Here is a 115,343-nt window from a genome sequence, read left to right on the forward strand (position 1 = left end):
ATCAGGCTGCCTTCCTGAGTGAAAGAGAGGCGATTGCCGGTATCCAGATAGGTTTCGGACAGAGCGCCATTGGCCATGATGATGGCATGGTATTCGGTCTCGATATGATAGACCTCAAAGACATCCTGCTCATCGATCACGATGCTGCTGCCGTTGACGAGCATGCGTGCGGGGATGAGATGATCGGCGAGGAAGAGGCAATGCTCTGGTGTGATCAGCAGATCCTGAGAGGGGGAATTGTCTGCCAGGGCGTTGGCACGTACGCGGACGGGGCGTTCTTCTGCTGAGGTGGCGGTAACGGTTTTTTTGCCGATCCAGCAGAGGGGGACGGCCTCGATCCCTGTTGCCTGATAGGTGAGGACCTCATCGCCGACAGACAGTGCCTCGACAGCGACCGGACCGGAAGGCGTGGCAACAAGCGTGCCAGGCAGATAACACGGCGTCGTCGTAAGGGGCAGATAAGCCATCACACTGCCACTGACTTGGTGGATAAGTTTCGGCTTATTATAATCTAGAGCATACGGGTTACCGTCGAGTACGAGATTCAGATAGGTTGTTTTCGTACCGTATGTAATCTTGAATGTTATGGTTGTGGTTGGTCCTGTATAGATTCCGCTAACGGCAATCGAGCCAAAGCTGGCAGATATTGAATAGTTGATAAGAAAATCTGCAGTAACCTCACCATGAATTCTGACCGTGCGCACACTACCGCCTGCCGTTGCAGGGGTATAGCCATTGAGAGATATATCGATCGACTGGGTCGCGCTGGTGCAACCAGGCATGATGTAGACATCAGCTGAGTCTGTCATAGACGGAGAGGGCGGCGCGCCCAGTTTCAGCGTACCGCCACTGAGATTGTAAATTCCACCGTCGACGAAAGATGCCGTTTTTCCTGGAGTAAGGTCGGTCATGAGACAACATATCCATTATTGGATGGTTCTTGTTGTCTTCTCGATAACACGTTCCAACAAAAGATTTTACAATAAATATTTCGAATTTAATACTAAATATTTCTTTACCATCGGGTAAAACATCAGATTTTTATTATATAAAGTTATTGACCGTAAATAATTTGAAATAGTGGGTTATGAGTATAATGCAGGGCTGGTGCGGTCGCCGGGGCGGGGCGTCCGCTTTGCCGCGCAGGTTAGGTGGGTCGTGCCCTGCAAGGGTCGGCTGCGCAGGTGAGACGCCCCGATTCTCCTTCGTTTGCACGAGTGGCGGTTGTATGGCGGCGTCCATACGCGACAGGGAAGAGATCCTTCTTTTTGTGGACGTGCTCGGCTGCAATGCAGGACAGTGTAGCAGGACGGTGTAAAGGACACGCAGATGTCCATTGGGCAGGCTTTGAAAGGCTGACTGTTGTGTTGACGGCAGACCCTGACCGACCATCTTTCCTATGCGAAAATGCTTGACGAGACCGCGATAACCAACGAAAAGCGAGCCAATCCCTCTATGCCGGGTTAGCACAGTGGTAGTGCAGCGGTTTTGTAAACCGAAGGTCGGGGGTTCAAATCCCTCACCCGGCACCAGAATTTCCCTCACCAGAAAATATGACGCTGTTTCACCCAGATGATGACGGCACATCATAGGGCCTAACGGATAGGCGCTGTTTATGTGTCTGTGGGTGGTCCCGTGACTGGCAGCCGTGCGAAGGTCCGGGACGATTTACAGCATAATGACAGCACAAAGGGTGTGCTTTTCGGCGCGTGCTGAAACGCCCGCGCCGGTTTATTGGTCAGGCTTCCGGGAAGGTTTCCCGGACGAGGCTTTCGGGCAGGCTCTTCAGGCAGTATCGGCAATCAGTCATTCCTGACGGTACTGCCTGAATACTCAGGAGGCGGCAGGAAGTGTCATGTTTCCTTCCCATCTCCCGAGCGACGGGATTCAATGATACTGCGCGAGATTTCATGCCAGACCCGACTGGGCCGTGCCGCTGCGCCCCCGAATGCTGCAGTGGTCTCCGCTGAGGACATGCGTTGGGAAATATCCTCCAGAACAGCATCGGGCGCGTGTTTCATCAACGGTATGATGACCTCCATCAAGACGGCCATCTGTGCATCGACAACCCTGGCCGCAGCTTGCGACACTACGCCATCCAGTCGCGTGATCTCTCGCTGAGTGGTCTTGATAATTCCCTCTGGCGAGAAGTCATCGCCGGTAGATGGGTGCTCATTCCCACTACGATCCTTGCGCTCCCTGAATGCAATGATCTGCGGTTCATCTGAGCCGTCCATATCGACATCGCCCCCTTGTGATTTTTGGAAGCACAGAATGGACGATTACTGTCGGCAGGGCGAGCCCTCCGCGACATATAACAAAAAAGAAACCCTCGTTAGTTTCGGCGTTGGGATCTCTCTATCCTGTTGGCCGATGCATTGCCGAAACCCGATGGACGGTGGGTAGGTCTGTGGCTGGGGGATTGGGGGGTATTGGCATGAAAAAGGGCGATCCATGGATAGGACCGCCCTTTTTATGTGTTGCCGGGAGGATCGTCCTTGTTGCGTCCGGACGACCCTTTGGCGTGCGGTTTATGCGATGGCCCTGAGTTCGTCTGTCAGCGCGAACCCGGTTGAGGGTTCTGTGTGGTAAGGACCTGCGGCGACGATATCGATCATGACGAGAGATGGTGAGGTTGCGGCGGTTTCGGCGAACTGCACGAGCGCGCGTCCGTCGGTCCATCGGCAGGTATCGTTTTCGTATGACTGCCATCCTTCGATGGTCCTGTCTTCGAGATGAGCTGCGATGTGCTGGGTGCTTCTGCTTTCGAAAACCATAATGGTTCCGACGAGGACACCGAGATTGCGCCGGTCGTTGACGAAAGGCCCGATGGTGTCACTGGGACGGCTGGCCCGTGAGCAGAGCCATGCCCGATCGATGCCGGCGGGGAGTTCGAACACATAGCCCTGCAAAGTACGACGGATGGGTCGGATTTTTGCGCCCTGGCTTGTCAGCAGGTGCAGATCGGGGTCGTCGGTCAGGGGGGTGGAGGGGCCTTCGCTGACGTAGCCGAGCTGAGCGGCGCGTTCCTGAAGGCTGGTGAAGACTGGCTCGACAAGGGAACGTGCGACGCCCAGCGGTGCGGCTGCGTCGGTTTCCCAGCTTTTCACGGGGGTGAATACCCCGTTGATCAGGCTGCCTTCCTGAGTGAAAGAGAGGCGATTGCCGGTATCCAGATAGGTTTCGGACAGAGCGCCATTGGCCATGATGATGGCATGGTGTTCGGTCTCGATATGATAGACCTCAAAGACATCCTGCTCATCGATCACGATGCTGCTGCCGTTGACGAGCATGCGTGCGGGGATGAGATGATCGGCGAGGAAGAGGCAATGCTCTGGTGTGATCAGCAGATCCTGAGAGGGGGAATTGTCTGCCTGGGCGTTGGCACGTACGCGGACGGGGCGTTCTTCTGCTAAGGTGGCGGTAACGGTTTTTTTGCCGATCCAGCAGAGGGGGACGGCCTCGATCCCTGTTGCCTGATAGGTGAGGACCTCATCGCCGACAGACAGTGCCTCGACAGCGACCGGACCGGAAGGCGTGGCAACAAGCGTGCCAGGCAGATAACACGGCGTCGTCGTAAGGGTGCCGAGGACGAACTCATTCATCCCGCCGGTATAATCAGCCATGGTTATCTGCTCACCATAGGGTAGTCGGTATGGGTTGCCATCGAATACAAGATTGATGACTGTCTTTGCTCCGGTAAACTTATAAGTCGCGGTAAACGAGATTGTCGTCGTGGCGCCGTCGAAAAAGGCATTTACAGCGATATCGCCACCATATGGCCATAGGTTGAAAGTAACAATCATATCTTTTGTTACTGTACCATAGATTCGAAGCGTTCGAGTGCAGTTCGGGGAGGATAAGGCTGATGAGGACTTGAAATCTATATCTATTGAACTTGTATTTTTTGTGCACCCAGAACCGATATACGCTTCTGCATATTGTGTTACGGACTTGCCTTCTGCGGCCGACATGGTGAGAGAGCCGCCGTCCAGATTATAAACCTTACCATTGGAGTACGGAGTTTTGGTTCCGGATGTCAGATCGTACATTGAGAGAATCCATTCAGGAAATTTTTCTCAATTAATCATGAATAAAAAGATCACGCTATAGTAACAAATGTTAATAATTTAGCTTTTAGTTATGTAAAATGCACGATGATTTGTAAAAATTGGATATTTGAAATCAACATACCATTATTTTATCATAAAAACTATATATGTGCTTGATCTGTAGATGCGGTACTGGAGTAGAAAATCATTATCCAGCCATGAAGTCGGATCGATCGAGTGATGAGGGATCATGATATACAGGGGTCGGTTATCCTGCCGATTTATCTGCTATTATAAGAAATAACCCTATATAAAATGTTAACTATAAATTGTTTTATAAGAAAAAGTCATAATTTTGGATTTTGTACTGAGTTCGCGATGTATGGATAGAAGTTTTATTTTTGTAGATGTTGTCCGGTAGGTCAATGTACCACGGGCAGGGTGGCCAGAGCCGGCCGGGCATAGATGTAGCCTTGCTGTAACGAGATGCCGATCTCCGAGAGGATGCTGGCCTCTTCGGCTGTTTCAATTCCTTCGCATATTGGCGTTACGCCCAGATTGTCGAGCATGGCGATGGTGTGGCGCATCATGACCTGCTTGACCGGTGTTGTATCGATATTGCGCACCAGCTCCATATCGAGTTTGACGTAATCAGGCTGAAAACGCGACAGCAGGCTCAGACCTGCGTAGCCAGCACCGAAATCGTCTATGGCCGTCTTGAACCCCATACTGTCATAGGTACGCAGAATATGCAGAAGATGCTCGGTATCGAGTGCTTCGTTTTCGCAGAATTCGAACAGGATATTCCCGGTCGGAAAATTGACGCGCTCAGCCGCTTCGAGCGTGGTGCCGATACACGCACTCGGTTCATAAACGGCATTGGGCAGGAAATTGATCGAAAGCAGAGCTCCGCGCTCGGCGAGTCCGAGTTCGGCTGCCATCGTGATTGCGGTCACACGGCATTTCTGGTCGAAAGCATAGCGGTTTTCAGGCGTTACACGCGATAAAATCTGCTGCGCCCCTGTTCCATCCGCGCCGCGCACCAGGGCTTCATACGCGAAGATCCGGCGTGTGGAGAGATCGACGATCGGCTGGAACGCCATAGTGATGGGAAAATCGAAACCCGCATCGGCGCTGCAACCCGCGCAGGCCTTGCGCTTACTCCGCCCCCAGAAAGAAGCCATCATCGCGTCACCCCTTCGCGCATTGATCGTGCGCCTTGCCGAACGCCTCGCCGGCTCACGAGTTGGTGAAAAATTTGTAACAGGATGAAGAAACGTGATTCCGGGGGACGAAGCCTGTCCAAAAGGCCGGTTCAGCTCAGAACATAGAAGGCGCACGCTGAAACGGTGATGGTTACCGGCAGGGTTATCAGCCAGGCCAGAGCGATCTTGGCCAGCATGCGCATATTGATCCCCGATCCTGCGGCAACCATCGTGCCGGCTACGCCGGAGGTAATGATATGCGTGGTCGAGACAGGCAGTCCCGTATAGCCTGCCGAGGCGATCAGTCCGGCGCCGACCAGTTCGGAAGCTGCGCCCTGTGCCGGAGTAAGGTGCTGTTTGCCGATCCCTTCGCCGAGGGTTTTCACGATACGCCGGTAACCGACCATCGTCCCGATCCCGAGGCAAAGAGCGCTCAGGATACGCACCCAGTAGGGAGCATACTCCACTGTGGGTCTGAGTGCCTTGGCCAGACCGGTGCTCGTATGCTTTTCCTCGGCAGAAGATGCGGGATTGGCGCTGACATCGCGCAGGCCCGACAGGATTTCATACACATCCCCGCGTATCTGCGCTGGCGTGGCTGGCCTGGAGACGTCACTGAGCCGGTTTATCGAGGCAAGGGCATCAGGTTTGAAGCTGTAGCGGTCGTATTGCGCGATCAGGGGCTTTGCTTCCTGAGCCATCCGGGCCAGCGCAATGCGGTCTGTCGGATGATCCGGGTTCATTGCAAAGGTCGCAGGCATAAGGCCTATGATGGTGAGCATGATGAGACCGATGCTCTTCTGTCCGTCATTGCTGCCGTGAGAAAAGCTGACCGATGTGCAGGTCAGGATCAGCAGGACACGCACAACCGGGTTGGGGCTTTCCCCCGGTTTCGGTGGTGTGAACAGGGCGGGCAGCTTCACCGCAAAGCGGATCAGCAGATAGAGCAGCCCCGCCAGAAAGAAGCCCAGCAATGGCGAGATGGCAAGCGCACGCAGAACTTTCCAGATCTGCCCCCAGTCCACGCTATGGCCGAGATCGCGCGCATGAAGAAATGAATCGCCTATCGCAATGCCGATCAGGGCACCGATGGTGCAATGCGAGGAGGAATTGGGAATACCGAACCACCAGGTGCAGAGATTCCAAGCCAGCGCCGTGCCGAAAAGCGCAATCAGCATTGGCACCGCAGGATTGCCATTGGGGGGCGTAAGCACATCGGGCGGAAGCAGTTCCACCAGGGCATAGGCAACTGCGATGCCTCCCAGCAGAACGCCCAGCAGGTTCATCAGCCCCGACCAGATCACGGCGACACGCGGTTTGAGCGAGTTGGTATAGATGACGGTTGCGACGGCATTGGCGGTGTCATGAAAGCCATTGGCGAATTCAAACACACATACAAGCACGAAGCAGATCGCCAGCATGATGAGCGATCCGGTAGAAGAGGGGGCGAAATGGAGCATGGATCCGGCAGCCTTCGCATGAGGAAGTCCTCAATCTCGGCTACCGTTTACATTTCGGAAAGACTTTGACGCAGGGTTTCGCAGAAACTTCACGAAAGCCCGGATAGGGAGAAGGGGAGCGTTCTCCCGGATTCCACGCCGCAGCGTGGGGGCAGATGGTAGGGCTGTGCTCGTGCCCTACCAAGACAAAAGGCAGTCGGCCTTCTGAAACCCGTTTTTCAGACCGGGAGAGGGGGACTCTCCCGGGAGCTGGGCCAGATTATGTGCCCTGTGATGGGCTCAGCGGCCGAGCTTGCGCAGCTTCTCGCCGCTCATCAGGCGCTTTTCGATCACTTCGAGCGACATGCCCTTCGTTTCAGGCACGAAGGCGAAAGTCAGGACAATGAAGAAGGCGTTCAGACCGGCGAACAGCCAGAAGGTGCCAGCTGTGCCGAAGGTATTCATCAGGGTCAGGAAGCTTGCTCCCACGACCATATTGGTAATCCAGTTGGTAAGGGTCGAAAGCGAAATACCCAGATTGCGGCCTTGCATGGGCTGGATCTCGGAGCAGAGCACCCACATCAGTGGTCCCGCCGACATTGCAAAACCTGTGCAGAACAACATCAGCAGGAAGATTGCGATGAATTTCGAGGTTTCGCCCGACATATCTGTTCCGAGCAGGATGGCGAGTGCCCCCATGCCGATCGCCATAACCGAGAAACCGATATAGAGAATGGGCTTGCGGCCCCATTTATCGACAAGGCCAACCGCGATGAAGGTCGCGAGCATGTTCACCAGACCGATAATGGCCGTGCACCACATCTGCGACGTGGCATCGAACCCGGCGTTGGAGAGGATTTTCGGCGCGTAATACATGATGATGTTGATGCCGGCGAGCTGCTGCATGGCCTGAAGCATGATGCCCAGCGCAATCGAGCGTCGGAAATTCGAGTTGGTTTTCAGCAGCTCGAAGCCATGCTGCTTGACCTCAAGCTGTTCGCGGATAGCCTTGATTTCCTTTGCGGCTTCAAGCGGGTCTTCACGCAGGGAAAGCAGAACCTCGCGGGCCTCCTTGTGTCGTCCCTGCATGATCAGCCAGCGCGGGCTGTAAGGCAGGAAAAGCACGCCGATCAGGAACAGGCCGGCAGGAATGGCGGCAACGCCGAACATCCAGCGCCAGTCGCCGCTATAGGAGAAGTAGGTATTGGACAGGAAGGCGAGGAAAATGCCGACCGTCACCATGAGCTGATAGGTCGAGACCATGGCGCCGCGTGTGGCTTCGCTCGCGATTTCCGACAGATAGAGCGGTGCTGTGAAAGCCGAGATACCGACGGCCAGACCCATCACCACACGAAAGGTGATCATGGATGGAATGGACCAGCTGAGTGCGCAGCCGATCGAGCCGATCACGAAAATCGAGGCGCCTGCAATCAGCGAGCGCTTGCGCCCCAGAGTATGCGCCATCCAGCCCGCGGCAAGGGCGCCGACGGCCGCACCGGCCATCATGGAGCTGACCACCCATTCCTGGGCGAAGGTCGAGGCGTTGTACTGCTTGGCGAAGAAATCGAGTGCGCCTGCAACGACACCGATATCCAGACCGGACATCAGGCCGGCAAGAGCCGCCAGTACGCCGATGACGATGATCTTGAATTTTGTCGCATCGAAAACCGATGCCAATACGCCTTCTGTATTACCGGCATCTGTGTCTGTCGCCATTGTCGGGTCTTATCCTTTACCGGCGGCACGCAATGTGCCGACTTCTCGTCCGTTCCAGTTCTTCATCGTCTGATGCGACAATCCGGCCAGCACCGCGCGGTCGGCGTCGGACCAGCACGCCCCCTGCAGATCGAGCAGAAGCGAGGCCAGAGCCACTTCTGCTGCCCGGTTCGCGCCATCATCGGTCTTGATCGCTATTCCCAGCCCGAGTTCGGGCAGGGAGGCGACCATCACCCCTTCTGCACCCATTTTGCAGAAGATTCGGTTACCGAAATGCGCCATCAATGTCGTATCGAAACGTCCGCTCCCCGCCACCATGAAGGGGTTGGACGCGACTGCTGAACGCAGACGCGCGGCGGCAGACGCATAGCCGGATGAAAAATTTCTGCCCGTACCGAAACGGGCAAAACCCGTGGCCAGCGCTGAAAGCGGTATGGCATAGGTCGGCATCGAACAGCCATCCAAGCCACGATTGCTCTCATTATGTGGGACTGAGGTCGCCATGACAAGCGCGTCGGTGACCTGGCGCTGTGCCGCGTGGGCAGGGTCGATATAACCGTGCGGGTCGAGCGACTGGTCTATGGACAGGCAGATCAGACCGGCATGTTTGCCAGAACAGTTGTTATGCAGGGCGGAAGGGCGGGCACCTGACGCTGCCAGTTCCTGGGCGGCCCTGTCATAAGTCGGCCAATGCGCACCGCATTCCAGACAGACAACGTCCTGCCCGGCTTTGGCAAGCATCGAGGCGGCCGTTTCGGCATGGCGTGGCTCGCCATTGTGAGAAGCGCAGGCCAGAGCCAGTTCGGCATCGTTCAGGCCCATACGCTCTGCTGCACCCGTCTCGACGAGAGGAAGCGCCAGAAGCGCCTTGACGGTCGAGCGTGGAAAGACCGGCCTGTCTATGGCGCCATGCGCCTGCACGACGTGCCCTCGATCGTCCATGACGGCAATGCGGCCGAGATGAAGGGATTCGACGCGCCCGCCGCGCGTGACTTCTGCAAGGGCGATATCGTCCATGGCGTGATCCTCGATGAAAGAAACCGGAAGGGGTGAGCGCAGCCCGGACTAGCCGGACGCAACCTGTCGCGACAGCAGATAGCAGGAAGCCCCTAGCTGCGCACTCATATCGGGGTCGGTCTCGAGCCACGGGGCGATATGGGGGTGACGCACCCGCAGCAGCACCCTCTCGACATGGGCGTTCTCCTCGTCCTGCGAGGAAAGCAGGGCCATCACGGCGGGGCGGGTACAGAATGAGAGCGGATGACGCGCATCGAGCGTCAGTCCGTTCTGCATAAGGGTTTCACCCTCATGACGACCCACCAGGCAGTACAGCCATCCGTCCTCCCTGTCCCGATCGGTGAAGGCGCGTGTCGTTACGACAAGCAGGGGGGCTTCTTCAGGCGAGAGGCTGGTGCGTGGAATGGGGGGATCATAATCGAACAGATCCGGCTGCCGGTCCTCCTGCCCCTCGGGCTGGCGCACGGGGCGCGCCATACGCTCGGGACGTGAGCGAAGCGATCCGCCGGAAATCGGCAAAGAACTGGGGCGCTTGTTCGGGGGAGCCATGGGCCGGGTATCGGCTGTGCCTTGTCAGCCTTGCTGGCAGGACGCGCAAAGCCCTTCGACCTCGACGGTGGCCTGATGGGGTTTGAAGCCGATCCGGCTGGCGGCAGTGGCGATGGCGAGAGCGATCTCCTTGTCCTCGACTTCGCTGACTGCGCCGCATCCGCTGCAGATCATGAATTGCGCACGGTGACCGCAGCCATGACCGTGGTGACAGTCCAGACGATGGGCACAGCCGATGAAGGCGCTCATACGCTCGATACGGTGGATCAGGCCCTGAGACAGAAGGAAATCGAGCGCGCGATAAACGGTAGGCGGCGCGGCATTGCGCTGATAGCGCCTGAGATGATCGAGAATGTCATAAGCCCCGACGGGTTTGGGGCTTTCCAGGATCAGGCCGAGCACGAGCCGTCTTGTGTCGGTCAGCCGGCTGGCGCGTGTGGCACAGAAGGCAGCCGCGCGGTCGAGCAGCGTCAGCGTCTCGGCAGAGAACGGATCCTGTTCGGTCGTCGCCTCAAGGGTAACCATCGGGAATTTCCTTTTCCGGCTTGTCCTGACCAGAGATCCGCCTCTATATCGCGTATCTCAGTCGTTATAATATAACTAAAGGCGACTTTTTTGCGCCAGTTTCTGCTCTTCCTGCTTTGTGTGGTGACCTTGCCCGGATTGGCCCGGGCCGAGGGGATACGCGTATTCTGTGCCGAAGCGCTCTGGTGCGAGCTTGCATCCGGGCTCGGTGGTGCAGTCGTGGAGACCCGGAGTATCCTGACTTCCCCGCGTGTCGATCCGCATGATTTTCAGGTGACACCGGATATGGCGCGTGCGCTTGCAAACTCCAATATCGTGGTGCTGACCGGCGGACATTACGATGACTGGGTTGCGCCTCTCCTTGCCGCACAGCCCGATAAAGCGCGTCATGTCATCGATGCCGTTTCGCTTGTCGGACTGAAGGATGGAGACAATCCCCACCTCTTCGACGACCCTGCGGCCATTCGTGACGTCGTGGATGCTCTCGCAGCCGAGCTTGTGCACCGTCTGCCCGGTGAAGCCGGGGCCATCGCGGCCAGGCAGGCGCAGTATCGACAGGCAATCGATGGCATCGAGCATCGTCTGTCGGCTTTGCGCCCTGTGACGAACGGGATGAAGATTGCAGTGGCCGAGCCTGTGGGCGGCCCTGTTTTCAGGGCGCTCGGGCTCGATGTGATCGATCCTGATTTTGCCCTGGCCATGATGACGCATAGCGATCCGGCCCCTCAGGAAGTGGCCCGGCTGGAGGATGCTCTGCGACAGAAGGCAGTGAAAATTCTTGTCGTCAATCCAGCCATGACCGGTCCATCCCTGCAGCGCCTTATTGCGATTGCACGGCAATCCGGGGTTTCAATCGTCGAGTTTGACGAATTCCCCGTGCCCGGCGTCTCGTGGCGCGACTGGATGACAGCGCGGCTCGACCGGCTGACTGCGGCCCTTGGCGTTCATGGCTGAGGCTGTCCCTGCAATCGCTCTTCATGACGTGACGCTTGCCCATGGTGCGCGCCATCTGATCGAGCACGCCGATCTGACGCTTGCGCCAGGCAGTTTTACAGTGCTGGCCGGAGCGAACGGTCATGGCAAGACCACCTTGCTGCGCGCCCTGCTTGGCCTGCATAAGCCGCAGGTGGGATATATCGAGATATTCGGCAGCCCCCCGCAGAAGGCGCGAGGCAGGGTCGGATACATGCCGCAGGACAGACGCCTGCCCGCGCCGCAGATGACCGGTCGCTCATTGATTGCCGCATCGTGGCGCGGCACATGTTTTGGCCTTCCAGCATGGGGGAGCGGTCTTAGGCATGCATTGCATGAGGCGCTCTCTCTGACCGGGGCCGAAACCCTTGCCTGCCAGCCATTGAGCCAGCTTTCGGGCGGCGAGCGGCAGAGACTGTTTCTTGCCGAAGCCCTTCTCGATTCGCCTTCGCTTCTCGTTCTGGACGAGCCGCTGAGCGGTATGGATCTCGCGTGGCAGGACCGTATTCTCACGATGCTCAGGACGCGTTGCCGGACAACGGGTATGGCGGTTCTCATGTCCTGCCATGGTCTCGAAACTGTCAGGCCTTTCGCCGATCATGTGCTCCAGATCAGCCACACCATGCTGGAGCTGCACGATGCTGCATTATGAGTTCATGCAGAACGCCTTTCTCGCCTCAGGGGTCGTGGCTGTTCTGAGCGGTCTCGTCGGGTGGTTTCTCGTGCTGCGCGGGCAGAGCTTTGCCGGACATGCCCTTTCCCATATCGGGTTTGCCGGTGCGACAGGTGCTACGCTGATCGGCATGACGCCCTTCTGGGGCATGATGCTTTCCGCAGTGGCGGCCGGTCTCGTTCTGGGGTGGGAGCCGCAAGGCGATCTGCGTGGCAATGCGGCGACAGCAAGCCACAGGGATAGCGTGATCGGTCTCGTTCTGGCGGCCAGTCTCGGGTTCGGATTGCTGTTCCTGCAGATACAGCATGTGCCGGTAAGCAGCACGACGGGGCTCTTGTTCGGCAACGCTCTGGGCGTCGATCGTCACACCCTGCATCTGCTGGAGCTGCTGGGCGCCCTGTGTCTTGCAGGCCTCGGCTTTCTGGGCCGACCGCTCCTGTTTGCGAGTCTGGATCCCGATCTTGCGGCTGCAAAGGGCGTGAAGACAAGGCTGGTTGCCTGTGCCTTCATGTGTCTTGTGGCGCTTGCGACCGTTGTCTGTTCTGCCACCATCGGCATTCTGATGGTGTTCAGTCTGCTTGTCGGGCCGGCAGCCTGTGCCTTGCGCCTTGGGCTCTCGCCATGGCCGGGGCTTTTATGCTCTGCCGGTCTGGCCCTGATCCTGTCCTGGGGTGGGCTGGTCCTGTCATGGTTTACAGGTATGCCCGTCTCTTTCTGGATCAGCCTCGGTGCTGCCCTGAGCTATCTGGCTGCACGCGGTCTGATCGCCGTCAGACGCTGATTCCTGAGGTCAGGACTTCAGAGCCTTGCGCCTGCCCGAAAAGCGCGCGCGGCTGAGGAGTGAGCCGTTTATGCGGCTCTTGTCAGTTCAGATGCCAGTCCAGCATCATGATACCCACGACGAAGACGGCAAGCACGATATGCATGATGATCAGCTCGCGCAGGTTGATTGTCGGCACGTCTGGTTTGGGCTTTGGCGGTTTTGCCATCACTGGCTCCTTCTTGATTTTTGCCAGTCGATCTTAAACCAAATTGCGGCACTCAAGTTATGTCGTCATGAAAAATAATTCAGAGACAACTGAGAGCGGGGCACGGCCCCATGACGAGCACCCGATCGAGGTATCGCCCTATGCAAAATATATCCTGATTCTGGCTGCCGTCGTGGCCGCAATCTGCGGCGGTCTCTACGGCTACGATACCGGCATCATCTCCGGTGCGCTCCTGCTGATTTCCGATGATTTCCATCTGAACAGCACCATGCAGGAGATGGTGGCGTCTGCCATTCTCGCCGGTGCCATACTCGGGGCTCTGGCAGCCGGATCGTTCTCGGAGAAATACGGGCGTCGTGCCTGCGTAACGCTGGTGAGCGGTATTTTCGTGCTCGGCGCTCTGGCCTGCGCATTCTCGCCCGATGTGTGGCTTCTGATCGTCTCACGTGTGTTTCTGGGCTTTGCCGTGGGGGGCTCCACGCAGGTCGTACCGATGTATATTTCGGAACTTGCCCCGGCCGAAAAGCGCGGAACGCTGGTCACCATGTTCAATGTGGCCATCGGGCTCGGTATCCTTCTGGCCAATATCATTGGTTATACCGAGCGCGAAGCCTGGGGCTGGCGCCCGATGGTCGGCATGGCCGCCGTTCCTGCTGCCATCGTTTTCGTCTCCATGTTCTTCATGCCCAAAAGCCCGCGCTGGACGGCTGAAAACGAAGGCATGAAGCGTGCCATCATCGAACTCGGCCGTATTCGCACGTCCAGGAAGGTCATCCGCAAGGAAGTGCGCGAAATGCGTGAGAATGCCGAGGGGGTCGATCCGCGTAACCGTGGCTGGAAGGGCCTGTTCCGTGCCTGGGTTCGTCCGGCGCTCATTGCCGCTCTGGGTGTCGCATTCTTTACGCAATGCGGCGGCCTGGAGATGATGATCTATTATGCGCCGACCTTCCTGCGTGATGCAGGTTTCGGTGAGTCCTCGGCCCTGATGGCGTCACTGGGCGTGGCCATCACCTATTGCATCATGACGTTTATCGGCTGCCTGATCGTCGATCGTGTAGGTCGTCGTCGTCTCATGCTCATCATGGGGCCGGGCTCTGTCGTCAGTCTGATCGGGCTCGGTATCGTGTTTGCCATGCATCCGGCACCGCATAGCATCGGGTCCTATCTGGTCATCGTGTTCCTGTTGTTGTTCATGGCGTTCAACTCGGGCGGTATTCAGGTATGCGGCTGGCTGCTCGGGGCCGAGATGTTTCCGCTCTCGATGCGCGGTCAGGCTACGAGTCTTCATGCCGCCACATTGTGGGGATCCGACCTGCTGGTCACAGGCACAGCCCTGACGCTGGTGCAGCTCATCACGCTGGGCGGAACGATGTGGTTCTATGCCGCTGTCAATCTGGCATCGGTTCTGTTCATCTACTTCTTCGTGCCCGAAACCGCAGGGGCTACACTGGAAGATATCGAGCTGGCCCTGCATGAGAAGCGTTTCCGTCCGACGCGTGGCCATACACGCATCGTATCGGAGGACGCGCAGGAAGAGGCTGCTGCCTGACAGAGCGGCTTTTAGCCGAAACAGCCCGGCCTGCGAGTTTTATCCGGGCTATCCTCCCGCGAACAGGGGGATATCCCGGGCCCCGGCCCAGACATGAAGGTCCTCGCGCTTGAGGGCGGCAGCCATCATGTCGGGAAAATGGTCTGGTGTGCAGGCGAAGACCGCACATCCCATTGCGGCAAATGCTTTGGCATGATCGGTGTCGCAAGCGGGACGGCCGTCGTCTGAAAGTGCCAGCAGGACGATCAGGTTGACTCCGCTTTCAATCATCTCCGCAGCGCGAGCCAGCATCTGGCCTGCATCGCCGCCCTCATAGAGATCGCTGATCAGGATGAAGTGGGTTTTGGCAGGCTGCTCGATAAGCGATGCGCCATAGGCGAGAGCGGTATCGATATCTGTGCCGCCGCCGAGTTGTATGCCGAATAGCACGCTGACAGGATCTTCAAGCTGGTCAGAGAGATCGATAATCGACGTGTCGAAGCAGATCAGGCGCATATCCAGAACGGGTAAAGATGCCATGACGGCTGAAAAGATCGAGGCATAGACCACGGAATTCGCCATGGAGCCCGACTGATCGACACACATGATAACGCGATCCAGATCGGCACGTGTCTGTCGGCGTCTGGCGTGGCCGACCAGCTTATGGGGCACCACTGTCTGGTAATCGGGTTGCCAGTGTTGCAGATTGGCCTTGATGGTACGAGGCCAGTCGATATCGGCAGGGCGCGGTCTGGCTGTGCGTTGCAAGCGGTTGATCGCGCCACGGATGGCATTCTGAGTCTTGGTTGCAAGACGGGCCATAAGCGCGTCGACCACTTTTGAGACAACGAGCCGGGCTGTCTCGACCGTCCTCGCGGGCATGATATCTTTCAGTGCGATCAGATCGGCGACCAGATGAACATCGCCTTCCAGACTCTCGAGCAACTCGGGTTCGAGCAGCATGGCTTTCAGATTGTGCCGCTCGAGCGCATCGCGCTGGATGATCTGTACGACGGGGGCCGGAAAGAAACTGCGTATGTCGCCGAGCCAGCGCGCAATCTGCGGCGATGAGCTGCCGAGCCCTCCCTTGCGCCGTCCTTTGTCGACATTTCTGCCGTAAAGAGCGGTCAGGGCCCGGTCGAGACGCCGATCGTCCTGACAAAGTCCTTGTGTATCGTCTGTCCCAAGTGCCAGACACCAGCGACGATGTCTCTCGGCTTCTCCATCCTGGATAGCCTGTTGTGTCTTTTGCGTGGTGGCAGTCATGATGCCAGTCCCAGAATACGGCATAGCAACGGGAGCGCCTCATTGCTGAAAATGGCAGAAAGGGGACCTGTCGTGTCTCCGGCGTAAACCGCTTTTGTCGGTGTAGGCTGAAGAAGGGTGTCCAGAAGGCGTTTACGGGTTGTAAGGGCGAAATCGCTGAAGCTTCTGCGCATCATGGGCAGGATCTCGATGAACTGGGTCTCATCGAGAGTCATGATCCAGTCATCCAGCGCAGCCAGGAGCGCATGATCCTGAACCAGTATTTCAGCACCGCCCGAAAGGAAGCTCTCGATGAAGTCACCCGCATCCGCAGCTGGGACAGGCGGAAGCAACGAACGCGAGAAACCTGCCAGAACGAACGTTACAGGTTCGGCCTGTCTGTCATGGAGGAGCCGCAACGCCGTGCCTCGTATCGTGGGCGACACGGTATCATGCGCGATGGCCGAGCGCAGGGCATGATCCCACAGGCCGGTCAGATGGGCTTCGCCGAACAGGGTGACAGATTGGTCGAAACCAGCCATGACCTCTTTCGTGCTGCACGCGGCCTTTTTGTCTATTCCGCGGCATGAGAACGAAAATCCAGCACATATTTCCACACATAGCGTCCAGACGAGCGTTCTCAGTGCGGCTTCAGGCAGAGGTCTTGCGCCGCCATAGCGCAGCAGTGAAACAAGTGTTACGACGCTTTCCATCAACGATGCCATGGACTGGGTCGTGACGGCGACATCGTGTAGTCTGGTAATGACTTGGTCCGTCGCATCGGGCAGATCGGCAAGGAGACACTGCCGCACGAGCCCGGACAGCACGGCGATATCCGCACTGCGTCCGGCGTCGGCAATCGCCTTGTTGTTTGCAGCCTGCTCGATGGTAACCCCGTAGGGTAGGGCCTGGACCAGAGCGATTGCATAGGAGGGCGACCAGCTCATCCGCCAGATTTCGCGATAGGTACCGCGTCCGGCTGCGCCATCGACAAGCCTCCCCCATGGAAGGTCAAGCACCGTGAGACGATGGAGCAGGGTCGAGCGCAACAGCCCGGCCTCCGTCCTCAGATCAAGGGTGATATCGCGTGGCTCGGTTTCGGGCTTGAGGCGGCATTTTTTCTGCCAGCGCTCCAGATCGCGGGCGAGGGGGATCTGAGGCACCGCAGGATCGAGTGCCCCGATTTGCTCACCGATCAGAAGCCGAGACTGGATCAAGCTCAGAGGTGCCGTTTCGCCATGGCACAGAACGGCATGCGCGGCATCCTGCATTTCAGCCAGATCGGGCAGGGATTTGCCTCTTATCGCGGCAAGAGCCAGAGCAAGACGTGCGGCTTCAAGGGTCGAGGCCGACGAGGTAACAAGACCCTCGCTACGCAGGAGTCCCGATACTTTTGCAAGCCATCCGGCAGTAAAACTTTCAGCGGTGAGGGGCAATTGAACGGCGCGCTCCTTCAGGTGCCAGAGATGGCGATACCAGCCCGGTGCCGTTACACCGGCGCTATAGCCCGATCCGCTGGCAAGTCTTGCGTCGCTCCAGGGCACCCAGGCTGAGTCCGTCCTGACCTTTTTCAGATCGCGTATCAGGGCCCGGTCTGCGGAGTAGCCGGTCTTTCGTTTCAGAGCCGGGACATGCCAGGCACCTGTTACGACTGCAATCTGACCCTCCTCATCTTTCAGTGCCTGACGCAGTGCAATGCGCATGAAAGCCTCGCGCAGCAGATCGCGTCTGTATCGTTGCGGGGTCAAGAGCGATCCAGTCTCGGCTGAGTCACGCAGTGCAGTCATGGCCGTGTCGATGGCTGCGAAAACAGCCGGTCCAGGAGCGGCATGCTCGACCATGGCATGCCACCAGGCCTCGCCATCCGCATATCCCGCAAGCTGCGCCAGATCGTCGAGCGGATCGAGCTTCGTAATTGCCTGCAATTCTGCCTGATGATCGTCTGTGTATGTCTTCTGATCTTGGTCGTTGTCCGCAAAGTTGCCCGCAGCGGGAGTTTCACGGCCTGGGGGGACGGACGTATCCTCCCATGCCAGAAGACAGGCGGCAGGCCAGTCAATGAAACGTACGTTCCGGTTGTGACGTGCAGCCCATAAAAGCGCCTGCCATTCGGGAGAATAATCGGCGAACGGGGAGAATACCGCATTGGCGGGATTATCTGTCTGGTAGTGCAGCAGTGCGAGCGGGGGCGTCATACCTTCGAGCGCGGCATAGGGCACCAGCCTATCTGCCTCGGGCTGTCCCTCTATCAGAACAAGGGCCGGAGCGAGATCGTCCAGGGCCGCGATCAGACTTGCTGCCGAGCCTGGTCCGTGATGACGTATGCCAAAGAAATGCAGACGTGGATCCATGGGTTGTCAGATCACATCCCGAATGGCGCCATAAAGATCGCGCCAGTCCTCACGCTTGCGCACGACATTTTCAAGATACTCCTCAAGAGCCTGCAAATCTGCGGCAGGATCTTTTACGATGGCACCGACCAGATTCCCGGCAAGCGATTGCGCGTCGATGGCGCCGCTGCCGAAATGGGCAGCTTCGGCCCAGGCATTGATTCCGACGGAAATCGCTTCAGCGGTGGAGAGCGAGCCACTGATGGTCTTGAGCTTCAGCTTTCCATCCTGTGTCTGCCCTGCGCGTAACTCACGAAACATCGTCACGATACGGGCAATTTCCGCCTCTGCCGGAGCAATCGGCGGCAGAGCAAGAGAAAGCCCGATTTCACCAATACGACGGGTGACGATATCTGTTTCTTCCTCATACGTGGCAGGAGGCGGCAGAACGACGACATTGAACCGTCTTTTCAAAGCGGACGAAAGGTCGTTTACGCCTTTGTCCCGGTTATTGGCTGTCGCGATCACGTTGAAACCCGGTTTGGCATGGATGGCATCGTCGAGTTCGGGAATGGGCATCATTTTCTCTGAGAGAATGGTGATGAGCGTATCCTGAACGTCCGATCCCATACGGGTCAGTTCTTCCAGACGGACGAGTGTGCCGTCCTGCATGGCGCGCATCATAGGGGTGCGCACGAGAGCCTCGGGGTCGGGCCCCTTGGCGAGCAGCATGGCATAATTCCAGCCATAGCGTATCTGGCTTTCATCTGTGCCTGCCGTGCACTGGATAACCCGGCTTGAGGTGCCGGAGATTGCCGCCGTCAGATGCTCCGATACCCATGATTTAGCCGTGCCCGGCATACCCAGAAGAAGCAAAGCGCGATCGGTGGCGAGGGTTGCGACCGCAGTCTCGATCAGTCGCGGATTGCCTACGTATTTCGCGCTCACAGGCGTTCCATCTTTGGCTGAGCCGCCCATTAGATAGGTTACCACCGCCCGGGGCGAGAGCGCCCAGTTTGCCGGACGGGCATGGGTGTCGCCACGTTTGAGCGCATCGAGTTCATGGGCGTAGCGTTCTTCCGCGCCTTGACGCAGACGTGTTTCCGTCATGATGACGTCTTTTCCTGATAAAGTCTGATGAGGGTGTCGACCAGAAAGATAGCGCGTTCGCCTCCTCGCGGAGATCTGGCTTCAAGGTCATGACGCAGGGAGACGAGCCCCTCTGCAGGGGTCAGGGTGACACAGGCTACGAGACTACGCTCGCCGTGCGCGCCGTGATTTATGATCCCGTTCGACAGGATCTGTGCCTGAGCGCATGGCAGGGGGCCATCGCAGCGCTCTGCCAGACGTTCGATTGCATAGTGCCATGCGGTTGTGATCGGTAGATCGGCTTGATGAGCAGGGCTTGCGATGACTGCTTCGAGACAATGGCGGCGGTCTGCCGCAGAGCGTAGACCGAGTTCGTCAAGGCCGTATGCTACGAGAAATGGCCAGAGAGGTTCCGGGGCATGGGCCGCGAGTTTCGAAAGCATGGCCCAGTTATGGTCATTCGCAGCGGCTACACTCAAGCACTCCATCAGCCACTGGTCTTCGCTAGCCGCTGTCGCTAGATCGTCAGTGCTCATGCCCAGCATGGCGGCTATTGCCCTGCTTTCAATCAGACAATAATCCTGCCTCATCCACATGCCGATCAAGCTTTTCTCGTCCCGGTGTTTTTCGAGTGTCGCGGGTAGCTGCAGGGTGATTGTGGACTTGCGTCGCAGCAGGCCGGACCGGGTGACGATAAGCCGGGAGATGAAATCCTTAAGCTGGGACTGGGTCCGTATCGAACCGGGTAATCGGTCAAGAAAAACGGTCGCGCATCTGCGTATCTCGGCCGAGCGGTCTTTGCACAGCGCCTCAAGCAGGGGACGATCTCCAGCCGTACGATTGATCCAGAGCAGATTGACGAGCTGAAGCCTGGCTTCGGCTCTCTCTAGCGGCAGCTGTGCAGCAATGAGGTTGCGCGCCTGAATGGAGTCGCTTTCACGTAAAGCAGCAAGAAAGGCGAGACCGTCGGGGCGGGGGGCATGTGACCAGTTCGAGGCATTGATATCCTGAGCCACAGGGAAAGGCGTGCCGTCCCCATTCGTAGGTAGAAGAAAGGTAACGCGTTCATTCAGGGCGGCGTGATGACGCCGCCTGAATGCCCTGAGCTTTCCTTCATCGAAAGGGTGAAGCTGCAAGGCACAACGCGACAGGCACTGTGCGAGCGCCCGCCCGGCACTGTCCTTGCAGCTTCCCTGTTCTGTTCCGACAAGATGAAGAATCTGCCGTCTTGCTTCGTCGGAGACGATGGGGCGCGAGGCGACGAAAGGCAGAACGGTATCGAACATGTCCGGGCAGGCAGGCAGCCCGAAGGCGTGCGACTGGGTTAGCAGCGCCAAGACCGAGAGAGCGGCGGGGAGGGGAGGAATATTCTGCGATGCGCAAGAGGTAAACGCTACACCACAGAAATCAGGCAATGCCTCTGTATCGACCGGATGACGTGCCGTACCAAGCAGAAGAGATTGTGGGAGGCATGATCGGCGCATCAGAGCCTCCATATACCCAGCGAGGTACTGGCCAGCAAAGGAGTGAAAACCCTTCCGTTCCACAGACCGAACAGGCCCACTGGGCCGACACGGCACAGGCAGCGGGCAGAGTCGACGCAGTTTTGCACCACGGGAAGGACGATATCGTCCTCGACGAGAAAGAGACTGTCTCCTGAGCTGCGTAGAAAGACCGGTGACACTGCGAGAGGAAAATCACCGAGCCAGGGTTTTGCGGCAAGGGCGTGACGCCAGTCGTTCAGGGCGGTAGCAAGCGACCGGGGCCGGCATGACCACGGAGCAGATGCCTGTTCCGTGCCGTGGCTGGATGCAATCTGGACACGCAACGGCACAGGGGAGGGATAATAGACGCATTCTGCATCCATCGTGTCGTCGACGAGAAAAGGAAGCGACCCCGCTTGGCTTCCCGGAACGATATAATCGACCAGCAGAGCGAAAACGGTTGGCTCGTTTTCGAGCCCGAGCCATGTCTCGATACGCTTCATACGATCCGGTTGAACCGTTTCCTTGATGCCGAGAACACGCCAGGACCCGGAGCGCTTCAGTGCTGAAGATTCGCTGAGCAGCTCCTCGCGCGTCATGACCCAACCCGACGCTCTTCTGGCATCAGCGACGAGCGCGGCGGGTAGCGTGTCGGACCGGAGGCATGTCCGGCCCAGCAATAGCAAGGCAGCAAAGCATCTAGCCGCTTCGAAAGGGCGGTCGTGTGAGTCGACGGATAAAAGCATGTCGGGCAACGCCGACACACGATTGGCCAATCCCGGCGCTTTTGCATCGTAAAGGCGTTTTGCCAGGGTCACGCATGCGGTTCTGGCGCGCTGGTCGAACCCAGCCAGACCTTGATCGATCTGATCGCTGAGCCACTGTTCCATGCACTCCACCCCTTCGGTGAAGAGGGCTTCACGTTTGAGCCTGTTTCTCTCGCGCTGTGCATGTGTTTTGAGAAGGGAGGCCGCAGCGGGTCGTTCATTGCCGGCCTCTGCATCGGGCACAGAGAATCCGGCTTTTGCGCCCGACGCGTTTTCCTCTTGACCCTTTTGCTCTCTGTCTTGCGTACGGGCCGCCCCGCGACGGCGGGACAGCCACTCCTGCACCCAGAGTGGAATGGCGGGATCCACGGTAAAGGGAATCGTTCCAAGGGCACGAAAGCCCATCAGGGCCAGACAATGCTTGCATGGAAATTTCCGGCTTGGGCAGCTGCATTTATACCCGGCATCGCTTTCAGAAAGGCATACGCGATATGGTGTTGCTCCCGAACCCTGACATTCGCCCCAGACAAGGCCCCGGCCATCCTCGCCGAGATTGACCCAATGCGAAGGCGTCATGAGTTTTTGAGCAGCTGTCAGACTCGCCTGATCCGGCGCAAGTCGGGAGATCCGGTCAAGGGCGTCAGACAAAGGGGCTCCAGTCGATTGGGGTGGCCGGAAAGGACAAAGTGCCAGAAGTAAAACGCTCGGTCGAATTAACAGTCCGTCGTATATCGACAGGTGAATGACGGGAGTTATCTGCCATCGACGTAAACTGTATTCCAGTCCGACCGGGATCGTGGCAGCTATGGATCGGCAATACCAGTCAGATTCGCTTGAGCAGGAAGCTGTTTTCTGCATCCTAGCTGGAAAGGGCCGACTGCAGGGAAGAGCGTGACGTCAATCTGGCGTTGCGCGTCGGAAATCGCTAAAAGCGGCCTCGGAATGACTGTTGCCCATCCGACCGCAGCGCCTTTGTGCCAGGGGAAACCATGCGGAACAGGCGAGAAGTAGGATCAATATGAGCTGGCTGACCGAATACGTTCGACCGAAAATCCGTGGCCTTCTGCAGCGCGAAGTGCCGGAGAACCTGTGGACCAGCTGTGAGTCCTGCTCGCAGATGATCCTGATCAAGGATCTCGAAAAGGCACAGCGCGTCTGCCCGCATTGCGGCCATCATGGCAAGGCCAAGGCCAGTGAGCGTCTCGACTGGACATTCGATGACGGCAAATACACCAAGATCGAGCTTCCCAAGGTGCCGAGCGATCCGCTCGGTTTTCGCGACCAGAAGAAATATGCCGACCGTCTGAAAGATGCCAAGGCGAAGACCCATCTCGATGAGTCGCTCGCTGTAGCGCATGGCAAGATCGGCGGTCACGATGCGGTCGTCGCCGTCATGGCCTATGAGTTCATGGCCGGTACCATGGGCACTGCGCTGGGTGAGGCCTTTATCGCGGCATGCCGTCTGGCTGTACTGCAGAAAGCCGCACTGGTCATTTATACCGCATCGGGCGGTGCGCGCATGCAGGAAGGCGTTCTTTCGCTTATGCAGATGCCGCGCACGACCATTGGCGTCGAGATGCTCAAGGATGCGGGTCTGCCCTATATCGTCGTGCTGACCAACCCGACCACGGGTGGTGTGTCGGCTTCGTTCGCGATGCTGGGCGACGTGCAGATTGCCGAGCCCGAGGCTCTGATTGCCTTTACCGGCCCGCGTGTGATTCAGGATACGGTGCGCGAGAAGCTCCCGGAGGGCTTCCAGCGTTCCGAATATCTGCGTGACCACGGCATGGTCGATATGGTCGTGGCCCGTCCCGATCTGCATGCCATGCTTGGCCGACTGATCGGTATGATGATGAACAAGCCGGTCGAGTCCTCCGTCGAAGCGGCCTGACACCTCCGGTTTTCCTCCCGCCCTGCGTGACAGGGCGGGTTCTGACCTGCCTTCTCCCGAAGTGACCCATGACGACAAAAGCCGCTCCGGCCAAGCTCAGCGATGAATATGAGGGCCGGACCGGTGTCGTTCTGGCTCGCGTGCAGGCGCTCTACCCTAAACTGATCGATCTTTCCCTGTCCCGGCTCCATACCCTGCTGGACAAGCTGGGTAACCCTGAGCGCGCATTGCCGCCCGTCATTCATGTGGCAGGCACGAACGGCAAGGGCAGCACCTGCGCCAATCTGCGCGCTATTGCCGAGCAGGCCGGTATGGCCGTGCATGTCATGACCAGCCCGCATCTTGTGGATGTGACAGAGCGCTTTCGTCTGGCCGGGAAGCTGGTCAGTGAAGAAGAACTCGTCGACACGCTCGAGGAGATCGAGCGGGTCAATGACGGGGCGCCGATCACAGTGTTCGAGGTTCTGACGGCGGCCGGTCTGCTTCTGTTTTCGCGTCATCCTGCCGATCTGGTCATTCTGGAAGTCGGTCTCGGCGGTCGTCTGGATGCGACCAATGTCGTCGCGCGCCCGGTCGCCTGCGTGATCACCCCCGTCGACCTCGATCATCAGGCGTTTCTGGGAGAGACGCTCGCCCTGATCGCCTCTGAAAAAGCCGGGATCATCAAGCCGGGCGTGCCGGTGGTCTGCGCAATGCAGCATGATGAAGTGCGTAACGTCATTGCGGCCAAGGCGTCGTCCTGCGCTGCGCCGCTCTGGCTGGTCGGGCGCGATATCGACTATGCCTGGCATGAGGATGACAGCCCGGCTGACGGGATGTCTCCCGCTGCTGACGTAGGCGACGGGACGCTGGCGTATCGCGATCCCCTGGGTGAACTGACGCTCCCGGCACCGGGATTGAAAGGCGTGCATCAGGCGGCCAACGCTGTGCTTGCGGTCTCCGCGTTACGGGCAAGCGGTCTGTCTCTGCCAGAGACTGCCTGGGCAGGCATAGCCCATACCCGATGGCCTGCAAGACTGCAGCGTCTTGAGGGAAAGCTTGCAGCTCTTCTGCCCGAAGGGTGGGAGCTGTGGCTCGATGGCGGCCATAACCCGAATGCCGGCGAAGCGCTTGCTGCGACACTCGCGAGCTGGTCGGACCGCCCGCTTCATGTGATTGTCGGGATGAAACAGAGCAAGGATGCTGCGGGTTTTCTGACCCCCATCCAGCGTCATGCGACAACCCTCCATGCGGTGGCCGAAGAAGGGCAGCATCTGGCTTTGCCTGTCGATGATATCATCGCCGCATCGGGGGGCGTTGCTGTTGCCGGTCCGACCCTTGCTGCGATCCTGCCCCGTTTGCAGGGTCCCCCTGCCCGAGTGCTGATCTGTGGCAGTCTCTATCTGGCGGGTGTGGTTCTCAGGCAGGATGGAACGATACCCTGCTGAGGCAGGGTATCGTCTCGCAAAAGGTTTTCTCAGCCTTTGTGATACCCATCCGGATGAGCAATGCGCCAGTTCATCGCGGTTGAAACGATCGTATCGAGGTCTGCGAAAGCAGGTGTCCAGCCGGTCTCTTCTCTGATTCTTGTGGAATCTGCAACAAGAATGGCGGGATCGCCCTCACGGCGTGGGGCATAATCCCATGGGACATTCTTGCCAGAGACACGCTCGACGCTTCTGATGACTTCGAGAATGCTGAAGCCGGTGCCATTGCCGAGATTATAGGTAACCGAGCCCTGATCCATGCGGCTAATCGACCGGATATGAGCATCGGCGAGATCGGCAACGTGGATATAATCGCGAATGCAGGTTCCATCCGGCGTCGCATAGTCATTGCCGAACAGTTTGAGGCTCGGGCGCCGCCCCAGCATGGCATCGATCGTCAGAGGAATAAGATGTGTCTCGGGTCGATGATCTTCCCCAAGACGGCCTTTCTGATCTGCACCCGCGGCATTGAAATAACGAAGGCAGGCATAACGCATCCCGTGAATGTGGTCTGCCCAGAGCAGGGCACGCTCGATGAAGAATTTGCTTTCTCCATAAGGTGACCCCGGATCGATGGGAGCGGTATCGTCGATCGGCAAAGAGCGCTCTTCCCCTCCGAACAGGGCGGCGGTCGAGGAAAACACGAATTTCCGGACGCCGTGTTTCGCGCAGGCTTCAATCAGGTTGAGGGAAGTAAGGGTATTCTGACGCAGATAATGGTAAGGTTCGACCATTGAAGCGCCTACCAGGGACAGGGCTGCAAAATGCAGAACCGCATCCCAAGGTCCTTCCGCAACGAGACGTTCCGTTGCCTCCCGGTCGGCCAGATCGATTTCCTCGAAACGTGCACCTTCAGGGATGGCGCCCCGATGCCCTGTACTGAGATTATCCAGAATGACGACCTCATGTCCGGCATCGAGCAGGCTCAATGCAACATGACTGCCTACGAAACCGGCACCACCTACAACTAGAAGACGCATGACAATAGCCCCAATGATTTCAGGCAGCGAATAACAAATTAAAAAGAAAAGTCAAACACAGGATCATGCCGGCATAATTTATGGCAAGACAAGATAATAATTATATTTCCAAACTAAATCGATTTAATAATGATTATTTGCAGATAAAAATTATGCTACTTACATAAAAAATCGGTAAACATGAGAGAATCATTTGTATTCATATATTCCAGATTAAAAATTAGTATATTCTATACTATCGATATCCTCTGCAGATGAAGTTGACTGGCAAATATGAGCGAGGAGGCCCGCTCAAACAGCGTCCTGGTTTATTAAATCCTGCCGAACGGTGCACGTCTGACGTAACGGCCTTTGCCGCGCTCGGCGCGAAGGGTGCCGTCGTCCCATACCATCAGGCTCTGGCTGATCGTTCTTTTTGCAACGCCTGTCAGGGTCATGCCCTCATAGAGCGTGTAATCGACATTATGGTGGAGCGCCTTGTTGGAAATCGTGCGCGTGGCCGTAGGATCCCACAGGACGAGATCGGCATCGGCGCCCGGTGCGATACAGCCTTTTCTCGGGTAGATATTGAAAATGCGTGCCGTATTGGTCGAGGTGATGGCCACGAATTGTTCCGGGCTCAGCCGTCCACTCACCACGCCATGATGCCAGAGCACACTCATGCGCTCTTCAATCCCGGGGACGCCATTGGGTATTTTTGTAAAATCGCCCCGTCCGCGTTCTTTCTGTGTGCGACAAAAGCAGCAATGATCCGTGGCAGTGGTTTGCAACTGCCCTGACACCAGACCGCCCCAGAGTGCCTGTTGATGGGATTTCGGCCGAAATGGCGGGCTCATGACATGACGCGCGGATGAGAGCCAGTCCGTCGTATCGTAGACGCGCTCGTCGAACACCAGATGCTGGGGCAGGACTTCACCATATATTTTCAGCCCCTTGAGCCGTGCAGCAGCGATGGCTTCTGTGGCCTCACGGGTTGAAACATGGACGATATAAAGCGGTGTATCGTGCAGAGAGGCCAGTGCGATGGCGCGCTGGGCTGCCTCTCCCTCGACTTGCGCTGGCCGGGAACGTGGATGCGCCTCGGGGCCGGTTTCTCCTGAGGCCAGTAACTCTGCCTGCAGAAAGGAAACGGCATCGCCGTTTTCAGCATGGACGGTGCAAAGCGCGCCGAGTTCGCCGGCGCGCTGCATGGAATGCAGAAAGATAGCATCGTCGATCATCAGCGCATTTTTATAGGCCATGAAATGCTTGAAGGAATTGACGCCACCTTCGTGCACAAGCCGGCCCATATCTGTATGAACGCGGTCGTTCCAATGCGTGACCGCAACATGGAAACCATAATCCGAAGCCGATTTTTCAGCCTTGACGCACCAGTCCTGCCACGCCTCGAACAGGGGTTGCCCTTCTGCGGGTATGACGAAATCGATGATACTCGTTGTCCCGCCCGCCAGACCTGCTGCGGTGCCGGTAAAGAAATCGTCGCTGGCGGTCGTGCCCATGAAAGGCATTTCCATATGGGTATGCGGGTCTATCCCGCCCGGCATGACCAGAAGCCCGGAGGCATCGACGATCTCGCAGCCGGTCGGACAGTCCAGATCGGGGCCTATGGCAGCAATACGGCCTTCATCGTCACACAGGACATCACTGCGCGTACTGCGCTCGGCTGTAACGATCGTTCCACCCTTGATGAGCAGCATGACACTGTTCCCCTGTGAAAAAGCCCGGATAAAAGAACCAGCCATAATATCGTTGTAATATCGAAATCATAGAGCTAGCCTGACCAGATGGTCAATCTGTTGCTGGGAGCCTGGGCTTTCGGCATCGAACGAGCAGGATGGTTCTGCCGCAACGATCCTGACAAAGTTGTCGGGACAGGGCCGTTGGAACTGGGCGGTTGGAACATGGCAATCGTGCCGGGGCGATCGGGGAAAGGATGGCGATGACGCAGGCACACATGAACATGCTCTCTGGACCGTTATCGAATGAGGATCTCGCCCCCGTGGCAGAGCGACACTGGGGGTGGAGGGACTATCTGTTCCTCTGGATGTCCAATGTGCACAGCGTCGCCGGCTATATGACCATAGGCAGTTTTTTCATGATGGGCCTGCCTGTAGGGACCGTTCTGTCAGGACTGCTTGCTGCTGTTATCATCGTACATGTGCTGTGCAATCTCGTGGCTCTTCCCAGCCAGCGTGCCGGCGCACCGTTTCCCGTGATTATCCGTGGGGCTTTTGGCGTCTATGGCGCAGTCATTCCCGCTCTGGTGCGTGGGATTATCGCTGTGGGATGGTACGGCATACAGACCTGGCTGGCCTCGAATGCCATCGTGCTGCTCATCCTGCATATGGTCCCGGACGCGATGAACTATGCCGATTTCCATCATCATGGGGCGCTGGGCCTTTCCATGATCGGATGGGGGGCGTTTGTGTTCGTCTGGCTGTTTCAGATTGCAGTATTCTGGCGCGGCATGGAGGCAATACGGCATTTTATCGACTGGGCAGGGCCTGCGATCTATGTGGTCATTCTCGGCCTCGACATCGCCCTTCTGTTCAGAACGCATGGGAGCATTCATTTCGAGGTTCTGCCGCAGGGCAATGTTTCCTGGTCAGTCGCTCTTGCGGGTGCGATGAGCGTTACCTCACTGACCTTGGCCTATTTTTCTCCGATCATTCTTAATTTCGGTGATTTTGCGCGTTATGGCACAGGCATGGGCGCTGTACGTCGGGGTAATTTCTGGGGGCTGCCTGTCAATTTCATGGCCTTCGTCCTGCTTGTTCTGACCACTATCGTGCTGGCCCGTTCGGCACTCGGAAAACTGATTCTCGATCCGGCCGAAACCATCATGCTTTTCGATAGTCAGACGATCATGCTGGTTGGGACAGTCACGCTGGTCGCTGCAACCATCGGCATCAACATCTCAGCCAATTTCGTCTCGGCGGCTTTCGATTTCTCGAATATCGCGCCATCCGCCATTTCGTGGCGCAAGGGTGGATTGATTGCCTCGATCGGTGCCGTTCTGCTGACGCCCTGGAACCTCTATGCGCATCCGGAACTGATTCACCTGACCCTTGATATTCTTGGCCTGTTTATCGCCCCTGTAACCGGTATCCTTCTGATCGATTACTATCATGTGCAGAAAACACGGCTCGATCTCGATGCGCTTTATTCCATAGATCCCAAGGGGCCGTACTGGTACAGAAAAGGTATCAATCCTCGTGCCGTTTGTGCACTGTGCCTATCCGTCGCACTCGGCCTGATCGTGGTTTTTCTGCCTGCGTTGCGCTGGGCTCAGAATTACGCCTGGATCATCGGTTTCCTGTCAGGCGGATTTTTCCACTTTATGCTTTCGAGCCTGTCGGTGAGGGCTGGAAAAGCGGTCTCACAAGGATCATGAATGTATCGAGTGCGGTATCGTAATCGCGCATATCGAGCGGTGCATTTTCCAGGAGTGCCTCGAACTGCACCTGCATATCGGCATAGGCCTGCGTGCCCGACCAGAGCAGACAGAGAAAATGCGTGGGATCGATCGGTGTCATGAGCCCGCGTGACTGCCAGTCGAGAAAGAGTGCGGCATGTCGGGCCACATGGGCACGCAGCACGTCTCTCAGAAAACTGCCGAGATTATGCCCACCCGAAAGAAGCTCCTGAGCGAAGAGCCGTGAACCCTCCGGACGCGTACGGGAAAAGCCTATTTTCGCGCGAAGATATCCCTCCATACCCTCCAGCGGGGGGCGATCCGGATTAAGCCAGCGGTCGGCATCGCCCAGCCATACCTCAAGAAGGCGGTTGAGCGTGACATTGTAGAGTTCTTCCTTGGAACCGAAATAATAGAGGATATTGGCTTTGGGGATGTCGCACAGGGTGGCGATTTCTTCGAGCCGCGTACCTTTGAGGCCGCGCCTGCCGAAAACCGTTTCCGCAGCGTTGAGGATCTGGGGCAGGACGGCCTGTCGCGGGGCGCTCGGCTTTCTGGGTCTGGGACGATCTGTCGTGATATCTCCCCGTCTGCGCCCTCCGATGGCATCGATCCGGTCTGCAAGAGGTGCCGTCATGTCGTTCATTCCGCTCTCTCCTGCCTGATGTCTGCCGCATTCCGACCGGGCGGTATCCCGGAGCAACGCGGATATGGATCAGAAAACCCTGTCTGCACGCAAAATAGCTCCCAGAAGCACGTTGGCGCCCGCTTCGGCCTCTGCCTCGGTGATGCTTTCGGCTTCGTTATGGCTCAGCCCGTCACGACATGGCACGAAAATCATGGCCGTTGGCGTAACACGTGCGAGATAGGCTGCGTCATGACCGGGGCCCGACACGATTTCCATAGGGGTGAATCCGGCCTCGTTTGCGGCTTCGGCAACCATATCGATACAGCGCCGGTCGAAGGGGACGGCAGGGGCATCCCAGATACGGGTCATCTGCAGGGTTACCCCGGCTTCTTCGGCAATGGCAGCCAGTCTGGCTTTCATCATCTCTTCCATTCCCGCCAGAGCGGTATCGTCGGGATGGCGCAGATCGATGGTGAAAAAGGTCTCTCCGGGAACGACGTTATGACTGTTGGGCCGGTTTTCGATCAGCCCGACCGTGCCGAGACCCTCGGACGCAAAAGCCTTTGCCACATCGGATACTGCCACGATCATGGACGAGGCTGCGAGAAGTGTATCGGCACGCATGGTCATGGGGGTCGAGCCCGCATGGGCATCGCGTCCGGTGAGCGTTACCTCATACCAGCGCATGCCCTGCACGCCTGTCACTGCGCCAATCACCCGGTTTTCAGCCTCAAGAATCGGACCCTGTTCGATATGCAGCTCGAAATAGGCTGCGACCGGATGATCGCCGCAGGGTTGCGTGCCGCGATAGCCGATAGCATCCAGCGCATCGCCAAAGCGGTCACCCGCACGGTCGCGCTTGTCGAGCACCTCGCTCTCGCTGAAGGCGCCAGCAAAGGCGCCCGAACACATCATGGGAGGCGAAAAGCGTGAGCCCTCCTCGTTGGTCCAGTTGATCAGCTCGATCGGATGGTGTGTCACATGACCTGCCTCGCGCAGGGCGCGGAGTACGGCCAATCCACCTAGCACGCCAAGAATACCGTCGAATTTCCCGCCCGTAGGCTGGGTATCCAGATGACTGCCCATGGTGATGGGGGGCAGATCGGCATTCTGCCCTTCCAGACGGGCAAACATATTGCCCAGACGGTCTACCGTCATGGTGCATCCCAGTGACATGCAGGCAGAAGCGAACCAGTCACGAACCTGACGGTCCTCGTTCGTCAGGGTCAGGCGCCTGATGCCGCCTTTTTCCGTGCCGCCGAAACGGGCCGTTTCCATCAGATCGGCCCACAGGGCCTGTCCATCGATACGGATATTGCTCATGGGGCAGGCGGTCCTTTCAGGCGGAAACACGATGGGGATTGGAGGGATGGTCGAGCCATGTCATTTCACCCTCCGTCGGTTGAGGGGCCATGGTGATGCAGTCATCCACCGGGCAGACATGGGCGCAAAGATTGCAGCCCACGCATTCCGCCTCGATCACACTGTATTCGCGCCGGTCCGGCCCGATGCTTCTGGCAATGGCCTGATGCGACGTGTCCTCGCAGGCGATATGGCACAGCCCGCATCCCACGCAGCTCTCCTGGTCGATCTGCGCGATGGTGTGGAACTTCATGTTGAGCTGGTTCCACGGCACAAAGCGCGATACGGCCCGTCCACTCAGATCGGGCAGCGTCGCATAGTCCTTGCTGTCCATCCAGTTCGAAAGCCCGTCGATCATGTCCTCGACGATACGAAACCCGTAATGCATGGCAGCTGTGCAGACCTGTAGCGTGCTCGATCCCATGGCGAGGAACTCGGCCGAGTCCCGCCAGGTGCTGATGCCCCCCATGCCCGAAATGGGCATTCCCGCCATTTCGGGGTCGCGGGCAATCTCGCCGATCATGCGCAGGGCAATAGGCTTGACTGCTGGGCCGCAATAGCCGCCATGCGTACCCTTGCCACCGACGACCGGCATGGGGGCCATGGCGTCCAGGTCAACCCCGATGACCGACTGGATAGTGTTGATGAGCGATACCGCATCGGCTCCACCACGACGGGCAGCGCGCGCGGGCATGAGAATATTGGTGACATTGGGGGTGAGCTTGACGATGACCGGCATGCGCGTGTTCTGCTTGCACCAGCGCGTGACCATCTCGACATATTCAGGCACCTGCCCCACAGCGGAGCCCATATTGCGCTCGGACATGCCATGCGGGCAGCCGAAATTCAGCTCGATTCCGTCCGCTCCCGTCTCCTCAATGAGCGGCAGGATGGCTTTCCAGCGATGTTCCTCGCAAGGCACCATGAGGCTGACGACGAGTGCCCGATCCGGGAAATCGCGTTTCACGCTCTTGATCTCGGCAATATTGGTGGCAAGCGGCCGGTCGGAAATAAGCTCGATATTATTGAGCCCCATAAGGCGCTTGCCTTCGAACTGGAGCGCGCCGTAGCGCGAGCTGAGATTGACCACAGGCGGGTCTTCTCCCAGCGTTTTCCAGACCACGCCGCCCCAACCGGCTTCGTATGCACGGCGTACGTTATATTCCTTGTCGGTCGGTGGGGCAGAAGCCAGCCAGAACGGATTGGGGGAGGTGATGCCAGCAAAATTGCTAAGCAGATCGGCCATGATCAGGGGGCTCCTGTGCCGGAGAGAGAAAGACCGGAAAGGGTCAGGTCACCATGAATGGCCTGTGCTGCCTCACGCCCGTCGCGCACGGCGGCCACAGTGAGGTCTTCCCCCGCTGTGCAATCACCTCCGGCATAGACGCCAGCCAGCGAGGTACGCCCTTTTTCATCCACTACGAGGCGGCCGTTTTCGATCAGGATCTGATCCTGAGAGAGTGGATCGGGAACGAAAACCTGCCCGATAGCCTTGAGCACCATATCGGCGGCAATCGTAAACTCGGCAGGGGGCATGCCGGGCCCGCCCAGGGTCTCCGGGGGCGTGTCAGTGCGTCTGAACGTCACGCCGGTCAGGGCGCCATTGTCGAATTCCAGCCGGGTCGGCGCTGCCCAGAGCCGAAGCGTCACGCCATTGGTCTGCGCCCAGTCGCGCTCGATCTCTGTGGCCGACATGGTGAGCTCACCCCGGCGATACACCAGCGTCACCTCCTCGGCACCGAGGCGTTTTGCCTGTACGGCGGCATCGATGGCTGTGTTGCCACCACCGATCACGACCACACGACGCCCGATCTGCACCGAGGCGAGCGGGTGGGAGCGCAGATGCTCGATAAATGCCACGGCATCCCTGACGCCGGGCATGGTCTCACCCGGCAGGCCGAGCGCCCGTACACCTGACAGGCCAATGGCCAGAAAAACGGCGTCGTAATCCTGACGCAGCGCTGCAAGGCGGATTGTTTCGCCCAGAACGGTTTTGCCCTGATAGTGAATACCGCCGATGGCCATCAGGAAATCGATTTCCTTCCGGGCGAAATCATTGGCCAGCTTATAAGCCGCAACGCCGTATTCGTTCAGCCCGCCCGGTTTCTCGTGCTTGTCGAAAATCGTTACCTCATGGCCGTGCATGGCCAGACGGTGCGCACAGGCGAGACCGGCAGGGCCGGCACCCACGATAGCGATATGACGCCCTGTCGGCGCGGCGCGTGTGAAAGGATAGGAGCCCTGTGCCATCTGCCAGTCTGTAGCGTAGCGCTGCAGGGCGCCGATGCGAACGGGCTTATGGGCTTCTATGGCCGTATGTACGCATTTCTGCTCACACAGGATCTCGGTTGGGCAGACCCGGGCGCATGAACCGCCGAGAATATTCGACTGAAGGATGGTTCTGGCCGCCCCGGCCGTATTTTTCGTGGCGATCGCCTTGATGAAGCGGGGGATGTCGATATCGGTCGGACACGCCTCGATACAGGGAGCATCGTAGCAATAAAAACAGCGATCGGCTTCGAGTGCAGCCTGCTCGGGGGTCAGCCCCGGATGCGCATCGGCAAAATTTTGCGCCAGAATATCTTGGGGCAAACGTCCACAGGCAATATCGGGGCGCATGGGAGAATCCGGTTCTGTTTGTTCCGTAAAACGAACGTTACGGCTGCTCCAATGCGTCCTGCAAGGAAAAACTGACTGAATGTTCAGATATTATCGGCTGGGCCGCGATTTCCGGTCCGGAAGGGAAATAGGGCGGTTTTGCTAGAATGATGGGGTTCGATTGAAAACCTACAACACAGGCCCCGTTCAGCCGGTCATAAAAAAGATTTCGCGCATCTCATACGTGAGAAACAGGCATGTCCCCACGTAAATATGATTCGTCCGTTGAGGATAGAGGATCGATCTTCGTTCGTGCAGGGATGAATGAGCGTGGACCTGGCAGCGACAGGACACTGAAGGGGGTATGGCATGAGAATGATCGGGCTTCTGGGCGGTATGAGCTGGGAGAGCTCGGCCATGTATTACCGGCTGCTCAACGAAGGCGTGCGTGACAGGTTGGGGCCAGCCTCATCGGCCAGATGTCTGCTGTGGTCGTTCGATTTTGCCGAGATCAAGACGCTGCAGCATTGCGATGCGTGGGATGTGCTGACCGAAAAGCTGATTGAGGCCGCGCGTCATCTGGAAAAGGCCGGCGCCGACGATCTGGTGATCTGCACGAACACCATGCATCGCGTGGCCGAGGCCATCGAGGCTGAACTCTCGATACCTGTTCTGCATATTGCTGACGCGACTGGAGAACGGATCAGGCAGTGCGGGGTGCGTCGGGTTGGATTGCTCGGAACGATTTTTACGATGGAGCAGGATTTCTACAAGAACCGGCTGACCGAGCGTTTCGGCCTTGAGGTCATCGTTCCCGACAAGCCGGATCGGAAGGAAGTTCATCGTATCATCTACGATGAGCTTGTGGCCGGGCAGATCGTGGAGTCATCGCGGGATCTCTATCGTGCCATCATGGCCCGTCTCGTTGCCTCAGGGGCAGAGGCGATCATTCTCGGTTGTACGGAAATCATGCTGCTCGTCAGGGATGGCGATTGCGATGTCCCGCTTTTCGATACTACGGCCATTCATGTTCAGGCAGCACTGGAAAGAGCCCTGGCCGACTAGCCTCATAGCGGAACGACAGCGTCAGACGCGTTAATGTCCCACAGGGCATGCCTGAACCATTAACGAATCGCTTTCACGTTTTACCGGTCACGACCCGGGGGATTCACTATGATGCTTCTGCTTGTACACTGAGGCTGCAGTCCATAACGTTTCGATAATGGATCGTTGTGGTATTCCGGATCTAACAAGGCTTTCAGGCCAATGCTGTTGTTTCACCGAAATGCTTCCTGAGGTTTCGAAAGGCTGTGCAGGATTGTGGTGGATGATCGTCACCAGGTCATTCGTCAGAATCCGATGAACGTGTTCTGCCACATGCGAGACATGCCGTCTCGAGTGAAGGCCATGCTGTCCGTTTCTGTCACCGTTCCTGTCACCGCCACCGTTACTGGGGCTCTTGCAAAAAACCGCACCCTTGCCAGAGCGTTGCCTGTTACGGCCTCATTTCCAGGATTACCCGTCTCTTGCGCCCATTCATTTTCGGTACGTTGTTTGTCGTTGTCATTCTGAACTGGCTCTGGCCGCTTCCTTTGGCACTTCCCGTCAAACTCGCCGCGGTCGTGCTGATCGTCATGGCTGCGCTCTATCATCAATGGTGCCGCCTTTCTTCCGGTTCCGTTTTTACCCCGGAGATGCCGCGCCCGCTGATCATTCTGTTCAACTGGGCCTTCGGGGCCCTGATGTTCGTCACCCTCGGGCAATTGCTCGTCGATATCGTGGCTGCCCTGATTGCGCTGGTACAGTGGCATGGCATCGTGATCGGCACCGCCCCGCGCGTTGGGGTCGGCGTAGTGGCTGCTTTTCTTTCGGCGCTGGGTGTCTGGAATGCCATACGCGTGCCACCGGTCCGGCATGAGACCGTTTTCATTCCCGGGCTCGCACCTGTTTTTGACGGCTATCGCATAACCCAGTTGACGGATCTGCATATCACGCGGCTTTTTCCCCGTCGCTGGGCCGAAGAGGTGGTGGCGCGCACCAATGCCATCGGAGCGGATCTGATTGTGGTGACCGGCGATTTCATCGATGGATCGGTGGCCATGCGTCGCGACGACGTGGCCCCGCTTTCACAGCTCAAAGCCCCCGATGGTGTGATAGCCTGTCCGGGCAATCATGAGTATTTCTTCGATTATCGTGAATGGATGCAGCATCTCGCAACGCTCGGCTTTCACATGCTGCTCAATACGCATTGCGTCATCACCCGCGCAGGCGCGTCGCTTGTGGTTGCAGGCGTGACGGATCGCTCAGCAGGGCGACACGGCGAAGCCAGACCCGATCTGGCGGCTGCTCTCGCCGGGCGGCCTGCTGACGCGCCGGTCATTCTGCTCGATCACCAGCCCGGTGAAGCGCGTCAGGCTGCCGAACGCGGCGTATCGCTCCAGCTGTCAGGACATACGCATGGCGGTATGCTCTATGGTCTGGATCGCATGGTAGCGCGGGGAAATAACGGTTTTGTCTCGCGGCGCTATGAGATCGGCGCCATGACGCTCTATGTCGGTAACGGTACCGGCATCTGGCCCGGCTTCGCTTTGCGCCTTGGAAGACCCTCAGAGATTACCTGCTTTCATCTCAAGTCGGCCTGAGCACAAGGGGGAGGTGGCTCGGTCTGACCGATGGGGTCCTGATGTAGGCATGACTGTATGAAGCTGCTACGTCCGGCAGGCGCGATGGCTGCGGTGAAAAATGTGCCATCGGTCAGGGCATGACTCTGGCGCTTCGTTGATACCGGGGAGCCCTGTCATCGAGAGCTGGCGCGGCAACGGGTTTTGTATGGACGGGGGAAGAAAATGGGCCGGTATTGCGTGACAGTGACATGTGAGGCGCGTCGCGGCATTGTCGCTGTGATCTCTGGTTATCTTGCCGGGAAAGAATGCAATATCCGCGATAGTTCGCAATTCGACGATATCGAATCGAACCGCTTTTTCATGCGCACGAGTTTTCTTGCCGAGGCCGATACCAGCCTTGAGGAATTGCAGCGTGATTTTGCACCGATCGCCCGACAATACGGGATGACGGCTACTTTCCATGACGAGAACGAGCGCCTGAAGGTCGTGATTATGGTGTCACGCTTCGGTCATTGCCTGAACGATCTTCTTTACCGCACCCGCATTGGCGCCCTGCCGATCGATATTGTCGCAGTGATTTCCAATCATCTGGATTTCCAGAAGCTTGTCGTCAATCACGATATTGCATTCCACTACGTCAAGGTGACGAAAGAGAACAAACCCGAGGCCGAGGCGCAGCAGCTGGCCATCATACGCGAAAGCGGAGCGCAACTGGTGGTTCTGGCGCGCTATATGCAGGTGCTGTCCGATGAGATGTGTCAGGCGCTTTCGGGGCGTACCATCAACATCCATCATTCTTTCCTGCCCAGCTTCAAGGGAGCCCATCCCTACCACCAGGCCCATGCGCGTGGCGTCAAGCTGATTGGGGCCACCGCCCATTATGTGACGGCCGCGCTCGATGAGGGGCCGATCATCGAGCAGGACATCATTCGCGTTTCGCACAACCAGTCAGCCGATGACTACGTCACGCTGGGGCGCGATGTGGAAAGTCAGGTTCTGGCGCGGGCAATCCATGCCCATGCCCATCGTCGTGTCTTTATCAACGGCAAGAGCACGGTCGTTTTCCCGGCAAGCCCCGGTTCATTTGCGTCCTCCCGTAACGGTTGAGAGGGGGCGCAGAATGCGCCGGGGTGAGGGTGATGCGCTACCGGACGTGACCCGGATTAAGCCTGTGACCGCTCTCAGGCGCAGGTCAGTTCGCGCCTGACGATTTCGGCGCCTCCCGCCAGCGCCTTGAGCTTGCCTCTGGCGACGCTGCGCGAGAGCGGTGCCATGCCGCAATTGGTGCAGGGGCAGAGGTTTTCGGCATCGACGAATTGCAACGCCTTGCGCAGGGTATCGGCCACTTCCTCAGGCGTTTCGATGCGGTTGCTTGCCACATCTATGGCCCCGACCATCACCTTCTTGCCGCGCAGCAGTTCGATCAGCTCCATCGGTACGTGGGAGTTCTGGCATTCCAGCGAAACGAGATCGATGCTTGAGGCCTGAAGTCTGGGGAAGGTTCGCTCATACTGCCGCCATTCGTGACCGAGGGTCTTTTTCCAGTCCGTATTGGCCTTGATGCCGTAGCCGTAGCAGATATGGACGGCAGTCTGGCATTTCAGTCCTTCGATAGCGCGCTCGAGCGTGGCGATGCCCCAGTCATTGACCTCATCGAAAAACACATTGAAAGCGGGCTCATCGAACTGGATAATATCGACCCCGGCCTGTTCCAGTTCTCTGGCCTCGGCATTGAGAATGGCGGCAAATTCCCAGGCCAGTTTCTCGCGGCTCTTGTAGTGCGCGTCATAGAGCGTATCGATCATGGTCATGGGGCCGGGCAGCGCCCATTTGATGGGGGCTTTTGTCTGCTGGCGCAGAAATCGGGCGTCTTCCACAAAAACGGGTTTTTCGCGCGCGACAGCGCTCACTACCGTCGGCACACTGGCCTCATAGCGATTGCGTATGGTGACGGTCTCGCGCTTTTCGAAATCGACACCGGCCAGATGCTCGATAAAGGTGGTGACGAAATGCTGGCGCGTCTGTTCGCCATCACTGACGATATCGATCCCTGCGACCTGCTGTTCGAGCAGCGAGACGCGCAATGCATCCTGCTTGGCCTCGGTCAGGGCCTCGCCTTCCATTTTCCAGGGAGACCAGAGTTTTTCGGGTTCTGCCAGCCATGAGGGTTTGGGCAGGCTGCCAGCCGTGGCAGTCGGGAGAAGCTTTTTCATAGGGTAGGACTTTCCGGGAGTTCCGTCTGGGCAATCAGGCCGCATTCTGGCTCGACCACCGGTCGAGAAAGGATTTATGCGGCGCGATAAAATGTTCGCCTGCAAACTGCCCCTGCTCGATGGCCAGACGTGTGCGTTCATCGCGGTCGTAGACGATACGCGTATTCGAATAATCGCTGTGTTTGAGGCTCGGCTTGAAGTGCGCCGAGGCAGCGGCGTTCGCATTGTAGATTTCGGGGCGATAAATGCGCTGGAATGTTTCCATCGTGCTGATCGTGCCGATCAGTTCGAGGGGGGTATACTCGTTGAGAAGATCGCCGAAAAAATAAAAGGCGAGCGGGGCTTTTGCACCGGGCGGCATGAAATAGCGCACCCGCATACCCATTTTTGCGAAATAGCTTTCGGTCAGGGAGGCTGCATCGGGTGTATATTCGACACCCAGAACCGGGTGATGGTTATCGGTGCGGGTATAAACCCTGTTTTCTGAAACGCTCAGGCAGATCACAGGATATTTCGTGAAATGCGTTTTGTAGATCTCAGAGGCGATAAAGGCCTGAAAAATCCTCCCATGCAGAACACCGAATTTATCGGGCACGGAAAAACCGGATTTTCCACGATTATGTTCGGGCAACAGCACGCTGAAATCGTAATCTCTTACATAGGATGAGAAATTATTGCCGACGAGGCCGTCGAGATGTCTGCCTGTCACACGGTCCAGAATACTGGTTTTCAGCAGTTCGATTGCTGGAAAGCTTCTGTCCGATTCGCCGAGAGAAAGCGCGATGGAAACAATATCGAGTACGATACCGTAACGGTTTCCCTCGGCATTATCCCAGTGTGCAAGATCGTTGAAACGACGCTCGATCATCGTCAGCGCCGCACGCAGGTTCTCCTGACGGGAGGTGCCTCTTGCGAGATTGGCAAAATTGGTTGTCAGCCGTGTGCCAGGTGCCGGCGCATAATTTTCATCGAAGCGAAGGCTTTTGATCGTGAACCTAAAATCGCTGGTCATGTCGGGCGGATATCCTTTGCTGGATGATCGATCCGCGCCACGTTATGCCTGCCGCCGCGCGGTGCGAGCGAGGCCACTTATCCGGCAGCATGTATCATGAAGACAAATGATTATAAGTCGCTTTAACATGACTCGTTGTCATGGTTTATCGCGACTTATGCCGGGCAGGAAGGCCGGCGGAGCGTAAAGCCGCTAGACCTCGACGCTGGCCGCGAGATTTATGAAGCCGTCGAGGTAGGAAGGAGCCTTGCCGGTGCGATGACCGAGATGGATGGATTTGAGAATACCCTCTCCGATCCTGATCCCCTTTACGCCTTTGACCTTGCGAAGCAGCCAGTCCGGCGTTGCGCTGACTGCACGCCCCGAGGCCACGAGACGCAACATGAGATCGGTCGTTTCCACCGTGCGGTGCCGGCGTGGCTGAGCGTGACCGGGGACGAGAAACCTTGTGTAGATGTCGAGCCGCTCGCGTGAGACGGGATAGGTGATCAGCGTCTCGGTTGCCAGATCTTCCGGCTCGACATGATGCTTCTGTGCAAGCGGATGGGTGTCGGCTACGGCAAGCACCAGTTCGTAATCGAAAACGGGAGTAAAATTGAGCTCGGGGCGCGCACTGGGGTCGGGCGTAACCAGAATGTCGATTTCATGCCCCAGAAGGGCAGTCAGGCCGCCGAACTGGAAGGCTGTGGTTACGTCGAGTTCGACGTCCGGCCATGCTGCCAGAAACGGGTCGACCACCTGCATCAGCCAGTCCTGACACGGGTGACATTCCATACCAATACGGATCGATCCGCGCCGGCCGCGTGCATAATCCTCCAGGACTGTTTTGCCGTGTTCGAGCTGGGGCAGGACGCGCTGGGCGAGCTCCAGCAGGTATTCTCCTGCCAGCGTAAAACGCAGCTTATGCCCTTCGCGCTCGAAAAGCCTGACATTGTAGCGCTCCTCGAACCGACGAATGGCGTGGCTGACCGCCGATTGTGTCAGGCAAAGCTGCTCGGCTGCCTGTGTCAGGCTGCCCGACCGGTGAATCTCCCGCATGATGGCCAAAGGCTGGATTTCGATCACTACACATGAACTCCCGTCAGCTAACCCTATCTGGAACGGATCGGGCGTCATGCGCAAGCGATGCTGGGTGTTGGGTTGGGAGAGCGAGAAGAGGAGCGGCGACATGTCTGTGCTGGAAATAACGTTCTGGTCTCTATCGCCAGACTATAGAAAACCGAACGTCCCCCCTGCGCGCATTTTCAGGCAGGTGCCTGATTGCGCACCGGTTATTTATGACCCGGTCTCCTGTCACGCTGCGCCTCAGGCACAAGGCGGGTTGTGCCCGAGGACAGGGTCATAGGCGTGTCCTGACCCTGTTCTAACGACGCAGCGCCCCTCCGATAAGGTGCGCAACATCGCCTGCCCGTCCTGACAGAAGCCCCTTCGCAGCATAAAGGGCCATTCCTGCGACTTCTTTTGCATGAATATCGGGAGGCATGACCAGTTCGAATTCATTGGTCACCACATCCAGCAGGGCTGGTCCCGGTACGGCAAGGAATTCCTGTACAGCGGCATCGAGATCGACCGGATTTTCCACCTGGCGGCTCCACAGCCCGATGGCCGAGGCCACATGGCTGAAATCCGGATTGATCAGATTTGTGTAGTGATCGAGCAGACCCTCGACCTTCTGTTCGAGCTCGACGAAATTCAGGGAGCTGTTGTTGAAGACAACCACCTTGATCGGCAGATTTTCCTGTATCGAGGTCAGCAGATCGCCAAGCAGCATGGCAATGCCACCATCTCCTGAAAAGGAGATGACCTGACGATCGGGAAACGCCTTCTGTGCCCCCAGCGCCTGTGGCATTGCATTGGCCATGGTGCCGTGGCTCAGGCTCACCAGTGTGCGGTTCTGTCCGGTTGAGGGAACATGCCGGAGAACCCAGACCATAGGAGAGCCGCCATCAGCCGTAAAAACGGCATTGGGGGCAGCATGGCGTGCAACTGTTGCGGCCAGATATTGTGGGTGGATTGTGCCTTTCCCGCCAGTCACAGCCCTTTCGTCCAGCTTGTGCTGCGCCTCATGGGCAACTTTAAGCGAGGCATCCAGAAAAGCCCTGTCGGTACGCGGCGTGATATGCGGCAGCAAGGCGTCGAGTGTTGCACCGACATCGCCCGCAACGCCCAGATCGACAGGATGACGCCGACCCAGATGGACGGGATCGATATCGAGCTGAATGATCCTTGCCTTGTCGGGATAATACTGCGACCAGGCAAAATTGCAGCCCAGCAAAAGCAGCGTATCGCAGGAGGTAACGGCATGCAGGCCGCCTTCCGCTCCGATCATGCCGGTCATCCCGACATCGAAGGGATTATCGTGCTCCAGAAAGTCTTTGGCTCTCGATGTCCGGGCAACGGGCGCCTTCAGCGCATCGGCCAGACGCACGATCTGGTCGTGGGCGTCCTCACATCCTGAACCGCCGAAAATGGTAATGCGCTTACCAGCATTGAGCATATCCGCCATCAGGGCGATTTCGCTGGCATTAGGCGTTACGACGGGACGTGCGAAATGCGGACGATAGCCGGATGTATTTTCGGCTTTGGCGGCGAAAATATCGGCAGGCACGATCAGAACGGCGACACCGCGTCGTGCCATGGCGGCCTGAGCCGCCATAACCGTCATGCGGACCGCCTGTTCGGGGGTGCGTATCTCTTCACAGAAGACGGTCCCTGCCGCATAGACGGCGCGAAAATCGACCTCTTGCGGAAATTCGAACCCGAGCTGGTCACGTACGATCTGGCTTGCAATCAGGACCACAGGCGCGCGATTGCGGTTGCTCTCCCAGATGCCGTTAATGAAATGCAGACTGCCGGGACCGCACGACCCTGCGCAGAGGGTCAGTCGGTCGGCAAGCAGCGCCTCTGCTCCCGCTGCGAAAGCACCAGCTTCCTCGTGTCGCATATGAACGAAGGAAATCGCACTTCTGGAAAGTGCATCCGTGAAGTGATTCAGCGTATCTCCGGGAATGCCATAGCAGTGTTGTGCCCCGGTCTTTTCCAGAACGCTCACCATGGCTTCAGCAACGTTGCGGCTCATCTAGAAATCTCCACAGTCGACATCTGGTATGACAACGTGGAAAGCCGAAAACAGGTTCTGTTTTCGTACAAAACCTCACAATAAAGATATAATATGACGGGTTGTCGACTGGGATTTATCGTTAGATAATTCAATGAATAAACATGATTATTCCGTAATAAACTTGTTTTTCAGTGATCTCGCAGGGGGCATCGGCCATGAGAGTAAGTGGCTGTCGTGAGATGGTATGGCGAAAACGGGCCCGCTATCGCGATCCGGTCCTGCCAGAAGTGCTTCGGTCGATTTCCCGTTCAAGCCAGCCAGCAATAACGGCCAGAACGTAATTCTGCTGCTCTGGTGGCAGGGCAGTATTTTTCTCAAAACCATGCCACTTCATCAGGCATGACCGGCAACATGTGGCTGTAGCGTGCTGAGCGACAAAGACCGGATGGCCTCGCCATGGTGTCTGTCGACCGTCATTTTCAGGGCGGGCAGGAGCCAGCCTGCGGGCGATGAAAGCTGCGCCATGGTCGAGAACCTGTGGCAAGCCTGTCCGTTCGAGATAGGCAATCTCGTCCTGCGAAAGGTGGAATTTGCTGCGGAAACGCGATCTGGCGAGTTTCTCCCACAGCATATTGGCGACGGTCGGTAAATTGCGTTCCTGTGCGAAGAGATCGCCTTGTCCGCCCGATGGCGCATTGTCATGCGCTTTTGTCACCCGCCTACTCCTGAGAAGCTGTTTATGCGTGCCGTATCGACATGTCTTGCACCCGTGTCAGTACACGCGCTGCCACAGCATAACAGATCCTCTCTTGGATTCTCCCGGGCATACGATTTTCGGGATCAGCACCGGAATAGCTGGGAGTAAGCCCAAAACGGTCATATCGCTCGACGTTTCCATCGGTATTGAAGCGCCTTGCGCGGACCGTAATCCCCAAGCGTATCACGCCGTGACAGACCGTTGCGGTTTACAAAAATGATGCTGTGCAGTACGCGGCGGTCGTCAATGCGAGGCCGACCGGTGACTTCCGGGAGAGAACGGTCGCATACGCTCCTTTTGTCCAGCCCATCAGCCAAGACAGGTCGCTCATCTTCAGTCTCCTCAAGAAGCCTAAATCAGATTTACCCACCTCAAGCAATGGGTCCTGAGCCTACGCAAAAACGCTCATCTGTGATTATCCAAACGGGCTCTTGGAAGAGATCTGTCTATTCAAGAACTTGCAAGAGAGCTGAATTATTTATTTTTCTTGAGAAATACAAATGCCATAAACACTACAAAATATGCCAGCATTGCGATCTTTTTAATCCCGAATGTGCTGGAGCTTTCCGGAAACAGGAGTAGCGTAACAATCAACGCCAATATAAACACCGCAAAACCTACGGTGTAATTTTTTCTAATATTCAATTTTTAATCCTTCAATATAAGTTCTTATAATTGAGAAAATAAAAATAAATACATGGAAAACGACTCAATCTATCCTGAATTTGATAAATTTTTCGATCACGCCTGCAATTCCGCAGTCCCCCACCATGGGGTGATTCAACAAAACAGGATTTCAGCTCGTAAATATCCCAGCCTGCCATGGTACCCACCGCTTCGCCCCGATTGCGCGGCTCTCCATCCAATACTCCACTGCGCTAGGCTCAGGACCCCTAGCCGGAACATGACGGTTGCGGCGAGGCAGATAGCTAAAAAGAAGACTGTCGGGCATCTGTCATAGCGGGTCGTGCCTCTCAGTGAGCCAGCGACAAGCCAGTGCTGAGGATGCAAAGATCTTTCTCAGGCATTTGCCATCGACCATCCTGGGAGCTTGATACTGACCCGCGCCACGCTGATCAAAGTGCTCAATTGGCTGAATGGCTGTAACCGGGCCGATCTTGAATGCGCCAACGAGCAGTACTTTCTCCTTCACCCTACGTCGCCCGTTACGTGGCGTCGGGAGCAGTTCGAGACCTTTTTGACAGCATTGATTAATTTCTGGAACGACGGAGGCTGAGCAACTCGGGTGTCCCCTGCAGAGGTGTTTTCATCGAGTTCAAGGGGCGCCAGAGAGAACGGCAGAAATGCCCCAATCGTAGTCTATCACTGCTCCCCTAACAGTTTGTCTGCTTCATTTTCCTTGAGCGGACAGGTGCTACAGGGGCCCAGCTGTGTTGGTCATGTGATCTGCAACGGCTGTCCTTCCTAGATTTGCCATTCCTTTTTTACGAATGACTCGAATTCTCTTTTTGCGCGCATGTTTCATCGAATATTTTGGTCTTCAGCTAGGGGCACACCAAAGCTAAACAAATCATCAAGATAAGAAGCACTCCGAAAAGATGGAAGGAATTGTCGACATACATGAGAATAGATCCGAAAAGATCCCAATTGTTTGATATATAAACACAATCATGGCATGAATCAATTGTAGGAAATGCTTTTATATACTGACTGTGAGTATCTACAGAAATTAATCCGCTCGCTGCACCGACCGTAACCGCCATGGCGGTGAGAGGAAACTTACTTTCGCCTCCGGGATGTCGCGCGCCGGCAAATCCGAGTATCACCGCCAGCACGATGCCTACAACAGCGACTATTTTACATGTTAGGTAGAGCTATTGATGCTCTGAGGAAAAGAATGTTTCAATGCCCTCTCCTGTCAGATCGCTTTCCCAACCCGCCCTGTGAAAGCAATATGTACCGCATGCATAGATCGATATCATTATAACAAACGCAAGAAGTGGCATGAACTTACCGAAATATATCGAAGGTCCTTTGATATTTTTAAGCGCTATGCAGATTAGTTCGCGTATTAGTGTAAGTTTCTTACTTAATACTTGTATAAGTAAAATAATAACTCCTCGGTTTAACAGTGTTTTGGATTTCACAGTCGCGCGACCATCCGCCACTATCGTTTTCCGATAAAGATGAATGGGAAGACTGAAATTGTACTACAGCAGTGTTTTTTGCTAGAGTGTTTTCCCCTCAATCTGGCTCGTATCCAGCGGCGGTGAAGAAGTTGGCGCATTCTGCGGGCGCGACCTGATCGATGAGCTTGCCGATCATGTCCCAAAGCCCGTCGCTGGTGTGCTCGGCGGCGCGGCGGAGATGAGCCTTGAGTTTGGAAAACGCCATCTCGATCGGGTTGAAGTCCGGGCTGTAGGGTGGCAGGAACCGTAGGCTGGCTCCGGCGGCCTCGATCGCCGCCTGCACGCCCGGCCCCTTGTGCGAGCTGAGATTGTCCATGACGACGATGTCGCCGGGGCGCAGATCCGGCACGAGGACACGTTCGACATAGGTCAGGAAAGCTCTGCGGCCGTTGATCGGTCCGTCCAGCACCATGGGGGCCACGATGCCGATCAGCCGCAGTCCCGCGATGAACGTTGTGGTCTTCCAGTGCCCGTGCGGCACGGCGGATCGTAATCTCTGCCCCGGCCGACAGCGACTATGACGTCACGCCATGTTGGTCGAGGCCTAGGTTTCATCAATGAAAACCAGTCGCTTGGGGTCGAGATCGGGCTGGGTATCAAACCAGTCCCGCCGTCGCGTCAGGACATCCGGACGGTCCTGCTCCGCCGCATGGGCAGACTTTTGTTCCATGTGATCTGGTGGCGCGCGAAGACGCCCCACAGCGTGCCAATCGCGAAATGGTAGCCACCCTCAGCCAGCCGGATACGGATTTCGGCAAGGGTCAAGTCGTCCTGCGCCGCGATCAGGGCATGGATCCAGTCGGCCTGTGCTTCGATCCTGTGTAACAGTCGATCCCCACCGCGTGGCTTTGCTGCGGGGCTGCCAGTCGACGCGGTCAGGACACACCAGCGAACGGCACTCGCCGGACTAACGCCGAAGCGCTCGGCAACCTGCCGGCGGGACAGGCCCTTTGAAACCGCCGCAACAACGCGGGCGCAAAAATTTAGAGACAGGGTGTGTGACGACATCCAGCGCCGACCTCCATCCCGGCCGTCATCTTGAATCAGATCACACCCAGATTGAGGATCCCCAATGCTTCAATCAGCAAAGAAAAGTGCTCTAGCCTGCAAATCGTTGATTAGAGGGTAGAGCGGTGGCGGTACGTGGGACATCGCGTACCGGCCTTTCGGCATCGAAAGCGCCGATCAAATCTACGCCTAGCCGCCGTTGACGAATAGCTCGTCGAGCCCGGTCAGACCAAGGCTCACGATGTTCGAGTAGATGCGGCGATCCTTAGGTATCATTCACAGCCCGCTTCGATGGGTGAAAATCTTCTCGGTAACGTCGCAGCGATAGTGGCCTACACGGGAACCGCGTCATACTTCACCTGATTGCTCAGCGCATTCGGCCCTGGGCGGCTTCACACGGTGTAAGCTCAAGCGTTCCTTTGCCGTCAACGTTTTACCATACGCGTTGCTGTGAGGTCGTTTGCGCTACGTCGGGCGGTGTGACACACCAGAAATGGTGCAGTTTCTGGCTGCCGCGCTCGCCTAGTGCATCGGTGACGATGCAGATTCGATAGCTCCCGTCGAGGAACTTCCCGCGTTGCTCGAGACGTATCTTGTCAAACTCGTTGAAGGTGAAGTCTGCCACCACCGCGCTCCCGGATCGGCCCTTCACCTCGATGCAAAGCGTAGCATCGCCTTGAACGGCGACGAGGTCATATCCTCGATTCTCTATCGAGACGTCGTCAACGTTGTAGCCAAGCACTTTGAAGTGCTCGGTCACGATCCGCATCGCGGCATCTTCGATCTCCTTGCGCTTTTCCGGATCTGGTTGGAAGCGATGACCCTTGCTTCCGGACTTTGGCGAGACGGCCTCCGCAAGCGGCAATGCTTTCCCGGTCTCAATGAAATGACGGATGCGACGTGCGATCTCGGGCCCGACCTCCGTCTGCAGCTCAGGAAAGTAGACTGGGCTCTGGCCGGGTATTCCCTTGTCGCCTTTCTTGCGCGGTGGGATCCAGAGAACCCGCTCCTCTGGCGCGAGCAGTTTGCAATCCTTTTCATCCGCCTCGACCTGAAACGACAGCGTGTGCGACTCATGAGAGTACGGATCGTGATAGGTCCTCGCCTGCCTCAGCGCGCCCTTGGGTTGCTGGCGATCACGATAGACCGTGGCGTTGTAGTACCACCCGACGACGATCCTCCCTCGACGAGGCGACGGATCCGGCGCGGTCCAGACGACCAAAACATTGTCGATGGAATCGCTCGTGGGCGTGGTCCCGAGCTTTTCGATATGGAGCGACTTTTCAAGTACTTCGACATGCCCAAAGCAGCGACCAAAGGTCGGCTTGAAATTCAGGACCTCCCCGCCCCATCCATTCTCTGCCGCCCATTTGAAGCCGCCCGCATAGAATCCTTCCAGGCTGCCGTCATAGTTATTAAGATGGATACCGTGCAGCACAATCAACGGACGGTTCATTGGGGTCACCTCCATATTACGATTAGACAAACCGGTATCTTGGCTAGATTTGCCCTTCAACAAGCCACGACGGAATGACAGAAAAGCACCAAAGCTAAGTCTATCACGCTTGGCTTAGCGATGTCCGCTTTCGCGGCATTACCATCAGCGCTCGAATGTCCGACATGAGGGCGGAAGCTGACATCCATGCTTGAACGCAGCCGCACAGGCAGACAGATGATCTGCGCTGCATCGAAACCATACCTCTGGGACAGAGATTTTGGGCCATCCCCTGCCGTTTCGCGTCCATTCCATCTACTTCCGATCATTAAGGCCATCTGAAGTAGGTTGGTATACGGGAAGCTCGCCCCGGAGCTCTCTGCGCATAGTAGGAGGCTATGGAATCCTGACTGTGGAACATAGAGAATTAGAAGTGGACTGTTTATTTCGAAGTCGAGAAACCGGAAAGCGGATTTTTCTATGAATACAAGCGGAGTTCATTTTAAAAGCCGGGACGTCTTCGTTTCGAGAAATATTGCCATCCTGCTGCATATGACACGCGTCTACTATTAAAGATCCCGGAGAAAGTCAGGGTTGCAACATGCTCACGCCGGTCGAGACGCATCCGCCCCATCTCTACCTCTGTTGCGCACGTCGCAGGATTATTGTCAGGCAAGAACGGAGACGCGGCCCTCAGCCGAACATAGAAACGAGTTCTCGGTCTTTTTTCTGGGGAGGCCTTGCCCATGATTGAAGACCAAAAGGCAAGCTATAACTTCTCTGCTGAGAGGTCGGGAAACGCGACGCTATCAACCATGCGTACCGGCCGGAGCTGCATTTACCCGCCCTGTTGCGGAGGAGGGACGCAACAGAGGCTGATTGATGGCTCGCACGCCGCGGGAGGCGTCTCAGCCCGGAAAGGGGCGCCATGTGGTGACATAACGCATGAGTGTGAGAAGCACGGTCTGGGTCTCTCCAAGTCTGCTCTCATCGATTGTCCACGGGGGCTGTTCCTGCGCCATATAGGTGCTTTGGGCCATTTCCATCTGGATGGCATGGATATTGCGTGAGGGCTGACCGTAATGACGGGTTGTGTAGCCGCCCTTGAACCGCCCGTTAACGATGGTGGTAAGGCGGCTTTGGCCAGCAAGGAGCGTGCTCAGCGCGTTCGTCAGGTGGACATCGCAAGATGCCCCGTCATTGGTCCCAAGGTTGAGGTCAGGCAATTGCCCCTCAAAAAGCCGGGGCACGAGCGAGCGTATGGAATGCCCGTCCCAGAGTAAGGCCCAACCCCATATGTTGCGCAGTCTCTCGAGTTCTGCCTCCAGGGCTGCGTGATAGGGTTTCCAGTATGTTTCGAGACGATGGGCGATCTCATCCTCTCCCGGAATTTCACCGGGGCGATAGAGATCTTCGCCGTCAAAGCTGAATTCTGGCACCAGCCCGGTTTTCGGTCGGCCGGGATACAGCGTGGCATCATCAGGCCCACGATTGAGATCGATGACATAGCGGGAATATCTCGCTGCAATGACGCCCATACCCAGATCAGGGGCAAAGTCATAAATACGCTCCATATGCCAGTCCGTATCGGGTCGGGCCAGGCCAGTAGCGCTCATGCGCGCCTCCATGCCCGGGGCCAGAAGCGTGCCATTATGCGGTAGCGCGATCAGGACCGGGGACTCGCCGCGTGTCAGGGTAAAAACGCTCGTTTCGCTCATGGCCCGGTTTCCTGTCTCTCTTTCTGACGTGTTCTGGGGGGAGTGCTCAATGATGCAGCCTTGTCACTACACGCCGGAAAGCATCAGCTATGATCCTCTCCCGGGCATGATGACCGCTTTCGATGACCCATTCTCCCGCGACCAGCATATGCTGCACCGGCAGGCTCGGACGGGCAAAGAGTGCGCCATCGAAAATCGCGTCCTGCTCAAGCCCGGGCAGGGCCATGGCTTCAGGGTCGAGAACGCAGAGATCGGCTCTCATGCCGGGGGCCAGCCTGCCGCCATTCTGCTGGCAGGCCTGTGTCCCGCCTTTGAGAGCCGCTTCGTAGAGATAACGTCCGACCGATCCGAGCATGTCGTCCGGCAGGGCGCAGCAGCGTTTTCGGCTCACAAGACGGCGGCCGTATTCGAGAAGGCGTAGTTCTTCCGACACCGATGGCAGGATATTGCTGTCCGTTCCTATTCCGAAACGACCGCCTTGGGTAATATAGGATTCCAGGGGGAACAGCCCGTCTCCAAGATTGGCTTCCGTGATAGGGCACAACCCAGCAACCGCCCCAGACGCCGCAAGCCGGCGCGTTTCATCCTGATCTAGATGGGTGGCATGGACCAGGCACCAGTGCCGGTCGATCGGTACCTCATCGAGGAGCCATGCCACAGGACGTCTGCCAAGGTAATCCAGGCAGTCGGCAACTTCTTTCTGCTGTTCAGCGACATGAATATGGATCGGCATGTTTTTGCCGATCATTCCGAGCATGCGGTTCAGACTCTCCCTGTCGACGGCGCGCAGGGAATGTAGCCCCAGGCCTGCCTTGACAAGGGGATTACCCTTGTGCCGCGTCTCGAGGGTCTCAAGTATGGTTGCGATGAATTCGGGCGAACTCGCAAAACGCGCCTGCTCGGGGGCCAGCGCCTTGCCGAACCCTGCGTGCCGGTAGAGCGTCGGCAACATGGTCACGCCAATGCCCGTATCCTGTGCAGCCTGAACGACAGCGAGGGCCATCTCCGCCTTGTCGTCGTAGGCGTTTCCGTCGGGCCCACGATGCAGGTAATGGAACTCGCCCACTTGGGAAAAACCGGCCTTCAGCATCTCGAGATAAAGCTGGGCTGCGATGATGCGCATATCTTCCGGCGTGATGCGCGATGCGAGCGCATACATCTGCTTGCGCCATGTCCAGAATGAGTCGACGGGATGGCGGCGTGTCTCCGCCAGTCCTGCCATGGCGCGCTGGAACGCGTGAGAATGCAGGCTGGCCAGCGGCGGTACAACAATGTCGACGACCCGATCGCTTGCACGGGGTGTTTCATAGACGTCGATATGAGTGAAATGCCCCCCCTCCCATTGCAGGCGCACGTCATGACGCCAGCCACCGGGCAGGAAAGCCTGCTTGGCGAAAACCGCGCAGGGAGACGACATTTCAGACATCAGGAACTCCGCAGGATGAGATCAGAGGGAAGGTTCCGGAGCCGGATGCTCCGGCATGGAACGTGTTACGACTACCGTTGCGCGTTAACGTTATCATAACTAGACATGTATAGATAAGTCAGGTCAAGCGGGCTAGGAGTTGAGCAACGATGTGGGACAGGCTCTGGATCAATGCGCATCTTGCGACGCTAGCGCCCCATGTGGATCATCACGATATCGAGACGGAATCCGGCTTGTTGCGCGATGGTGCGATTGCGGTCGAACAAGGCAGGATTGCCTGGATAGGATCACGTTGCGACCTGCCCGGCGCACCCGAGACCCTGTCGAACGAGGTAATCGATTGCCGGGGAGCATGGATTACGCCGGGGCTGATCGATCCGCATACCCACCTCGTCTATGCCGGCGACAGAAGCGAGGAGTTCTCCGAACGACTCTGCGGTGTGTCCTATCAGGAGATCGCCCGACGCGGCGGGGGAATACTCTCCACTGTGAGAGCCACGAGGGCTGCGAGCGAGGACGAGCTTTTCGCGCTCTCCGAAAAACGAGCCAAGCGGCTCATGGCGAATGGTGTGACGACACTGGAGATCAAATCCGGCTACGGACTGACGCTTGAGGATGAACTCAAGCAATTGCGCGTGGCGCGTCGTCTGGGTTCCGAACTCAGGCTGCGCGTGCATGTGAGCTTTCTTGGTGCTCATGCCTTGCCGCCTGAATTCGTCGGTCGTCGTGAAGCCTATCTGGGGCATCTTTGCACCGACCTCCTGCCTCAAATCGCAGCTGGAGGACTCGCAGATAGCGTGGATGGTTTCTGCGAAGGCATTGCTTTTCAGCCTCATGAAATCGAGCGTCTGTTCATCACAGCGCGGGATCTCGGTTTCACACTGCGTCTTCATGCTGATCAGCTTTCCGATCTGGGCGGTGCCTCGCTTGCTGCGCGGCTGGGAGCACTCTCTGCCGATCACGTGGAATACGCCCATGAGGAAGGTATCAGGGCCATGGCGGCGCAGGGTACGGTGGCTGTTCTTCTGCCGGGGGCCTTTTATTTCGTCCGCGAAGACAAGCTGCCCCCTGTGGAGGCTTTCCGTGCGCATGGTGTGCGCATGGCGCTTGCGACGGATTGCAACCCCGGCACTTCGCCTTTGCTGTCACCCACGGCCGTGATGAACATGGCCTGTACCCTGTTCCGGCTGACACCGCGCGAAGCGCTGGACGGCCATACGCGCCACGCGGCCGCTGCGCTCGGACTCTCGGCAACCTGCGGTATGCTGGCGCCTGGAATGGCTGCCGATATGGCGCTCTGGGACATCACCGCCCCTCACGAGCTCGCATACTGGATCGGCGGGGTGATGCCTGTGGGACGTGTTTTCGCCGGCGTTCCGGATCAGGTTCTCTGATAGGGGGCAGCGCGGCCGGGAGTAGGAAGGTTATGATCCCGTGCTAAAGACTGGCGAGCCGGGTATGACCGGTATAGACATCTGGCCTGGGCAGAAAGGGGATGCAAGAGGGTGACCATATTGCTGGGCAAGGACAAGCCGGCCGCACGTTACGAGCAGGTCAAATCATACATCCTCTCCCGTATAGAGACGGGAGAATGGGAGGTCGGGCACAGGCTTCCTTCCGAGAGTGAACTCGTCGACCTTCTCGGTGTGTCACGCATGACTGTGCATCGTGCCCTGCGCGAACTGACCGTCGATGGCGTGGTTACTCGTGCACAGGGTGTGGGCACCTTTGTGGCCGAGCCGCTCAAGCGTGTCGAGTTGCTTGAATTGCGCGATATCGCAGAGGATATCGTTTCGAACGGCCACACCCACACCACGCGCGTCATCACGCTGGGCTCCATCCGGGCCGATAGCGACCTAGCCATGGCTTTCGGTCAGCGCCCCGGCGCACGGCTCTTCCATTCGATCATCGTTCATCTCGAAGACGGTACGCCGCTTCAGGTTGAGGAACGCTTCGTTTCGCCCCATTTTGCCCCCGATTATCTGGAGCAGGATTTCAGCCTGTCCCACCCGCACCGGCATCTTTCCTCGATCTCGCATCCCGAGGAAATCGAGCATGTCGTCTTTGCTGTCACGCCCAGTCAGGAAACATGCGATCTGCTCGACCTCGAGGCGCCCGAGGCCTGCCTGCAACTCATGCGTCGCACCTGGGTTGATGAGCGCGTGGTGATGAAAGGCATCTTCACCTATCCCGGGAGCCGCTACAGCTTCGTCGGGCGCTATCGCCCCTGAACGGGGGCGATATCTAGCGAGCCTCGTCGTACACGTCCCAGATTTCCGTTTTCTTCTGTCTGTACCCGGATCGCCATCCCGCCCATGTGCATGTTCGCTCTCACGGCATCTGGGACTCACGAAAGACACGCCGAGCCGGGCGATGCATTGGGATGTCATTCTCAAATCGTGACGATTTTTGATTGACAGAAACAGTTCTTATGACACACCTTAACATGTATATACATGTTTGGGTCAGGAGATGTCGTGAGCGCCCAGGATTCCTTGCCAGCTAGGCTGGCCAATGACAGGATTATTCGCGCGGCCCATGGGCCGGAACTGACAGCGCGGTCATGGCAGACCGAGGCGGCGCTGCGCATGCTGATGAATAATCTTGATCCCGATGTGGCCGAGAAGCCCTCAGAACTGGTAGTTTATGGCGGTATCGGTCGCGCGGCCCGCAACTGGGCCTGCTATGACGGGATTGTGCGTGCCCTGACCGATCTGGACGCCGACCAGACGCTGCTCGTCCAGTCGGGCAAGCCGGTCGGGGTGTTTCGTACCCATCCCGATGCTCCCCGTGTTCTAATCGCCAATTCCAACCTGGTACCGCACTGGGCGAATTGGGATCGGTTTAATGAACTCGACCGGGCCGGGTTGATGATGTACGGCCAGATGACTGCAGGGTCGTGGATCTATATCGGCAGTCAGGGCATCGTGCAGGGGACATACGAGACCTTTGTCGAAATGGGGCGGCAATACTATGGGGGCTCGTTGCGCGGCCGCTGGATCCTGACGGGAGGTCTGGGCGGGATGAGCGGTGCACAGCCTCTCGCCGCGGTAATGGCAGGCGCCTCGATGCTGGCCGTCGAATGTGAGCCGAGCCGTATCGAGAAGCGCCTCGAAACGGGCTATCTCGACCGAAAGACGGACTCGCTCGACCAGGCGCTCGAATGGATCGATGCAGCCTGCAAGGCTGATATGCCGATCTCGGTCGGGTTGCTGGGTAACGCTGCGGAGATTTTCCCCGAGCTTTTGCGTCGTGGCGTCCGTCCCGATGCCGTGACCGACCAGACATCGGCCCATGATCCACTGAACGGCTATCTGCCCGCAGGGTGGTCGCTCGATCAGGCAGCTCATAAGCGCGTGACAGATCCTGCTGCCGTAGAACGCGCCGCCAAGGACTCCATGCGCCTTCAGGTCGAGGCCATGGTGGCATTTCATCGTATGGGTGTCCCGACATTCGATTACGGCAATAATATCCGGCAGATGGCCTTCGAGGTCGGATGCGAGGACGCTTTCGCTTTCCCGGGTTTTGTCCCGGCCTATATAAGGCCGCTCTTCTGCCGCGGCATCGGCCCCTTTCGCTGGGCTGCCCTCTCTGGCGATCCCGAGGATATCTACAAGACGGACGCCAAGGTCAGGGAACTGCTCCCGCATGACACGCATCTGCACAACTGGCTCGATATGGCGCGCGAGAAGATCCAGTTCCAGGGTCTACCCGCACGCATCTGCTGGGTCGGACTCGGCGATCGCCACCGGCTCGGTCTTGCCTTCAACGAGATGGTCGCAAGCGGTGAGCTCAAGGCCCCTGTCGTGATCGGTCGAGATCATCTCGACAGCGGTTCTGTCGCCAGCCCGAACCGCGAGACCGAGGCAATGAAGGATGGGTCGGATGCCGTTTCCGATTGGCCCTTGCTCAATGCCCTGCTCAACACGGCGTCTGGCGCCACCTGGGTTTCGCTGCATCATGGCGGCGGCGTGGGAATGGGTTTCTCACAGCACGCGGGCATGGTTATCGTTGCCGACGGAACAGCGGAGGCAGCAAGCCGTCTGGAACGTGTGTTGTGGAACGACCCCGCGACCGGTGTCATGCGTCATGCCGATGCGGGCTACGATATCGCCAGAGACTGTGCCCGGGAACAGGGTCTCACCCTGCCTATGATCGACGGAGCCTGATCCATCATGAAACCTGTTTTCACTCTCGTTCCCGGCGCTCTCGATCTGGCATCCCTGCGCAGCTTTATTCTCGACAAGCCCGAAATCGTCCTCGAGGCCGGCACCGAACCCTGCCTGCGCGAGGCCGCGCGTTCGGTCGAGCGCATCGTGGCGGGCGGTGCAGCCGTCTATGGCGTGAATACCGGCTTTGGCAAGCTGGCCAAGACGCGTATCCCTGATGAGAAGCTGCGTGATCTGCAACGCAACCTTGTGCTCAGCCATGCCGCAGGGATCGGCAAGCCTCTGGCGGAGCCGGTCGTGCGACTTATTCTGCTGCTGAAGGCTAATGGGCTGGCGCGAGGCTATTCGGGTGTGCGGTACGAGATCGTCCGTCTGCTGCTCGACATGCTCAATCGCGGGGTTATTCCCGTGATTCCGGAAAAAGGGTCGGTTGGGGCATCGGGTGATCTCGCGCCTCTAGCTCATATGTCGGCAGTTGTTATCGGCGAGGGAGAGGCCTTTTTCGCCGGTGAGCGTCTGCCGGGCGCCGTAGCTCTGGAGCGCGCCGGGCTGAGGCCTATCGAACTCGGGCCGAAGGAGGGGCTCGCTCTTCTCAATGGCACGCAAACCTCGACGGCTCTGGCTCTGATCGCCCTTTTCGAAGCGGAAACCCTTCACCAGACCGCGCTTGTGACTGGCGCGCTGACCCTCGATGCCGCACGGGGAACGGATGCTCCCTTCGATCCGAGGCTTCATGCTCTGCGCGGCCAGAAGGGCCAGATCGAATGTGCTGCCATCTATCGGGCACTCATGGCCGGCTCTGCCATACGTGCGTCACATGAGGTGGACGATGAGCGCGTGCAGGATCCTTATTGCCTGCGTTGCCAGCCTCAGGTCATGGGGGCAGCGCTGGACTCATTGCGCCATGCGGCTCACGTCCTGCTGATCGAGGCCAATGCGGTGTCAGACAACCCCATCCATTTCCCCGATACGGACGAAATGATCTCTGGCGGTAATTTCCATGCCGAACCTGTAGCCATTGCGGCCGATCTGATGGCGATTGCCGTATCAGAAATCGGAGCGATTGCGGAGCGCCGTCTCGCCCTGCTGGTGGACCCTGGCATGAGCGGATTACCGCCCTTTCTGGTCAATGACAGTGGCGTCAATTCCGGCTTCATGATTGCCCAGGTCACGGCAGCAGCCCTTGCTTCTGAAAACAAGACGCTCGCCCATCCTGCAAGCGTAGACAGCCTGCCTACTTCAGCCAATCAGGAAGACCACGTGTCGATGGCGACATTCGCGGCGCGCCGTGTCGGTGATATCAACGAGAATGTACGTACTATTCTCGGCATCGAATATCTTTCTGCCGTGCAGGGGCTCGATTTCCTGGCCCCACTGCGTTCCTCCGAGCCGCTGGTCGCGGCGGCCGCCCTGCTGCGTGAGACCGTGCCGTTTTTCGCGCAGGACCGGCTTTTCACGCCCGACATGGAGGCTGCCAATGCGCTCATTGCCTCAGGCGCGCTTGTCAAGGCAGCGAGCCAATCGCTGAAACTACCCACACTCGACGCCGCATGAAGGGGGTGATCGCGCCGGATGACGGCGCTTTCAAGATCGAGGCAGCGCGAGCGCGCCGTCGTTTGCCTCGCCTGTTTGCAGATTATCTCGATGGTGGCGCCCATGGTGAGAAGACAATTCTCGCCAATCGGGCCGCTTTCACGCGCTGGTCCCTTCTGCCTCGCGGGTTGCGCGATGTATCCTGTATCGATCAGAAGACCACCTGTTTCGGCATGGCTCTGAACGCGCCTGTCCTGCTCTCGCCGGTTGGTTTTGCCGGGCTGTTTCATAGCGACGGGGAGATTGGCGCGGCGCGGGCCGCGGAAAGATGCGGGATTGCCTCGGCGCTTTCGAGCTTCTCCATCCATTCTCTGGAGGAGGTGGCGACGGTAAAGGCGCCTCTCATGGCCCAGCTTTATATCCTGCGTGACCGTGGCGTGACACAGGATATGCTCGACCGGGCCGCGGCAAGCGGGGTCGGGACGCTTGTTCTGACCATCGATACCGCTATCACGCCCCTGCGCCCGCGCGACATTCGGAACGGGTTTCGTAACCGTGTGCGCCCCAGTCTCGGCCAGAGTATGGGTCTGGCGCGGCACCCGGCCTGGCTCCTCGACCGGTTGCGGGCGACACGCAACGATCTGGGGACGATGGGGCGTTATACTGGCGCGCGCGGTATCATGGCGCAGGCCCGTGACATTGCATCCCGGATCGATCCCGCTCTCTCATGGGCCGATCTGGAGACGTTACGGGCATGCTGGAAGGGCCGCCTCGTTCTCAAGGGTGTGCTCCATCCTGATGATGCCCGGCAGGCGGTTTCCTGTGGCGTGGACGGGCTGATCCTGTCCAATCACGGCGGTCGACAACTGGACCCTGCACCATCGCCTCTCACCATGCTGCCCGAGATACTGGACGTCACGCAGGACCGGCTCGAAGTTGTGCTGGATGGCGGGGTGCGTCATGGCGGTGATGTCGTCACGGCGCTTGCGCTGGGTGCGCGGGCCGTTTCGCTGGGCCGGCCATGGGCTTGGGCTCTGGCTGCGGCCGGAACGAAAGGTATCGAGACCGCCCTGCAGCGTTTGATTCGCGAGACGGCGGATTGCATGGCGCTCACCGGGCTGTGCACAATCCGGGCGCTACGCGAGGCAGGCCGGACTGCGCTTCATTCTGCAGGATGAGTGTTCAGCCCTGCCGGGGTTTTTGCGAGTCTCGTATGCGTCCCATGATGTAATCCCCGGCGGAGACGGGTAGATAAAGGGCGTCTGTCCCGGCTGGCAGGTTGAGATCGTGCGGATCGATCCGGGCGTCGTAATCCGGGTCGTAGAATGTGGCGAAAGACACACGCTCGCGCCCGGAGCGATTGGTGACGCGATGCATGTTCGAGACATAGCGCCGGTTCGACCACCGGCACAGAAGGTCGCCGATATTGATAACGAGCGTTCCCGGAATCGGCGGCGCGGGCATCCAGGCGCCATCCGGGCCCTGCACATCCAGCCCTCCGGTGTCATCCTGCCAGAGCAGGGTAATGCAGCCGTAATCCGTATGAGGAGCCACGCCGAACTGATCCGCCTCGCGTTCCGGCGGGTGGGGCGGGTACCAGATGGCCTGACTGCGCTGCAACGGTCTGACATAGCGGGTGACAAAGAAATCGGGCGAGACCCCGAGCGAACAGGCGACAGCGCGAAGAAGCACCTGCCCGCACACGCCTACGGCCCCGAAATAGGCCTCCATGGCGGCGCGGAAATCTGGCCGTCCCTCAGGCCAGAGATTGGGGCCGCGCAAGGGCTGGCCCGCGAGGACGAGGGGATGATCCTGCGGCAGATCGAGCCCGATCTGGAAGAATTCCTTATAATCCGGGTTGGCCGCACCATACATGGTGGTGCGGTTGAGCGCGTTGAAACCCCTCACGGCCTGATGGGGCTTGCAAAGAAGCTTTTCTTCCACGGGGGCATGGAAAAAATCGAGCGCCTCGCGATGGATCCGTTCAAGCAGGCTTTCCGGAATGCCGTGGTTTCGTACGTAGCAAAACCCCGATTGCGAAAAGGCGGCATTGATGGCGCGCCCTGTCGCCTCAAGATCGCCGGCACGAGCCGGGGCAAGATCGATGACTGGAAGATAGCCAATATCGTTCATGAAAAGGCTCCGTCGGATTGAGGGTCAGGAAGGTGGGATCAAGGCGGCGAGGCAGAGCGGGGCCTGTGGCCCGGAAGATGCCATCGGGGAAATGTGCAGGGGCGTATCGCCTGCGACAATCTTCCCCTGAAGGACGCTGCCCGGGCCGAATGCTGGTCCCCGTCCGGCGACATGCCATGGGCCTCTCAGGGGAAGCAGGGTGAAATGCACGGTATGGGGCAGTGGGAAAGGCGTCTCATGGGCGCGCAGAAGGGCAGGCTGTCCGTGCGAAGCCATCAGATTGAATGCCATGACCGGGCCGGAGGGGCAGGCCGCTGTCACGACCATGGCTCCGTCGAAGCTCAGAATGGCTCCGGCACTGTTGAGATGATGAGGGCAGTCGCCTTCGGTGTTCAGGATCAGATTGCCAGGCGAGGCAAGGGCGAGATGGCGCACGAGGCCCGGAAAGGACGAGAACGGACCATCCCCCTCGATCGAGGCAAGGCTGACCCGCCATGTCCCGCCCTGTGTATCACCCCGAGCCAGTTCGCGGGTACGACCCTGACCGTTCTTCCAGTCCGTCTCCGGGAAGGTGGTGAGGTCGTGGAGCGCGATCATGGTCGTGCTGCGGGGAAGATCTTGCCGGGGTTGAGGATGTTTTTTGGATCGAGCGTGGCCTTGATGCTGCGCATCACGTCGATAGAGACCGGATCATGTTCCTGCGGGAGGTAGTCACGTTTGGCCAGTCCCACCCCATGCTCGCCGCTTGCAGACCCGCCCAGAGAAAGGGCGCGGGCGATCAGTCTGGCGTCGAGATCATGGGCGCGCGCCAGAGCGTCTTCCCCCGGTGGCACGAGCATGACCGTGTGGAAATTACCATCGCCGATATGGCCAACGATCGGCGCGGTAATGCCTGATGCCTTGATATCGCTCTTAGCGCCCAGAATCATCTCGGTCAGGGCGGATATGGGCACGATGGCATCTGTTGAAATGCCGACATGGCCGGGACGAAAGGCGAGACAGGCCCAGTAGACGGCATGGCGGGCCTTCCAGAGTGCGGCGCGCTCATCATCGCGCGTGCTCCAGGCGAAGGAAGCTCCCCCGTTATCCATACTCAGGGCCTCGATCGTGCCGATCTGCTCCGCCACGGCCTGCGGGCCGCCGGAAACCTCGAAAAACATGGTGGGCACGGGGCGATAGGAATCGAGCTTCGAGTAGTCGATGCAAGCCTGCATCTGCACGTCGTCGAGCAGTTCCATGCGCGCAACCGGCAGGCCCATCTGCATGACCTGCACTGCAGTCTCGACACACCCTGCAAGGGTTTCGAACTGGCAGATGGCCGCGGCCGTGGTTTCAGGTATTCCCTGCAGGCGGAGCTGTATTTCGGTGACGATCCCGAGTGTTCCCTCCGAACCGATCATGAGATGGGTCAGGTCATAGCCCGTGGCTGATTTGCGCACGCGCCCCCCGGTCTGCATGATGCGCCCATCGGCCAGCACGATAGTCAGGCCCAGCACGTTTTCGCGTATGGTGCCATAGCGTACAGCCCCTGTCCCCGAGGCGCGTGTGGCGCACATACCGCCTATCGTTGCCTCGCCACCCGGGTCGACCGGAAAGAAAAGTCCCAGATCACGCAGATGCAGGTTCAGGGCCTGACGGGTCACCCCGGCCTGAACGCGACAATCGAGATCATTCTCGTGGACCGCAATAATTGCCGTCATGCGCGACAGGTCGAGCGATACGCCACCCTCGACAGCATTGAGCTGCCCTTCGAGCGATGTACCGCCGCCGAAGGCCACAACGGGCAGGTTGTGGGCGTTGCAGAATGCGAGGGCCTGCGAGACCTCCTGTGTCGACTCGACATAAAGAACGGCATCGGGCGCATGGGCGGCGTGATAGCCCTCGCCGTGGCTGTGCTGTTCCAGCAGGGAGGGGCTGCGCGAGACCCGCCCGGGAAAAAAGGTGTCGAGTTCGGCGACAAGTCGGATACGGTCTGGCGCAGAGGGTCTCATTTCAGGGCACTTTCTCAAAGGCGGGTGGCTCGGCAAGGATGGCACGCAGTGCCACGGTGAAACGCCTGTTTTCCTCATCGAGGCCAATGGAGACGCGTATCCTGTCTGTGAACCCCGGCTCTTTCCAGGGTTTGACGATCACGCCGTGACGGAGCAGCGTCTCTGCAACCGGTGCGGCTGGGCAGGGTAGTCTGACAAACAGGAAATTACCGCTCGAGGGAGCGACATCCAGGCCCATGGCTTCGATCGTGGCTTTGAGGGCATCCCGCGCCCTGACCGTGGCCGCTACGCTTTCGCGCATATGGCTCTCTCCCTCCAGTGCAGCGAGGGCAGCGAGCTGTGCCACAATATTGGTATTGAACGGATCACGAACGGCCTCGAGCGCGTTAATCAGGTCCGGGGTGTCACTCAGGGCCCAGCCGATACGCAGCCCCGCCAGTCCCCAGGCCTTGGAAAACGTACCGAGCACGATCCAGGGGCGGGATTGGCGGCGCAGAACGCGGCGCGCATCCGGGTAATGCGCGGTATGGGCCGCATATTCCCGATAAGCCTCGTCGATCACGATCAGGCAATCATGGGGGCAGGCAGAGATCAGCGTTTCCAGCTGCGTCTCTGTCATCACGCAACCCACAGGATTGGATGGATTGGAAAAGATGAGGATACGCGTCGGTTGGGATACCGCAGCGCAGAGGGCCTGGAGATCGAAATCGCATGTTTCGGTGACCGGCACGGAATCGACGACCCCTCCCATCGCCACTGCGTTCAGGATATGCAGGCCGAACGAGGGCAGAACGGTCACCACCCTGTCGCCAGGGGAGATTACCCCCTGCATGATCATGCGTATAAGTTGTTCCGAGCCATTCCCAAGGATGAGCGCCTGCATCCGCTCATCCAGGTAGGTGGCAAGACGCGCGCGCAGCTTCGGTTCTGCTTCGGGATAAAGGGCCAGCTTGTCGAAAAGGCCGGTAAGGGCTTCGCGCACCTGAGGCGGGGCCCCGTGGGGATTTTCATTGCTTCCGAGTTTGGCGATAGAATTGAGGCCGTATCGTTCCTTGACCGCATCTGATGCAAGGCCTGCATTATAGGCTGGCAAGGCCGCTATTTCGGGGCGGCAGCATGAGACGGATGACGGGGTTCCAAGGGGAGAATGCACGGCCGATATCCAGTTTATGGTTGTATAGACAAGACTAACGATATCGACTCGCATCATGCAAGCGCGAAGATTTATAGCGCCTTATATACGATATTTATGGTGGTTATTCGCTTTTTCATTACGAAAATCGATTGACCTTTCTTGTACAGACAACATAGGCTTGCTGTCAGATTGTGTCAGGAGATCATGCCGTGATGATGTCTGCCTCCCCCTTGTCGTCCGAACTGGTTAATGCTTTTCGTGATGACGGCGTCGTCATTCTGCGTGGCGTTTTTACGCCCTGGATCGAGTCCCTGCGTGAGGGAATCGATCGGTTGATGGCATCGCCCAGCCCGCTCGAGCGATCCTATCAGCCGACCAACTCGGCACCGTTTTTCCAGGATCTCTGCAACTGGCAAAGGATCCCGGAATTCCGCGCATTCATAGAAGACTCGTCCCTTGGAGTTCTGGCTGCGTCGTTGATGGGCGCGCGAGAGGCGCGATTTTTCCATGATCATGTTCTGGTGAAGGAGCCAGGAACATCGCTCGTGACGCCGTGGCATCAGGACCGTCCCTATTATTGCGTAAGCGGGCCGCAAAGCGTGAGTTTCTGGATTCCGCTCGACCCGGTGCCCCAGGCGAATGCGCTGCAATGTGTCGCCGGGTCTCACCGATGGGGCGTCGATCACAAGCCCATGCGTTTTGACGGAACGCCCCTGTATGCGGGCGACGACAGTACGCCCATGCCGGATATCGATGCCGACAGGAGCGCTTACCGGATCGTCTCTGCCGTTATGGAACCCGGCGATGCCGTGGCTTTCGACTTCGGTACAGTGCATGGAGCTGCTGCGACTCTGGGCGCGGTTACAAGGAGGCGGGTGTTCTCAGCGCGGCTCGTGGGAGATAACGCGTGCTTTGCCGACAGAGGCGGCAAGGGATCGCCGCCTTTCTCCCATCTGACCCTGCAAGATGGCGAGAAACTAACAGGCCCCGATTTTCCCGTTCTCGCGACGGCGGCCTGAATGGCCGAACCGGCTCCCGTCGCGGCGCGCAGGTCCCGGACAGCCAGCACAACCCGTGCGCACCTATCTCAGTGCCGCTGGCAGGTGGCGCGTCGTTTTGCGTCCTGCTGTCTTCTCACTTTGGTGGCGTCGGTGACGGGCGTCGCACAGGCAGGGTGTCTTGACACGATACGTGCATCGGGGGTGCTGCGTGTCGGGAATGGGCTACTTGGCGCCCATCCCTCTCTCTGGCAAAGCCATGACCGGGTATATCACGGTATCGATGCCGACCTTCTGGACGTATTGACGCAACGCCTCGGCGTGGCGCGTTCAAAATTTATCATCACGGAGTGGCCGACCATGGTGCCCGGGCTCAAGGCGGAGCGCTGGGACATCGTTCTGAGCGACGTCAATATTACCGAGGAACGGCGGATACGAGGGCATGTATTGTTCTCGACGCCTTATTTCATGCTCTATGACTATGTGATTGTGCTGGCGGATTCGCCAATCTGGTCTCTTGCCGATCTTAAGGGCAAGACGATTGCCTCTGTCATGGGGACCAGCGATTCAGCAACTGCGCACCACCTGGTGACTGATGGTGTGGCGGCCGATGTGGCCGATTTCGAGACGTTCGCCGATCCTTTCACGGCCCTGCGCAACCACCAGGTTGCGGCGGTGATCGTCGATCAGGGAACGCTTCATGCCCAGAAAGCGCATTTCACCGATCTGCGCACTGTTGGCATGCCCGTTTTCTATGCCCCCAAGCCGCGCTGGGCCGCGATACAGGCCAAGGCCCGCTATCGTCTTGGAAGCGAAGGGGTAGTCATTTCCGATCGCTGTCCTGATTTGAAGGTTGCCGTCGATAAGGCGCTGGACTCAATGCGTCGGGATGGCACAATAAGAACGATACTGAAACGTTACGGTGTGTGGGAGCCGCAGCAGGACCACCTTATCCTGCCCGACCGTACTGATTCGGAGTAGCTGTTTCCATGCTGGATTTCCTGGCTGAGGCGGGCGAATATCTGCCCTTTCTCCTGCGCGGGGCGCTCGTCACGATCGAGCTTTCCCTTGTCGCGATGGCGCTCGGGACAGTGACAGGGTTTTTCATTGCCCTTGGCCGTCGTGCCAAGACGCGGTTGTTGCGATGGCCGCTCAATGTGTTTGTCGAGATCATGCGTGATACGCCTTTGATCGTGCAGTTGCTGATCATCTATTTTACGCTGCCGCGCTGGGGCCTGACACTTGGTGCCTTCCCGGCTGCCATTGTGGGTTTGTCTTTCAACCTGGCGGCTTATGTGTCGGAGGTATTCCGGAGCACCATCAATGCCGTTGATCGCGGGCAGAGAGAAGCAGCTATCTCGCTGGGAATGTCGGGAGTGCAACTCTATCGGCGCGTGATCATGCCCCAGGCGGGGCTGGCGGCATTGCCGATACTCGGGGGCTATTTCATTGCCCTGTTGAAAGATTGTGCACTGGTGTCATTCATTTCGGTCAACGAGCTTCTGCGCAATGCGAGCATTGTCATTTCGGACACGTTCGATGGGGGTAACATTTATCTGCTCGTGGCGATCATCTATTTCATCATGAGCTTTGCCTCGTCACGTCTGATTCTCCATCTCGAGAACCGGCTTGCCCATAGTCGCCGATCCGGACCCGATACGATGTCTGGCACAGTTCTGACCATGGAGAAGGAAGCCATACGATGAATCCTGTCCTGACGGTCAGACAGCTTGGCAAGAGTTATGGGGGCAGAGCGGTGCTCGATGGGGTGGACCTCGTTGTTAAAGAGGGTGAAATCGCCTGTCTCATCGGTCCGAGCGGGGCAGGAAAATCAACCATCCTGCGTTGCCTGAATTTTCTCGAAACGCCGGATCGTGGCGAGATCACGTTCCGGGGCGAACGCCTCTGTTCCGAAGATGGCAATCTTTTCCAGATATCCCCCAGGCGCCAGTTACAGGCGGCGCGGGCCCGCATGCCGATGGTCTTCCAGCATTTCAACCTGTTTGCCCATCGTACCGTGCTTGAAAATGTGATGGAGGGTCCCTGCGTGGTTCAGGGGCGCCCGAAGGAGGAGGCACGCATGATGGCCAGTGCCCATCTCGACCGGGTGGGAATGCTGGGCTTCGCGCGGCATTACCCCGATCGTCTCTCTGGGGGGCAGAAACAGCGTGTGGCGATTGCTCGTGCACTGGCCATGTCACCCGCCCTGATTCTTTTCGATGAGCCGACCAGTGCTCTCGACCCGGCGCTGGTGCGCGAGGTCGAGAGCGTGATGCGCGACCTGTCACGCGATGGGCTGACCATGATCGTGGTCAGCCATGACATGCGCCTGGTGCGCAGCATTGCCTCGACCGTTCATTTCTGCGCTGACGGCCATATCGCCGCAAGCGGACCGGCCGGGCAAATGCTTGGGTCGCAGGCCCCTCAATCGATGCGGGTTTTTCTCGAGGCAGTGTCCGACCATGCCGGGCAGGAGTAACATGATGAAGCATCCCCCTCTCGATCGGAGCGCCACATCGATATCTGCCGGGCATGCTCACCCGGATGACGGAAGCATGACCGAAGTCGAATTCGAAACGATCTATCCGATTGCGCCATCGAGACGTCATGGAAAGCCGTCGGACCTATTCGGCTTGTGGTTTGGCGCCAACATGACCATGCTGGCCGTCGCCACGGGCGGGGTCATGCGTGGAGAATTCCATTTGACCCCCCTGATAGCCCTGCTCGCGGCGCTCATAGGCAATGCCGTGGGCGGTGTGTTCATGGCGCTTCATGCGGCGCAGGGGCCACATCTCGGTATTCCGCAGATGATCCAGTCCCGCGCCCAGTTCGGCATGATTGGGGCAGCCCCCATGACCGCGCTGATCGTGCTGATGTTTCTTGGTTTTGCTGCGTCGAATCTGGTTTTGGGTGCGCAGGGGCTTGCCATGATGCTCCCGTTTCTGGGAGGCAGGTCGGGCATGATCGCAATTGCTGTCATTTCAGCCGTTCCTGCCGTGCTGGGTTATCGCGCTATTCATCGCCTGACCCACTACATCGCCCTGCTTTGTGGGGGCGCGATCCTGCTTTGTCTGAGTGCTGTATTATTCGTTCCCTCTGCCCCGAGCATTGCACTGACAACCGGGGGGCATGACACGGTTTCCGGCTCTCTGGGGGCCATATCCATTGCCGCACTCTGGCAGATTGCCTACGCACCTTATGTTTCGGATTATTCGCGCTATCTGCCGCAGACGCGCGAAGGTGAGAAACAGGCTTTTCATGCGACCTACTGGGGCTGTGTGCTTGGCTCTCTTGTCGCGATGGTCGTTGGGGCTCTCGCCGGACCGGCCGTCAATGATCGCCTGATTCTCTGCCTCGGTTTTGCGGCCGCGCCCGTTCTGGGAGTGCTGTCGCTGGGGCTGGTCGTGGCGAACGCCATGACGCTTTACTGTGGCGCGCTTTCCTCCATCACCGTGCTTCATACCCTCGCCCCGACGCATCGTTTCGGCAAAAATTGGCGTGGAGCGGTGACCCTGGTTCTGCTCGTCCTGTCTTTCGGGCTGGCGCTGCTCATGGCGGGCCGGTTCGAGACCGCCTATGCAAGCTTCCTCGAACTGCTCATGTCGATCATGGTGCCATGGTCCGCGATCAATCTGCTCGATTACTATATCCTGAGGCATGGAGCTTACGATCTTCCGTCACTTTTCAGGCGCGACGGAGGTATGTACGGACGATACAACGTTCCGGCTCTGGTCGCCTATACAATTGGGTTGGCTTCACAAGTCCCGTTCATATCGACGGGACTGTATACCGGGGCTATGGCGCGTTTCCTGGGTGGGGCCGATCTCTCATGGATAGCCGGACTGGCTGTGACCAGCATGATTTATCTCGCGACAGCCCGTATGTCGAAACATGTAAGATGATTACGAATCCAGATCGAATTTAGTTGACCATACTCGTATATACATCTTAGCGTTGCATCATGGTCAGCCTTTTCCGGGGCAGGCCCTTCCTCCTTCGAGTGCAGCTCGCCCGTCTTCGGCCGCGAGCCGCCAGCACAGCGCGACGGTGACTCATCATGCGGATCATTTCGTTTTCAAAACTTTGTCTGATCTCGACCATGCTCGTTTCTGCCGCAGCCCCCCACGCCATGGCACAGACCAAGCCCGCTCCAGCGCATGGCACGAAGGCGAAGGCAGGAACCCGGACCTCACCGCCTGCCGCTCGTGCAAAAGTGGCGGCGGTCATGCCTCAGGCCGTCGGGAAGTCGGCAGTTTATCTAAGCTCGACTTCCGAGACGTTCGACGTCAAGGCCAAGCATATCACGCGTGGCGCCCTCGTGACTGTAAGCCAGAAGCTCCTGTCTCAGGCTCCAGCCGGCACGAACCCTCTCAAGGTGCTATCGCAATTGCCAGGCATCATGTTCCAGTCTGCCGAGCCCCAGGGTGTCGACATCTGGTCGCAGCAGCTTTTCATGCACGGCTTTCAGCAGCAGGAAATCGGTTTCACGTTGGATGGTATGCCGCTGGGTGAGCAATCCCTGCGTAATTATAATGGTCTAAATACACTGCTTGCGATTTCGGCGGAGAATATCTCCCGCATCGATATCTCCCAGTCCGCTGGTGCCGAGGATGTGGCTTCGACCAGCAATCTCGGCGGGTCGCTGGCTTATATATCACGCGACCCGGCGCACAAGCTGGGCGGGACGATCAATCAGGGTTTCGGCAGCTACGCCAATTACCATACCTTCCTCCGCTTCGACAGCGGCGATCTCAATCGGACCGGTACGCGGTTCTATACCTCTTATAGTCGGCAGGACGGCCAGATCTGGAAGGGTACGGGTGATCAGTTCATTCAGCAGGTCAACGCCAAACTGGTGCAGCCTCTCGGGCAGGAGAGCTATTTCTCGACCTATTTCGACTGGGCCGATGAGCATCAGTTCTCGACGCCTGATACCTCACCTGAGGTTATCCAGAAGGTCGGCTACAAGGTGGCCAATTATTATAATGGCAAGCAGAGTGGGCTCCAGGCGGCCATCAATGCAGCGAACGGGATTTTTCCTTCTTCCTTTGCCGGACTGGAGGATCCTGAGGACTCGGCCTACTACGATGCGACCCTCAACAGCGCCGATTATCTGGGGGGCATGCGGGCGCATCTGCAACTCACGGATCACTTGCTGTGGGATAGTACGGCCTATGGTCATGGAGAGACCAATCAGGCCACTTGGACCACGCCCTATTACCCCTCGCCGAATGGCTCACCGCTTTCCGAATTGCGCAAGGCGCCGGGTATAAAGCGCCTCGGGTTTTTCTCGCGTGTGCAGTATGAAACTCACGACAACACGCTGGGCGGCGGTGTCTGGTATGAGAACAACAGCTACCAGTCGCCCGAATATGTGTTTCAGATGCCCAACATCGTGAATGGCCAGCTAACCGAGAAGCTACCCAATCCGCTGGATTACTGGAAGCATCCCTTTGCGAAGATTTTCAATCAGGACTACAGCACAAATACTTTCACGGCTTTCGTACAGGACACGTATCGTCCCATCGAGCATCTGGCACTCCATTTCGGTTTCAAATCCGTGCTGAGCACCACACGCGTGGGTAATGGCTATGCCAATCCGGACTATTATTCACCGACCACACAGCTCGCGAGTGGCGTCGGTCTGACCACGGCTGAGGCATTCCTGCCGCATATCAGTGCAGACTGGCATTTCCTCACGCATCATGAATTGTTCTTTGATATTTCGGAAAATGTTCATACCTATGCGCAATGCGGTTACAAGCTTTGTGCTTCTCCTTTTGCCGTGACACAAACGGCATTCGATCAGGGTAAATCCTCGTTCAGGCCCGAGACGGCCTGGACCTATGCGGCGGGGTATCGTTATTCAAGCCAGTATGCAGGGCTCTCGATTTATGGGTATCGCACGAACTTCAACAACCGGCTCCAGCAGGTCACTTCGGGCTCTTCCGTAAACCCCATTTCCACAGTTTCGAATGTGGGTGGGGTCACGATGAATGGTGTCGATACAGCACTGACCATCATGCCGGTGCGTAATCTCGTATTCACCAACAGCTTCAGCTATGACCATGCGACCTACGACCAGAATATCAACGAGGCCGGAACGGTCTATCATCTCAAGGGCGCGCAAATCGTCAATTATCCGCGCTATATGTACAAAACCCGCCTCTCCTATGACTGGCAGGGTCTGACTGCCTATGTCGATGCGAGTTTCAACAGTAAGCGCAACTTCAGCTATACGGGCGACGTCAAGGTGCCGTCCTATTGGCTCTCCAATCTGGGGATTCAGTATAATCTTACCCATATCGGCGCGATCAAGCGGAGCCTGCATCCCCTGAAGGATCTGACCCTTTCGCTGAGCGTCACCAATCTGCAGAACACGCATTACATTGCAACGATGGGAGAAAACGGGAATCCGCTCAACATTGCGAATGGCGCATTATCCTACCAGTCTTTCCTGATCGGCGCGCCACGCATGGCCTTCGGCTCGATTAGCGCAAACTTCTGATTGCTCAGGCTCAGTATTTATCGTCGGTACGATACAGTTGTTGCGAGAAAGATAAAGGTGGGCCCGTCCGTTCGGACAGTTTGTGGGCTATACCCTGATGTCGTTATGTCACCCGTCTGACGGCGCTGGTACGTCATAATACGCCTCATCGGGCGAACATCCGGCCAGCGCCTAGGCTCAGGACCCATTGATTTGATTTTGGAAATCTGATTCAGGCTCTGTGAGGAGACTGTAGGTGAGCGACCCTTTTTAGCTGACAGACGAACAAACAAATGGAACGTCTGCGGCCGTTTTTTTCCAAGAGTCACGGCAAACCTCGCCTTGATGACCGCTATGTGCTGAGCGGCATCATTATTGTGAACCGCAATGGTATGCGGTGGCGTGATGCGCCCCGGGAATACGGTCCGCACAAGACGCTGTACAACCGCTGGAAGCGTTGGGGCGACATGGGCATTTTCATGCGGATGATGGATGGCATAGCTGGTGCAAAGGCCGAAGCCCGGCCCCTCATGATTGATGCGACGTATCTCAAGGCGCACTGCAAGGTTTCAAGTCTGCGGCTAAAAAGGGGGATCCAGGCCGCCTGATCGGTCGTATTAAAGGCGGCATGAATACCAAACTGCATGCGGTCACCGATCAGAACGGACGACCGCTGAGCTTTTTCATGACTGCGGGGCAGGTCAGCGATTTTACCGGCGCCGTTACCCTGCTGGACAGTCTTCCTGCAGTACAATGGATGCTGGGAGATCGCAGGTATGACGCCGGCTCGTTCAGGGACGCCCTGGAAGAGAAAAGAATAAAACCTTGCATTCTAGGACGAAGATCCCGCGGAAAACCAGTCAGATACGACAAGCGAAAAATATAAACGTCGCAACCGGGTCGAGATCATGTTCGGAAGGCTCAAGGACTGACGGCGTTTTGCAATGGGCTACGACAGATGCCTCATCTTCTTCTTCTCCGCCATATGCCTCGTCGCAACCGTCATGTTCTGGCTATGAGTCTCGAGCCGATTCGCATAATCACCGTTCTTTTTCGGCCATTTCCATAGTTTGAGAGCGTCACCCAATGGAACGGTGTGACCTTTTTCAGCGTCGGAATGTTCCACCCAAGGGCGTCGTTTATCTCATGCCACCTAACGTGACATTGCCACTTAACCGCGCGATATGCGCTGTCTTCCTCGCCTGGCCCTAATTACGATAATAAAAATTATTGGAATTAGGTGGGCGATCGAGCATCTATTCTATACGCGTTGGTTCATTCGCCTCAATCTTGTCCGCAAGTTCCTGCATGATGGGCTGGTAATATCGGTCGAGCGATTTCAGATCGCGATGTCCGGTGACCCGCATCAAATCGAGCGGGTTCGCGAGATAGCGCGCGAGACGCGACGTAGCCTCGTGACGAAGATCATGAAAGGTGAGGTTGGTCAGGCCCGCCCGTTTTGTCATCCGGCCAAAGCGGACGGAGAACGCCTTCTCATTGCCGATATCGAAGATCTTCTCATGCGGCTCCGGCCTATGCGACATCTGCTCGAGTTTCTCGACGAGGAGGCGCCGTGCACCAGGTGTCAGAGGACGCTTCTCAGGGCCGAGCTCCTCCCGGTGTCGCTCGATTTTCACTCTGGCAAGCGATAGCGTGCGACTGCGGAAATCGATGTCTTTCCAGCAGAGAGAAACGGATTCCGATAAACGGCAGGCTTGTTCGATCGACCATTTGACGAGCCATACATCGTCCGCATGCTCAGAGGCCGAAACAACGTCTACCAGCCGGTCATATTTACTCTGATGAGTGTTGTCATTGTCGAGCATGGCCAGTCGCCTATTACGCTTCCTGTCAGCGCCTTGTGGCCGTTTCACAACCCTGCCCGAAGCATGATTGACCGTATGGATATCCCATTCACTGATCGCATGCTGATTGATGCTGGCGAGAAGATTGAGCCGCTTGACCACGGTCGCTGGCGCATAGCCGTCCGCAAGCATGCGATCACGGAAGGCCCGAACGTTAGCAGGCTGCCATCTACTCACCATGACATTGACGACAGGGTCATCGAGCAGGGCAGGGATGTGGCCCGTACGGTCCGCCTGGCGATGGGCCATGCATTCGTCGCGGTAGCGTTCCACCAATCGTCTGAGAGGTGTCTTGTCGAGGGACGATGTGTCCTTGAACTGACGAAGATCGACCTCGGCACGTTTTTCAGTGAGCCAGCGACGAGCCAGAGCTGAGGATGCAAAGGTCTTTCTCAGGCGTTTGCCATCGACCATCTTGCGGGCCTGATACTGACCTGCGCCGCGGAACCATACGCCCTTGGGCAGTGGTTTACCTGTGGCAGGATCGATGCCTGATCTTTCTGCTTCGCTCATGCGAAGCCCTTGATACCAAAGAGCCATGTTTTCCTGATTGGCTCAAATTCAACACTCTGGTAAATCAGGATTTTGCTTCGACTTGGCAACATCCCGCAGAGAACTGCGGTAAATGCCGTGGTGTCCCGTACGGGATTCGAACCCGTGTTACCGCCGTGAAAGGGCAGTAAGAAACTTTGGTATTCCTGAGGTTTAGAAGATAATTACCTGATTATCGAGTGTTTTGTATCACCATTGGTCACTGTTTGTCACCCCTGATCTTCCTCCGTTTGGCTCATGGTTGGCTCATGGCTCAGCCACATTCAGTTGACGTGTCTATCATCTGACGGCTTAATAAGAGGCTTCGTTTCCGAACGCTGGACTCATGGCCGATACACCTGATCCTCTCCGACCGGCCGTGCTGAACTACGAGGATGCTGCGCGCTATCTCGGCATTTCCCCTGGGCGCTTACGCAATCTCAAGTGGATGGGTATCGCTCCGAAATCCATCAGCTATGGCAGACGCGACGTGCGCTTTCGCGTGACTGATCTGGACGCATGGCTCGACCAGAAAGCAGGCGTTGCATCGCCACCCGAACCAGCGCGTAAACGCCCCAAGAGACCGCGCAGAGGTGTCACCGTCTGGCTTGTTCCAGCCCTACTAGGTCTCATTGGCCTCATCATCTGGCTGATCAATCTGTTCCTGTGACGTATTCGGGTCTGGTCTAATCTGACCATTACGGCTCAAAAACGGAAGATGGTTTCACCGAGCAGGGAGCTGGAACCTCGGCGAAGGGGCTAGCTTTTTCGCTCTTCATCTCCTCTGCCAGTCGTTCTGCCTCAGCCTCGTCCAACTTCCTCAAAGCGACTCGCGTCACGTATTTGGCTTTTTCAAGATTGCCGGTCAGCTTGCATTTCATGATCTCTGCCTGTGTCTCACGAGGCAGTTTTGCTGGCGGCATCCAGATAGCCTCCAGCAGATCCAGATCTCTCCTGGCCCTATCGCACTGTGAAACATGGCGTGCTTTCCATGCGGCGATCTCCTCTTGCCTGCGCCTGTCGGCCTCGCGGCAGAGCGTGACAAGCCATTCCCTGCATGTATCCCGTCTGACGATCTTCTGAAGCAGCTCACGGTTCTCTCTCCGCAGCCGTGCATTGGCTTCTTCGCGTTCGGTCGGCACAGGCAGGCAAAGTGGTTCGGGTGGCGTAGAGCGCAGGCCGAGATGCCAGAATACAGTCTCCAGAAGATAGCGCAGGATCTCGGCCAGCATTTTCGAAAGCCGTTCGATTTCCTCATCGAGGTGGGAGAGGCGTTTCTTCTTTGATAGGACGAACACCTTCGTACGCAGGGCGTCACGCTCCTGTTGTGTTTCCTGCAGCTGTTTTCCCGTCTGCCAGAGCTGCCTGCGCGTGTCTTCTATCTGCGCAAACAAAGCCGCGCCTTGTTCATCGACAGAGCGCCGTGGACCATACTCCTGAGGCGGTCTTGCATTCAGTACCGTGCGGCACGCCCTGGCTTCATGCTTCCACTGCCGGATGTAGTGAGCGAAGTTTGGTGGCAGTAAATCGATACAATCCAGCGAGACGATCCTCGGCTGTTTTTCCGCAGGTTGTGACGGCCCTCCTTTGGCAGCCGCTCTCGCAAATGCTTCAGGGTCACGCCTGAGTTCCTCAAGGGGCGGCAGAAGCAGACCGCTCCGCTCTCCATGATGCACCATCGCTGCCATCTCCAGAGGGGCACGCTCCAGGAGCGGTTTGACTGCTGCCCGGATATCTCCGCATTTCGGTCTGGTCGCTTCACCCACCAGAAGCTGGCGGAAATCCTTCATGCGTGTCTTCGTCAGGCGCGTGAAAGACCCGATCAGCACACCATCAGCCGTCTCGATGATATGCGCATCCTTGCGGGTATCCTGCCGGTCTCCAGCACGCATGACCCAGCCCCTTGTCTTCAGCAGAGCCCGAAAACGATACAGCTGATTATCCGACTGCGCCCAGAGAGAGGCGATAGCCTTCTTTGCTTCAGCAAGATCCAGCCCCTGTCGCTCGGCTATACGACGTGATTGCGAGGTATAGGCTGCACGTGGAAGGGGCTGGGGTCCGAGTTTGGATGCGGATGCTGCTGGAGAGAGGGGTGTGTCAGGATATGCTGGGGCAGGGGCGGGGAGGTTTGCACTATCGACTGCTGGTCCCTGCAGGACCGTCTCAACCCGTCCTGCTTCTGTCGTCTTTCCCTCCTGACGCAGGGCTTTGACAATAGCCCTGTCATGTCGCCCCGGCACCAGCTGATGCCCGAGACGCAGTTCCTCGAGACGGGCGCATTTCTCCAGACGCTGCCACGAGAAGCGCGAACTCAGCACATGGTCGTCCTGCCATTCGGGTAGGAGAAGATGACCATGGGTGCTGCCATTCTTCTGATGCACGACGAGCGTCATACGCTCCCTGTCCGCCTGCAGTTCATCGCACAACCTGGCTGCAAAAGAGGCGAGGGCCTCGTCACTCATGGGCTCGGCAGGGTTGAAGGCAATATGACGCAGGCCATAGCGTATGCCTTCGCGCCTTGCTTCCTTCATCCAATCGGCCAGACACCAGTCACTGCCAGAGAGAACGCGTATCGCCTCATTCCTCGCGCCCTTTAGCACGTGCCGGGAAACGGCCTGATGGCCGCTGGTCGTCCGGATACGGGTTTCCTGCACAATCATGCGTCCCCCTCCGGAGTTCGAGGGGGCTTAGTGTAGTGTTGTGGGGGCGGTCGCTATCGGCTTGGACACCTCCGCCTCCGCCTCCGCCTCCGCCTCCGCCTCCGCCTCCGCCTCCGCCTCTGTTTCTGGTTCGACCATCTCCCGCTGTCGGGACGTCCTCCTTGTCCTCGTCACCCGCAGGGATTTGAGCAGGACATCGACCCGGTCCTTTGTCTCTTCCAGCGCATCCAGAACATTCCCCGCCCGGACAGCGTCACCACAATGGGCAGAATGGGCCAGCTGGTTGAGGTTGTTGCCAATGCGCCCAAGCTCGCCCCGCAGCTTGCGCAAGGAGACGCTCACCGCCAGCCCGTCGTGACCGGTCAGGTCGGCCTCTTTCAGCAGGGATCGCACCCAGAGGGCTGTGGTCTCATGACCCAGAAGACGCGCTGCGCCGGCCCAGTCAGCCAGCTCCTCAGGTGAGGCACGAACCGACAGGCGGGAGGAGCGGGCAGGGCGGGACAGGCTGGGGACGGAAGGCGTCACCGGGACGGGAACATGGGGTGAGGCAGACATGGGATGCGCTTTCCATCAAGGGGGTCAACGGGGGCGACAGCCCCCTTGCCAGCTGCTTCGTGCACCCAACGGGTAGCCACGAAGCACTGCTGGCTCAGGGGAGCCAACCCACGAGCTCATGATAGAACAAGACAGGAACGAATGCCGGAAAGAGCAGGCGACTTCTGACAAACACCGAGCATAATGACAGGAATTTTCTGCCCTCCGTCTGCGAGGAAACCGCTCTCTTGCGGGCTGTCCCCTCCGCTCTCCCGGAGGGCTTACCTCAGTTTTCCGCGGTTTCCTGTGAGGCAGTCTCGGCGGTATCAGCATTGGCAGCGGCATCGGCGGCAGTCTTCGGTTCCTCGACGGCCTTCAGTCTCACACCGGGGCCGAACTGCTCATCCGCCGGGATGAACACTGCCCCGCAGGCCTCCAGCGTCTCACGCATGGCCCGCAGCGTGCGGATATGGGGTGTGCGGGCATTTGTCTCGAAATCGGCCACGGTGCGATGCGCCATCTCGGCCATCCTGGCCAGGTCACGCTGCGAGAGCCCCAGCATGGCGCGGGCGGCACGGCATTGTGAAGCAACAAGCGTCATGGAGGGCTCCGTAGAGGTAAGGGCAGGAGATGGAAGAGAAGAGGGAGAGAGACAGGCGGTAGGGACAGAAAGAAGGGCAGGGATATTAATGCCGATACTGCATCATATGAGCTGCTTTCGGAAGGCGTTCAGTCGGTTTTCTGAAAAAAGGCCGGTGTTTTTTCGCGGGTTAGGGTGCTGAGAATCTAATTGCGAGTCCATATAGGATTGTAGGGAGTCCAAATATGATTTGGAGTCCAAATATGTTGACTGTGACCTAAGAACGCCGCTATCTGTCGTCTCGAGAAGGAGAACGCAGTCATGGCGCGCTATGGATATGCCCGTGTGTCGACCGATATGCAGAGTGTCGATGCCCAGCTTCCCGCCCTCGAAGCCGAAAAGCTGGACATGATTTTTGTTGAGACCGTGTCAGGTGCCGTGCCCGCCAGAGAGCGTCCCGTTCTCGCCTCGCTGCTGGACCGGCTTCAACCTCACGACAGTCTTGTGGTGGTGCGTCTCGACAGGCTCGGGCGCGATGCAATCGATATGCTGCAGCTCGTCTCCGCGCTGGATGAGCGCAACGTCAGAGTGCGTATTCTCTCGCTGGGCATCGAGACGGGCACGGCCAATGGACGCCTGTTCCTCACTATCCTGATGGCCATTGCGGAGTTTGAACGCGAGCTCATTCGCGAACGTACCCGGGCGGGGATTGCTGCAGCGCGAGCGGCGGGGCGTCACATCGGACGGCCCCGTGCCCTGACACCGGCGCAGACCCGGCATGTCAGGGCATTGGCGGCACAGGGTCTGTCCATCCGGGACATCGCGTCCGTCATGAATGTCGGGCGCGCCACCGTGCATCGAGCGCTGCAGGGTGAGGCCGGTCCGCGGCAGGCCACGCAATCCTCCAGCGCCGCAGCCTGAGCCTGACGCTGGAGTGGTGTGTTGCCTCAATGACGGGGCCTTCGCACCAGCGTGAGACCTGCCAGACCGCAGGCGGCGACAAGCGCAAGCCAGTAGCCGCTGTTCCATGAGGTCGCATCAACCAGCGCGGTGGCCTGTTTCTGTACCATGGCCTGCAAATCATGCTGCATGGCGGCACTACCGCCAAAACCGCCAAGAAGCTGACCCGTGCTCTGGGCTGCTTCGTTTGCGAGATGATGCAGCCTCGCATGCACGACCAGAGGCAGGGCGAGCAGCAGGAGTATCGGCAGGGGATTGAGCAGACGCGCCCGGGCAAAACCGAGCCATGGTGTCACCCAGGGCAGGAGCGTGATGGCGCAGCCGAGCAGACGCCAGAAGCCGAATGTCATAGTGATGTCCGCGCCACCCGTCTGAACACCGAGCAGCTGGTTCAGCGTGTAATCGAGCCTCATGCCCAGCATGGTGTTACCCGCATCGAGCGTCCATCCAGGCAGAATGTAGAACCCAAGCAGCAAGGCACCTGACATGACCATGCCAGGCAGGGTCATGCGGTCCCTCTGCTGGCGCAGATAGGGCAACATCACAGCTCCCACTGAGCCACCATTGCTGCGCAGGGTCTGACCGAATGCGCTCAGCGTCTTATTGGCCAGGACATCACGCCCCAGCACATGGATGGACGCGATGCGTCCTTCCGGTGTCAGGGTAAAGCTGACTTTCTGGTTCAGGGCCGGAGCTGCTGGTCCCTGCCAGATGCCGGAGAGCATAAACTCATGCTGTTTCCCGTCAGACACGAGAAGGCCCGGCTGGGCGTCGGGAATACGGATGATTGTGCCGCGACTGGCAGCGCCCGGCTGTGAATCAGTGGGTGCATGGGCTGCGGAGCTGGCGTCATGGGTATCACCAGCGCTGGGCAAGGAGGAGGGATGGTTCATCGGTCTGTCCTCACAGGGCGGGCTTCGCGGTGGCATGCGCGAGTTTGGCGTCGATGGCTGCATTGAGCTGCCGGATGATCTCGGCTGTGATCGCCTGTTCGGCACCGATATCCTCGGTCGTGAGGGTCAGGCTGCGCACGGCGGACGGGTTTTGCGGGACGACGCTGACAGCGATGCGCAGCCAGGCCTGTGTCGTGGCAGCGCGCGGGTCTGACGAGGGCGAAGGATCAATCCCGGTGCCATCTGCTTTCTCGATGACGTTGCCGTTTTTGAGAGCGTAGAGCGCGGTCGTGGCACTCCCGCCCGATAGCGGCGGCAGATGCGCCGTGTAGTGCGCATTGAGTTCGGTCTTGAGGGTATCGTATCCGGGTGCATTAAGAGGCGGGTAGGAGACAGTGCGCTCGACGCGGGTCACCACGCCGCCCATGACCGGTGGAGCGAGGGTGACATCGATCCTGTCGTTCTCGCGCTGGCAGGCCAGCGATGCCGGATAGGGCTGGCTCTCGATATCCACGCCCTTATGCGATGTCCGTAGCGTCTCGGTCCGGATGCTTGGTTCTGTCTGGCAGTACTGGCGCAGCACGGTAGTAGCTTCGGGCGCGGACATGCCGAGCGAGAGACCGAGTATGGAGGCCTGACCGAGCGCATTGCTCATTCTTGAATAGGTGAGCTTCTGCGTGAGCGCGACGCCGCCATTATCCTGTGTCGCAGGAGAGGTTGGAGGTTGCGCGACGTGCCCCTGACCAAGCGCATTGGCCGCATTGACCATGTTGCGGCGGAAAGCCTCCATATCCTGAGCCTGAGCAAGCGGCGCTGAGGCCGCAGACAGCAAGAGGCAGGCGATGACGCGTTTCATGGTTTCCCCCGGAGTGATGTGACGCAGGCCATCACAGGGCCGGGGCAGGTGTCAGTCTGAGCCACCCCGAAAGCCATGACAGGACAATGGTGGGGTTATGGGTGAGCGGAAGCCCGACCTTGCAAAACCCTTGCTCTGACTGACTTTGTGGCGGCTCGACCCTGTCCTGGCCGGTTGGTGATGACCGGTTCACAATCCGTCGGTTTCGGGACGGCTCGGCATCGGGCCGGGTGTCCTGTCTCCAAACCGTGTTCCGAAATCAGCGAGGGGGTTTTCATGACACGGTATGGCTATGCGCGCGTCTCGACCGATGAACAGACGCATGATCCGCAACTGGTGGCACTCGAGCGGGAAGGGGTGAGGGAAATCGTGCTCGACACGGTTTCCGGCGGGGTTCCGGCGGCATCACGACCGGGTCTGTCAGGGCTGCTGGCGAAGCTGCAGCCGGGCGACAGTCTCGTTGCAGCGCGTCTCGACCGGCTGGGCCGGACCATGCTCGACGTGATGGGGCTGGTGGGCACTCTCGTGGAACGTCAGGTGCGCGTGAGGCTTCTCGATGTCGGGATCGAGACCGGCACGGCAAACGGGCAGCTCTTTCTGACCATCCTTGCCGGGTTTGCGGAGTTCGAGCGCGAGATTATCCGTGAGCGAACGCGGACCGGACTGGAGGCGGCCCGGCGTAGCGGGTCACGGCTGGGGAGGCCTGCGCGGCTGACCGAAAGGCAGTGCAGGCACGCGGTTGAACTGCACGCATCAGGAAAATCTCTGCACGAAATTGCAAAGATCATGGGCGTCTCGAAAACCACGATCTGGCGCGCGGTTTCCTGCGGGGGAAAGTGTTCCGGAAACGGAGGTTCCGGGACAGGTGTCCGGGCCGCCCGGTCGGTCTGATTGACACCGACACGATAATGACCGGTTCCGGGACAGAAGAACGTGGCTAGAGGCGCGGGGTTTGGCGCGAAAGGTCGGCGTTGCGGTGCTGATGCGCAGGAGCGGACATCTTTAGCTAGTCCCGAAAATATATGAACGGGGGCAATTCGTCGCATCAGCGCTTCGGACGCGGTGGTCTTGGCCCGATGCGGGCCCAAGCCAGACCCTGTCGTGAGAAAACCCTGGCAGTGAACACGCGATGATGCTTTATAGCACGATGCTCGTGAAACGGGCATGGGTCCGTCTCACTCGCGAAGACGCGCAGGCAATGAAAACGCGAACGATAGAGGACGCCCAAACCGGCCTTTCTGCATTTTTGATGCCTCTTGACACCATGCACGGAGTTCCCAGATTGAATTTGCCGGCCGCCGAAGGGGTCGGCAGACAGAACTATCAGTTTTGATCTTGTGTCCATGTTGCTCAAAGGAGGATATGGCTATGAGAGCCACCGTTGATTTTGCTCCCCTGTTCCGTTCGAGCGTGGGTTTTGACAGAATGCTCAATGCCCTTGATCTCGCCAGCCGGATTCCGACGGTCGATAACTGGCCGCCTTACGATATCGTCAAGACCGGTGAGGATGATTACCGGATTGACATGGCGGTTGCCGGACTTGCCGAGAACGACCTTACGATCACACAGGAGCGCAATACTCTTGTCGTGACAGGACGAAAGGCGCCGGAGCCGCAAAGCGCCGCCGAATATCTCCATCGGGGTATTGCGGGCAGAGAATTCGAACGCCGCTTCGATCTGGCCGAGCATATGAAAGTCACCGATGCGCACTTCGAGAACGGACTTCTGTCCATTACCCTGAAACGTGAGATACCCGAAGCTATGAAGCCGCGTCGTATCGCGATTACGTCCTCTACAACACGTGCGGAGGAAGCCGTGCCCCAGATCGAGGCGCGGAAAGAGGCAGCCTGATGGCGTGACGAAAACTCTCCCCCGGCCATTCATCCGGCCGGGGGAGAATCTCGAAAGGTCATGAGCGTGAAGAGGATGAAAATATCTCTGTCGTGCGCTGCTCTGAGCTTGTCTCTACTGAGCCAGTCGGGCGCACATGCTGGTGATATTGTCCGGACGGCTGCAACATCGTTCGATGCGAGGGCGACTGAGGGAACGTCCACAATCCCCAAAACCGGGGCTCGCACTCATTACGAAGACGGCACAGGTGATATGCTGGTCGACAGCTTGAACGCAAGCCAGTTGGATCAGAACTACAAGGGGCCGGTCTATTATCCCGGACAATTCATTCCGCCGTTCTGGCCCATCGACACAGATCATCTGGCACCGTCAGGGTCAGAGACGGCGAAGAAGACGTCCTCATCGCACGGGACGTAGTGGGGATTGAGTAAAGGCGGCGTTATAGACCGCCTTTACCTCGATTCTTCAGGATGAAGACCGTTCAGGCTCACAGCGGGCCGCAGGATTATCTTCGAGATGCGCCTGTTCCCTGGCATCGCGCGCGACACGCGCATCCTGCTCGCGGACCAGCCAGTAGACGATGCCCAGCGCAAGAACACCCGCCGAGAGAGCGAACAGTTCCATGGCAGTCACATCATGCAGATCCAGCAGGATGAATTTGCGGGCAATCGCCAGGAGGGCGATCAGGACGATGGTCCGCACCCGGATGACGTTCTCATGCTGGGCAAGAACGACCAGCAGGGAGTGTTTGAACTCAAGAGCGATGATAACAGTAAAGATTGCGCCAAAAATCGCCTGGAAGGTCGTCTGGTTGATCGGATCGATTCCGACATCGACGACCAGATGCCATACCGCGCCGATCAGATGAATCGTCGCGATGGCGGTGACCAGCATGATGAGCGCAATCAGGGTCAGAATGATCGCCTGTTCAAAACCCTCGTAGAATGTCAGGCCCCTGAACAGCTTGATGAAGCGGGACCAGTCCCTGCTCTGCCAGGAACGTTTCATGGAGAGGTCTTCCATAGCCGTTTTCCCATCTATTAATTGCGTTATAGTTCCCACGTCCTGGGTCTGGTTTTTCTTTTAGTGATGGAGAATGTCCCCATGCAGGACACGTTACGGATCATGGGCGCTCACCGCCCGTTCGAACCGCCTCCGCTGCTTCCTTCTCGGGAGAAGAAACAGCGCTCGCGTCCGGCGCACATCCGGGTCAGAGCCGGTGCCAGCATGGCAGACGACAGGACAATGTTCTGGCATGGTCTCACACGGCCTTTGGCAAGGCCGATGTCAGCTGGTTTTCGAGGTCTCCCAACGACCGCGACCAGCCCAAGGCCTTGTCCATGTGCGTGCGGTCAGCGCCAGGCAGGAGTTTTCGGATCACGGCGACGGTCGTCCCTTCCGGATCTGACGCGGTTTTCCAGCGAGAAACCCGATCGTAAATCCGGCGATCGGCCGCCCGACGCCGTTATATCCTTGGTCTTTTTCCTGGTCGCTGAGATGGTCGGCCAAGAAGACCGCCAGATTTGTGCCGATCTGAACGGTCGAAAGCGACTTAATTCTGTTCGGCCTGTCCGTGTGAAGAGTCATGATGCAGTCCTCAGGCCGGGGCGCGCGTGGCCCGATGTTAGAGCCGTCGCATCCAGAGGGCTGACGCTTAAGCCCGAAACAGTGGCGGTGACGTCGACATGCACGGACCCGAACAGATGCAGGAGGGCGGCCTGAGGCGTATAGGCACCCTTGACGGCTGCCGAGGTCCGGCCATCCATAAGGATTGGGTCGACAAGGACCGGGCACCCGGTCTGCTGGCCCAATATCTCGATGGCGCGGGCCAGTGGCATGGATGGAATGTTTACCGGCTGCTTTTCTGTCTCGCACGACAGCACATCATGCGGCGCATGAGCCGATGCCTGCGAGGCCATTCCGACCAGCAGCATGAGGACGAGACCCACAGCAACGTGTGGTCTCTCCCTCTGCCGAAGGCGCCGAGGTTGCTTGGCCGTCTGTTCCGCTCGCTCCGTCTCTCCGGCGGAATGCGACCAAACTGGCCCCATCGTCCCAAGTGAACAGGGCACGGGAGGATGGTTATTCCAATAGTACTGAAGCGCCTTCAGGTTGAGAAACTGGATAAAACTCGACATCTCCCTATTCTCCCTGCTTTCAACCTCACCTTCAGAGACGCGGGGCCTCCGATGGAAGGCCCGGCTCCACCCTCTCATTCGTGCGGTCGTTCCAGAAAAGATGGCGCTTCCGCTCGGAGAAGGCGTTTCTGATCTAACCGGCGCGGTCAGTGCCTTACGCCGCGACCGGAACTGGCGGTGCGGCTCTTGCCCGCATGGGGAGACGGAACGCGAGATCAGAGGCCAGGGGATCACACCCGGCAGGGGCGACCGCGCCCGCCTGGACCAGGCGTTCCAGCGTGGAGCGAAGTCTGATCCCCGGTATACCGGTATGGGCCACCAGAGATGTTAGCGTCACGCCACGTCCGTCATGACCGAGGCGGCGGAGCACGGAGAGGGCACGCGGAGCGAGCGGATCGTCTCCGAAAAGGGCGCGCGTTACCATGATACGCCTCCCTCTAGTCGGTTGCGCCATCTCCGAGCGGCTGTGCGCAAGGAGCGGCGATAGCGGGAATAAAGTCCTTTCAGTGTCGACATCCACATCCTCCGATTAAAGCAACATGGATTTCAGTTGTCTGGCTCACAGAGCCTATGCCGGACCCGATGGCCTCCAGCGAAAGCAAGATTGGAAGAGATGCTTGCCTCGTCAAGAGGGTACGAAATGCAGATTCTTTTCATAAATAAGTTTATTATTTTTATTTGCATTTATTTTCTGTGGCGGTGTTGTAGACAGAAATTACATGGGTTTTGTTGATTTTCGTTAACCGTCATAGCGATGATCGCAGAAAATCAATATATTTTATTTCTATGATGGTGGCTCGGGGTTTTCCGGCCACCATCTGTCTAGAGCGTTTTCTGCGCGGATAGAATCGACAGGGATTCCTAATCTGGCGGTGATCTGATTCAATATGACGGCCGTGAAGCGCGCGGCCGGGTCGGTCGGTGTCAGCTTCTTCGGTACGACGGGCGTCGAAGCGCCGAACGCGACATCGTCCAGCGTTTCTAGAGCGTTTTCCTCTCAATCTGGCTTGTATCCAGCGGCGGTGAAGAAGTTGGCGCATTCTGCGGGCGCGACCTGATTGATGAGTTTGCCGATCCTGTCCCAAAGCCCGTCTCGGTGATGTCACGTTAACTGACGGGGGTTAGCCAAAGCCCGTGGAAGGGATATTCAGATGCTGAGAGCGGTTACGCTGCTCCATTGAGCGAAGGCGCTGATCCGATGGATGTGGCGCGAAAGAGCGGTGGTGATGGAGGCAGGTGGAACAAAGAGATTGCGGATGGCTGAGAAGACGGACACGAAACGCTGGCATCCGCCTGGTGAACGGAAGTGCTGCATAATGCGTTCGCGTTTTCGCAAGGGAAGATGGTTGTTCTCTGCCCGGTTGTTCAGCCCCTTGTGCGAGAGGTGCCCTACGGAAAGACGCATTCTGCGTCTGGCTGCTCCATAGGATTTCAGCTTGTCGGTGATCAGGCGACCGGGGCGCACCCCCTGCTGTTTTAAAAGCCGGGTCAGTAGACGCCTTGCTGCCTTGGTGTTCCGACGGGTCTGCAGGATCTCGTCGAGAACATAACCGTCCTGATCGACTGCCCGCCACAGCCAGTGAGGCTGGCCACGGATCACGATCCGCACTTCGTCCAGATGCCAAATATCATCCGGTCTTGCCGCCTTGCGTCGCAGGGAGCGAGCGTAAGCTGTGCCAAACTTCAGGCTCCAGCGACGGATCGTCTCATACGAAACCACGATCCCCCGCTCGAGCAGCATCTCCTCCACAAGACGAAAGCTCAGGGGAAAGCGGAAATAGAGCCACACCGCATGCGCTATCAGTCCACGCGGAAATCGATGCCGTTTGTAGCTCACACATAACGCTCTCATCGTCAGCGTCTAACACGCCGCACTTAACGTGACATCACCCCCCGGCGACATCGTCGTCATGGACAATCTCGGCTCGCACAAGGGGCCGGGCGTGCAGGCGGCGATCGAGGCCGCCGGAGCCAGCCTGCGGTTCCTGCCGCCCTACAACCCGGACTTCAACCCGATCGAGATGGCGTTTTCCAAACTCAAGGCCCATCTCCGCCGCGCCGCCGAACGCACCCGAGACGGGCTTTGGAACAGGATCGGCAAACTCATCGATCAGGTCGCGCCCGCAGAATGCGCCAACTTCTTCACCGCCGCTGGATACGAGCCAGATTGAGAGGAAAACGCTCTAGATGTTTCTAACGAGCAGGGTTAATCGCTCTCTCACCCATCGCTGCACCGGATGCGTCGTAGTTCGGTCATGCCAAAGCAACGCTAGTTCGAAACCTGGTACACTGATCGGCGGATTGAGAACCTGCAGCCGCCCTCTTTCCTCACGGACAATTCGCGCTGGCACGACTGCGATCATATCAGAGTTCGCGACGATCCGGGGAACGATAAGGAAGCCCGGGGTGGAGAGCACAACACGTCGTGAGCGGCCCATAGCTTCGAGAACAGTATCGGTGGGTCCGGCGAAGCCCCCCCCGTCGGGTGATACGATGATGTGATCAAGACAGCAAAACAGGTCGAGATCGATAGTGCTCTTGATATGAGGGTGCCCGTTTCGCGCAATCAGAACATAGTCTTCACGACAAAACGCACGCATCCGCAACTGCCCTGGCTCCACTTGCGGCAGGTCTATGGCGAGATCAACCACTCCGCGCTCCATCTGGCTGTGCAGCGCCGTGAGGTCGAGGTTGAGCCACGCAATACGAAGACCAGGCGCTTCGCGCCGTAAGATATGGACCAACGGCAGGAGCAGGGCGCTTTGCGTGTAATCGCTGGCTGCAACACGGATGGTGCCCTTCGCCCGGGATGGATCAAATGCAGTGTCTGTTGCCACGACTTGGCGGACGGCTTCGAGTGCCTCGTGTAAACGCGGCTGTAATTCCAGCGCTTTCTGTGTCGGCACCATCCCGCGTTGCTTCGGAATTAGCAGCGGATCGTCGAAGATGTCGCGTAAGCGTGACAAGCGCGTCGACAGTGCAGGCTGGCTCATGTTCAATCGCCGAGCAGCACGGGTGACATTTCTCTCGGCCAGCAGCGTGTCGAGAGTAACAAGCAGATTAAAGTCGAGCCGGCTCGTATCCATACCGTGGATACCAGCACATAGAATATTTGATTTCAAGAATGACGAGCAGGCTCCTAACTTCAAGGCGAACGGTCGAAAGCCGCCTCTTCCACTTCTTGTTCAGGATCGCCGTATGAGCAACGTTCTGATTGTCCATGCCCATTCCGAAGCCCAGTCACTCACCAGTTCCTTGAAGAACCTTGCGGTTGAGACACTGACCGCGCAGGGCCATCAGGTAGAGGTTTCGGACCTGTATGCCATGCACTGGAAGGCTGTCGCCGACGCAGCTGATTTCCCAACGCGTAAGAACGCCGACAGGCTGCATTATGCATCTGAATCGGGTAACGCCTTTGCAACGGGCACGCAGCCCGCTGACGTCGTGGCCGAGCAACAGAAGCTACTGTGGGCGGATGCGGTTATTCTCACCTTCCCGCTGTGGTGGTACAGCACGCCGGCGATCCTAAAAGGCTGGGTCGAGCGCGTCTATGCGCTTGGCTTCGCCTACGGTGTCGGTGAGCACGGTGGAGAGCGCTGGGGTGACCGCTTCGGCGAAGGGACGCTCGCCGGGCGGCGGGCGATGGTTGTCGTCAACATTGGGGGTCGCGAGCCGCACTATAGTGAACGCGGCGTGAATGGCCGTCTGGATGAGATCCTGTGGCCCATTCAGCATGGGCAGCTCTTTTATCCGGGTATGGCGGTCATGGAGCCCTTCCCGGTTTATCAAAGTGACCGCATGTCGAAAGAGCGTTGGCTCGAAGTCGCCGCCGCCTTCAAGGTCCGGATGGAAAATCTCTTCACCGACACGCCGATCCCGTATCGCACTCAAAATGGCGGCCACTACGACGGCCAGCAAGTGCTCAAGCCCGGTCTTGGTGGTGATGAGACAGGTGTGCGGATCCATCTGGTGCAGCCTGGCGATCCCAATGAGGATCTCGGTGCGTCCCGAACGGATACTGCCGAAGTAGCCAGCTACATTTGAGCTCAACGCAAGTAAGCGCGTCGTCTCATGGCGCGGACAGTTGGAAAAAAGATCTACCAGTAGTCGAGTGTGACTGTACCCCATTCTGCGCATCGGAGGTCTCCATATCCATCGCGGAATATGGAGATCAACCAGATGGACTAGGTGTGGCGCTGGGATATTGCCTGTATCTCGACGCAAAAGGGACCTCTTTGCCTAATGGCGATCATAACTAGGCAACCCGCAAGGTGGTGTACCGGCGGTTTTCGCACACAATGGCTGACGAATTTCGCATTGAGACGCACTGGAAGTCTCTGATCCGCTACGACGCACCGAAGATCTTCGATACGGACTCGGGCTCACAATTTACGACACCTCGGTTCAGAAACGTGCATCAGCGAAAACGAGAGCAACCGCAGGCCGGAGGAACGCCTGATGAGAAGGGTCATGATACGTCAGCAGCAACGAAACGGGCCATACGACCGTATCCATAGATCGCATAGCAGGACCACAATACTGTCCGAACGGATGGGTTGACCTCATACTGCAATAGTCGAGTGCTGTATGTGGCGGACGTACGTGACCGTGAAGGGATGCGGATGTCACGCGTGAGTAGGACCAACCAATCATTCGAAGCGAAGACAACAACCAATGCTGCGCCGTTCAATACTCGTTTGAACAGCCGTCGTGGTTTGTCGGCCCGTAGCGTTTTTTGGCGTGCCGGGGGCTTCGCCTTGCAACCTGCTGGTTGACCGGAGACGGCTTAATAAATGGCTGACTAGCACATCTCCGGCCAAAATGCCTGCTTCCATCCAGAGCTATGAACATGCTGATCAGGCGAACGTAATCTGATCCGCCTCTGCATGAAGTTCCTGCCAGACGGATCAGACGGATATCAAGCTCTCCCTGGTGATAATCGTTGCATTGGAGAGATTTGAGATCGTAACTTTGGCCTTGTTTTTGACAACGTCCAAGGATGCCTGATTGAGGGGAGCCTGCGTCCTCGACCATGAGGCCGTGTCAAACCTTCGTTCGTCACGAAGGAGCGGGATAAATCTCCCGCGAGACAGTTGTTTTGATCGGACGCAAGCGTTTCCTAGCCGCGCAGCATGCCTGTAGCCCGCTCGCCATGCAAGAACGTTCGAGTATCCTTCCTACCAGGCCAATACTTTCATAATCAAAATCAGCTTATGAAGCGAACCAACAAATAAGTCGTTGACTCAAACATAGGATGAATTGCAAGAATGGGCGTCGCCGACGGCTCCATCCGTTCAGATCTGATTTGCGTCACTCTAGTCAGAGCCCTGGGAATGAGGGCTCAGTTCACCACCCGCCCATTGCAGTGAACGCGAAGAACACCGTCGGACGCACCGATATCAAAAGACTGTTTTCCGAAGAGGTTAGTGCCAATGAGCAGCAGTCCGAAAAATGAAGCCCGTGAAACTACTATTAAAGGCCAGTCAGTTGAGCAGACGCCTGCGCCTGGCCTTAACGCGATGCGGCCAGTCGGTTTCTTTCCCGGACTAGGCAGCCGCGCGGCGTATCGCGAACTCGAACGTGATTTGTTCGAGTGTGGCGTGCCTGTTGTTCGACAAGTCTTCTCGGAAGCAGGGGCAGCTTTGGGCTGTGATCCCGAGTGCCTCGTCTTGCGGGATTCGAATATTCCTGATGATCGGATAGAGCGACAGGCATTCCTGGGAGCCGCGCTGCTGGCTCACGGGATCGCCTTGCACCGCTATCTCGTCGATGTCTTGCAACGAAACGGGACGGACATTCATTTTGTGTCGTTCACCGGCGAAAGCTTCGGCATCATCACTGCGGCTGTCGCCGCGGGCGCCTTGTCATTAGCCGACGGCGCAAAACTTGCCCATGCGCTGGCCCCGTTCATCCTCGTCGGCGCCGAAGGCGTGTCATCGCCGTCAGCCCTGCAGGTGCGTGTCGCCGAAATGCTGGCCGCTGTTGGCGTCACACAACCTCTTGTGCTCCAGCCCGCTCATGTCGTGGCGCTGACGGGTCATCCGGACACCTTGAATCGCGTCTTGGTGGCAATCGGTGATGTCTATGACGTGTCCGACGTGGAGCTGCACAAGACATACGCCGCGAATCAAGCGAATATCTATGTCCGGACGGGTGCAAGGGAAAGCTTTGGGCTCTTCATGCGCAACTTTGCGGACGTCGCGGTGACAGAGTTGAAAGAGCCGACGTGCTTCATGGCCCATGCTGCCCGCATGGCGCCGGTCCGGGAAGCATTCGCTCGGATGATGGACAGCGAAGGCATCCGGTTCCAGAATGCACATACGCCGCTGATCTGCAATCATGCCAATCGTATCGTCCATAAGGCTGCGGACGTGCGCGATGCCGTTTTATCCATCATCGACTCCGTTATGGAATCGCGCTGGACCGCCAACAATTGCGAGCATGTCGGCGGCAATATCGTGCTGGAACTTGGCCAAGGCGGCAAATCGGTGCAGCTTCTGGTAGACAATGGTCTCACTCTGCCGGCGATCGCCTATGCTGGCGGACAGGAGAATACAGACGCCCTCGTGGCGGCCGCAACGCTGCTGCAGCAGATTGACTGCGTTACAGCGCGAGATACCGCTGGGAGGGCACATCTCCAAGACGGTGATTTGGCCGTGTTGAGGCGAATGTTTGGCGTGCCGGCACGCTATCCGGTGGTTCGGGAATTCATGCTCCGGGAATTCACACGTATGGTTGCTACCTTTCAAGTGACTGCCCCGAGTTCTTTATCACCCTCTCTACGACGGTTTCTGGAGATCTACCAGCACACCTCCGCCGCGCGCGACGATCTCGACCTCGCGGGAGGAGAACTTGCGCTTCAGGTACAGGCGAAGAAAAGTGTCGTGGGTGATAGCCATACGCTGGGGCGGGTGACTACAGAAATCAAAGTCCTCAAGCCGGACGGTTCGGTGACGGCCCGGTGTTCTGCTGGTCGCTGGACGCCGGAAGCACTGGTCTTTTATTTCAGCCGTTTGGACGACGCTCCAGTGCTTGACTTGATCCGCAGTGCCAGACGCATGGCTGAACATCATGATGAGGTCGCAGCACTCTATGAGAAGTTCACGTCCGCGCTGTCGTTTGACATCACCGCAGCGGGGCCGGGTCAGGCCGCGGTGATGTCCCCGCAGGCAGTTGCGACGTTTCAGATCCTCCATCAGCTTGCACTGTTGATCCTGTTGCGGGCGGAACGTCCGGCGATTTTCCTTTCACACGACTATTATTTCGCGAGCGGCGACGTATTAGGATGGTGCGTAGCGCTCTGCGCTGCGGATGCGCTGGATCCCAAAGACGCCGTAACGCTGTATTCCGATTACCTGCGTGGTGCTATCCAGGTGGACACAACGTTCAATACCGGACACAATGACGTTCTAAGGCGGCTTCGGGAAGCTTCGGCCCCCCTTGTCTCGGCGGCTGGCGTACCGATGACGGCGGCCAAGGATATTGCGTCCGCTACGCGGGGCCTGTTTGAACTTCCCCTTGCTAAACAACGGCGCTGTTCGCTTCGTCTCAACGGCGATGTCCAGATTGTTTGCCTGGGCGCGGATCCCGGCGAGGGGATATTCGACACGGCACCCTATGGCAGCGCGGTAACCGTCGTATCTACAGCGGAGCAGATAGCTCAACGCAGCCATAACGCGTCCCTCGAAGCTTTGGAACATGGCTGTGTTTCGTCCCTCACCAGCGACAACCAGCGTGTTCTGCATTTCGCGCGCGGCCGGAAGATTCTTAGCAGTACAGTTTTTTCCTACGTCAAACTGGGCGAGCGCGTCCTGGGTTTTGGGAAGGGCGGTAGTGAATCCATGACCATGTTCGTCACCGCGGAGGACCACCATGCAGCATGAGAATGTCATCGTTCGAAAGATCCTGAGCGAAGCCCTAATAGCAGTCGGCTGGAATCCGGAGGGGACCGGCGTCATGCTGCCACCCTTCACCAAGGCCAAGCGGCAGGCTGAATTCCTGCAGGCCCTGCCGGACCCGGCACGGCGCTACTTTCCGCACGTATTTGATATCCTTGAGCGCGAGATTCAGGTGCCGACCCACTATCTAAAGGAAACGGACCGGCTCACATTCAAGGAACTAATCTATGAGATGAGCTTCGTTCCGGGGGAGGAGGTCAGCCGCTATGTCGAGCGTTGCAGCCCGCCGCCTGCGATCATAGCCCGCATCTACGAGCAGATCGCTCTCGTGCTGCGCAATGACGTGCACAGCCTGCGGCGTGTAAGGTCTCCTGGCAATACCCTGGAGACCTCCTATTTCCGTAAGATCGAAGACCGCCTTGATCTATGCCGCAGCACAGCGCCAAACACTTTCAACGAAAAGCTGTTGGATACGAGCCACATTATTATCAACGGGGTACGCTACCGAAACTTCCGGACAATCCTGAGCATCCTGCGAGGAAACGCGGCCTATTGCGACATGCTCGAGCCACACTTCCATGCCCTCGTCATGGGTGACACCAATACTGAAAATATCAAGATCAATGACGTAGCACCTTTGGTCCGTGCTCAAGCGCTGATTGAGGCAAGCGCACCGGCGGCAGATATCGAGGCCGCGCTAGACGCGATTACGGCAGCCTCGATCGATTTGCGGTTCCTCGATCCGCGGGCGATCGGTTTCAACAGCGAAGGCGCTGAGACGCGCGACGACCCAATGTACGACAACAAGCCTTGGCACAATTCGCTCGGTCACTATGACGAAGTGCATCACGAGCGCTTCGATCTTTCAGTCTCGGTCGGGGAGGGACGCTCACCAGAGGTCGAAATCCGGTATGAACCGGGTAATCCGTATGAGCGCTCCTATAGGGTCGAGGATCTGACCGAGCGCAACATTGATGTCGACGAACGTCCTGATGTTACGGGGATGGAGCGCTACTTCGCGCCAGTGATGCGCAAACTCTATGACCTCGACAATCCCCAGTCCGCCGCTGTTGCCGAGGATCCGCATTGGCTGGTCCGGTTCGTTTTCATGATGGGCGCTCATTTCACCGCCATGCCGCCATTCCATTTCCAGATGGAACTCGACGGCAGCCTGATCGACTCGTATCTCGTGCAGCGGCGCCCGGTCGCTATCTTCTGCGAGGGAGTCCGCTGGTTAAACTGGGCACTCGAAATGCTCGAGGGTAAGCGCAGGAGGTTCCTAGGCATCCCCGTGCCCGATTACGGAGGAGCGTCTCTATCCGAACCGGCGTCAGCAGACATGATGGAAGCGTAACTAACGAATTGACGGCTCTCCTGAGACCAAGTTCTCGGGCGGACATAGTCGCCGGCCGCTGAGGCACCTCGAAGGAAAAATATTATGGTCACAACGCCCAATTCCGCATTGTCGCGCTTCGGTATGGCGGCTCTGGCTCCCGAATCTCGTGTTATTTGCACGCCCTGGAGCAGGATGGTACGCGGGCTCTCCCTCGGTCAGTATCCCGTCGATTATAATGAGCATCTCGGATCCCTCGTTCATCAGGCGCGTGATATCCTGCTTCGCAAAATTCCCGCCCCTAAAGGCTATCTACGTTTCGCGCTACTCTTGGCAGATTTTGCAGTTGAGGTATCTAATCCGGACGTCGTAGTAAGTAACGACCGCCTAATAACGACCACATGCAAACTCACGGATGCGCTACGGTCAGAGAAAAATCCGTATTACGCTGTCGTCGGCGCTGGTATACTATTTGACGCTTTTGCCAAACTGCATCTCGACATCGCCTTGCTGGTCAATGCCGAGTACGATTTCGCCGAAGAGATGCTGGCAATGGTCGATCGCATCCAACCAGACCAGATCAGGGACGAGAATGCCGGCAACCACGGTGAATACGAGAAGTTGTTCGCCTACACGTCGCTCTTTCTGGGGATGGGGCAGGCGGGACTGCAAGAGAAACTGACTGCGGGCCGCCGCAATCGTGTCCGGGAGGCGCTAAGCCTGATCCAAACCGTTCCTTCCCCCTTTTTCAGGGGGCGTGGATGCTCGATGCTGTTTTCGGTGCTGTCAGCGGTCGGACTGGACGGGATGATTTTCGACGACGGTTATGATTTCATGAGGGACGTGCTAGAATACGTCGATCAAGATGACGAGATTAACTTTCCGCTGCGCTTTCCACAGCCGATCTCGCCGGCCTACGTCAAGATCTACCCGCGTGTAACGATGCTGAACGCGATCGCGGTTTCGGGGCGTACATCCTACGTGACGATGGGGCACGATCGGCTGGCCGAACTGAGGCCGCTATGGGCTGAGCTAGAACCAGCGGAGAAGATGCACCAGGGATTGTATTACCTCATCGCCTTGCATAACCTTGGCAAGATTTCAGAGGAAATCGGCGCGGAGAGAGTGATTGTCGACGATCTGGTTCGTTTTCTCGATATTGTAGATCCCGGTGCCAACTTTTTCCTCAACGGCTTGTCACATGCCTATATCGTGGAGACCGCGATGGTCACGGGCCAACTCGATGCGATCTCCGATCGGGCGATCAATCGCATCGCCGATTGCTTCGCGCACATGGACGCGACCCCGCTCGACCGCCTTAGCCGGGCCTATCCGTTTGCCTATAATCTTAACGCCTTGGGCGAGGTGGGCGAGGCAGAAAAGCTGTTCGAGCCACGAGCAACATATGGCGGTGTCTCTGCGTTCTCCTGGCTTGTCGACCAGTTCTCATCGGAGGGTCACGCTGAAGGCAGTCGGATACTGATGCTCGGGAATGCTCTGATCGGGTTGGGACTGCGCTTACGTGGTGCAGAGAACGACACCACACCAATGTTTGATCATCTCGCCAAGCGATTGGGATGGCAAAGATCGGATGCTCGGGTCTCAACGATGTGACTCACATCACCCTCGATCTGTCGCCGCAGATCCCATAATTTTGCAGATAGCCACGACTGCCAGAATTCAATCTCAGAACAAAGTCTTGTTGCACTGGGAGCTTCAGACGCAGCGAGCGCTTGCGCGCCTCTGTCGAAAATCGTCTGCGTCTGGCAGAGAGGGCGAATGATTGTCAATTTTATGGACTAATACCTTCGGCGGACAATGTCCGACCAAAGATTGGAAAGATAATGTCTGAGGTTTTTCTCGCACCGCATATGCCTATCCTCACCTCGACCCGACGTCAGTCTCTCGTGGACTCTGCCCTTGACGCCTTGAATCAACGTATAGCCTCAGGAGTATGGCAGCTCGGTGAGAGAATTCCCACGGAGGGAGAGCTCAGCGAACTACTACAGGTTGGGCGCAATACAGTGCGCGAAGCTATTCGAGTGCTGTCTCACGCAGGCATTCTTGAAGTCAGGCAGGGGGACGGTACCTATGTGCGTTCCCAAGATGACCCCGCTGCGATGATGCGAACGCTACGTCGGTCTAGCCTGCGTGAGCATTTTGAATTGCGGGCTATGTTAGAAGTGGAGGCGGCCAGACTCGCGGCCCTACGACGCACAACAACTGACCTGAAACGGATCAAGTCACGACTCGATGCCCGAGGGTACTGGGTTGAAGGCCAGAGTGTTGACATGTTTCTTGAGCGAGATTCGGCCTTTCACTGTGCAATTGCAGAGACCAGCCGAAATCGAGCCCTGATTGAGCTCTATCGGTATTTCCTTGGCACCGCCCGTGATGCTGCGCGCGCGGCGATGGTCGAACACGGCGTTACAGAGCCAAGTTTATCGCTTCACGACGACCTTTACCACGCGATCAAAGCTGGTGATCCCATCCAGGCAGCACACGCCGCACTTGCAATCCTTCATCCGCTGATAGATGCCTTCAGTCTTGACCATAGAGTTCCAGACATACCTATATCCGAGCGCAACATTTCTGGGATATCTAAGCAGGGGCGTTAAACCAGCGCCACTCGCGTGTTTATTACCTAGACTGTTGACCCTCTCGCAACGTGACTTCGACACATGACCTGCATCACAGTGCGTCGCAGCCACTGATGAATCAGGTCGTTCTCGTGCCGAGGGTGCCAAGCTTGAAAAATAGTTACGGGATCAAGCTCGATCGGCAATGGAAAAGCGAAAAGTCCCAAACGATCGAGTCGTGAGGCGTCGATGACGATATCGGGTACTGAGAGAACGAGATCGGTCTGCGATAGACCTTGAAGCGCAGCATAGAAAGAAGTGAGTAAAAGAGCGACGTTGCGTGTCAAGCCATATTGATCCGAGAGTATCTCGTCGATCGGTCCCCGTCGTCGCCCCCGGCGTGAGACGGCAATGTGATCGTAAGTCACCAGGGTCTGAGGTGTGATGTCGCCCAGCAGAAGGGGATGGCCAGCCCGTACTACGCCGCGAAATCGGGTCTCGAACAAATTCCGCCGCATGATCTCAGGCCGCAGGAACGCTGTGGCTCCAATATAGAGATCTATCCCTTCCTGACGCAAAAAATCGCTATCGTCGCTGCTGGACTCTGCTGTGAAAATCAATGTGGTGGCGGGACAATCGACGCGCAACGCACGAAGCAGCGCCTCGGCATATGGACCGATCACCACGTCAGCGGCCCGGATACGGAAAATCGGCGCCAAGCCCGTGAAATCTAGTTCACGGCGCGGGTGATAGAGGTCACCGATAGCAGCGAGGATCTGATTGAGTCGCGGCTGCATCTGCAGGGCGCGTGGTGTCGGCACCATATGACGACCTGACTGCACCAGAATGGCATCTCGAAATGTCTCGCGCAGACGCGACAACGTGCGGCTCATGGTTGCGGCACTCACCTGTAATCTCGCGGCTGCCCCAGTGACGCTCGCTTCTTCGACTAAAGCGTTCATCGCCTTCAGGAGATTGAGGTCGTAGCCGCTTGTTATGTTCCCCATCGAATATTCCCCTGCTTAAAGATCCGATCATAGGATGAATTGTGTTGTATCTTTGTTGCGTTGTTTCCGGACAAGCTGGCAGACACTTCGCCCTGTCGCAATCGATATCTGACACTGCCCAATTCCATATTTGCTCTCAGACGATTGCATAATTGAGTGTTCACAAAGATGGGATGTTTCTTCAAATTGGAAAGCATTCTTCAATGATCCCGCGGCGAGGTGTCCCATGGACCACGCAGATAGTATGACATGGTCCCTAGCCGGCGGCGCCACGGAATTGACCCGCATACCGATCCGTCCCGAAGCACCCCCTAAGGCGCCGGTGTTCGGTCTGCGCCTGGCCACGGGGTTGGCGGGTGTGTTGCTGGCAGTCCTGTTGGCGGGCTTCAACGAGCACACGACCGAGGCGGGGCTTGCCGATATAAGGGGCGCGTTCCATCTGGGGCACGACGAGGGAACCTGGTTCACGGCCCTGTTCGAGGCCTTCAACATCGCCGCGATGGCGTTTGCGCCATGGTGCTCGGTGACGTTCTCCATCCGCCGCTTGACGATCGCGATGACGGGACTAGTCGGCGCGCTTGGTATGATCGCCCCTTTCATGCCCAACCTGACATCGCTTTTGCTGCTGCGCTGCGTGCAGGGGATGGCATGCGGCTGTCTGCCGCCAATGCTGATGACAGTTGCGCTGCGCTTCCTGCCGCCCAACATCAAGATCTACGGCCTGGGTGCCTATGCCCTAACCGCGACCTTCGGGCCGAACCTGGGCGGCGCGCCGCTGGCGGGATTCTGGTTCGAGTATGTCGGCTGGCCGTTCCTGTTCTGGCAGATCGTGCCGCTATGTCTCGTTTCCATGATATGCGTGGCATGGGGCCTCCCGCAGGACCCGATCCGGCTGGAGCGTTTCCGTCAGTTCGACTGGCGTGGCCTTCTCACCGGCTTGCCTTCAATCTGCATGCTGGTGATTGCGCTGGAACAGGGGGACCGGCTGGATTGGTTTCGCTCGCCGTTGATCACTCATCTGTTCTTTGGCGGCGGATTTCTTTTCGTTCTCTTCATCGTCAATGAATGGTTCCATCCGGTACCATTTTTCCGAATCCAATTGCTCAAGCAGCGCAACGTGACAGATGCGTTGCTGACATTAGCGGCGGTTCTGGTGTTGGGCGCGGTCACAGCGGAAATTCCTGCAGTCTATCTGGAAGAGGTGCGCGGCTATCGCCCGATCCAGATCGCGCCGGTCATGCTGATCCTGGCGGTACCGCAGGTGCTGGCGCTGCCGCTGGTCTCGGCCTTGTGCAATATCCGCCGGGTAGATTGCCGTCATGTGCTGATGACGGGCCTTGCGATCCAAGGGCTGTCTTATTTCCTGGGCACCTGGATCGATGCCGACTGGGTCCGCGAGAACTTCTACGCCATGCAGTTCCTGCAGGTGGCCAGTGAGCCCATGATGGTCATCGCAATCCTGATGCTGGCAACGATGGGGTTGGGCCCGGCCGACGGGCCGTTCATCTCCGGCATGTTCAACATGACCAAAGGAGTGGCCAACGCGATTGCGGCGGCCGTCATTTCCGCGTTGCTGCGCCGGCGTGAGCAATTCCATTCCACCATGCTGCTCGACACATATGGCACCAACCATAACGGTTTGCAGCCCTGGGGCGACCCTGCGCATGCGCTTCTGGCGCCGCATATCGCAGATCCAGCCCGACTTGACTGGAACATGATCGTCCTGCTGCACGGCGAGGTATCGGAGCAGGCGCTCATTCTCGCCTGTGCAGACATCTACACGATCATGATCGGCGTCTGCGCGGTCTTGCTCGTCCTCAATCTGGTTCTGCCGCAACGGGTCTATCCACCCCGCGCGCTCTCCACCACCGCTCCCGCTCGCTGACGGCGGCGGGCAGTATGTCATGTGAGACTAATATGAAGACCAGTTCGTATCGGAATGCTCGCCGACTGCGGCATCGAGACATCCTATCATCGGATTATACGAGCTGCTCGATAGCTCCGAGGTGGACGCTGCGTGACCGGATCGAGGGCTACTTCGTGGCCCTCGTCGTGACGATCTACCTGAAGCTGACCTGACGGTCCCGCGCAATCCGCGACAGACAATGCGGCCAGCGGGGCCGCCAGAGGGAGTATTCATGAACGCAACAACGAAGGTCTTGCTGCTAGTGGCCGGCGTCGTGGTGCTAGGAGCGGCGGCCTGGGGCGGCGATCGGCTCGTGCTCGGCGATGGTGTCAACGTCGAGACGAATGACGCCTACGTGTCGGCCTATTCCTCCGTCGTCGCTCCCAAGGTCGGCGGGCGCGTCGATGCCGTGATGGCGCAGGACAACGAGCGCGTCCGCAAGGGGGAGGTGCTGGCCCATATAGAGGATGACGACTACCGTGCGGCACTCAAGGTGGCGCAGGGCAACGTTGCCGCCGCGCGGGCGGACATCGTCAACCTGCAGGCGGAATTTTTGCGGCAGGACGCGCTGATCTCCGCCGCGCGCGCTGCGGTACAGTCCGACGACGCCTCACTTACTTTCGCCCAGCAGGACGAGGCGCGCTACCGCACGCTGGCCGCAGGCGGCGCCGGCTCGATCGAGCAGCGCCAGCATACGGTCGCACAGACCCGCCAGGCCATGGCCGCCAAAGCACGCGACGAGGCCGCCGTACTGGCCGCAATACAGGAAAAGGACGTGCTCACAGCCCAGATCGAGCGCGCCAAAGGGAATTTGATCCGCGCCGAGGGCGAGCAGCAGCGGGCGGCGCTGGACCTGTCTTATTGTACCATCCCGGCCCCGGTGGACGGCGTGGTCGGCGCTCGCGGCGTGCGCGTGGGCAATTACGTCAATCCCGGCAGCGCGCTGATGGCTGTCACCCCGGTCCAGGACGCCTTTGTGGTCGCCCATTTCCAGGAGACGCAACTCACGCATGTCGTGCCGGGGCAGAAAGCGACGGTCTGGGTCGATACATTCCCAGGTCAGCCTCTCCATGCCCATGTCGACAGCATCCCGCCGGCGACCGGCGTGGCCTTCGCGCCTATCCAGCCAGACAACGCCACCGGCAACTTCACAAAGGTGGTCCAGCGCCTCCCGGTGCGCATCGTCCTCGATCCCGGCCAGACTCTGGCGGCGCGGGTCAGGATCGGGATGTCGGTCGAAGTCCGGATCGACACGGCATCGCATCCCGAGGGCGTAAGGGCGAACGATCCCCGCTATTTGTGGCGGTGAGGAACGGATCATGACCATAGGCTTTAGCCAACGCACGCTCTCCCTGGCGAGCATGCTCCTAATCGGCGCCTGCACCGTTGGGCCCGACTATAACAAGCCCGATATCGCAAGCGGGCCGCACTGGCATCGCAGCATGACCGATGCTGAAAGCCGACCCGAGGAAAGTCCCGCCGATCCGCAATGGTGGACGATCTATCGCGATCCGGTGCTGACCGCACTGGAACAACAGGTCGCGTCCGCCAACCTGGATCTGCGGGCAAGCGCCTATCGCCTTGCAGAAAGCATCGCAGAGCGGCGGATCGCAAGTGCGGCACAGTTCCCGCATATGGAGGGGAATGCCTCCTATGCCCGCGAGCGGGCTAGTACCAACGGTATCCTCGGCTTGCTCGGCACGCTGGAACGCGCGGGCGCGGGTGATGTCGCCAGCGGCGCGCAGGGCTTCGGTCCCGTGGCCATGCCGGGCACAGTCGGCAATCCTTCCTTCAACTTACCCCAATACGGCATGAGTGCGTCCTGGGAAGTCGATCTCTGGGGTCATGTCCGACGCCAGGTCGAGGCCGCAACTGCGGCGGTCCAGGCGACGCAGGACATGCAGCGCGACGTGTTGGTCTCGCTTATGGCCGAGACCGCGCAGGACTATCTCGATCTGCGCGGCGTGCAGGCGCAGATCGCAATCGTCGAGCGCAATATCGACACCGCGCGCCATAGTGTCGATTTGACGACGATGCGCTTCACGCAAGGCGCCTCCACGCAACTCGACGTGGCGGATTCCCGTGGTCAGCTCAGCGGATTCCAGTCGCGCCTGCCGATCTTGCGCGCACAGGAAGTGCATCTGATCAACGCGCTGAGTTTTCTGGTAGCACGTGAGCCGGGAGCGCTCCGAACACAGCTCGGCACGCCGGCACCGATACCGCCGGTACCCGATACGGTGCCCGTCGGTCTGCCGTCACGACTGGCGGAGCGTCGGCCCGACATTCGCATGGCAGAAGAACAGTTGCATGTTGCCACCGCCAGCATTGGCGTGGCTGTAGCGGATTTCTTTCCGCGCATCACCCTCTCCGGCAGTCTGGACGTGCAGGCGCTGCAGTTCAGCGGGCTCGGCTCCTGGGCCTCGCGGCAATATGGTTTCGGCCCGACCATGACGCTGCCGCTGTTCGAAGGCGGCCGCCTGACGGGGCAGTTGCGCCTGCGCCGTGCGCAGCAGAGGGAAGCGGCGATAACCCTTCAGCGCACCATCCTCAAGGCATGGCAGGAAATCGACGATGCCATGGCTGACTTCTCGGCCGCCCAGCAGCAGCGTGACCGCCTGAGGGAGACCGTGGCCCAGAACGAGATGGCCGTGCGCCTCGCCCAGTTGCAATATGTGCATGGGGCGTCAGACTTTCTGAATGTGCTGACACTACAGAACGCGCTTTTGACAAGCCAGAGCCAGCTTGTGCAATCGACAACGACGGTTTCGGTTTCTGTGGCACGTCTCTACCGCGCACTTGGTGGAGGCTGGGAACCACGATATCCTGTCGCTACGACGCAGCAGGCGGTTCTGAAATCAGCCAGCGATAAAAGGCGGGAGGGATGATCACGGTACGACACCCTGACGAACTGGTTCATATGGTCAAGCACGATATCACAATTGGCGGTCATTTTTCGTTTAGGAACTGTAGCGACCATGCATTCAGGCGCTGGGGGCGAATAGGTGTGACTGAACCGATCAAACTGAGGACCGACGCGGCCTTTAGGCTGGGACGCGAAACTGCTGTCGACATTGGAACTTTTGTACTTGATGATACGGTTATAACGGCGACAAATGGGGCGGACAGCGCCTGTCTGAGGTCCGGCGACTGCCTGGTCCTTAGCGCTGGTGCAGACATAATCTTGGGGACGTGGGCAGCCAAAGGTGACCCGGCTGTGCTGTTTTCATTCAGGCTGATGTCCGAAGAGGAAGGCTGCATGTCTGATGTCGGCTTGCGCCACGTCAAAAGTCGCTCTTGGCAACACACTGCTCTGCGCGCCAGCCGCTTTTTGGTTGATGATCCAGAGGAAACAAAGGCGGGACAACGAGGTGACTCACTGGCCCTAACGATAAGGCCCCCTGTCTTGCCCCTCGCTGCCCACGAACGGACAAGCACTATCCCGACCTATACGTATCAATACACCTGCGCGTTCGATATAACGGATCGAGCGCAGATACTTGGGCACGAATCGGACCTGGGGAGCAGTAAAGCAATTACAGGATACACAACATAGACCGCTTACGCATTCGAAGCATCCGCCGCGATCATTTGTGATCACGACAGACAGGCGAGGATTCAGATATGAAATTATGCCGTTACGGAGAGCCGGGAAAGGAATTACCGGGCCTGGTGGATCAAGCTGGCCTATTGCGAAGCTTGACCGGTGTCATCGAGGACGTCTCGGCGTCCGTCTTAGCCCCTAGGCGGCTAGCCGAATTGGCTGCTATCAATCCATCAAGTCTACCCTTGGTTAAGTCTAATCCCCGTCTGGGTGTCCCAGTTTCAGAAATCGGAAAATATATCTGCATTGGACTTAACTACCGCGATCACGCGGAAGAGGCGGGTCTTCCTCTTCCAGCAGAGCCAATCATATTTCTGAAGGCGATCACCGCATTGTCGGGACCCAATGATCCAATCATAATGCCCCAAGGCGCCACAAAACTCGATTGGGAGGCCGAACTCGCCATCATAGTCGGCACGCGCGCGCGAAATGTGACAGAGGATGAGGCACTACGCTATGTCGCTGGCTATTCCATCGCCAATGATGTTTCCGAGCGTGCTTTCCAAATGCAATCCAGCCAATGGGACAAAGGAAAAGGCTGCGATACATTCGGTCCACTCGGCCCATGGCTTGTCACGAAAGAGGATGTACCTCGACCTCAAGAGCTGGATATCTGGCTGAACGTAAACGGGCGTCGGATGCAAACAGGCAATACCTGCGCAATGATTTTCTCTGTGGCGCAGATAGTGGCCTATGTTAGTCGCTATATGACTTTGCTCCCGGGCGATGTTATCGCCTCCGGCACCCCACCGGGAGTAGGTATGGGGATGAAACCAAATCCGATCTATCTTGGTCCTGGAGATGTTGTCGAACTCGGAATCGGCGGGCTCGGACAGCAGAAGCAATACGTCGTGCGGCAAATAGATGAAAAATCATGCTGAAATCTACTTGGATATTGCTCTAGTTACTTAAAAATGACTAATTTATGCATGTAAGTTTGTGAAAAAAGATGGCGTACATAACTTTCAATAGTCTTACTTACCCCTCCCAAGGAACCCCTATGTCTTCCAACGCTATCCTTGTTGCGGATTGTCTTGAACGCAGCAATCATGCCTTGGTATTTGTCTAGCTGAAACTGGACAGAAAAGTCCGCACAAGAGGTGGCAAAATTTCACGACGCGTTACCAGAGACGCCACACATATCGCTTCATCACCACGGACTTCAACATAGGAGACCCCATTTACGCTGGTAGCGGTGAGCAACTCCGGAACAAAGCCACATCCTGCGCCGGAAGCGACCATTGGGGCGAGAGATAACAAGTCGATATCGTGATTGAGGTTGGTTTTTACTGCACTCTCGGGTGGAAATAGATTTTCCATCATGTCTCCAAAGTATTTATTGCGATATTTTGACGGACTCAATATGTGTTTATAATCGACATCGTAAATGCTCTGGTAGAAGCTATTTTTTTTAGAATTTTTGTCTGGTATTACCGCGAATATTTTTTCTTGAAGTATAATTCTGCTCGTAAAATTATCATCGTCAACCTCTCCCCAAATTAGAGCGACGTCTACCGCCCCATCTTTGAGCATAGCGATAATATTTTCATTGCAGTCGTGCTTTAATCCGAAAATTACCTGAGAGTCAAAAGACCTCATGACCATCATGGATTTTATGAGCCGGTCGAGATTATGTAAACCATCTGCAAGTCCTATATTTATCTTGTGGTTGTATTCTCTCCTGGAGATTTCTATAATACTATCTAATATATTTATTTCCTCCACGATTCGACTTGCGTGCCGACTCAATACAGAACCAAGCTCGGTAAGTCTCATCCCAGTTCGCGATCGAGTGAAAAGGTCAAAACCGACCTCTTTTTCAAGAGACGAAATCTGTCTGCTCAGCGGCGGTTGCTCGATGTGCAAATGACGCGCAGCACGGGTCAGACTCCCGAGTTGCGCCACAGCCACGAACGATCGAAGTCGCCTTAGATCCATACCCATTCGGCATGAATAAGACATTAATCGGTATAATGGTAGGATGATAGGATGTTGCATAATCCCAGCTGATGTCGTTGAGCAGGACCCCTGACATGCTTCCTGCTTTTAACGCTTTATGCTGGAGGCGGCCACATGAGCATTGTCACTGTAGTTGGTTCGTCGGGCATGACAGTCCAGGTCACAGTAGACGGGGCCCGGATGGAAAGCCTGGCGTCCGCTTACGCGAAACAGATATTTGATGCCGCTAGTGGTGGATCGTTTGGATCGATTGATCTCGGTAGGGGTTTGGGCACGGTATCGAACATCACCACGGGTACTGCGCAAGGTGTCGTGACCATTGGTGGCTCTTTCGCCATGAGCGGTAATTACACCAATCTCTTGATTGGCTCGGAAAACAGCGCAAGCGGCGCCATCAGTCCCCTGGGACTGCCTGTCACCGTTAATGGGAGTGGTATAACGTCAAATAGCCTCTCCGTGCTGGCGGGCAACACGGCGAGCACGAGTTTCTACGCCGGGAACTACAACGGAACTTTCGTATCGACGGCTGGCAATAACCTTTTCGACGGTACTGGCCGGAGCGGAAACTGGACGATTGCAACCGGTTCGGGCGACGACACCATCATTGCCGCACGTGGCGTCAACAATATTCGTCCTGGAGAGGGGCGCAATCTCATCACGCTGGGCACGGGGACGAATTTTGTGGCGTCCGAGGGTCAGGACACGATCACAGGTGTTGAAAATGGGTCCGATACGGTCACCCTGATCGGCGGAGATTCGAGCGTCACTCTCAAGTCCAATGCATTAGTCGTCGACACGGCGCTCACAGGCAGCGACATATCGGTTGGAACCAATAGCTCCGTTTTTGGCGGTACGGGATCGACTGTAACTTTTACTGGCGAGACAGGAACCATCATCGGGACAGTCGGAGACACGATTTCTGCGGCCGGTGACTTGCAGGTCTATCACGGGACAACGCAGGCCATTAGCGTCTCTGGTGCGCTGCAATTCATCTCCGGTACCGGCGATACATCCATCAATGCGGGTCTAGGAACCATCTGGGGCGCTAACAGCCTGCACGCGACGGTCGATACAGCCGGACGTGCACTATTTACGGCCAATCAACCCAATACCACCGGGGATCAATATATCGACGCGTCCTCATCCAGAGGGACGCTGGAGGCTTGGACAGGGGCGGGCAACAACACGCTCATCGGTGGGTCGGGCTCTGATCACTTTGTGTTTGGAACACAATTCGAAAACGCGAACGGAAACAGTTATGCAACCGTCACCGGCGGAAATGGTGCGGCCAATAGTTTCGGTGTTCTTGCCGGGCATAATGGTGGAGATATCACCATCACCGATTTTGGCAGCGCCGCCGGAAACATGTTTTTCATGTACAACTACAAGCCCGCAGATGCCGATCAGGCCGTCAAGAACCTGTTGGATACCGCAACAGTTTCGGGCGGCAATACGACGCTACAACTCGACAACAATATGAAGGTGACCTTTCTAGGCGTGGGAGATCTCAAAGCGTCCAGTATCACCATTTCATAATTCAAACCGGATGGGGGCCGGGATCGCCCGGTCCGAATTTCGCGGACAAGGAGACAGGGATGAGCAAGATCAGCCGAAACGACAGGACTGTCAGTACTGAGCGTGCAGCCGATGTCGGCACCCCGAGTGGCGCTGGCGAGACCAAGCGTATTGTGATGACAAATATCGACAATGCCCCGATGATATTTGCCGATAAAGTGCCCGTCTATGGGACCATCGGCGACGTAGTCACCGTCACTCTGGCGGCAGAGCGGCCGGTCGGCGAGAATATAGCAGTCTCGGCAACTGTACATCTCCGCCTGACCCGAGACGCGACCAAAGTGCTCGCAAGATCGTTGCTCGAGGCTCTCGCAATGATCGACCGCAATAATTTACCGGCGGATCGTCTGAACTGAACTCTCAAGACAGGCGACGGCACTTGAGCTGAACGGATGCTGCGACAGCAGCCTGCCGGGAGTATTCCCAAATGACGAATTACAAAAACGCCAGTGGCGTGACTTACGGCCTTACCTATCATTCCGGGCTGCTCGGTATAGGGGCGACTTACGACCTTCTCATCACATACGCGAATGGCGGGACGAATACGGTAACCGGAATTCCGGCCAGTAATGTTCTCACCACATCCAACACAACTCTCAGCATTGTATCCATCCTGGGACTTGGCGGCGGCACGTATGTGATTCCCCCCGGGTTCTCAGGCACCGTGACCACCGTTCTGAGCGCTCTCTCAGGCGCCACGATCCATGTCGGGGGTACGGCGGTCATATCTACCGGTGCGTCGGCGCTGAGCGGCACTACGATCGATGTCGATGGGGGCAACGCCACCCTGGCATCCGGTCTTGTGGCGAACGCCCTGAGTGGCACAACCGTCAACATCAATAGTGGAGGTGTGTTCAGCAACGGGAGCGGGTTGCTCAGCCTTTTGTCAGGGAGCACAATCAATTTCGGCCAGGGTGGTGGGACATTCATAGCCAATGCCGGAGGGGCTCTGGTCAATCTGTCATCGACAACGATTACAGGGTTTGACGCCGCGCGTGACATCATACAGTTCACGAACCTGTCCTCGACACCGGCCGCTTACCAGATTGCGACGTCGGGTAATTCCCAGACGATTACCGTCACCGATAGTAGCGGCAACACCATCGCTTCAATAGCGGTCGCGGGCACAAATTTCACAGCCGGAACCTACTCGACGTCCGGCCGTGGCCCACTCACCATCAGTAAAACGGGTAAAACGTTATCGATCGAAGCTCTGGCGAGTGTGTGCTTCCTCGCGGGGAGCATGATCCGCACGCCTGATGGTGACAGACCTGTCGAAACGCTCGAGAGCGGTGACAGTGTCATTGTGAGTGCCAACGGTGAACTGGCAGTGCGAAAGATCATCTGGGTGGGGAGTAGACACAGGACAATCAATCCGGATCGCCCGGATGATGAAGCTGGCTATCCTGTAAGGATAAAAAAACATGCTATTGGAAATGACAGGCCTTATCAAGATCTGCTGGTCACTTCGGAGCATTGTGTCTTCATTGACGGACGGTTCATACCGGTACGTATGCTGGTGAATGGTGAAAATATAGTTTATGATCGGACACTGACGGAGTATCGTTACTACCACCTTGAAACTGCCGAGCACGCTGTCATTTATGCAAACGGCGCTGAAACCGAGAGTTATCTTGATACGGGCAATCGCATCGCATTCTCGTCATCAAGCGGAGCAACGCCTATAAAGACGCCGCGCGATTGGTCTCGCTCTGCCGCCCCCCTCTGCGTGGATCGTGCGTTTGTCGAGCCGGTTTTCAAAGCATGCAAGGCGCGTGCCATAGCGTCCATGCCCTCCTGTGACGGGGTGCCCTTCATAACGGATGATTGGGACATCAAGTTGGTTACCGAAGATCAGTCGATATTATGGCCCCGACGCATCTTTCCGGACCGTGTAGTTTTCTCTTTGCCTCCCGATATCCAGGTCTTGAGGTTGCGGTCCAATGTATCACGGCCCTGTGACGCCATAGGTCCCTTCGTGGATGACCGTCGATATCTTGGTGTCTTGGTAAGCAAGATCACTCTGTTTGAAGCGAGCAAAACCAGTGAGATCCGTATTCATCTGGAAAATAACCACATCGCAGGCTGGCATCCGCTGGTGGAAGCGAACATGCGATGGACAGATGGCGACGCGACGCTCGTTTTGCCAGTACGGTACCCGACATCGTTCGCGATACTATGTATCGATATTCTGGCAGGCGGCCCCTATCCCCTCAAGCAGCCGGAGAAGATGAGGGGGGATACAGTTGGGCGTAATCCCGCTGTTGCAAAGACTGCCACTTAGTTTTTTGATACCCTATCGAGTGCAAGGTGCTTTCCTTGAAACGACACCGCCAATGATCTATCGCTTAGCCGCTGAACGGGACGAGTGTCCATTCGGTCGGTGGCGCCCACAACTTCACCTAATCGTCGCACTTCGTGAATTGGTGAGCGGCACAAGCACGCGACGCACATCTGCCGTACTCTGCTGTGAGTCAGTGAGTGCTTTCATCACAATACTCCGCAAATCAGCGGCTGCACGCTCTCTCGTTATCTGCCTGATTTGCTGGACCGAGCACGACCGGACTCATGCAAAGTATCCAGAGCATCGGACGAGTGTATGCGCGTGGAATAGGTACTTCGTCTTCTCGCGAAGCCGAAGTACCTATGGTTGGTAGAACTCCCCAATCTCCCGGAGGGTTTTAAAGCGGCCCACCGGCATACGCTTCCTCAGGGCGGATTGGCGTCACCGTCGTGACTTCAATAAAATAACCGCCCTTGGCCCGGAAGTAGAACGACCAGGCGCCATGCGTTTTGTGCGGCATCTGAGTTTCCCAGCCATCCACCTTCAGTCGAGCGAACAAAGCATCTACTGCTTCGCGGGACCTCAGAATGAAGCCGATATGCAAAATATCGAGATTTCTTGGGTATTCGAACCCATCGAGTTGCCTATCGAAATGATTCACGATCAAGATAAGACCGTCATCATCTTGCATAATCGCCATCCTGCTTCCGCGTACGACGAGTGTTTGCAGGCCGAAATACTGCTCGAACATGACGCGGTCAGCTTCCATGTCATGGCTGTAGAGATTAATGTGATTGAGCTTCATGAATCGTCCCTTTCCGTTATTGAGACGGACACGAGCCAATCGCGATGCAGACAGCGACGACCGACCACTAACGAGGCCAATCCTCGTTGTGTCCGGCCATGGCCAAAAGCGGGTTCAAACGCTCAAGCGTGACTGTCTCCAGAGAGACCGCAGGTTGTCACCATACCTACATCGCTGTCTTTTTAGGCAACGCTACCGTAGCTGAAGAACGTGGTAGGTCAAGGCTTTAGACACTGATCCAACGTTGCGGATACTCTCATAGATCTCGAGCACAACAAACTTATGTCCTAGTATCATTCCCATTCATCACCGTTCCGTCGCCATTCCCCTACTTCCGATAATAGAAAGAAGCGGAAGTAGGGGAATGGCGGGAAACAGCCATTTTCTCCGATCGTCGATCTTATCACCCTAACCGCCCATACGCTCGACGTAACGATCATCTTTACATCGTTGATGTAATGCATTACCTTACACGCATGGAGATCGAGAGCATCAGCCACAAAGGCCTCCGACGCTTTTTTGAGACGGGAAATGCCAAAGGGCTGGTCGGCGATGTAAGCCAGTTACGAAAGATGCTCGCCTTCATCAACGCTGCGGAATCACTCGATGAGCTCACGGTGCCTCCAAATTATAGCCAGCATCCTTTGGTCGGAGAGCGGGCAGGCACCTGGTCCATGACCGTCACTAAAAACTGGCGGCTTACTTTTCGTCTCAATGAGCAGGGACAACTCTGCGATATGGCTTTGGAGGACGACCATGGCGCTTAAGATGCATAGCTCGCTCGCAGTCCATGTCGGGGACTGGATCAAAACCGAGCTTCTTGAGCCTCAGAATATCAGGATCAACACCGTCGCCGAGCATCTGGGGGTTTCCCGCCAGGCGATCAGCGCCCTTCTGAATGGGAGGTGTGGGCTAACCGCAGAGATGGCGATCCGCTTCGAGAAGGCCTTTGGCGTACGAGCCGAAACGCTGATGCGCATGCAGAGCACCTTCGACCTTGCTCAGGCCAGAGCACATGCGAGCAATTTGTGCATTCAGCATTTCGGAATCCCAAATCGGGCAAATACCCTAGAGCGGCGGGTATGAAGCAGCATATTATCATGTAGACAGGGCAGGGGTTTATTCGACTGCCCCTCCCAATTCATCTCGACTGCTTCATCTGGCGTGCGAATTGGGGACGACTTAATCCAGGCGATAAGCGAGAGAGCCGTGCTTTCTCCCAACCTCTCGATCTTTCCGTGCTAGACTGCTGGCCTTCTGAGTATCGTCGCCACGCGTAACGCCCGGCTTGTATGATCCGGCTTAGCCCATGGGCATACGGTGCTGCCCCAATGGAGCTCTATATGCGTCTGCTTCTACCGATTGTCTTAAGTCTGCTGACCTCGACGGCATCTGCGGCCGCCTCGTTTGACCGCAAAGCGTGGCAACAGGATTATTCACAGCTCAAATCCGAGCTGGTGGACCGTTACGCTAATCTCGCATGGAAGGCGTCCGACGCCGGCGGAATCGACTTGCCTGCGCTTGATCGTAATACTGCGGCTGCAGTGGCGTCGGCAAATGACGACACCCAGGCGGCCGACGCCATTCGCGCTTTTATCGCTGGCTTTCATGATGGACATCTCTCGGAGTTGCCGTACCTCGCTGTAGCGACGACACCTCCGATTGAGCCCAGCCGGCCTGCTCTTGATCCGGCGGCACCGATCGAAGGATGCGCAGCGCTGGGATACGCCTCGACCGGATCAGTCGCTTTTTCTTTGCCACTGGAAGGGCTACCCGGCTTCAAGTTGATATTGGACGGGCTTGGCTCGACGTTCAGGACCGGCACAATCACGCGATCGGGCGTGACGCTTGGTATCCTCCGCATCCAGAACTTCCGTGCCCGCGCCTTTCCTGCCGCCTGTTTGCATGCCTGGGCAGACCTGCGGCAGGCTGGCAGGGCAATCACTCCCAATTCAGTGCGTGAAGCGGCGGAGTTACGCTGGTTTCATGATATGGCGGCTGAGATCAGGGCGCTGCGTCACACCGGGGCCACGGCCCTTGTCGTTGATATTGGCAATAACAGCGGAGGCGACGATAGCGGCGATTGGACGCCCCGTCTCTTTACGGACAGGCCGGTACGATCCGCACGGCTTCTAATGGCAGACGCATCCGATGCCGGTCGCTACTTCGCTGACGAGATCAGAGATATTAACGAAGCGCTCGCCGCCACTCAGTCGCACGACGCCAGGGCTGCGCTCACAGATGCACGATCCTTTTTCTCCCAGCAGACCGCGGCGATTGGTAAGCATCGTTGCGACTTGTCATGGGTCTGGCGCGAACAACGCGCCTGGTCGCCGACGAATTGCAATCGGCTACTCTCTGCGGGCTATGCTGGAGGCTACTCCGCTGGGCTGGCCCGAAACGCCCTAGGCGACAGCAAAGCTGCAGCCGCTCTTTCTTCTGCATCCACAGTTCAGTCATTCTTTGGCAGCTGGACCGGGCCGACTTACGTTCTTGCCGACCAGCGCCCCTATTCGTCGGCTGAAATGTTTGCAGCCGTTATGCAAGACAACCGGATCGCGAAGCTTGTTGGCAATCGCACAGGTGGAGATGGGTGCGGCTTCATGACGAAAAGCGACCCCATCATCCTTCGACATTCGCGTCTTCGTTTCCGAGTGCCGAATTGCATGAGATTACGTGCGAAGGGTGCAAACGAGGAAGCTGGCATTGTGCCCGACATTTCCGTGCCACCAACTGAAGGCGAAAGCGAACGGGCACGGGCCGAACGGGCTTTACTGGCGATCACCAACGATCTGGCAGGCGCTTCTCGAAAACCCCACTAGGCGCAGATTTTGGCAAGAATTGGCGTTCACGCTTCTCGATCCCAACTAGAAGAGCTTATGGCAGCGGCCCAACCACAACTTACTCGTTATCGCATACGCGATTCTGTTCTGCTTGTTGCTCTCGAGGTAACTTTCCAATTCGCGCGTCGCAATTTTCTGCGTATTTCACCTACTTCCGATAATGTTCGATGGTTATCGGAAGTAGAGGTGCATACGCCAAGCTGGCGGACATCATTCCCATCCTCCGCCAAGGGCCAGGAAAAGATCGATTTGTCGATCAATCAGATCGATGCGCGCAGAGGAAAGGTGTGTTTGTGCATTCGCGTAACTGGCCTGCGCATTAAGCACATTGAGGAAGGGTGTGCGCCCAAAACGCTGAAGCAATCTGGCCTCGTCGCTTGCCCTGCTAGTAGATTGGGCTGCTCGTTCCAACACATCCAGACGTTCCTGCGTGCGTGTATAGGCAGACAGGGCAGTCTCCGTTTGCTGCAGTGCGAGAAGGACTGCGCCATCAAACGCAGCCAACGCGGCCTCTGCCTGTGTGTCGGCCTCGTCGATCTTCACCCGCGCAAGGACGCGATTGGGAAAAGACCAGGAAATCATCGGGCCGACGCTTACGCCAAATGACGACAGAGAAAGCGCGTGGCCAACCGACGTGTTGGTCCCAGCCGAGCCACCGAGACTGACTTTCGGATACAGATCGGCTCTGGCCACGCCGATACCCGCAGTCGCCTCAGCAAGTAATCGTTCTGCTCTTCTTACGTCGGGACGACGCATCAGCAGCATCGCCCCGTCTCCGACAGGCAGCGGACGAGATAGGGAAGGGATAGTCGCGCATTCTTCAAGTCGGCGCGGATAGTCTGATGGCACGCGCCCCATCAAAGTCGCCAACATGAACAGGGCGGTCCTACGATCAGCAAGGATGTCGGGTATAACGGCTTCGCTAGTGGAAGCCGCCGCATCAGCGCGATCAATATCAAAACGGGTCCCACGACCTGCCCGAGCCATATGACGAGCTACATTTAGAGTTGCCTGTTGGATAGCAACAACACGCCGCGCAGCGGTCAAAGCTACGCCGTCAGCGCAGACACGAGCATAACTGCGAGCAACAGCGGCAGCTACCACGACCCTGACCTGATCACGCGCCGCACGAGCCGCCTCTGCCTGGGCATTGGCGGCCTCGATGCCACGCCTGATCCCCCCTGCCAGATCGAGCGGATAACTGGCGCTGATGCCCAATGCATAACTGAAGGGTGCTGGCAGAAACCGTGTCGGGCCACCTAGACGCGCACCGGTTGTCTGACCGCTGATATCAGTCGTCGGGATTCGTGCTGCCTCTGCCTCGCGTATGAGTATGCTCGCACGACGGAGATTGGCCGCGGCGCTACGGAGATCAGTATTTGCCCTTAGGGCTGCAGCAACAAGAACGTCAAGTTGCTGATCATTGTAGAGGCGCCACCAGTGTGCAGGTAACGCCGCGCGGGCCAGGCCTTTGGTCTTATCTCCGAGAAATGGGGCCTTTGCACCACCCTGATTGATCATTGCCTTGCCAGGAATGCGATAATCAGGACCTGCCACGCACCCCGCTACGAGTAGCGCCAGTAAAGGGGCAAGAAGGGGTCTCAACTGCCGCTCTCCACCCTAGGCGAGAGAGGCGCTGGAATGATCTCTATCGTAGCGGTCCGCCCGGCGATAAGCTTTGTTCCTGATGGTACGTGATCTATGTGTATTCGAACCGGAATACGCTGAGCGAGCCGCACCCAGGAGAATGTTGGTGATACCTTTGGCAGGAGGTTGACAGTATCATTGCGTTGGTCGTCGGCTATCGCGGCCGCAATGCTCTCAACATGACCAGCAATATCGGAACCATCTCCCATCAGGCGGATACGGGCCCTGTCGCCAACCGAGACACGCCCCAACTTCGTTTCCTCGAAATACCCCTCTACCCGTAGCGACCCGATATCGACCAGAGCCATGGCCTGCGTTCCGACAGACAGGTAGTCACCAGGATGAAGGTCAAGATTCGTCACGATGCCGGCAACGGTAGCGCGGATCTCAGTGCGCTGGAGATCAAGGAGCGCTATATCCCGGTCAGCACAGGCGCGTTTCAACGCCGCTTCCAACGTTCTTGTTTTGGCGACATTCTGCTCATGCGCCTCGGTTGCGACGAGATTGCCCAAAGCGAGATCCCGGCGCGCCTCCTTGCGCGCCTGATCGAGCTGAGCCCGCGCCTCTGCGATAGCTGCCTCTGCGTGGCCTAAAGCTGCCGCACGGCGCGGCCGATCGATGACGATCAAAAGCTGCCCCGGGCGCACAACCTGATTGTCGTGCACCAGAACCTGCGTGATGAGACCACCAACATCCGTCGTCACTCGCACTACGTCGGTGCGAACATGGCCGTCGCGTGTCCATGGTACATGTTCGCTGCGATCCCACAAATCCAGCGCTACCAGCGCAGCGATAGCGACGAACACCAAAGTAACGGCGTAGCGGCTCAAAAGGGCGAGGTAATGTTTCATGGATGTGGTCCGATGATGGAAATGGCCCTAACAAGCAGGCCTAAAAGAATGATGAAGACGGCAATTTCGACGATGCTCCGTGTGGTAAACCATCGCGACGCGCCTGTGATGGAGAACAGGTGCAGCGCCGTGACGGTCATCAGCAGAGCCAAACACGTGACGATAAAGAAGCCAGGTATGTAGACGCCACTCAGGCAGAGATCGGGAATCATGCTTGCACCTGCCCGTCCAAGACAGGCGAAAGCGCGAAGCGGAGATCGATGAGGTGATTCCGCAAATCATGATCCGCATCGCCTGTCAGTGTCGCCGAGGCTATCAGCATGTCCACTCGACGTTTCAGCACTTCGAGCGAGGACTCATCTTTATCGAAATACTCTGCGAGATCACCGAGCAATAAGCGCAGTTCTCCATTCCTCGCCGTTTCGCCTCGCTCCAAGCAACCGCGTAGACGGTTCGACGACCGACCAATACGCACGTCGCGAACGATTGCCTCTGCAGTTCCCATAGCAGAGCGTGGCGAGAACCCAAGCCGAGGAAGCAACAAGGCGATACGATCGACCATCAGACCATTCCAGGCTGCCTCGCCGGGCCCTATGCCCCGAGCGAGCCGCGCCACGTCCCGACGCCCCAGTCGAACCAGCCGGTCGATTACGACATCTGGAGACACAGTCTGCAAAAGCGCCATGCTCGCTGCCGCGAAACCTATTCCGAGGAATAAGGCGATGCCGCTATTGATGGCTTCAGCAAAATATCCGCCATATAGAGGACCTAGCCCGACAAGGATCGGCGTCGTCAGCGTGATACCGAGCGCCATAAATGCGGTCGCCGGCCGTGCCTGCAATGATCCCGCAAACAGAAACACGGGAGCGAGCACCGCAACGAGAACATCGAAATCGAAGACGCGCGGTAGGACTACGAAGCTATATATCAGACTGATCACCACGCCGTAGAAAGAGCCGACGAGATACTTGCGGACGTAAGGCACGGGCGCGTCGACATTACCGAACAGCGCACAGGTAACGCCCACCACTGATACGGCCAATCCGCCATCCGGCCACGCTGACCAGATCCAGATGAGACAGCCGATGCCAATCCCCACCGTCGCGCCCAAGGCAGCACGTCCTGCCATCAAGACATCACGATGGAAAACATAACCCCTGGGGACCTTCTCGCCATGCAATCGCAGCGGAGTTCTCATTCCTGGGTACGTCGCAGCAGCAAGCTGCTCCACATCGGCGATGAGATCGATGAGATCGGCGAGATGACGGGCGATGTTACCTGCCAGCATCCCCGAGGGGGCAGGGGCATCAGCATTGGCAAGCGATCTCGCATCATGACTCAACGCGCGCACTTCCGCCTCACGTTCGTCTCGCGTACCCAAGGTAAGCCACTGGCATACTCGGCCTAGAAGATGATCGAGATCCGGCGGCATCCCGAGGGTTTTAACGGCCTTGAGCTGGGCCTCGAGGTCCGACAGAAGCGGCAGGAACCGCACCTGACGATCATGCATCAGACGCAAGGTCCTATCGTGTGGAACGACAATGATCGGATCGTACGGCAGGTGGGTCTCTAATCCCCTTAACGCAAGAAGATCCAGAGCCAACCGATACCGGTCATTACCACAAGAACCGGTCAGCACGTCGCCAGCTAGTCTGCGCACGTCACAAGAGATCGCCATGACCTTGGACAGAAACTGACTGGTGAGCCTCCGAGGTAAGATATAACGATGAACCACAACAGAGCTGAAGATGCCCAGAGCGACTTCCTGAACGCGCACCGAAGCAATATCAAATACGGTACCGGGAGATGCTAGGGCAGGGAAACCTATCAAGCTGGTGGTATAGCCGGATAAAACAAACGCGTAGGCGCGCGGCGTACGGTCGAGTAGCGACACGAACAGGCCAAGACCGATCCAGCAGGCGAGCACCACGCTGCAAACTATCGGCTCGTTGACAAAATTAGGGACGATTGCAACAGTCGCGATAGCACCGATAAAAGTACCTGTAAGGCGATATAGCCCGCGACTGAGCGACGCCCCGGCGCTAGGTTGGGATACGAGATAGACGGTAACAATCGACCACGAGGGGCGCGGCAATCCAATACGAAGCGCTATAAAATACGCCAGCATAGCGGCTGCGAAGCACTTGCCGGAATAAAGCAATGCATCAGCGTCCGTCCTGAGCCCTGCTATCCTTGGGTGATGGATAAGGTGCAGTAGCCTACGGATAGGCCCATTACACCCGGCCAACCTATGAAAAGTTAATGTCATCCCTTGTTGATAACGACTTGCAAGAACTTATAAAATTAGATATCCGGACATTCAATCACTGAAAACTGCCAAAAACTTGGTTCATCCCCCATCAGTCATCACCCTTGTTGATCCGGATAGCTCGAATGCGATTGCGATCGCTCATCGG

92 protein-coding genes, 1 tRNA gene and 4 pseudogenes (1 of these 97 running past the window's edge) are annotated in these 115,343 nt (G+C 57.6%); 44 read left to right on the plus strand and 53 right to left on the minus strand.

The annotated features are described in order from the left end of the window. A partial coding sequence (locus NF685_RS00005) for a Hint domain-containing protein (RefSeq protein WP_252848126.1) occupies positions 1-911 on the minus strand: 911 nt, incomplete at its 3' end. 546 nt (positions 912-1,457) lie between these two features. Between NF685_RS00005 and NF685_RS00010 the strand changes: the two genes are divergently transcribed. After that, positions 1,458-1,532, plus strand: a tRNA-Thr gene (locus NF685_RS00010). A 321-nt stretch (positions 1,533-1,853) separates the two neighbouring features. Here NF685_RS00010 and NF685_RS00015 read toward each other — a convergent pair. The 8 genes from NF685_RS00015 to NF685_RS00050 all read right to left on the minus strand — a co-directional run bounded on the left by NF685_RS00015 (position 1,854) and on the right by NF685_RS00050 (position 10,503). After that, a complete protein-coding gene (locus NF685_RS00015; RefSeq protein WP_222546331.1) occupies positions 1,854-2,237 on the minus strand; it encodes a hypothetical protein in 384 nt (127 codons plus the stop codon). A gap of 294 nt (positions 2,238-2,531) precedes the next feature. Further along, complete coding sequence (locus NF685_RS00020; protein ID WP_252848127.1) at positions 2,532-3,626, minus strand: Hint domain-containing protein; 1,095 nt, start codon at positions 3,624-3,626, stop codon at positions 2,532-2,534. 848 nt (positions 3,627-4,474) lie between these two features. Next, the gene (locus tag NF685_RS00025) at positions 4,475-5,239 is read right to left on the minus strand and encodes an EAL domain-containing protein (RefSeq protein WP_306414248.1); all 765 of its coding nucleotides are present in this window, start codon (positions 5,237-5,239) and stop codon (positions 4,475-4,477) included. Positions 5,240-5,367: 128 nt separating this feature from the next. Beyond that, positions 5,368-6,717 carry an inorganic phosphate transporter gene (locus NF685_RS00030; RefSeq protein WP_252848128.1) on the minus strand — a complete coding sequence of 450 codons (1,350 nt, stop codon included), beginning with the start codon at positions 6,715-6,717 and terminating at the stop codon, positions 5,368-5,370. Positions 6,718-6,996: 279 nt separating this feature from the next. Next, positions 6,997-8,412: a sugar porter family MFS transporter gene (locus tag NF685_RS00035; protein ID WP_222546334.1), complete on the minus strand. Its 1,416-nt coding sequence runs from the start codon at positions 8,410-8,412 to the stop codon at positions 6,997-6,999. Positions 8,413-8,421: 9 nt separating this feature from the next. Then, positions 8,422-9,429: an asparaginase gene (locus NF685_RS00040; protein WP_252848129.1), complete on the minus strand. Its 1,008-nt coding sequence runs from the start codon at positions 9,427-9,429 to the stop codon at positions 8,422-8,424. Between the two features lie 48 nt (positions 9,430-9,477). Further along, positions 9,478-9,978, minus strand: coding sequence for a hypothetical protein (locus tag NF685_RS00045; RefSeq protein ID WP_252848130.1), 501 nt, complete (start codon positions 9,976-9,978; stop codon positions 9,478-9,480). 24 nt (positions 9,979-10,002) lie between these two features. Beyond that, complete coding sequence (locus NF685_RS00050; protein WP_252848131.1) at positions 10,003-10,503, minus strand: transcriptional repressor; 501 nt, start codon at positions 10,501-10,503, stop codon at positions 10,003-10,005. Positions 10,504-10,593: 90 nt separating this feature from the next. Here NF685_RS00050 and NF685_RS00055 point away from each other — a divergent pair, with 90 nt between their 5' ends. The 3 genes from NF685_RS00055 to NF685_RS00065 are packed head-to-tail and all read left to right on the plus strand — an operon-like array spanning position 10,594 to position 12,929. Further along, positions 10,594-11,457, plus strand: coding sequence for a metal ABC transporter solute-binding protein, Zn/Mn family (locus NF685_RS00055; RefSeq protein ID WP_252848132.1), 864 nt, complete (start codon positions 10,594-10,596; stop codon positions 11,455-11,457). Continuing rightward, the gene (locus NF685_RS00060; RefSeq protein WP_252848133.1) at positions 11,450-12,127 is read left to right on the plus strand and encodes a metal ABC transporter ATP-binding protein; all 678 of its coding nucleotides are present in this window, start codon (positions 11,450-11,452) and stop codon (positions 12,125-12,127) included. The genes NF685_RS00055 and NF685_RS00060 overlap by 8 nt, the downstream gene beginning before the upstream one ends. Continuing rightward, positions 12,114-12,929 (plus strand): metal ABC transporter permease, encoded by an 816-nt coding sequence (locus NF685_RS00065; protein ID WP_252848134.1) that lies wholly within the window; start codon positions 12,114-12,116, stop codon positions 12,927-12,929. Before NF685_RS00060 ends, NF685_RS00065 begins: the two co-directional genes overlap by 14 nt. An 82-nt stretch (positions 12,930-13,011) precedes the next feature. On the opposite strand, the gene NF685_RS14240 is transcribed toward NF685_RS00065, so the two are convergent. Then, positions 13,012-13,137: a hypothetical protein gene (locus NF685_RS14240; protein ID WP_261390210.1), complete on the minus strand. Its 126-nt coding sequence runs from the start codon at positions 13,135-13,137 to the stop codon at positions 13,012-13,014. Positions 13,138-13,204: 67 nt separating this feature from the next. Between NF685_RS14240 and NF685_RS00070 the strand changes: the two genes are divergently transcribed. Beyond that, complete coding sequence (locus NF685_RS00070) at positions 13,205-14,686, plus strand: sugar porter family MFS transporter (RefSeq protein WP_252848135.1); 1,482 nt, start codon at positions 13,205-13,207, stop codon at positions 14,684-14,686. A gap of 48 nt (positions 14,687-14,734) precedes the next feature. On the opposite strand, the gene NF685_RS00075 is transcribed toward NF685_RS00070, so the two are convergent. From NF685_RS00075 to NF685_RS00095, 5 genes are read right to left on the minus strand one after another with little or no spacing between them, the layout of a single operon-like run. Beyond that, the gene (locus NF685_RS00075; protein ID WP_252848136.1) at positions 14,735-15,931 is read right to left on the minus strand and encodes a VWA domain-containing protein; all 1,197 of its coding nucleotides are present in this window, start codon (positions 15,929-15,931) and stop codon (positions 14,735-14,737) included. Further along, entirely contained in the window at positions 15,928-18,261 is a 2,334-nt protein-coding gene (locus NF685_RS00080) for a DUF5682 family protein (RefSeq protein WP_252848137.1), read from the minus strand. The genes NF685_RS00075 and NF685_RS00080 overlap by 4 nt, the downstream gene beginning before the upstream one ends. Before the next feature lie 6 nt (positions 18,262-18,267). Further along, positions 18,268-19,350, minus strand: a complete 1,083-nt coding sequence (locus NF685_RS00085) for an ATP-binding protein (protein ID WP_222546344.1) — start codon at positions 19,348-19,350, stop codon at positions 18,268-18,270. Next, positions 19,347-20,813 carry a DUF5691 domain-containing protein gene (locus NF685_RS00090; RefSeq protein WP_252848138.1) on the minus strand — a complete coding sequence of 489 codons (1,467 nt, stop codon included), beginning with the start codon at positions 20,811-20,813 and terminating at the stop codon, positions 19,347-19,349. Before NF685_RS00090 ends, NF685_RS00085 begins: the two co-directional genes overlap by 4 nt. Further along, the gene (locus tag NF685_RS00095; protein ID WP_252848139.1) at positions 20,813-22,228 is read right to left on the minus strand and encodes an SWIM zinc finger family protein; all 1,416 of its coding nucleotides are present in this window, start codon (positions 22,226-22,228) and stop codon (positions 20,813-20,815) included. Before NF685_RS00095 ends, NF685_RS00090 begins: the two co-directional genes overlap by 1 nt. Before the next feature lie 370 nt (positions 22,229-22,598). Here NF685_RS00095 and accD point away from each other — a divergent pair, with 370 nt between their 5' ends. Further along, entirely contained in the window at positions 22,599-23,471 is an 873-nt protein-coding gene (accD, locus tag NF685_RS00100; protein ID WP_252848140.1) for an acetyl-CoA carboxylase, carboxyltransferase subunit beta, read from the plus strand. Between the two features lie 68 nt (positions 23,472-23,539). Continuing rightward, positions 23,540-24,898, plus strand: a complete 1,359-nt coding sequence (locus tag NF685_RS00105) for a bifunctional folylpolyglutamate synthase/dihydrofolate synthase (protein WP_252848141.1) — start codon at positions 23,540-23,542, stop codon at positions 24,896-24,898. 29 nt (positions 24,899-24,927) lie between these two features. On the opposite strand, the gene galE is transcribed toward NF685_RS00105, so the two are convergent. Together galE and hydA are read right to left on the minus strand one after the other, a co-directional pair. Beyond that, positions 24,928-25,917 (minus strand): UDP-glucose 4-epimerase GalE, encoded by a 990-nt coding sequence (gene galE, locus NF685_RS00110; RefSeq protein ID WP_252848142.1) that lies wholly within the window; start codon positions 25,915-25,917, stop codon positions 24,928-24,930. Between the two features lie 311 nt (positions 25,918-26,228). Then, positions 26,229-27,614, minus strand: a complete 1,386-nt coding sequence (gene hydA / locus NF685_RS00115; RefSeq protein WP_252848143.1) for a dihydropyrimidinase — start codon at positions 27,612-27,614, stop codon at positions 26,229-26,231. 242 nt (positions 27,615-27,856) lie between these two features. On the opposite strand from hydA, the gene NF685_RS00120 reads away from it, so the two are divergent. Beyond that, positions 27,857-29,311 carry an NCS1 family nucleobase:cation symporter-1 gene (locus tag NF685_RS00120; protein ID WP_252848144.1) on the plus strand — a complete coding sequence of 485 codons (1,455 nt, stop codon included), beginning with the start codon at positions 27,857-27,859 and terminating at the stop codon, positions 29,309-29,311. Here NF685_RS00120 and NF685_RS00125 read toward each other — a convergent pair. The 4 genes from NF685_RS00125 to NF685_RS00140 all read right to left on the minus strand — a co-directional run bounded on the left by NF685_RS00125 (position 29,256) and on the right by NF685_RS00140 (position 33,941). Next, positions 29,256-29,978, minus strand: a complete 723-nt coding sequence (locus NF685_RS00125; RefSeq protein WP_252848145.1) for a TetR family transcriptional regulator C-terminal domain-containing protein — start codon at positions 29,976-29,978, stop codon at positions 29,256-29,258. The two genes, NF685_RS00120 and NF685_RS00125, sit on opposite strands and share 56 nt — an antisense overlap. Before the next feature lie 69 nt (positions 29,979-30,047). Continuing rightward, positions 30,048-31,283 carry a M20 family metallo-hydrolase gene (locus tag NF685_RS00130; RefSeq protein ID WP_252848146.1) on the minus strand — a complete coding sequence of 412 codons (1,236 nt, stop codon included), beginning with the start codon at positions 31,281-31,283 and terminating at the stop codon, positions 30,048-30,050. 16 nt (positions 31,284-31,299) lie between these two features. Beyond that, positions 31,300-32,568 (minus strand): NAD-dependent dihydropyrimidine dehydrogenase subunit PreA, encoded by a 1,269-nt coding sequence (gene preA, locus NF685_RS00135; protein ID WP_252848147.1) that lies wholly within the window; start codon positions 32,566-32,568, stop codon positions 31,300-31,302. Positions 32,569-32,570: 2 nt separating this feature from the next. Then, the gene (locus NF685_RS00140) at positions 32,571-33,941 is read right to left on the minus strand and encodes an NAD(P)-dependent oxidoreductase (protein WP_252848148.1); all 1,371 of its coding nucleotides are present in this window, start codon (positions 33,939-33,941) and stop codon (positions 32,571-32,573) included. A gap of 348 nt (positions 33,942-34,289) precedes the next feature. Here NF685_RS00140 and NF685_RS00145 point away from each other — a divergent pair, with 348 nt between their 5' ends. The 3 genes from NF685_RS00145 (at position 34,290) to purU (ending at position 37,651) form a co-directional block, all read left to right on the plus strand. Next, entirely contained in the window at positions 34,290-34,985 is a 696-nt protein-coding gene (locus NF685_RS00145; protein WP_252848149.1) for an aspartate/glutamate racemase family protein, read from the plus strand. A 461-nt stretch (positions 34,986-35,446) separates the two neighbouring features. Then, the gene (locus tag NF685_RS00150; RefSeq protein WP_252848150.1) at positions 35,447-36,562 is read left to right on the plus strand and encodes a metallophosphoesterase; all 1,116 of its coding nucleotides are present in this window, start codon (positions 35,447-35,449) and stop codon (positions 36,560-36,562) included. A gap of 204 nt (positions 36,563-36,766) precedes the next feature. Then, positions 36,767-37,651 (plus strand): formyltetrahydrofolate deformylase, encoded by an 885-nt coding sequence (gene purU, locus NF685_RS00155; RefSeq protein ID WP_252848151.1) that lies wholly within the window; start codon positions 36,767-36,769, stop codon positions 37,649-37,651. Positions 37,652-37,725: 74 nt separating this feature from the next. Here the strand turns inward: purU and NF685_RS00160 are convergent, their stop codons facing one another. The 10 genes and pseudogenes from NF685_RS00160 to NF685_RS00205 all read right to left on the minus strand — a co-directional run bounded on the left by NF685_RS00160 (position 37,726) and on the right by NF685_RS00205 (position 51,324). After that, positions 37,726-38,757 carry a methionine synthase gene (locus NF685_RS00160; protein WP_252848152.1) on the minus strand — a complete coding sequence of 344 codons (1,032 nt, stop codon included), beginning with the start codon at positions 38,755-38,757 and terminating at the stop codon, positions 37,726-37,728. A 34-nt stretch (positions 38,758-38,791) separates the two neighbouring features. Beyond that, on the minus strand, positions 38,792-39,769 hold the full coding sequence (locus NF685_RS00165; protein WP_252848153.1) for a putative oxygenase MesX: 978 nt from the start codon (positions 39,767-39,769) through the stop codon (positions 38,792-38,794). 192 nt (positions 39,770-39,961) lie between these two features. After that, the gene (locus tag NF685_RS00170; protein WP_252848154.1) at positions 39,962-40,939 is read right to left on the minus strand and encodes a LysR family transcriptional regulator; all 978 of its coding nucleotides are present in this window, start codon (positions 40,937-40,939) and stop codon (positions 39,962-39,964) included. Between the two features lie 193 nt (positions 40,940-41,132). Beyond that, on the minus strand, positions 41,133-42,848 hold the full coding sequence (locus NF685_RS00175; RefSeq protein ID WP_252848155.1) for a thiamine pyrophosphate-dependent enzyme: 1,716 nt from the start codon (positions 42,846-42,848) through the stop codon (positions 41,133-41,135). Between the two features lie 244 nt (positions 42,849-43,092). Continuing rightward, positions 43,093-43,461: a DUF4186 domain-containing protein gene (locus NF685_RS00180; RefSeq protein WP_252848459.1), complete on the minus strand. Its 369-nt coding sequence runs from the start codon at positions 43,459-43,461 to the stop codon at positions 43,093-43,095. A gap of 257 nt (positions 43,462-43,718) precedes the next feature. Beyond that, positions 43,719-43,918 (minus strand): annotated as a pseudogene (locus NF685_RS00185) (IS5/IS1182 family transposase); the annotation flags it as partial. A 1,874-nt stretch (positions 43,919-45,792) separates the two neighbouring features. Next, positions 45,793-46,745 (minus strand): annotated as a pseudogene (locus NF685_RS00190) (IS630 family transposase). A gap of 433 nt (positions 46,746-47,178) precedes the next feature. Beyond that, positions 47,179-48,201, minus strand: a complete 1,023-nt coding sequence (locus NF685_RS00195) for a protein NO VEIN domain-containing protein (protein ID WP_252848156.1) — start codon at positions 48,199-48,201, stop codon at positions 47,179-47,181. A gap of 887 nt (positions 48,202-49,088) precedes the next feature. Beyond that, the gene (hutG, locus tag NF685_RS00200; RefSeq protein WP_252848157.1) at positions 49,089-49,898 is read right to left on the minus strand and encodes an N-formylglutamate deformylase; all 810 of its coding nucleotides are present in this window, start codon (positions 49,896-49,898) and stop codon (positions 49,089-49,091) included. Positions 49,899-49,944: 46 nt separating this feature from the next. After that, complete coding sequence (locus NF685_RS00205; protein WP_252848158.1) at positions 49,945-51,324, minus strand: formimidoylglutamate deiminase; 1,380 nt, start codon at positions 51,322-51,324, stop codon at positions 49,945-49,947. 149 nt (positions 51,325-51,473) lie between these two features. Here NF685_RS00205 and hutI point away from each other — a divergent pair, with 149 nt between their 5' ends. From hutI to NF685_RS00230, 5 genes are all read left to right on the plus strand, one after another. Next, entirely contained in the window at positions 51,474-52,718 is a 1,245-nt protein-coding gene (gene hutI / locus NF685_RS00210; protein WP_252848159.1) for an imidazolonepropionase, read from the plus strand. A gap of 111 nt (positions 52,719-52,829) precedes the next feature. After that, positions 52,830-53,555: a histidine utilization repressor gene (hutC, locus tag NF685_RS00215; protein WP_252848160.1), complete on the plus strand. Its 726-nt coding sequence runs from the start codon at positions 52,830-52,832 to the stop codon at positions 53,553-53,555. 264 nt (positions 53,556-53,819) lie between these two features. Beyond that, complete coding sequence (gene hutU / locus NF685_RS00220; RefSeq protein WP_252848460.1) at positions 53,820-55,493, plus strand: urocanate hydratase; 1,674 nt, start codon at positions 53,820-53,822, stop codon at positions 55,491-55,493. A 3-nt stretch (positions 55,494-55,496) separates the two neighbouring features. After that, on the plus strand, positions 55,497-57,047 hold the full coding sequence (hutH, locus tag NF685_RS00225) for a histidine ammonia-lyase (protein ID WP_373317838.1): 1,551 nt from the start codon (positions 55,497-55,499) through the stop codon (positions 57,045-57,047). Then, positions 57,044-58,204 (plus strand): alpha-hydroxy acid oxidase, encoded by a 1,161-nt coding sequence (locus NF685_RS00230; RefSeq protein WP_252848162.1) that lies wholly within the window; start codon positions 57,044-57,046, stop codon positions 58,202-58,204. Before hutH ends, NF685_RS00230 begins: the two co-directional genes overlap by 4 nt. A 4-nt stretch (positions 58,205-58,208) precedes the next feature. Here the strand turns inward: NF685_RS00230 and NF685_RS00235 are convergent, their stop codons facing one another. Genes NF685_RS00235 through NF685_RS00250 form a run of 4 tightly spaced genes read right to left on the minus strand, consistent with a single transcriptional unit; the run spans position 58,209 to position 62,303 of the window. Further along, positions 58,209-59,159, minus strand: coding sequence for an isopenicillin N synthase family dioxygenase (locus NF685_RS00235; protein ID WP_252848163.1), 951 nt, complete (start codon positions 59,157-59,159; stop codon positions 58,209-58,211). Positions 59,160-59,183: 24 nt separating this feature from the next. Next, entirely contained in the window at positions 59,184-59,756 is a 573-nt protein-coding gene (locus NF685_RS00240; RefSeq protein WP_252848164.1) for a HutD/Ves family protein, read from the minus strand. After that, on the minus strand, positions 59,753-61,150 hold the full coding sequence (locus NF685_RS00245) for an FAD-binding oxidoreductase (RefSeq protein ID WP_252848165.1): 1,398 nt from the start codon (positions 61,148-61,150) through the stop codon (positions 59,753-59,755). The genes NF685_RS00240 and NF685_RS00245 overlap by 4 nt, the downstream gene beginning before the upstream one ends. A gap of 1 nt (position 61,151) precedes the next feature. Further along, entirely contained in the window at positions 61,152-62,303 is a 1,152-nt protein-coding gene (locus NF685_RS00250; protein WP_252848166.1) for an aminotransferase class I/II-fold pyridoxal phosphate-dependent enzyme, read from the minus strand. Between the two features lie 194 nt (positions 62,304-62,497). Between NF685_RS00250 and NF685_RS00255 the strand changes: the two genes are divergently transcribed. The 7 genes and pseudogenes from NF685_RS00255 to NF685_RS00285 all read left to right on the plus strand — a co-directional run bounded on the left by NF685_RS00255 (position 62,498) and on the right by NF685_RS00285 (position 70,789). Then, positions 62,498-63,304, plus strand: a complete 807-nt coding sequence (locus tag NF685_RS00255; RefSeq protein ID WP_252848167.1) for a phytanoyl-CoA dioxygenase family protein — start codon at positions 62,498-62,500, stop codon at positions 63,302-63,304. 132 nt (positions 63,305-63,436) lie between these two features. Further along, positions 63,437-64,264: an ABC transporter substrate-binding protein gene (locus NF685_RS00260; protein ID WP_252848168.1), complete on the plus strand. Its 828-nt coding sequence runs from the start codon at positions 63,437-63,439 to the stop codon at positions 64,262-64,264. An 8-nt stretch (positions 64,265-64,272) separates the two neighbouring features. Further along, a complete protein-coding gene (locus tag NF685_RS00265; protein ID WP_252848169.1) occupies positions 64,273-64,989 on the plus strand; it encodes an amino acid ABC transporter permease in 717 nt (238 codons plus the stop codon). Beyond that, the gene (locus NF685_RS00270) at positions 64,986-65,762 is read left to right on the plus strand and encodes an amino acid ABC transporter ATP-binding protein (protein ID WP_252848170.1); all 777 of its coding nucleotides are present in this window, start codon (positions 64,986-64,988) and stop codon (positions 65,760-65,762) included. Before NF685_RS00265 ends, NF685_RS00270 begins: the two co-directional genes overlap by 4 nt. Positions 65,763-65,838: 76 nt before the next feature. Further along, a complete protein-coding gene (locus NF685_RS00275) occupies positions 65,839-67,185 on the plus strand; it encodes a purine-cytosine permease family protein (RefSeq protein ID WP_252848171.1) in 1,347 nt (448 codons plus the stop codon). Between the two features lie 155 nt (positions 67,186-67,340). Continuing rightward, entirely contained in the window at positions 67,341-69,791 is a 2,451-nt protein-coding gene (locus NF685_RS00280; RefSeq protein WP_252848172.1) for a TonB-dependent receptor, read from the plus strand. 272 nt (positions 69,792-70,063) lie between these two features. Further along, positions 70,064-70,789: pseudogene (locus NF685_RS00285) on the plus strand (IS5 family transposase). Between the two features lie 237 nt (positions 70,790-71,026). Here the strand turns inward: NF685_RS00285 and NF685_RS00290 are convergent. Next, entirely contained in the window at positions 71,027-72,148 is a 1,122-nt protein-coding gene (locus tag NF685_RS00290) for a site-specific integrase (protein ID WP_252848173.1), read from the minus strand. Positions 72,149-72,512: 364 nt separating this feature from the next. Here NF685_RS00290 and NF685_RS00295 point away from each other — a divergent pair, with 364 nt between their 5' ends. After that, a complete protein-coding gene (locus NF685_RS00295) occupies positions 72,513-72,836 on the plus strand; it encodes a helix-turn-helix transcriptional regulator (protein WP_252848174.1) in 324 nt (107 codons plus the stop codon). 28 nt (positions 72,837-72,864) lie between these two features. Here NF685_RS00295 and NF685_RS00300 read toward each other — a convergent pair whose 3' ends face one another. The 3 genes from NF685_RS00300 to NF685_RS00310 form a co-directional block, all read right to left on the minus strand. Further along, a complete protein-coding gene (locus tag NF685_RS00300) occupies positions 72,865-74,826 on the minus strand; it encodes a hypothetical protein (RefSeq protein WP_252848175.1) in 1,962 nt (653 codons plus the stop codon). A 27-nt stretch (positions 74,827-74,853) separates the two neighbouring features. After that, positions 74,854-75,381 (minus strand): MobC family plasmid mobilization relaxosome protein, encoded by a 528-nt coding sequence (locus NF685_RS00305; protein WP_252848176.1) that lies wholly within the window; start codon positions 75,379-75,381, stop codon positions 74,854-74,856. 265 nt (positions 75,382-75,646) lie between these two features. Further along, a complete protein-coding gene (locus NF685_RS00310; RefSeq protein WP_252848177.1) occupies positions 75,647-75,961 on the minus strand; it encodes a helix-turn-helix domain-containing protein in 315 nt (104 codons plus the stop codon). Between the two features lie 300 nt (positions 75,962-76,261). On the opposite strand from NF685_RS00310, the gene NF685_RS00315 reads away from it, so the two are divergent. Next, on the plus strand, positions 76,262-76,861 hold the full coding sequence (locus NF685_RS00315; protein WP_252848178.1) for a recombinase family protein: 600 nt from the start codon (positions 76,262-76,264) through the stop codon (positions 76,859-76,861). Between the two features lie 26 nt (positions 76,862-76,887). Here the strand turns inward: NF685_RS00315 and NF685_RS00320 are convergent, their stop codons facing one another. Together NF685_RS00320 and NF685_RS00325 are read right to left on the minus strand one after the other, a co-directional pair. Beyond that, positions 76,888-77,793 carry a hypothetical protein gene (locus tag NF685_RS00320; protein ID WP_252848179.1) on the minus strand — a complete coding sequence of 302 codons (906 nt, stop codon included), beginning with the start codon at positions 77,791-77,793 and terminating at the stop codon, positions 76,888-76,890. Between the two features lie 10 nt (positions 77,794-77,803). Beyond that, positions 77,804-78,649 (minus strand): hypothetical protein, encoded by an 846-nt coding sequence (locus NF685_RS00325; protein ID WP_252848180.1) that lies wholly within the window; start codon positions 78,647-78,649, stop codon positions 77,804-77,806. Between the two features lie 276 nt (positions 78,650-78,925). Between NF685_RS00325 and NF685_RS00330 the strand changes: the two genes are divergently transcribed. Together NF685_RS00330 and NF685_RS00335 are read left to right on the plus strand one after the other, a co-directional pair. Next, a complete protein-coding gene (locus NF685_RS00330) occupies positions 78,926-79,540 on the plus strand; it encodes a recombinase family protein (RefSeq protein ID WP_252848181.1) in 615 nt (204 codons plus the stop codon). Between the two features lie 477 nt (positions 79,541-80,017). Further along, positions 80,018-80,500 carry an Hsp20 family protein gene (locus NF685_RS00335; protein ID WP_182999313.1) on the plus strand — a complete coding sequence of 161 codons (483 nt, stop codon included), beginning with the start codon at positions 80,018-80,020 and terminating at the stop codon, positions 80,498-80,500. Between the two features lie 465 nt (positions 80,501-80,965). Here the strand turns inward: NF685_RS00335 and NF685_RS00340 are convergent, their stop codons facing one another. From NF685_RS00340 to NF685_RS00355, 4 genes are all read right to left on the minus strand, one after another. Beyond that, a complete protein-coding gene (locus NF685_RS00340) occupies positions 80,966-81,523 on the minus strand; it encodes a phosphate-starvation-inducible PsiE family protein (protein ID WP_252848182.1) in 558 nt (185 codons plus the stop codon). Between the two features lie 560 nt (positions 81,524-82,083). Continuing rightward, complete coding sequence (locus tag NF685_RS00345; RefSeq protein ID WP_023978167.1) at positions 82,084-82,434, minus strand: hypothetical protein; 351 nt, start codon at positions 82,432-82,434, stop codon at positions 82,084-82,086. Between the two features lie 358 nt (positions 82,435-82,792). Continuing rightward, positions 82,793-83,062 (minus strand): helix-turn-helix domain-containing protein, encoded by a 270-nt coding sequence (locus NF685_RS00350; RefSeq protein WP_023978166.1) that lies wholly within the window; start codon positions 83,060-83,062, stop codon positions 82,793-82,795. Between the two features lie 723 nt (positions 83,063-83,785). Beyond that, positions 83,786-84,490: an IS6 family transposase gene (locus NF685_RS00355; RefSeq protein ID WP_031240370.1), complete on the minus strand. Its 705-nt coding sequence runs from the start codon at positions 84,488-84,490 to the stop codon at positions 83,786-83,788. A gap of 40 nt (positions 84,491-84,530) precedes the next feature. Here NF685_RS00355 and NF685_RS00360 point away from each other — a divergent pair. Beyond that, positions 84,531-84,809, plus strand: a pseudogene (locus NF685_RS00360) (transposase); the annotation flags it as partial. A gap of 12 nt (positions 84,810-84,821) precedes the next feature. Here NF685_RS00360 and NF685_RS00365 read toward each other — a convergent pair. Further along, positions 84,822-85,760 (minus strand): LysR family transcriptional regulator, encoded by a 939-nt coding sequence (locus tag NF685_RS00365; RefSeq protein WP_252848183.1) that lies wholly within the window; start codon positions 85,758-85,760, stop codon positions 84,822-84,824. 76 nt (positions 85,761-85,836) lie between these two features. Between NF685_RS00365 and NF685_RS00370 the strand changes: the two genes are divergently transcribed. From NF685_RS00370 to NF685_RS00390, 5 genes are all read left to right on the plus strand, one after another. Next, positions 85,837-86,682 carry an NAD(P)H-dependent oxidoreductase gene (locus NF685_RS00370; RefSeq protein ID WP_222546365.1) on the plus strand — a complete coding sequence of 282 codons (846 nt, stop codon included), beginning with the start codon at positions 85,837-85,839 and terminating at the stop codon, positions 86,680-86,682. Between the two features lie 1,388 nt (positions 86,683-88,070). Next, positions 88,071-90,521 carry a hypothetical protein gene (locus NF685_RS00375; protein ID WP_252848184.1) on the plus strand — a complete coding sequence of 817 codons (2,451 nt, stop codon included), beginning with the start codon at positions 88,071-88,073 and terminating at the stop codon, positions 90,519-90,521. Beyond that, entirely contained in the window at positions 90,511-91,890 is a 1,380-nt protein-coding gene (locus tag NF685_RS00380; RefSeq protein WP_222546367.1) for a hypothetical protein, read from the plus strand. Before NF685_RS00375 ends, NF685_RS00380 begins: the two co-directional genes overlap by 11 nt. 84 nt (positions 91,891-91,974) lie before the next feature. Then, on the plus strand, positions 91,975-93,483 hold the full coding sequence (locus NF685_RS00385; protein ID WP_222546368.1) for a hypothetical protein: 1,509 nt from the start codon (positions 91,975-91,977) through the stop codon (positions 93,481-93,483). Between the two features lie 230 nt (positions 93,484-93,713). Further along, positions 93,714-94,487, plus strand: coding sequence for a FadR/GntR family transcriptional regulator (locus NF685_RS00390; protein WP_222546369.1), 774 nt, complete (start codon positions 93,714-93,716; stop codon positions 94,485-94,487). Between the two features lie 26 nt (positions 94,488-94,513). Here NF685_RS00390 and NF685_RS00395 read toward each other — a convergent pair whose 3' ends face one another. After that, positions 94,514-95,455: a LysR family transcriptional regulator gene (locus tag NF685_RS00395; RefSeq protein WP_222546370.1), complete on the minus strand. Its 942-nt coding sequence runs from the start codon at positions 95,453-95,455 to the stop codon at positions 94,514-94,516. A gap of 244 nt (positions 95,456-95,699) precedes the next feature. Here NF685_RS00395 and NF685_RS00400 point away from each other — a divergent pair, with 244 nt between their 5' ends. From NF685_RS00400 to NF685_RS00415, 4 genes are all read left to right on the plus strand, one after another. Continuing rightward, entirely contained in the window at positions 95,700-97,340 is a 1,641-nt protein-coding gene (locus tag NF685_RS00400) for an MFS transporter (RefSeq protein ID WP_222546371.1), read from the plus strand. A gap of 253 nt (positions 97,341-97,593) precedes the next feature. Beyond that, complete coding sequence (locus tag NF685_RS00405) at positions 97,594-98,670, plus strand: HlyD family secretion protein (protein WP_222546372.1); 1,077 nt, start codon at positions 97,594-97,596, stop codon at positions 98,668-98,670. A gap of 10 nt (positions 98,671-98,680) precedes the next feature. Continuing rightward, positions 98,681-100,246 carry an efflux transporter outer membrane subunit gene (locus NF685_RS00410; RefSeq protein WP_222546373.1) on the plus strand — a complete coding sequence of 522 codons (1,566 nt, stop codon included), beginning with the start codon at positions 98,681-98,683 and terminating at the stop codon, positions 100,244-100,246. Positions 100,247-100,982: 736 nt separating this feature from the next. Beyond that, positions 100,983-101,843 (plus strand): fumarylacetoacetate hydrolase family protein, encoded by an 861-nt coding sequence (locus NF685_RS00415; RefSeq protein ID WP_252848185.1) that lies wholly within the window; start codon positions 100,983-100,985, stop codon positions 101,841-101,843. A gap of 184 nt (positions 101,844-102,027) precedes the next feature. On the opposite strand, the gene NF685_RS00420 is transcribed toward NF685_RS00415, so the two are convergent. Continuing rightward, a complete protein-coding gene (locus NF685_RS00420) occupies positions 102,028-102,960 on the minus strand; it encodes a LysR family transcriptional regulator (RefSeq protein WP_084331061.1) in 933 nt (310 codons plus the stop codon). Positions 102,961-103,035: 75 nt separating this feature from the next. Between NF685_RS00420 and NF685_RS00425 the strand changes: the two genes are divergently transcribed. The 3 genes from NF685_RS00425 (at position 103,036) to NF685_RS00435 (ending at position 106,780) form a co-directional block, all read left to right on the plus strand. Then, the gene (locus NF685_RS00425) at positions 103,036-104,457 is read left to right on the plus strand and encodes a beta strand repeat-containing protein (protein ID WP_031240366.1); all 1,422 of its coding nucleotides are present in this window, start codon (positions 103,036-103,038) and stop codon (positions 104,455-104,457) included. Positions 104,458-104,516: 59 nt separating this feature from the next. Further along, the gene (locus tag NF685_RS00430; RefSeq protein WP_023978160.1) at positions 104,517-104,852 is read left to right on the plus strand and encodes a hypothetical protein; all 336 of its coding nucleotides are present in this window, start codon (positions 104,517-104,519) and stop codon (positions 104,850-104,852) included. Between the two features lie 71 nt (positions 104,853-104,923). After that, positions 104,924-106,780, plus strand: coding sequence for a Hint domain-containing protein (locus tag NF685_RS00435; RefSeq protein ID WP_222546376.1), 1,857 nt, complete (start codon positions 104,924-104,926; stop codon positions 106,778-106,780). Positions 106,781-107,177: 397 nt separating this feature from the next. On the opposite strand, the gene NF685_RS00440 is transcribed toward NF685_RS00435, so the two are convergent. Continuing rightward, entirely contained in the window at positions 107,178-107,585 is a 408-nt protein-coding gene (locus tag NF685_RS00440) for a VOC family protein (RefSeq protein WP_023978158.1), read from the minus strand. Positions 107,586-108,061: 476 nt separating this feature from the next. Between NF685_RS00440 and NF685_RS00445 the strand changes: the two genes are divergently transcribed. From NF685_RS00445 to NF685_RS00455, 3 genes are all read left to right on the plus strand, one after another. Further along, positions 108,062-108,352, plus strand: a complete 291-nt coding sequence (locus NF685_RS00445) for a type II toxin-antitoxin system RelE/ParE family toxin (RefSeq protein ID WP_031240361.1) — start codon at positions 108,062-108,064, stop codon at positions 108,350-108,352. Beyond that, the gene (locus tag NF685_RS00450; RefSeq protein WP_023978156.1) at positions 108,342-108,671 is read left to right on the plus strand and encodes a HigA family addiction module antitoxin; all 330 of its coding nucleotides are present in this window, start codon (positions 108,342-108,344) and stop codon (positions 108,669-108,671) included. The genes NF685_RS00445 and NF685_RS00450 overlap by 11 nt, the downstream gene beginning before the upstream one ends. Positions 108,672-108,928: 257 nt before the next feature. Continuing rightward, entirely contained in the window at positions 108,929-110,407 is a 1,479-nt protein-coding gene (locus NF685_RS00455; protein WP_252848186.1) for a S41 family peptidase, read from the plus strand. A 231-nt stretch (positions 110,408-110,638) separates the two neighbouring features. Here the strand turns inward: NF685_RS00455 and NF685_RS00460 are convergent, their stop codons facing one another. From NF685_RS00460 to NF685_RS00475, 4 genes are read right to left on the minus strand one after another with little or no spacing between them, the layout of a single operon-like run. Then, positions 110,639-112,033: an efflux transporter outer membrane subunit gene (locus NF685_RS00460; protein WP_235075468.1), complete on the minus strand. Its 1,395-nt coding sequence runs from the start codon at positions 112,031-112,033 to the stop codon at positions 110,639-110,641. Then, the gene (locus NF685_RS00465) at positions 112,030-112,926 is read right to left on the minus strand and encodes an HlyD family efflux transporter periplasmic adaptor subunit (RefSeq protein WP_023978904.1); all 897 of its coding nucleotides are present in this window, start codon (positions 112,924-112,926) and stop codon (positions 112,030-112,032) included. The genes NF685_RS00460 and NF685_RS00465 overlap by 4 nt, the downstream gene beginning before the upstream one ends. Further along, positions 112,923-113,138 (minus strand): DUF1656 domain-containing protein, encoded by a 216-nt coding sequence (locus tag NF685_RS00470; RefSeq protein ID WP_023978903.1) that lies wholly within the window; start codon positions 113,136-113,138, stop codon positions 112,923-112,925. The genes NF685_RS00465 and NF685_RS00470 overlap by 4 nt, the downstream gene beginning before the upstream one ends. After that, the gene (locus tag NF685_RS00475; RefSeq protein WP_235075467.1) at positions 113,135-115,087 is read right to left on the minus strand and encodes an FUSC family protein; all 1,953 of its coding nucleotides are present in this window, start codon (positions 115,085-115,087) and stop codon (positions 113,135-113,137) included. Before NF685_RS00475 ends, NF685_RS00470 begins: the two co-directional genes overlap by 4 nt. Before the next feature lie 184 nt (positions 115,088-115,271). Between NF685_RS00475 and NF685_RS00480 the strand changes: the two genes are divergently transcribed. Continuing rightward, positions 115,272-115,343: the 5' portion of an AraC family transcriptional regulator gene (locus NF685_RS00480; protein WP_031240908.1), read on the plus strand. The gene runs 777 nt beyond the window's last position; only the first 72 of its 849 coding nucleotides appear in the window; it begins with the start codon at positions 115,272-115,274; its stop codon lies off the right edge, out of view.

The organism is Asaia lannensis NBRC 102526 (genome assembly GCF_024054035.1).
Lineage (GTDB): Bacteria > Pseudomonadota > Alphaproteobacteria > Acetobacterales > Acetobacteraceae > Asaia > Asaia lannensis.

Excerpts from the sequence above, each read along its gene's own strand:
- NF685_RS00030 (WP_252848128.1), bottom strand. The coding sequence starts at position 6,717 with ATGCTCCATTTCGCCCCCTCTTCTACCGGATCGCTCATCATGCTGGCG.
- NF685_RS00120 (WP_252848144.1), top strand. The coding sequence starts at position 27,857 with ATGACGCAGGCACACATGAACATGCTCTCTGGACCGTTATCGAATGAG.
- NF685_RS00310 (WP_252848177.1), bottom strand. The coding sequence starts at position 75,961 with ATGACGCTTGTTGCTTCACAATGCCGTGCCGCCCGCGCCATGCTGGGG.
- NF685_RS00380 (WP_222546367.1), top strand. The coding sequence starts at position 90,511 with ATGCAGCATGAGAATGTCATCGTTCGAAAGATCCTGAGCGAAGCCCTA.
- NF685_RS00440 (WP_023978158.1), bottom strand. The coding sequence starts at position 107,585 with ATGAAGCTCAATCACATTAATCTCTACAGCCATGACATGGAAGCTGAC.
- NF685_RS00090 (WP_252848138.1), bottom strand. The coding sequence starts at position 20,813 with ATGCGCCGATCATGCCTCCCACAATCTCTTCTGCTTGGTACGGCACGT.
- hutG (WP_252848157.1), bottom strand. The coding sequence starts at position 49,898 with ATGAGCGAAACGAGCGTTTTTACCCTGACACGCGGCGAGTCCCCGGTC.
- preA (WP_252848147.1), bottom strand. The coding sequence starts at position 32,568 with ATGGCCGATCTGCTTAGCAATTTTGCTGGCATCACCTCCCCCAATCCG.
- purU (WP_252848151.1), top strand. The coding sequence starts at position 36,767 with ATGGGCCGGTATTGCGTGACAGTGACATGTGAGGCGCGTCGCGGCATT.
- NF685_RS00170 (WP_252848154.1), bottom strand. The coding sequence starts at position 40,939 with ATGTCGCCGCTCCTCTTCTCGCTCTCCCAACCCAACACCCAGCATCGC.
- NF685_RS00345 (WP_023978167.1), bottom strand. The coding sequence starts at position 82,434 with ATGCTGCTGGTCGGAATGGCCTCGCAGGCATCGGCTCATGCGCCGCAT.
- NF685_RS00370 (WP_222546365.1), top strand. The coding sequence starts at position 85,837 with ATGAGCAACGTTCTGATTGTCCATGCCCATTCCGAAGCCCAGTCACTC.
- NF685_RS00180 (WP_252848459.1), bottom strand. The coding sequence starts at position 43,461 with ATGCTGTGGGAGAAACTCGCCAGATCGCGTTTCCGCAGCAAATTCCAC.
- NF685_RS00280 (WP_252848172.1), top strand. The coding sequence starts at position 67,341 with ATGCGGATCATTTCGTTTTCAAAACTTTGTCTGATCTCGACCATGCTC.
- NF685_RS00125 (WP_252848145.1), bottom strand. The coding sequence starts at position 29,978 with ATGAACGACATGACGGCACCTCTTGCAGACCGGATCGATGCCATCGGA.
- NF685_RS00405 (WP_222546372.1), top strand. The coding sequence starts at position 97,594 with ATGAACGCAACAACGAAGGTCTTGCTGCTAGTGGCCGGCGTCGTGGTG.
- NF685_RS00320 (WP_252848179.1), bottom strand. The coding sequence starts at position 77,793 with ATGAACCATCCCTCCTCCTTGCCCAGCGCTGGTGATACCCATGACGCC.
- NF685_RS00415 (WP_252848185.1), top strand. The coding sequence starts at position 100,983 with ATGAAATTATGCCGTTACGGAGAGCCGGGAAAGGAATTACCGGGCCTG.
- NF685_RS00195 (WP_252848156.1), bottom strand. The coding sequence starts at position 48,201 with ATGAACCGTCCGTTGATTGTGCTGCACGGTATCCATCTTAATAACTAT.
- NF685_RS00075 (WP_252848136.1), bottom strand. The coding sequence starts at position 15,931 with ATGACTGCCACCACGCAAAAGACACAACAGGCTATCCAGGATGGAGAA.
- NF685_RS00375 (WP_252848184.1), top strand. The coding sequence starts at position 88,071 with ATGAGCAGCAGTCCGAAAAATGAAGCCCGTGAAACTACTATTAAAGGC.
- NF685_RS00235 (WP_252848163.1), bottom strand. The coding sequence starts at position 59,159 with ATGAACGATATTGGCTATCTTCCAGTCATCGATCTTGCCCCGGCTCGT.
- NF685_RS00040 (WP_252848129.1), bottom strand. The coding sequence starts at position 9,429 with ATGGACGATATCGCCCTTGCAGAAGTCACGCGCGGCGGGCGCGTCGAA.
- NF685_RS00065 (WP_252848134.1), top strand. The coding sequence starts at position 12,114 with ATGCTGCATTATGAGTTCATGCAGAACGCCTTTCTCGCCTCAGGGGTC.
- NF685_RS00470 (WP_023978903.1), bottom strand. The coding sequence starts at position 113,138 with ATGATTCCCGATCTCTGCCTGAGTGGCGTCTACATACCTGGCTTCTTT.
- NF685_RS00175 (WP_252848155.1), bottom strand. The coding sequence starts at position 42,848 with ATGAGCCGCAACGTTGCTGAAGCCATGGTGAGCGTTCTGGAAAAGACC.
- NF685_RS00205 (WP_252848158.1), bottom strand. The coding sequence starts at position 51,324 with ATGTCTGAAATGTCGTCTCCCTGCGCGGTTTTCGCCAAGCAGGCTTTC.
- NF685_RS00410 (WP_222546373.1), top strand. The coding sequence starts at position 98,681 with ATGACCATAGGCTTTAGCCAACGCACGCTCTCCCTGGCGAGCATGCTC.
- NF685_RS00425 (WP_031240366.1), top strand. The coding sequence starts at position 103,036 with ATGAGCATTGTCACTGTAGTTGGTTCGTCGGGCATGACAGTCCAGGTC.
- NF685_RS00430 (WP_023978160.1), top strand. The coding sequence starts at position 104,517 with ATGAGCAAGATCAGCCGAAACGACAGGACTGTCAGTACTGAGCGTGCA.
- NF685_RS00165 (WP_252848153.1), bottom strand. The coding sequence starts at position 39,769 with ATGACCAGCGATTTTAGGTTCACGATCAAAAGCCTTCGCTTCGATGAA.
- NF685_RS00080 (WP_252848137.1), bottom strand. The coding sequence starts at position 18,261 with ATGGATCCACGTCTGCATTTCTTTGGCATACGTCATCACGGACCAGGC.
- NF685_RS00035 (WP_222546334.1), bottom strand. The coding sequence starts at position 8,412 with ATGGCGACAGACACAGATGCCGGTAATACAGAAGGCGTATTGGCATCG.
- NF685_RS00350 (WP_023978166.1), bottom strand. The coding sequence starts at position 83,062 with ATGGTAACGCGCGCCCTTTTCGGAGACGATCCGCTCGCTCCGCGTGCC.
- NF685_RS00325 (WP_252848180.1), bottom strand. The coding sequence starts at position 78,649 with ATGAAACGCGTCATCGCCTGCCTCTTGCTGTCTGCGGCCTCAGCGCCG.
- hydA (WP_252848143.1), bottom strand. The coding sequence starts at position 27,614 with ATGCTGCTCATCAAGGGTGGAACGATCGTTACAGCCGAGCGCAGTACG.
- NF685_RS00130 (WP_252848146.1), bottom strand. The coding sequence starts at position 31,283 with ATGAGCAATATCCGTATCGATGGACAGGCCCTGTGGGCCGATCTGATG.
- NF685_RS00050 (WP_252848131.1), bottom strand. The coding sequence starts at position 10,503 with ATGGTTACCCTTGAGGCGACGACCGAACAGGATCCGTTCTCTGCCGAG.
- NF685_RS00305 (WP_252848176.1), bottom strand. The coding sequence starts at position 75,381 with ATGTCTGCCTCACCCCATGTTCCCGTCCCGGTGACGCCTTCCGTCCCC.
- galE (WP_252848142.1), bottom strand. The coding sequence starts at position 25,917 with ATGCGTCTTCTAGTTGTAGGTGGTGCCGGTTTCGTAGGCAGTCATGTT.
- accD (WP_252848140.1), top strand. The coding sequence starts at position 22,599 with ATGAGCTGGCTGACCGAATACGTTCGACCGAAAATCCGTGGCCTTCTG.
- NF685_RS14240 (WP_261390210.1), bottom strand. The coding sequence starts at position 13,137 with ATGGCAAAACCGCCAAAGCCCAAACCAGACGTGCCGACAATCAACCTG.
- NF685_RS00340 (WP_252848182.1), bottom strand. The coding sequence starts at position 81,523 with ATGGAAGACCTCTCCATGAAACGTTCCTGGCAGAGCAGGGACTGGTCC.
- NF685_RS00400 (WP_222546371.1), top strand. The coding sequence starts at position 95,700 with ATGACATGGTCCCTAGCCGGCGGCGCCACGGAATTGACCCGCATACCG.
- hutI (WP_252848159.1), top strand. The coding sequence starts at position 51,474 with ATGTGGGACAGGCTCTGGATCAATGCGCATCTTGCGACGCTAGCGCCC.
- NF685_RS00015 (WP_222546331.1), bottom strand. The coding sequence starts at position 2,237 with ATGGACGGCTCAGATGAACCGCAGATCATTGCATTCAGGGAGCGCAAG.
- NF685_RS00265 (WP_252848169.1), top strand. The coding sequence starts at position 64,273 with ATGCTGGATTTCCTGGCTGAGGCGGGCGAATATCTGCCCTTTCTCCTG.
- NF685_RS00315 (WP_252848178.1), top strand. The coding sequence starts at position 76,262 with ATGGCGCGCTATGGATATGCCCGTGTGTCGACCGATATGCAGAGTGTC.
- NF685_RS00060 (WP_252848133.1), top strand. The coding sequence starts at position 11,450 with ATGGCTGAGGCTGTCCCTGCAATCGCTCTTCATGACGTGACGCTTGCC.
- NF685_RS00385 (WP_222546368.1), top strand. The coding sequence starts at position 91,975 with ATGGTCACAACGCCCAATTCCGCATTGTCGCGCTTCGGTATGGCGGCT.
- NF685_RS00045 (WP_252848130.1), bottom strand. The coding sequence starts at position 9,978 with ATGGCTCCCCCGAACAAGCGCCCCAGTTCTTTGCCGATTTCCGGCGGA.
- NF685_RS00140 (WP_252848148.1), bottom strand. The coding sequence starts at position 33,941 with ATGCGCCCCGATATTGCCTGTGGACGTTTGCCCCAAGATATTCTGGCG.
- NF685_RS00275 (WP_252848171.1), top strand. The coding sequence starts at position 65,839 with ATGACCGAAGTCGAATTCGAAACGATCTATCCGATTGCGCCATCGAGA.
- NF685_RS00290 (WP_252848173.1), bottom strand. The coding sequence starts at position 72,148 with ATGAGCGAAGCAGAAAGATCAGGCATCGATCCTGCCACAGGTAAACCA.
- NF685_RS00255 (WP_252848167.1), top strand. The coding sequence starts at position 62,498 with ATGATGTCTGCCTCCCCCTTGTCGTCCGAACTGGTTAATGCTTTTCGT.
- NF685_RS00450 (WP_023978156.1), top strand. The coding sequence starts at position 108,342 with ATGGCGCTTAAGATGCATAGCTCGCTCGCAGTCCATGTCGGGGACTGG.
- NF685_RS00240 (WP_252848164.1), bottom strand. The coding sequence starts at position 59,756 with ATGATCGCGCTCCACGACCTCACCACCTTCCCGGAGACGGACTGGAAG.
- NF685_RS00105 (WP_252848141.1), top strand. The coding sequence starts at position 23,540 with ATGACGACAAAAGCCGCTCCGGCCAAGCTCAGCGATGAATATGAGGGC.
- NF685_RS00455 (WP_252848186.1), top strand. The coding sequence starts at position 108,929 with ATGCGTCTGCTTCTACCGATTGTCTTAAGTCTGCTGACCTCGACGGCA.
- NF685_RS00395 (WP_222546370.1), bottom strand. The coding sequence starts at position 95,455 with ATGGGGAACATAACAAGCGGCTACGACCTCAATCTCCTGAAGGCGATG.
- NF685_RS00270 (WP_252848170.1), top strand. The coding sequence starts at position 64,986 with ATGAATCCTGTCCTGACGGTCAGACAGCTTGGCAAGAGTTATGGGGGC.
- NF685_RS00435 (WP_222546376.1), top strand. The coding sequence starts at position 104,924 with ATGACGAATTACAAAAACGCCAGTGGCGTGACTTACGGCCTTACCTAT.
- NF685_RS00465 (WP_023978904.1), bottom strand. The coding sequence starts at position 112,926 with ATGAAACATTACCTCGCCCTTTTGAGCCGCTACGCCGTTACTTTGGTG.
- NF685_RS00335 (WP_182999313.1), top strand. The coding sequence starts at position 80,018 with ATGAGAGCCACCGTTGATTTTGCTCCCCTGTTCCGTTCGAGCGTGGGT.
- NF685_RS00445 (WP_031240361.1), top strand. The coding sequence starts at position 108,062 with ATGGAGATCGAGAGCATCAGCCACAAAGGCCTCCGACGCTTTTTTGAG.
- NF685_RS00330 (WP_252848181.1), top strand. The coding sequence starts at position 78,926 with ATGACACGGTATGGCTATGCGCGCGTCTCGACCGATGAACAGACGCAT.
- NF685_RS00230 (WP_252848162.1), top strand. The coding sequence starts at position 57,044 with ATGAAGGGGGTGATCGCGCCGGATGACGGCGCTTTCAAGATCGAGGCA.
- NF685_RS00145 (WP_252848149.1), top strand. The coding sequence starts at position 34,290 with ATGAGAATGATCGGGCTTCTGGGCGGTATGAGCTGGGAGAGCTCGGCC.
- NF685_RS00295 (WP_252848174.1), top strand. The coding sequence starts at position 72,513 with ATGGCCGATACACCTGATCCTCTCCGACCGGCCGTGCTGAACTACGAG.
- NF685_RS00245 (WP_252848165.1), bottom strand. The coding sequence starts at position 61,150 with ATGAGACCCTCTGCGCCAGACCGTATCCGACTTGTCGCCGAACTCGAC.
- NF685_RS00300 (WP_252848175.1), bottom strand. The coding sequence starts at position 74,826 with ATGATTGTGCAGGAAACCCGTATCCGGACGACCAGCGGCCATCAGGCC.
- NF685_RS00160 (WP_252848152.1), bottom strand. The coding sequence starts at position 38,757 with ATGAAAAAGCTTCTCCCGACTGCCACGGCTGGCAGCCTGCCCAAACCC.
- NF685_RS00390 (WP_222546369.1), top strand. The coding sequence starts at position 93,714 with ATGTCTGAGGTTTTTCTCGCACCGCATATGCCTATCCTCACCTCGACC.
- NF685_RS00025 (WP_306414248.1), bottom strand. The coding sequence starts at position 5,239 with ATGATGGCTTCTTTCTGGGGGCGGAGTAAGCGCAAGGCCTGCGCGGGT.
- NF685_RS00070 (WP_252848135.1), top strand. The coding sequence starts at position 13,205 with ATGAAAAATAATTCAGAGACAACTGAGAGCGGGGCACGGCCCCATGAC.
- NF685_RS00420 (WP_084331061.1), bottom strand. The coding sequence starts at position 102,960 with ATGCAACATCCTATCATCCTACCATTATACCGATTAATGTCTTATTCA.
- NF685_RS00020 (WP_252848127.1), bottom strand. The coding sequence starts at position 3,626 with ATGGCTGATTATACCGGCGGGATGAATGAGTTCGTCCTCGGCACCCTT.
- NF685_RS00355 (WP_031240370.1), bottom strand. The coding sequence starts at position 84,490 with ATGAGAGCGTTATGTGTGAGCTACAAACGGCATCGATTTCCGCGTGGA.
- NF685_RS00085 (WP_222546344.1), bottom strand. The coding sequence starts at position 19,350 with ATGACGGAAACACGTCTGCGTCAAGGCGCGGAAGAACGCTACGCCCAT.